The 115,343-nt window shown below is 71.5% G+C and carries 90 protein-coding genes and 1 other RNA gene (1 of these 91 running past the window's edge); 38 read left to right on the top strand and 53 right to left on the bottom strand.

Features of this window, described 5'->3' with window-relative positions:
- A protein-coding gene (locus tag ACIPSJ_RS00455; protein ID WP_401342346.1) for a beta-1,3-glucanase family protein crosses the window boundary here: on the bottom strand, window positions 1–355 show its 5' portion. The gene continues 1,004 nt to the left of window position 1, outside the view; 355 of the gene's 1,359 nt are visible here — the first part of the coding sequence; its start codon is at window positions 353–355; the stop codon falls past the left edge of the window.
- Between the two features lie 390 nt (window positions 356–745).
- Here ACIPSJ_RS00455 and ACIPSJ_RS00450 point away from each other — a divergent pair, with 390 nt between their 5' ends.
- Genes ACIPSJ_RS00450 through ACIPSJ_RS00440 form a run of 3 tightly spaced genes read left to right on the top strand, consistent with a single transcriptional unit; the run spans window position 746 to window position 3,659 of the window.
- Entirely contained in the window at window positions 746–1,582 is an 837-nt protein-coding gene (locus ACIPSJ_RS00450; RefSeq protein WP_401342345.1) for a lysostaphin resistance A-like protein, read from the top strand.
- Window positions 1,579–2,988, top strand: a complete 1,410-nt coding sequence (locus ACIPSJ_RS00445) for a histidine kinase (RefSeq protein ID WP_401342343.1) — start codon at window positions 1,579–1,581, stop codon at window positions 2,986–2,988. The genes ACIPSJ_RS00450 and ACIPSJ_RS00445 overlap by 4 nt, the downstream gene beginning before the upstream one ends.
- Window positions 2,985–3,659: a response regulator transcription factor gene (locus ACIPSJ_RS00440; RefSeq protein ID WP_359220909.1), complete on the top strand. Its 675-nt coding sequence runs from the start codon at window positions 2,985–2,987 to the stop codon at window positions 3,657–3,659. The genes ACIPSJ_RS00445 and ACIPSJ_RS00440 overlap by 4 nt, the downstream gene beginning before the upstream one ends.
- Before the next feature lie 53 nt (window positions 3,660–3,712).
- Here ACIPSJ_RS00440 and ACIPSJ_RS00435 read toward each other — a convergent pair whose 3' ends face one another.
- From ACIPSJ_RS00435 to ACIPSJ_RS00385, 11 genes are all read right to left on the bottom strand, one after another.
- Window positions 3,713–4,882: an SUKH-4 family immunity protein gene (locus tag ACIPSJ_RS00435; RefSeq protein ID WP_401342341.1), complete on the bottom strand. Its 1,170-nt coding sequence runs from the start codon at window positions 4,880–4,882 to the stop codon at window positions 3,713–3,715.
- 167 nt (window positions 4,883–5,049) lie between these two features.
- Window positions 5,050–5,577, bottom strand: coding sequence for an AAA family ATPase (locus ACIPSJ_RS00430; protein ID WP_401344511.1), 528 nt, complete (start codon window positions 5,575–5,577; stop codon window positions 5,050–5,052).
- Between the two features lie 2 nt (window positions 5,578–5,579).
- Window positions 5,580–7,892: a molybdopterin cofactor-binding domain-containing protein gene (locus ACIPSJ_RS00425; protein ID WP_359220913.1), complete on the bottom strand. Its 2,313-nt coding sequence runs from the start codon at window positions 7,890–7,892 to the stop codon at window positions 5,580–5,582.
- A complete protein-coding gene (locus ACIPSJ_RS00420; protein WP_401342339.1) occupies window positions 7,889–9,544 on the bottom strand; it encodes a 2Fe-2S iron-sulfur cluster-binding protein in 1,656 nt (551 codons plus the stop codon). The genes ACIPSJ_RS00425 and ACIPSJ_RS00420 overlap by 4 nt, the downstream gene beginning before the upstream one ends.
- Window positions 9,541–10,434 (bottom strand): FAD binding domain-containing protein, encoded by an 894-nt coding sequence (locus ACIPSJ_RS00415; protein WP_355717267.1) that lies wholly within the window; start codon window positions 10,432–10,434, stop codon window positions 9,541–9,543. The genes ACIPSJ_RS00420 and ACIPSJ_RS00415 overlap by 4 nt, the downstream gene beginning before the upstream one ends.
- Window positions 10,435–10,739: 305 nt before the next feature.
- Entirely contained in the window at window positions 10,740–12,365 is a 1,626-nt protein-coding gene (locus tag ACIPSJ_RS00410) for a beta-N-acetylhexosaminidase (RefSeq protein ID WP_401342338.1), read from the bottom strand.
- A gap of 1 nt (window position 12,366) precedes the next feature.
- Window positions 12,367–13,212: a carbohydrate ABC transporter permease gene (locus tag ACIPSJ_RS00405; RefSeq protein WP_355717265.1), complete on the bottom strand. Its 846-nt coding sequence runs from the start codon at window positions 13,210–13,212 to the stop codon at window positions 12,367–12,369.
- 5 nt (window positions 13,213–13,217) lie between these two features.
- Window positions 13,218–14,204 carry a carbohydrate ABC transporter permease gene (locus ACIPSJ_RS00400; RefSeq protein WP_401342335.1) on the bottom strand — a complete coding sequence of 329 codons (987 nt, stop codon included), beginning with the start codon at window positions 14,202–14,204 and terminating at the stop codon, window positions 13,218–13,220.
- Window positions 14,201–15,490 (bottom strand): extracellular solute-binding protein, encoded by a 1,290-nt coding sequence (locus ACIPSJ_RS00395; protein ID WP_401342334.1) that lies wholly within the window; start codon window positions 15,488–15,490, stop codon window positions 14,201–14,203. The genes ACIPSJ_RS00400 and ACIPSJ_RS00395 overlap by 4 nt, the downstream gene beginning before the upstream one ends.
- A gap of 234 nt (window positions 15,491–15,724) precedes the next feature.
- Window positions 15,725–16,003 carry a DUF3039 domain-containing protein gene (locus ACIPSJ_RS00390; RefSeq protein WP_355717259.1) on the bottom strand — a complete coding sequence of 93 codons (279 nt, stop codon included), beginning with the start codon at window positions 16,001–16,003 and terminating at the stop codon, window positions 15,725–15,727.
- Window positions 16,004–16,041: 38 nt separating this feature from the next.
- Window positions 16,042–16,614, bottom strand: coding sequence for a YqgE/AlgH family protein (locus ACIPSJ_RS00385; protein ID WP_359220926.1), 573 nt, complete (start codon window positions 16,612–16,614; stop codon window positions 16,042–16,044).
- Window positions 16,615–16,866: 252 nt separating this feature from the next.
- On the opposite strand from ACIPSJ_RS00385, the gene murA reads away from it, so the two are divergent.
- A complete protein-coding gene (gene murA, locus ACIPSJ_RS00380) occupies window positions 16,867–18,207 on the top strand; it encodes a UDP-N-acetylglucosamine 1-carboxyvinyltransferase (protein WP_355717257.1) in 1,341 nt (446 codons plus the stop codon).
- Between the two features lie 103 nt (window positions 18,208–18,310).
- On the opposite strand, the gene ACIPSJ_RS00375 is transcribed toward murA, so the two are convergent.
- The 6 genes from ACIPSJ_RS00375 to ACIPSJ_RS00350 form a co-directional block, all read right to left on the bottom strand.
- The gene (locus tag ACIPSJ_RS00375; RefSeq protein ID WP_046733427.1) at window positions 18,311–18,592 is read right to left on the bottom strand and encodes an HU family DNA-binding protein; all 282 of its coding nucleotides are present in this window, start codon (window positions 18,590–18,592) and stop codon (window positions 18,311–18,313) included.
- Between the two features lie 260 nt (window positions 18,593–18,852).
- Window positions 18,853–20,256, bottom strand: coding sequence for an NAD-dependent malic enzyme (locus ACIPSJ_RS00370; protein WP_359220930.1), 1,404 nt, complete (start codon window positions 20,254–20,256; stop codon window positions 18,853–18,855).
- A 352-nt stretch (window positions 20,257–20,608) separates the two neighbouring features.
- Window positions 20,609–22,936, bottom strand: a complete 2,328-nt coding sequence (locus ACIPSJ_RS00365) for a HelD family protein (RefSeq protein WP_401342332.1) — start codon at window positions 22,934–22,936, stop codon at window positions 20,609–20,611.
- A gap of 60 nt (window positions 22,937–22,996) precedes the next feature.
- Window positions 22,997–23,821 (bottom strand): zf-HC2 domain-containing protein, encoded by an 825-nt coding sequence (locus ACIPSJ_RS00360; protein ID WP_359220932.1) that lies wholly within the window; start codon window positions 23,819–23,821, stop codon window positions 22,997–22,999.
- Window positions 23,821–24,342 (bottom strand): sigma-70 family RNA polymerase sigma factor, encoded by a 522-nt coding sequence (locus tag ACIPSJ_RS00355; protein ID WP_010039908.1) that lies wholly within the window; start codon window positions 24,340–24,342, stop codon window positions 23,821–23,823. The genes ACIPSJ_RS00360 and ACIPSJ_RS00355 overlap by 1 nt, the downstream gene beginning before the upstream one ends.
- Before the next feature lie 352 nt (window positions 24,343–24,694).
- Window positions 24,695–25,303 carry an ABATE domain-containing protein gene (locus tag ACIPSJ_RS00350; protein WP_359220935.1) on the bottom strand — a complete coding sequence of 203 codons (609 nt, stop codon included), beginning with the start codon at window positions 25,301–25,303 and terminating at the stop codon, window positions 24,695–24,697.
- Between the two features lie 281 nt (window positions 25,304–25,584).
- On the opposite strand from ACIPSJ_RS00350, the gene ACIPSJ_RS00345 reads away from it, so the two are divergent.
- Entirely contained in the window at window positions 25,585–26,121 is a 537-nt protein-coding gene (locus tag ACIPSJ_RS00345) for a peptidoglycan-binding protein (protein WP_359220938.1), read from the top strand.
- Here the strand turns inward: ACIPSJ_RS00345 and ACIPSJ_RS00340 are convergent.
- From ACIPSJ_RS00340 to ACIPSJ_RS00330, 3 genes are all read right to left on the bottom strand, one after another.
- Entirely contained in the window at window positions 26,072–26,560 is a 489-nt protein-coding gene (locus ACIPSJ_RS00340) for a helix-turn-helix domain-containing protein (RefSeq protein WP_401342329.1), read from the bottom strand. The two genes, ACIPSJ_RS00345 and ACIPSJ_RS00340, sit on opposite strands and share 50 nt — an antisense overlap.
- A gap of 305 nt (window positions 26,561–26,865) precedes the next feature.
- The gene (locus ACIPSJ_RS00335) at window positions 26,866–28,032 is read right to left on the bottom strand and encodes a uroporphyrinogen-III synthase (protein ID WP_359220943.1); all 1,167 of its coding nucleotides are present in this window, start codon (window positions 28,030–28,032) and stop codon (window positions 26,866–26,868) included.
- Between the two features lie 88 nt (window positions 28,033–28,120).
- On the bottom strand, window positions 28,121–29,488 hold the full coding sequence (locus tag ACIPSJ_RS00330) for a nitrate/nitrite transporter (protein WP_401342328.1): 1,368 nt from the start codon (window positions 29,486–29,488) through the stop codon (window positions 28,121–28,123).
- A 604-nt stretch (window positions 29,489–30,092) separates the two neighbouring features.
- Here ACIPSJ_RS00330 and ACIPSJ_RS00325 point away from each other — a divergent pair.
- Window positions 30,093–31,547, top strand: a complete 1,455-nt coding sequence (locus ACIPSJ_RS00325; protein WP_401342327.1) for a PE-PGRS family protein — start codon at window positions 30,093–30,095, stop codon at window positions 31,545–31,547.
- A 69-nt stretch (window positions 31,548–31,616) separates the two neighbouring features.
- Here ACIPSJ_RS00325 and ACIPSJ_RS00320 read toward each other — a convergent pair whose 3' ends face one another.
- Window positions 31,617–32,462, bottom strand: a complete 846-nt coding sequence (locus ACIPSJ_RS00320) for a hypothetical protein (protein WP_401342325.1) — start codon at window positions 32,460–32,462, stop codon at window positions 31,617–31,619.
- A 346-nt stretch (window positions 32,463–32,808) separates the two neighbouring features.
- Between ACIPSJ_RS00320 and ACIPSJ_RS00315 the strand changes: the two genes are divergently transcribed.
- Window positions 32,809–33,516, top strand: a complete 708-nt coding sequence (locus ACIPSJ_RS00315) for a hypothetical protein (RefSeq protein ID WP_401342323.1) — start codon at window positions 32,809–32,811, stop codon at window positions 33,514–33,516.
- A 104-nt stretch (window positions 33,517–33,620) separates the two neighbouring features.
- On the opposite strand, the gene ACIPSJ_RS00310 is transcribed toward ACIPSJ_RS00315, so the two are convergent.
- From ACIPSJ_RS00310 to ACIPSJ_RS00290, 5 genes are all read right to left on the bottom strand, one after another.
- Entirely contained in the window at window positions 33,621–34,655 is a 1,035-nt protein-coding gene (locus ACIPSJ_RS00310) for a hypothetical protein (protein WP_401342321.1), read from the bottom strand.
- On the bottom strand, window positions 34,643–35,305 hold the full coding sequence (locus tag ACIPSJ_RS00305) for a hypothetical protein (RefSeq protein WP_401342319.1): 663 nt from the start codon (window positions 35,303–35,305) through the stop codon (window positions 34,643–34,645). Before ACIPSJ_RS00305 ends, ACIPSJ_RS00310 begins: the two co-directional genes overlap by 13 nt.
- Before the next feature lie 241 nt (window positions 35,306–35,546).
- A complete protein-coding gene (locus ACIPSJ_RS00300) occupies window positions 35,547–36,743 on the bottom strand; it encodes an acyltransferase (RefSeq protein WP_401342317.1) in 1,197 nt (398 codons plus the stop codon).
- A complete protein-coding gene (locus ACIPSJ_RS00295; protein ID WP_401342315.1) occupies window positions 36,740–38,968 on the bottom strand; it encodes a bifunctional polysaccharide deacetylase/glycosyltransferase family 2 protein in 2,229 nt (742 codons plus the stop codon). The genes ACIPSJ_RS00300 and ACIPSJ_RS00295 overlap by 4 nt, the downstream gene beginning before the upstream one ends.
- Window positions 38,968–39,633 (bottom strand): hypothetical protein, encoded by a 666-nt coding sequence (locus ACIPSJ_RS00290; protein ID WP_401342313.1) that lies wholly within the window; start codon window positions 39,631–39,633, stop codon window positions 38,968–38,970. Before ACIPSJ_RS00290 ends, ACIPSJ_RS00295 begins: the two co-directional genes overlap by 1 nt.
- A gap of 18 nt (window positions 39,634–39,651) precedes the next feature.
- On the opposite strand from ACIPSJ_RS00290, the gene ACIPSJ_RS00285 reads away from it, so the two are divergent.
- Window positions 39,652–39,849: a hypothetical protein gene (locus ACIPSJ_RS00285; RefSeq protein WP_401342311.1), complete on the top strand. Its 198-nt coding sequence runs from the start codon at window positions 39,652–39,654 to the stop codon at window positions 39,847–39,849.
- 309 nt (window positions 39,850–40,158) lie between these two features.
- Here the strand turns inward: ACIPSJ_RS00285 and ACIPSJ_RS00280 are convergent, their stop codons facing one another.
- Window positions 40,159–41,133 carry a LysR family transcriptional regulator gene (locus ACIPSJ_RS00280; RefSeq protein WP_355717222.1) on the bottom strand — a complete coding sequence of 325 codons (975 nt, stop codon included), beginning with the start codon at window positions 41,131–41,133 and terminating at the stop codon, window positions 40,159–40,161.
- 621 nt (window positions 41,134–41,754) lie between these two features.
- Here ACIPSJ_RS00280 and ACIPSJ_RS00275 point away from each other — a divergent pair.
- The 7 genes from ACIPSJ_RS00275 (at window position 41,755) to ACIPSJ_RS00245 (ending at window position 50,365) form a co-directional block, all read left to right on the top strand.
- A complete protein-coding gene (locus tag ACIPSJ_RS00275) occupies window positions 41,755–42,405 on the top strand; it encodes a hypothetical protein (RefSeq protein ID WP_401342308.1) in 651 nt (216 codons plus the stop codon).
- 143 nt (window positions 42,406–42,548) lie between these two features.
- Entirely contained in the window at window positions 42,549–43,988 is a 1,440-nt protein-coding gene (locus ACIPSJ_RS00270) for an MFS transporter (protein ID WP_401342306.1), read from the top strand.
- 111 nt (window positions 43,989–44,099) lie between these two features.
- Window positions 44,100–45,386: an ABC transporter substrate-binding protein gene (locus ACIPSJ_RS00265; RefSeq protein ID WP_401342305.1), complete on the top strand. Its 1,287-nt coding sequence runs from the start codon at window positions 44,100–44,102 to the stop codon at window positions 45,384–45,386.
- Window positions 45,383–46,270 carry a carbohydrate ABC transporter permease gene (locus ACIPSJ_RS00260; protein WP_401342303.1) on the top strand — a complete coding sequence of 296 codons (888 nt, stop codon included), beginning with the start codon at window positions 45,383–45,385 and terminating at the stop codon, window positions 46,268–46,270. Before ACIPSJ_RS00265 ends, ACIPSJ_RS00260 begins: the two co-directional genes overlap by 4 nt.
- Window positions 46,267–47,091, top strand: a complete 825-nt coding sequence (locus tag ACIPSJ_RS00255; RefSeq protein WP_401342301.1) for a carbohydrate ABC transporter permease — start codon at window positions 46,267–46,269, stop codon at window positions 47,089–47,091. The genes ACIPSJ_RS00260 and ACIPSJ_RS00255 overlap by 4 nt, the downstream gene beginning before the upstream one ends.
- A gap of 11 nt (window positions 47,092–47,102) precedes the next feature.
- Window positions 47,103–49,355 carry an alpha-xylosidase gene (gene yicI, locus ACIPSJ_RS00250; RefSeq protein ID WP_401342300.1) on the top strand — a complete coding sequence of 751 codons (2,253 nt, stop codon included), beginning with the start codon at window positions 47,103–47,105 and terminating at the stop codon, window positions 49,353–49,355.
- Complete coding sequence (locus ACIPSJ_RS00245; protein WP_401342298.1) at window positions 49,355–50,365, top strand: LacI family DNA-binding transcriptional regulator; 1,011 nt, start codon at window positions 49,355–49,357, stop codon at window positions 50,363–50,365. Before yicI ends, ACIPSJ_RS00245 begins: the two co-directional genes overlap by 1 nt.
- Window positions 50,366–50,442: 77 nt before the next feature.
- Here ACIPSJ_RS00245 and ssrA read toward each other — a convergent pair.
- The 5 genes from ssrA to ftsE all read right to left on the bottom strand — a co-directional run bounded on the left by ssrA (window position 50,443) and on the right by ftsE (window position 54,434).
- Window positions 50,443–50,829, bottom strand: a transfer-messenger RNA (tmRNA) gene (gene ssrA, locus ACIPSJ_RS00240).
- Between the two features lie 111 nt (window positions 50,830–50,940).
- A complete protein-coding gene (gene smpB / locus ACIPSJ_RS00235; RefSeq protein ID WP_355717281.1) occupies window positions 50,941–51,483 on the bottom strand; it encodes an SsrA-binding protein SmpB in 543 nt (180 codons plus the stop codon).
- A gap of 83 nt (window positions 51,484–51,566) precedes the next feature.
- The gene (locus tag ACIPSJ_RS00230; protein WP_401342296.1) at window positions 51,567–52,736 is read right to left on the bottom strand and encodes a S41 family peptidase; all 1,170 of its coding nucleotides are present in this window, start codon (window positions 52,734–52,736) and stop codon (window positions 51,567–51,569) included.
- 68 nt (window positions 52,737–52,804) lie between these two features.
- Window positions 52,805–53,722, bottom strand: a complete 918-nt coding sequence (ftsX, locus tag ACIPSJ_RS00225) for a permease-like cell division protein FtsX (RefSeq protein ID WP_355717202.1) — start codon at window positions 53,720–53,722, stop codon at window positions 52,805–52,807.
- Window positions 53,723–53,744: 22 nt separating this feature from the next.
- On the bottom strand, window positions 53,745–54,434 hold the full coding sequence (gene ftsE / locus ACIPSJ_RS00220; RefSeq protein WP_359220984.1) for a cell division ATP-binding protein FtsE: 690 nt from the start codon (window positions 54,432–54,434) through the stop codon (window positions 53,745–53,747).
- 247 nt (window positions 54,435–54,681) lie between these two features.
- On the opposite strand from ftsE, the gene ACIPSJ_RS00215 reads away from it, so the two are divergent.
- On the top strand, window positions 54,682–54,876 hold the full coding sequence (locus ACIPSJ_RS00215) for a hypothetical protein (RefSeq protein ID WP_365692849.1): 195 nt from the start codon (window positions 54,682–54,684) through the stop codon (window positions 54,874–54,876).
- A gap of 92 nt (window positions 54,877–54,968) precedes the next feature.
- On the opposite strand, the gene ACIPSJ_RS00210 is transcribed toward ACIPSJ_RS00215, so the two are convergent.
- The 4 genes from ACIPSJ_RS00210 to ACIPSJ_RS00195 all read right to left on the bottom strand — a co-directional run bounded on the left by ACIPSJ_RS00210 (window position 54,969) and on the right by ACIPSJ_RS00195 (window position 60,178).
- Entirely contained in the window at window positions 54,969–55,583 is a 615-nt protein-coding gene (locus tag ACIPSJ_RS00210; RefSeq protein ID WP_359220988.1) for a hypothetical protein, read from the bottom strand.
- A gap of 324 nt (window positions 55,584–55,907) precedes the next feature.
- Window positions 55,908–57,014: a peptide chain release factor 2 gene (gene prfB / locus ACIPSJ_RS00205; RefSeq protein ID WP_359220990.1), complete on the bottom strand. Its 1,107-nt coding sequence runs from the start codon at window positions 57,012–57,014 to the stop codon at window positions 55,908–55,910.
- A 104-nt stretch (window positions 57,015–57,118) separates the two neighbouring features.
- Entirely contained in the window at window positions 57,119–58,354 is a 1,236-nt protein-coding gene (locus ACIPSJ_RS00200) for a serine/threonine-protein kinase (RefSeq protein ID WP_401342294.1), read from the bottom strand.
- Window positions 58,355–58,465: 111 nt separating this feature from the next.
- On the bottom strand, window positions 58,466–60,178 hold the full coding sequence (locus tag ACIPSJ_RS00195; protein ID WP_401342292.1) for a serine/threonine-protein kinase: 1,713 nt from the start codon (window positions 60,176–60,178) through the stop codon (window positions 58,466–58,468).
- Window positions 60,179–60,607: 429 nt separating this feature from the next.
- On the opposite strand from ACIPSJ_RS00195, the gene ACIPSJ_RS00190 reads away from it, so the two are divergent.
- From ACIPSJ_RS00190 to ACIPSJ_RS00150, 9 genes are all read left to right on the top strand, one after another.
- The gene (locus ACIPSJ_RS00190; RefSeq protein WP_401344508.1) at window positions 60,608–64,261 is read left to right on the top strand and encodes an FHA domain-containing protein; all 3,654 of its coding nucleotides are present in this window, start codon (window positions 60,608–60,610) and stop codon (window positions 64,259–64,261) included.
- A 140-nt stretch (window positions 64,262–64,401) separates the two neighbouring features.
- Window positions 64,402–65,781, top strand: a complete 1,380-nt coding sequence (locus tag ACIPSJ_RS00185) for an ABC transporter substrate-binding protein (protein WP_359220999.1) — start codon at window positions 64,402–64,404, stop codon at window positions 65,779–65,781.
- A gap of 7 nt (window positions 65,782–65,788) precedes the next feature.
- Window positions 65,789–67,120: a carbohydrate ABC transporter permease gene (locus ACIPSJ_RS00180; RefSeq protein WP_401342290.1), complete on the top strand. Its 1,332-nt coding sequence runs from the start codon at window positions 65,789–65,791 to the stop codon at window positions 67,118–67,120.
- Window positions 67,117–67,956, top strand: coding sequence for a carbohydrate ABC transporter permease (locus ACIPSJ_RS00175; RefSeq protein ID WP_401342288.1), 840 nt, complete (start codon window positions 67,117–67,119; stop codon window positions 67,954–67,956). Before ACIPSJ_RS00180 ends, ACIPSJ_RS00175 begins: the two co-directional genes overlap by 4 nt.
- A 155-nt stretch (window positions 67,957–68,111) precedes the next feature.
- Window positions 68,112–70,370, top strand: a complete 2,259-nt coding sequence (locus ACIPSJ_RS00170; RefSeq protein WP_401342287.1) for a CDP-glycerol glycerophosphotransferase family protein — start codon at window positions 68,112–68,114, stop codon at window positions 70,368–70,370.
- 124 nt (window positions 70,371–70,494) lie between these two features.
- The gene (locus ACIPSJ_RS00165; RefSeq protein ID WP_401342286.1) at window positions 70,495–72,687 is read left to right on the top strand and encodes a CDP-glycerol glycerophosphotransferase family protein; all 2,193 of its coding nucleotides are present in this window, start codon (window positions 70,495–70,497) and stop codon (window positions 72,685–72,687) included.
- A gap of 2 nt (window positions 72,688–72,689) precedes the next feature.
- Entirely contained in the window at window positions 72,690–74,879 is a 2,190-nt protein-coding gene (locus tag ACIPSJ_RS00160) for a CDP-glycerol glycerophosphotransferase family protein (RefSeq protein ID WP_401342284.1), read from the top strand.
- Window positions 74,880–74,887: 8 nt separating this feature from the next.
- Window positions 74,888–76,159, top strand: a complete 1,272-nt coding sequence (locus tag ACIPSJ_RS00155; RefSeq protein ID WP_401342282.1) for a hypothetical protein — start codon at window positions 74,888–74,890, stop codon at window positions 76,157–76,159.
- 139 nt (window positions 76,160–76,298) lie between these two features.
- Entirely contained in the window at window positions 76,299–77,798 is a 1,500-nt protein-coding gene (locus tag ACIPSJ_RS00150) for a hypothetical protein (protein WP_401342280.1), read from the top strand.
- On the opposite strand, the gene ACIPSJ_RS00145 is transcribed toward ACIPSJ_RS00150, so the two are convergent.
- Window positions 77,785–78,201, bottom strand: coding sequence for an organic hydroperoxide resistance protein (locus tag ACIPSJ_RS00145; protein WP_359221015.1), 417 nt, complete (start codon window positions 78,199–78,201; stop codon window positions 77,785–77,787). The genes ACIPSJ_RS00150 and ACIPSJ_RS00145 overlap by 14 nt on opposite strands.
- 133 nt (window positions 78,202–78,334) lie before the next feature.
- On the opposite strand from ACIPSJ_RS00145, the gene ACIPSJ_RS00140 reads away from it, so the two are divergent.
- Complete coding sequence (locus tag ACIPSJ_RS00140) at window positions 78,335–78,823, top strand: MarR family winged helix-turn-helix transcriptional regulator (protein ID WP_401342278.1); 489 nt, start codon at window positions 78,335–78,337, stop codon at window positions 78,821–78,823.
- A 67-nt stretch (window positions 78,824–78,890) separates the two neighbouring features.
- On the opposite strand, the gene ACIPSJ_RS00135 is transcribed toward ACIPSJ_RS00140, so the two are convergent.
- On the bottom strand, window positions 78,891–80,384 hold the full coding sequence (locus ACIPSJ_RS00135) for a glycosyltransferase family 39 protein (RefSeq protein ID WP_401342276.1): 1,494 nt from the start codon (window positions 80,382–80,384) through the stop codon (window positions 78,891–78,893).
- Between the two features lie 370 nt (window positions 80,385–80,754).
- Between ACIPSJ_RS00135 and ACIPSJ_RS00130 the strand changes: the two genes are divergently transcribed.
- Window positions 80,755–81,972, top strand: a complete 1,218-nt coding sequence (locus ACIPSJ_RS00130) for a glycosyltransferase 87 family protein (RefSeq protein WP_401344506.1) — start codon at window positions 80,755–80,757, stop codon at window positions 81,970–81,972.
- A gap of 31 nt (window positions 81,973–82,003) precedes the next feature.
- Window positions 82,004–82,984: a UDP-glucose 4-epimerase GalE gene (galE, locus tag ACIPSJ_RS00125; protein WP_359221021.1), complete on the top strand. Its 981-nt coding sequence runs from the start codon at window positions 82,004–82,006 to the stop codon at window positions 82,982–82,984.
- Between the two features lie 24 nt (window positions 82,985–83,008).
- On the opposite strand, the gene ACIPSJ_RS00120 is transcribed toward galE, so the two are convergent.
- From ACIPSJ_RS00120 to ACIPSJ_RS00110, 3 genes are all read right to left on the bottom strand, one after another.
- Window positions 83,009–83,932 (bottom strand): RNA polymerase sigma-70 factor, encoded by a 924-nt coding sequence (locus ACIPSJ_RS00120; RefSeq protein ID WP_359221023.1) that lies wholly within the window; start codon window positions 83,930–83,932, stop codon window positions 83,009–83,011.
- An 88-nt stretch (window positions 83,933–84,020) separates the two neighbouring features.
- A complete protein-coding gene (locus tag ACIPSJ_RS00115; RefSeq protein WP_359221025.1) occupies window positions 84,021–84,398 on the bottom strand; it encodes a DoxX family protein in 378 nt (125 codons plus the stop codon).
- Window positions 84,399–84,478: 80 nt separating this feature from the next.
- A complete protein-coding gene (locus ACIPSJ_RS00110) occupies window positions 84,479–85,105 on the bottom strand; it encodes a TetR/AcrR family transcriptional regulator (protein ID WP_359221027.1) in 627 nt (208 codons plus the stop codon).
- 374 nt (window positions 85,106–85,479) lie between these two features.
- Here ACIPSJ_RS00110 and ACIPSJ_RS00105 point away from each other — a divergent pair, with 374 nt between their 5' ends.
- Together ACIPSJ_RS00105 and ACIPSJ_RS00100 are read left to right on the top strand one after the other, a co-directional pair.
- Window positions 85,480–86,397: an ABC transporter permease gene (locus tag ACIPSJ_RS00105; RefSeq protein ID WP_359221029.1), complete on the top strand. Its 918-nt coding sequence runs from the start codon at window positions 85,480–85,482 to the stop codon at window positions 86,395–86,397.
- 19 nt (window positions 86,398–86,416) lie between these two features.
- Window positions 86,417–87,286 carry an ABC transporter ATP-binding protein gene (locus tag ACIPSJ_RS00100; protein WP_401344504.1) on the top strand — a complete coding sequence of 290 codons (870 nt, stop codon included), beginning with the start codon at window positions 86,417–86,419 and terminating at the stop codon, window positions 87,284–87,286.
- 96 nt (window positions 87,287–87,382) lie between these two features.
- Here the strand turns inward: ACIPSJ_RS00100 and ACIPSJ_RS00095 are convergent, their stop codons facing one another.
- The 3 genes from ACIPSJ_RS00095 to ACIPSJ_RS00085 form a co-directional block, all read right to left on the bottom strand.
- On the bottom strand, window positions 87,383–92,320 hold the full coding sequence (locus tag ACIPSJ_RS00095) for an NAD-glutamate dehydrogenase (RefSeq protein WP_401342273.1): 4,938 nt from the start codon (window positions 92,318–92,320) through the stop codon (window positions 87,383–87,385).
- Between the two features lie 426 nt (window positions 92,321–92,746).
- Complete coding sequence (locus ACIPSJ_RS00090) at window positions 92,747–93,412, bottom strand: HAD family hydrolase (protein ID WP_365692813.1); 666 nt, start codon at window positions 93,410–93,412, stop codon at window positions 92,747–92,749.
- A 75-nt stretch (window positions 93,413–93,487) separates the two neighbouring features.
- Window positions 93,488–94,000, bottom strand: coding sequence for a DUF6912 family protein (locus ACIPSJ_RS00085; protein WP_401342271.1), 513 nt, complete (start codon window positions 93,998–94,000; stop codon window positions 93,488–93,490).
- A 326-nt stretch (window positions 94,001–94,326) separates the two neighbouring features.
- Here ACIPSJ_RS00085 and ACIPSJ_RS00080 point away from each other — a divergent pair, with 326 nt between their 5' ends.
- Complete coding sequence (locus ACIPSJ_RS00080) at window positions 94,327–94,788, top strand: Rv3235 family protein (protein WP_401342270.1); 462 nt, start codon at window positions 94,327–94,329, stop codon at window positions 94,786–94,788.
- A 396-nt stretch (window positions 94,789–95,184) separates the two neighbouring features.
- On the opposite strand, the gene secA is transcribed toward ACIPSJ_RS00080, so the two are convergent.
- Entirely contained in the window at window positions 95,185–98,031 is a 2,847-nt protein-coding gene (secA, locus tag ACIPSJ_RS00075) for a preprotein translocase subunit SecA (RefSeq protein WP_359221039.1), read from the bottom strand.
- A gap of 324 nt (window positions 98,032–98,355) precedes the next feature.
- Between secA and ACIPSJ_RS00070 the strand changes: the two genes are divergently transcribed.
- Window positions 98,356–98,931, top strand: coding sequence for a GNAT family N-acetyltransferase (locus tag ACIPSJ_RS00070; protein WP_401342268.1), 576 nt, complete (start codon window positions 98,356–98,358; stop codon window positions 98,929–98,931).
- 61 nt (window positions 98,932–98,992) lie between these two features.
- Window positions 98,993–100,210 (top strand): winged helix-turn-helix domain-containing protein, encoded by a 1,218-nt coding sequence (locus ACIPSJ_RS00065; protein WP_401342266.1) that lies wholly within the window; start codon window positions 98,993–98,995, stop codon window positions 100,208–100,210.
- 33 nt (window positions 100,211–100,243) lie between these two features.
- On the opposite strand, the gene ACIPSJ_RS00060 is transcribed toward ACIPSJ_RS00065, so the two are convergent.
- From ACIPSJ_RS00060 to mtnA, 7 genes are all read right to left on the bottom strand, one after another.
- Window positions 100,244–100,990: a response regulator transcription factor gene (locus ACIPSJ_RS00060; RefSeq protein WP_359221045.1), complete on the bottom strand. Its 747-nt coding sequence runs from the start codon at window positions 100,988–100,990 to the stop codon at window positions 100,244–100,246.
- A 206-nt stretch (window positions 100,991–101,196) separates the two neighbouring features.
- A complete protein-coding gene (hpf, locus tag ACIPSJ_RS00055; RefSeq protein WP_393533977.1) occupies window positions 101,197–101,889 on the bottom strand; it encodes a ribosome hibernation-promoting factor, HPF/YfiA family in 693 nt (230 codons plus the stop codon).
- 315 nt (window positions 101,890–102,204) lie between these two features.
- Window positions 102,205–103,107 carry a ComF family protein gene (locus ACIPSJ_RS00050; RefSeq protein ID WP_401342264.1) on the bottom strand — a complete coding sequence of 301 codons (903 nt, stop codon included), beginning with the start codon at window positions 103,105–103,107 and terminating at the stop codon, window positions 102,205–102,207.
- Between the two features lie 273 nt (window positions 103,108–103,380).
- Entirely contained in the window at window positions 103,381–105,222 is a 1,842-nt protein-coding gene (locus ACIPSJ_RS00045; RefSeq protein WP_359221051.1) for an LpqB family beta-propeller domain-containing protein, read from the bottom strand.
- Window positions 105,212–107,269: an MtrAB system histidine kinase MtrB gene (gene mtrB, locus ACIPSJ_RS00040; RefSeq protein WP_359221054.1), complete on the bottom strand. Its 2,058-nt coding sequence runs from the start codon at window positions 107,267–107,269 to the stop codon at window positions 105,212–105,214. The genes ACIPSJ_RS00045 and mtrB overlap by 11 nt, the downstream gene beginning before the upstream one ends.
- Before the next feature lies 1 nt (window position 107,270).
- Complete coding sequence (gene mtrA / locus ACIPSJ_RS00035) at window positions 107,271–107,960, bottom strand: two-component system response regulator MtrA (protein ID WP_015659998.1); 690 nt, start codon at window positions 107,958–107,960, stop codon at window positions 107,271–107,273.
- A 306-nt stretch (window positions 107,961–108,266) separates the two neighbouring features.
- Window positions 108,267–109,388 carry an S-methyl-5-thioribose-1-phosphate isomerase gene (gene mtnA, locus ACIPSJ_RS00030; RefSeq protein ID WP_401342261.1) on the bottom strand — a complete coding sequence of 374 codons (1,122 nt, stop codon included), beginning with the start codon at window positions 109,386–109,388 and terminating at the stop codon, window positions 108,267–108,269.
- A 140-nt stretch (window positions 109,389–109,528) separates the two neighbouring features.
- Between mtnA and ACIPSJ_RS00025 the strand changes: the two genes are divergently transcribed.
- From ACIPSJ_RS00025 to ACIPSJ_RS00005, 5 genes are read left to right on the top strand one after another with little or no spacing between them, the layout of a single operon-like run.
- Window positions 109,529–110,902 (top strand): hypothetical protein, encoded by a 1,374-nt coding sequence (locus ACIPSJ_RS00025; RefSeq protein WP_401342259.1) that lies wholly within the window; start codon window positions 109,529–109,531, stop codon window positions 110,900–110,902.
- Between the two features lie 4 nt (window positions 110,903–110,906).
- Window positions 110,907–111,692: a DUF4129 domain-containing protein gene (locus ACIPSJ_RS00020; RefSeq protein ID WP_401342257.1), complete on the top strand. Its 786-nt coding sequence runs from the start codon at window positions 110,907–110,909 to the stop codon at window positions 111,690–111,692.
- A complete protein-coding gene (locus ACIPSJ_RS00015; RefSeq protein ID WP_401342256.1) occupies window positions 111,689–112,888 on the top strand; it encodes a DUF4350 domain-containing protein in 1,200 nt (399 codons plus the stop codon). Before ACIPSJ_RS00020 ends, ACIPSJ_RS00015 begins: the two co-directional genes overlap by 4 nt.
- Window positions 112,888–113,877, top strand: coding sequence for a MoxR family ATPase (locus ACIPSJ_RS00010; protein ID WP_359221085.1), 990 nt, complete (start codon window positions 112,888–112,890; stop codon window positions 113,875–113,877). Before ACIPSJ_RS00015 ends, ACIPSJ_RS00010 begins: the two co-directional genes overlap by 1 nt.
- Window positions 113,877–115,187 carry a DUF58 domain-containing protein gene (locus ACIPSJ_RS00005; protein WP_401342254.1) on the top strand — a complete coding sequence of 437 codons (1,311 nt, stop codon included), beginning with the start codon at window positions 113,877–113,879 and terminating at the stop codon, window positions 115,185–115,187. The genes ACIPSJ_RS00010 and ACIPSJ_RS00005 overlap by 1 nt, the downstream gene beginning before the upstream one ends.
- The last annotated feature ends 156 nt before the right edge of the window (window positions 115,188–115,343 follow it).

Raw genomic sequence — 115,343 nt, 5'->3', positions numbered from 1 at the left:
TCTGGATCTGGAAGGCCTGCGCGTAGGCGGCCTCCCAGGCCAGGGTGACGCTGCTGAGCTGCTGGACGGAGCCCAGGTCGACCTGCAGCCACTGCGGGTCGGCGAAGGCCGAGGACCAGCGGGTGCCGGTGTCGCCGTCGACCGCCGCGCTCGCGGGGAAGGACGCGTTCTCGGTCGAGGACGCGGTGGCCGGCCTGCCCTGGGACAGCAGCTGGTCGGCGGCGTGCGCGGGCGGCGACGGTGCGAGAACGGCGAAGAAGGCGGCGATCAGGACGACGACCAGACCGAGAGCCGTGCGCGGGTGCACGGCGCCGGACGGGGGTCTGCGGGTGGGCACGCTGACGGAACTCCGCATGCGGGTCTCCTCAAGCCGGTACGGCATGTGTGGGGATGGAGCAACAGCAGACGTGAGAGCGCTCCCTCGGGTTGTAGACCCGCCGATGCCCGCCGTCAACAACTGAAGCCGAAATCACTGCGGTTGCGGGGGCTCGGACGGAACGACGCTGGTCCGGGCGGTCATTGCGTGTGCGGGGCGTCCGTCGTATTCGGCTTCCGACCGCTCGGACGGCTCGAAGTCGGGCTGTCTTTACAAGCCTTGACATATCCGGTACGGACCAAGGTGCTCTGTCCCCCGTGGGAGCTACGCGCAGGTGTCCACCGAGCGGTGACGATTCCTGGGCGGCCGGTCCATAGCGTTCGGACCAGTCGCGGCGCCTGGGCCGCGCATCCCTGGGAGGAAGTCATCATGAGGGTGGTCTGGCAGCTCCTGGCCGTCGCGGCCGTCTCCTTCGCCGGCGGGCAGGCGCTCGCGGCGGTGGACGGAAACTGGTTTCTCACACTGCTCCTCGGCCTGCTGACGGCCGTGGTCGCGGTGCCCGTCTACGGGTGGGTGGTACGACGGACCGAGCACCGGCCGACGCCCGAGGTGGGGCGGGACGGCGCCCGGCCGGCGTTCGGGCGCGGGGCGCTGATCGGCGCGGCGGCGTTCGCCGGGGTCATCGTGAACATCGCCTTCCTCGGCGACTACACGGTGCACGGCCTGGGCTCGGTGACGAGCGCGGTGGGGCTGGTCGGGTTCATGGCCGCCGCCGCGGTCACGGAGGAACTGCTGTTCCGGGGCGTGCTGTTGCGGATCGTCGAGGAGCGCTTCGGGACGTGGGTCGCGCTCACGTCGACCGGTGCGCTGTTCGGGATGATGCACCTGCTCAACAAGGACGCCACCGTGTGGGGCGCCCTCGCCATCGCGATCGAGGCCGGCGGCATGCTCGGCGCCGCCTACGTCGCCACCCGCACCCTGTGGCTCCCCATCGGCCTGCACTTCGGCTGGAACTTCGCCGAGTCCGGCATCTTCGGCACCGAGGTCTCCGGCAGCGGGTCGCAGAAGGGGCTGCTGGACGCCACCACCTCGGGGGCGCAGCTGATCACCGGCGGCGAGTTCGGGCCGGAGGCCAGCATCTACTCGGTGCTGCTCGGGATCCTGGTGACGGTCGCGTTCCTGCGACTGGCCCGCCGACGGGGACATCTGATGCCCCGTCGCCGCCCGGGCACGACGGCCGACTCCGTCGCTACACTGCCCCGGTGATCAGTCCTCGGCGGGCGTCCGGGTGGTGGCACCGGCTCGACATCACGGTCCGGGATCTGCCGCTCGGGCTGCTGCTCCTGGCCGGGTCGTTCCTGCCGGCGCTGCACGGCAAGGGGACGCAGGTCGGGGATCTGCCGAACCGTCCGTTCGACGCGCTCGCCCTGCTGGCGCTCGGGCTGGAGTGCCTGCCGCTGGCGGTGCGCCGGCGGTGGCCCGCCGTCTGTCTCGCCCTGGTGTCGGCCGGCTTCGCCATCGACCAACTGCGCGGCTACCACTCGGTCGCGGGCACCGCGCTGCCCCTCGCGCTGATCAGCACCGGGGCCCATCTGGAGCGGCGCCGGCGGGCTTCGGCGCTCGTGTTCTCCGTGGCCTATGTGCCGATGGCGGTCGCGCTGTACCGGCTGGGGTCGGGCGGCGAGACGGTCACCGGGTTCGTGACGTTCTACCTGGTGCTGGTGCTCGCCTGGGGCGCGGGGGCCTGGCTGCGCGCCAACCGGGTCGCGGAGGCGGAGCGCCGGCTGCGGGTCGCCGAGGACACCCGTACCGCCGAGCGGACCCGGATCGCCCGCGAGCTGCACGACGTGGTGACCCACCATGTGACGGCGATGGTCGTGCAGGCCGAGGCGGCCCGCTATCTGACCGCCGCGCCCGACCGTCTCGACCAGACCCTCGCCGCCGTCACCGACACCGGCCGCCGGGCCATCTCCGACCTGCGCCATCTGCTCGACCTGCTCAACCCTGACCACGGCACCGGCACCGGCGCCGACAACGGCACCCGTCACGGCGCTCGCCACGGCACTGGCACCGACGACCGGACGCCGCCCGCCGGCCGGCTGCGCACGCTCGTGGAGCAGACGCGCCGGGCCGGGCAGCCGGTGGAGTTCACCGAGGAGGGCACGCCGTCGGAGTCGGCCGGCAGCGCCGACCTGGTCGCCTACCGGGTGGTGCAGGAGTCCCTGACGAACGCCCTCAAGTACGCCCACGGCAGCCGCACTTCGGTACGGGTCCGGCACAGCGAGAAGGAGATCACCGTGGAGGTCGGCACGGACGGGCCCGACGGGTCGGGCGGGACCGGCGCGTCCGGCAGGTCCGGCGCGTCCGGCAGGTCCGGCAGGTCCGGCGCGTCCGGCAGGTCCGGCGCGTCCGGCAGGTCCGGCGCGTCCGGCGCGTCCGACGGCCCCAAGGGCTCTGGCGGTTACGACAGCCCAGGCGACTCCGGCGGCCCAGGCCGCCCCGGTGGCCCCCGCCGCCCCGGCCGACCGGTCACATCCCCCGGCGGCAGCGGGCGCGGCCTCGCCGGTCTTCGTGAGCGCGTCGCCGTTCTGGGTGGCGAGTTCAGCGCGGGTCCGCGGGCGGACGGCGGGTTTCTCGTGCGGGCCCGGATACCCGCGGGGAGCCCCTCGTGACCGCCGCGGACGGGGCGCCGCTGCGGGTCCTGGTCTGCGACGACCAGGTGCTGGTCCGCACCGGTCTGGCGACGATCATCGGCGCCCAGCCCGACCTGGAGGTGGCGGCCGAGTGCGGGGACGGGCAGGCCGCGGTCGACCTGGCCGGCCGGCTGCGCCCGGACGTGGTGGTGATGGACGTCCGGATGCCGGTCCTCGACGGCATCGAGGCCACCCGGCTGCTGGCCGGCGCCGGGGTGCCGCATCCGGTGAAGGTGCTCGTGGTGACGACGTTCAACCTGGACGAGTACGTCTACGAGGCGCTGCGCGCGGGCGCGAGCGGCTTCCTGCTGAAGGACGCGCCGCCGGACCGGCTGCTGCACGGCATCCGGACCGTGGCCACCGGCGCGGCCCTGCTGGACCCCGAGGTGACCCGCCAGCTCGTGGGCCGCTACGCCGCCCGGATCCGCCCCGCCGACGGGGGCACCCCCCAGGACGTCCCGCTGACCCCGCGCGAGCTGGAGGTGCTGCGGCTGATCGCGGACGGCCTCTCCAACGGCGAGATCGCCGCGACCCTCGTGATCAGCCCGGAGACCGTCAAGACCTTCGTCTCGCGCATCCTCACCAAGCTCGACCTGCGCGACCGCGTCCAGGCCGTCGTCTACGCCTACCGGCGGGGCCTGGTGGCCTGAGCCCGCCCGCCCCCTGCCCCGGCCCGGCTCCCGGCCTCCTGCTCCCCCGCCCTTTACAGCACCCCGCCCGCCTCGTCCTGGAACACCTCCGTCCAGTAGTGCCAGTCGGCGTCCGTCGTCACGGGGGTGGGGTCGATGGTCGCGAGGGTGTGGAGCATGGTCGCGGCGAGCTGGTCGTAGGCCTCGGTGGTGAGCTCGTGGCCCAGGTGCTCGTCGATGGTGCGCTCGTGGTGGAGGAGCCAGAGGGTGTAGGCGAGGGTGGAGATGTCCGTGTTGAGGGGGTAGAGGGTCGCCTCGGGCTGGGAGAAGTTGAGGATCGCGCCCGTGGTGCCGTCCACGACCAGGCTGTTGTCCTCGGCCAGGTGGCCGAGGCGTATGAGCCGGTCGGCGTGGGCGGGGAGGTCGTCCAGGGGGAAGCCGCCGGAGTGGACGTCCGTGAAGTACTCCCGGAGGGTGGGCAGCGGGGCGTCCGGGTCGAGGTGGAAAAGGACCGCGTCCTCCGGCAGGCCCGTCTCGCGCAGGAAGCGGCGGGTGGGCTCGTGGGTGAGCGTGGGCGGGAAGTCGACCTCTTCGAAGCGGGCCACCCGGCCCTGCCCGAACTCCTGGTCCAGGAGCCGCGCCGGCAGGTCGACGGCGAGCCCGGAGTCGGTGCCGGGGCCCGCGACCAGGCTGAGGGGGCGGATCAGCGCCGTCGCCTTCCAGTACGGCGGGACCCGGCCGGCCGTGCCCTCCTCGAAGAGCTCCAGGAGCTTGCGGGACGCCTCGGTCGCCGCCTTGGTGCCGTAGATCCCGGCGAGGGAGGCGAACCGGCCGCGCAGTCCGGTCAGTTCCTCGGTGACCGCGGCGAACCGGAGCAGCGTCTCCAGCGAGGGTGCCAGCGGGCGCGGGTCGGTGGGGTCGAGCAGGTAGGCGGTGGAGATCTCGCCGGTGCCGCCGTCGAGGAGGATCGACTCGGTGTCCAGGCCGGCCGGGGCCAGCAACTCCCCTATCACCAGCCGGTCCCGGAGTTCCTCGGCCAGCCGGGACGGTCCGTCGGTGAGGTCGGCCAGCGTGCGCAGGCCGGTGGTGCGCAGCGGTTCGAAGGTCAGCAGGCCGCCGCTGTCGGGCAGTCCGGGGCCGGTGAGCCACAGGCGGGTCGGTTCGTGTGTGATGTATCGGTCCAGTTCTGCCTCGGTCAGCGTGATCGCCGCCGCACCGCTGCCGGTCGTGCTGGTCGTGCTCATCGCCGCCCCCGCGATCAAAGAGTTGAACAAGTTCACGTCGTATGAGAAGTCTGATGGAAAGCCAGAGGGAAAGTCTGACGGAAAGTCTGACGGAAAGTCCGGTGGACGGGTGTCCCACTGCCCAGAACACTACGCCGCGCCACTGACAACGCCCCGCAGAAGAGACGTCAGACGACCCTCGCCCGTTCCGTCCCAGTGAGAATCGCCTCCACCGTCTGTTCCACCGTCAGCTCGGAGGTGTCCAGCCACAGGCCCAGCGGGGCGGTGTCCCGCCGCAGTCCGGCGTCCAGATCGGCCACCGTCCAGGCCCCGTAGCCGGTCTTGGACCGCCCCGCCTCCCGTGCCGCCACCGTCTCGGGACTGGGGGCCAGGACCACCACGTACCGGGGGCGGGTCCGGATCAGTTCGACGTACGACGCCAGCTCGGGTCCCAGCAGCACGTCCTGGACGATCGCCGTGAAGCCCGCGTCGGCGTACGCGTCCGCGGTGGCCGCCGACAGGCGGTGGCGGAGGCGGAGTTGGGCCGTGGCCTCCGCCGACGCGCCCGGGGTGTAGTCCTCCCGGCCGGAGACGACCATGCGGCGGAACAGGTCGCCGCGGACGTGCGCGGCCCGTGGCAGTGCCTCGGCCAGCGCCTGCGCGACCGTCGACTTCCCGGCCGCCATGACTCCGGTGACGACCACGACCCCGGACAGGCTCACTGGCCGGTGACCACCGCGGCCTGCGGGCGGATCGGGAGGCGGTTGACCGGGCGGCCGGTGGCCGCGCGGACGGCGGAGGCGATGGCCGCGGGGGAGGTCACGACCGGCACCGCGCTGACCGACTTGGCGCCGAAGGGGGCGACCACGTCCCGCTCCTCGACCAGCTTGACGATCCGGATGTCGGGCGCGTCGAGGGCGGTCGGCAGGGCGTACCCGGTGAGGTCGGGGTGGCGGATCAGCCCGCGCGGGGTGCGCAGGTTCTCGGTCAGGGCGATGCCCACGCCCTGGGTGACACCGGCCTCGATCCGGGCGTTGAGCTGCGCCGGGTTGAGGATCCGGCCGACGTCCTGGGCGACGGCCAGCTCCACGACCCGCACCGAGCCCAGCTCGATGTCGACGTCGACGACCGCCCGGATCGCGCAGAAGGCGAGGCCGACGAAGGCGTCGCCCTGGCCCTCGGCGTTCAGCGGCTCGGTCGGGTGCGGGCGGCACTGCGCGGTGGCCCACAGCTCCTTGCCGTCCAGCGCCTCGGTGACGGTGGTCGACAGCACGCCGTCGTACGAGGTGATCTTGCCGTCGGTGATCTGGAGCAGCTCGGTGGACATGCCGAACTTGTGGGCCAGGGGTTGCAGGAGCTGGGTGCGGACCATCTTCGCGGCGCGTTCGACGGCCCCGCCGGAGACCCAGGTGTGGCGGCCGCGGCAGCCGGGGCCGGCCGGCGGCTGGTCGGTGTCGACGGGGGCGACGTGGACCTCGTCGATGCCGAGGGTCTCCTGGACGATCTGGCGGGCCAGGGTGGTGAAGCCCTGGCCGGACTCCACGGCCGCGCAGAGCACGGTCGCGATGCCGTCGTGGACCTTGACGGTGGCGGTGGAGACCTCGTCGGCGCCCTCGGCGCCGAGCATGTGGACCATGCCGAGGCCGTAGCCGACGCCCCGGCGCACCGCGCCCGGTTCGCCCGCGCCCTCGGGGCCGCCGGGCAGCAGCCACTCGTCCTCGGGGGTGTCCTTGGGGAGCTGCGGGAGCGGGAAGTCCCGGACCGCCTGGAGGAGTTCGGCGACGGGGGCCGGGCAGGTCACCGTCTGGCCGATGGGCAGGACGTCGCCGGTGGCGAGGGCGTTGCGCAGCCGGATCTCGGCCGGGTCGATGCCGAGTTTCTTCGCCAGCTTGTCCATCTGCGCCTCGTAGGCGGCGCACACCTGCATGGCGCCCTCGCCGCGGACGTGGCCGGAGGGCGGGTTGTTGGTGCGCACGGCCCAGCCCTCGATGAAGGCGTTCGGGACGACGTAGGGGCCGCAGGCGAAGGAGACGGCGGCGGCGAGGGACTCGGCGGAGGTGTCGGCGTAGGCGCCCGCGTCGAGCAGGACCTGTGCCTCGACCTTGACCAGTTTGCCCTCGGCGTCGGCGTGGTGCCGGTAGCGGAGCAGGGTGGGGTGGCGGTGGGCGTGGCCGAGGAAGGACTCCTCGCGCGTGGCGGTGAGTTTGACCGGGCAGCCGGTCTTCAGGGCGAGCAGGCCGAGCGGCAGCTGGAAGCCCTGGTCCTCGCGGTCGGCGGTCGCGCCCGGCACGCCGGTGACGACGATCTTCACCTGTTCGAGCGACAGGCCGTAGCAGGCGGCGGCCGTGTTGCGGTCGGTGTGCGGGTCGGTGGAGGCCAGGTACAGCTCGACCCCGCCGTCCGGGCGGGGCACGGCGAGGCCGGCCTCGGCGCCGATGGGGGCGGGGTCGGCGCGGCCGATGCGGTACTGGCCCTCGACCACGATGTCGCCGGTCGCGTCCGGGTCGCCGTGCTGGAGCGGGATGTGCCGGATCAGGTTGCCGTCGGGGTGCAGCGGTTCGGCCTCGAAGGACTGCTCGGGGTCGATGACCGGGTCGAGCACCTCGTACTCGACGATGACGGCGGCGGCGGCCATCCGCGCGGTGTCGGGGTGGTCGGCGGCGACGGCCGCGATGGGCTCGCCGTGGTGCCGTACGACCTCGGAGGCGAAGACCGGGCGGTCCGGGGTGCCGCGGCCGTGCCGGGGGGTGCCGGGCACGTCCTCGTGGGTGATCACGGCGCGGACGCCGGGCATGTCGCGCGCGTGGCTGGTGTCGATCGACACGATGCGCGCGTGCGGGTGCGGGGAGCGCAGCACGGCGGCCCACAGCAGGCCCTCGGCCCACAGGTCGGCCGCGTACGGGAAGGTGCCCTCGGTCTTCGCGCCCGCGTCGGCGGCCGGCAGCGACACGCCGAGGCCGTGCGGGGGCTCCGGGGCGGAGGCGGCGGCGGTCTCCGTGGCGGTGGTCGTGGTGACGGTCTCGTTGGTCACGCCTGGCCTCCGTCCGGGCCGTAGGGCTGGTCGCCGTAGGGCTGATCGTCGTAGTTCTGGCTCTGGTCGGCGAAGTTCTGCCCCTGGCCGCCGTACGTCTGGCTCTGATCGCCGTACGTCTGGCCCTGATCGCCGTAGGTCTGACTCTGATCACCGTAGGACTGGTCGTACGACTGCTCGTGCGGGACCCGGATGCCGGCTCCGAAGGTGCCCGGGGAGTCGAACGCCGAGGCGTTGACGCCACCGGCGCCGGGGCCCGCCTGATGCGGAATACGGGCCTCGTCGCCGTCCGTCTCAGCGTCCGCGGCGGCATGTGCCTCGCGTTCGGCGACGACCTCCTGGACGGCGTCCAGGACGCCCCGGTAGCCGGAGCAGCGGCAGAGGTTGCCGCACAGCGCCTGGCGGGTCTCCAGCTCGGTCGGGGCCGGGTTGCCCTCCAGCAGGTCGTGGACGGTCATCGCCATGCCGGGGACGCAGAAGCCGCACTGGACGGCTCCGCAGCGGGCCAGGGCGCGCTGGACGTCGGAGGGGCGGCCGTCCTGGGCCAGGCCCTCGACGGTGCGGACCTCGCTGCCGGCCGCGGTGACCGCCGGCACCAGGCAGGAAGCGACCAGCCGGCCGTCCACCTGGACGTTGCAGGCGCCGCATTCGCCCTGGGAGCAGCCGTCCTTGGCGCCGGCCAGGCCGAGGCGCTCGCGCAGGACGTACAGCAGGGACTCGCCGATCCAGGCGTCGGTGACGGGGCGGTCGGCGCCGTTGACGCGCAGGACGTAGGAGGCGAGGGGGTGGTCGTCGATCGCCTCGGTCTCGGGGTCGCCGTCCGCGGCGTCCGTGCCGGTGTCGTCGTCGGGGGCGGTCGCCCCGTGCTCCGCGGACTCGCCGTCGGCGGCCCGCGGGTCGGACGCGGGGTCAGGGCGCGACGCGCCGTGGGGCTCGTCGGCTTCGGCCCGGCCGGGTGCGCCGTCCGCGGGTCGGCCCGTATCGGCCGGTTCGCGCGCTTCGCCCGGCGCGGCCACGTCGGCAGCGTCGGCCACAGGTGCCCCACCGGCAGCCGCGGAGGCGATACCGGCGGCCGGAGTGTCGCCGCGCCCCGACGGGGCCTCAGAGGGCGCTCCAGGGCCCTCCTCGGGGTGTTCCCAGGCCTGGACCTCCGTCGCCCAGGGCGCGGCCGCTCCGCCGGGCAGGGTGGACGGCGGCGTGCCGCCCCACTGCTCCATGAGCGCGGATGTGGTGAACTCGCCGGATTCGTCCGGAACATCACCCCTGGCGACCGGGATGGACCACTGGCCGGTCACATCGTGACCGGGCGCGGGCGGGGGTTCTTCGTACGTCCACTGCTGGGTCGAGGCGGGGTTGTACGTGAACCGGTCGTCGACGGGCTGTTCCTGGGGGACCGCGTTCGGGTCGGGCCACTGGGCGCCGTCGGCCGGCGCACCCCAGGTCTCCGTGCCGGGGGCGACCGCTATCTGCGGCGGCACATAGCCGTGGCCGGGCGCGGCCAGGGGGCTGTCGCCGGACAGCAGGGCCTCGATGCCGCCCTCGGGGAGCTTCACGAAGGCGGTCGCACCGTCGTCGTAGTCACCCTGGGGCAGCGGGTCCCAGCGGCTGCCGCCGGTCGCGGGCGCGCCCTCTCCGCGCTGGTCGTCGGTCATGACAGCGCCCTCCCCAGAGCTCGTCGGGCCAGCGCGGCGACGGTGCGCCGCAGGTGCAGTACGGCGGGCGGAAGCGCCGGCACCGAGCCGTCGGGCTCGGGGGCCGGGTCCGGGATGCAGGCGGCGGCGACGTACTCGCCGAAGGCGGCCAGCGCCTCCGGGACGAGCGCGCGGTCGTTGTCCCAGTCGATCAGCCGGGCCACCCACTGCTCGGCGTCCAGGGGCCTGAGCGGCATCGGCGCTATGGCCCCGACGGCGCATCTCACCCCGCGCCGCGCGGGGTCGAGGACGAGCGCCACGGAGGCCACCGAGCGGCCGGGTCCGGTGCGTCCCGTGGCCTTCAGGAAGACCTGCGGGGCATGCAGCAGCGGCACCCGCACGAAGCCGATCAGTTCGCCCGCGCGGAGCATCTCCACGCCGGCCAGCAGGTGCGACACCGGGATCTCTCGACGGGATCCGCCCGGCCCCGCGATGATCAGCGTCGCCTCCAGGGCGGCGAGCACCGGCAGCGCGTCGCCCGTCGGCGCGGCGGTCGCGATGTTGCCGCCCAGGGTGCCCGCGTTGCGGATGTGCGGCGGACCGGCGGCCCGCGCGGCGGCGGCGAGCGCCGGGATCAGGGCGGCGAAGTCGGGGCGGCCCATGCGCGCGTGCGTGAGTCCGGCGCCGAGCAGCGCGTTGCCGTCCTGGTACTGCCAGCCGCGGATCTCGCTGATCCGGCCGAGCCCGACCAGGGCGGCGGGCCTGAGCTGCCCGGAGTTGACGGCGGCCATCAGGTCGGTGCCGCCGGCCACGGGGACGGCGGTGGGCATGGCGGTGAGGGCCGCCACCGCCTCGTTCAGCGTCGTGGGCAGCGTGACGGCCTGCGCCGCCTGCGGTGCGTGCGTGGTCAAAACCGGCTGCCCCTTCCCGCTGCCCCACCTGGTCCCACCTGTGTGGCCGTACGGTACGTGCTCACAGGGCGGACGTGGCAACTCTGGCACATCTTCGCAAGCCTCGAACGCACGGGTCCGCTAGGAGGCATTCGCCCACCTCACCCGCAAGATGGTCCGTTTTCATACGGCATCACCCGTGCATGCCGAATGACACTCTTCGGTGACCCTTGGGGTCTTTTTCCATTACGCGTTCGGAACCGGGAGATGGCCGGAGGGGATCCGGAGGGCAGCGGGAGGAGAGCCGGAGGGCAGCCGGTGAAGGCCTAACGGTTCGGGGGCGGGCCGTCGATCGGGCGGCCCTGCACCCCCGGACGGCGCTGCCAGGGCAGCGGTCCGGACGGCGGCCGGTAGGCCACGCCGAGCGCGTCGAGCCGCCCGTAGTGGGCGGTCATCCGCCGCTCGAAGTCGGCGAAGTCCCGCTCCCCCGGGGCCGGCAGGGCACTCCAGGCGACCTCGGCGAACGCGGCGAGCCGGGGGAAGGCCTGGTAGTCCACGCGCGCGAGGTCCTCCATCACCTCGGTCCAGACGTTGGCCTGGGTGCCCATGATCCGCTCCGCCTGGGACGCGTCGAGCCCCGGTGGAACGGGCTCGAACCGGTACACGTCCTCCAGGGTGCGCACATACCCGATCGGTACGGGCTCGTCCGCGCCGTCCGCCTGACGGTGATCCAGATACACGTACTGCTCGGGGCACATGACGACGTCGTGCCCGGCCCGCGCGGCCGCGATCCCGCCGCCGTACCCGCGCCACGACGAGACGGCGGCGCCCTCGGCGATCCCGCCCTCCAGGATCTCGTCCCAGCCGATCAGCCGGCGCCCGCGCGCGGAAAGCCACTTCGCGAAGTGGCCGATGAACCACGCCTGCAACTCGTCCTCGTCGGCCAGCCCGAGTTCCGCGATGCGCGCCTTGGCGGCCGGCGAGGCACGCCACTGCTCCTTGGGGCATTCGTCGCCGCCGACGTGAATGAACTCCGACGGGAACAGCTCCAGCACTTCCTCGAACACCCCCTCGTAGAACCGCAGGGTGTTGTCAGTGGGGGCGAGTACGTTCGGAGAGATCCCCCAGGTGTCCCAGACGGTCAGGGAGGCGGTGTCGATGACGTCCGTGTTGCCGAGTTCCGGATACGCGGCGATGGCGGCCTGCGAGTGCCCGGGCACGTCGATTTCGGGGACGACCGTGATATGCCGCTCGGCCGCGTAGGCGACGATCTCCCGGATGTCGTCCCGGGAGTAGTGGCCGCCGTGCGGCTTCTCCTCCCACAGCGGTGAGGCGCGGTGACCGAATTTCGTCCGCGCCCGCCAGGAACCGACCTCGGTGAGCCGGGGGTGGCGCTCGATCGCGATGCGCCAGCCCTGGTCGTCCGTCAGATGGAAGTGGAAGACGTTGAGTTTGTGCGCCGCCATGAGATCGAGGTAGCGCAGCACGCCTTCCTTGGGCGTGAAGTGCCGGGCCACGTCGAGCATGAGGCCGCGCCAGCGGAACCGGGGGGCGTCCTCGACGGTGATCCGCGGCAGCGCCCACTCCGCGGCCGATGACACCGGCGCCCGGCGAAAGGCGTCGGGGCCGAGGAGTTGCCGGAAGGTCTGCGCTCCCCAGAACACACCGGCCGCGTCACCGCCCTGGATCAGGTACGGCCCGTCGTCGTTGACAAGGCGGTAGCCCTCCGGGGGCAGGTCCGGTTCGATACTGAGCACGACGCGGTTCGCACCCTCGCCCGCCTCGGGAAAGGGCAGTCCCGTCGCCGCGCCGACGGTGGCCCGCAGCCAGCGCGCGACGCCCTCGGTGCCCGGCCGCGCGTCCAGTGCCGTGGCCCGGTCCAGAAACATGTGGCCATCGGTGTTGCGGGCGGCACGCGCCGGTGCCGGAATCAGCTCGGTCTCTGAAGTCACGTCAGTCCTTAACCGCTCCGCCCAGTCCGGAGACCAGCCGTCGCTGTACGAGTACGAAGAACACCAGCACCGGAATCGTCATCACCGTGGACGCCGCCATGACCCCGCCCCAGTCCGGGTCGTCCGGCTTGAAGAACACCAGCAGCGCCATCGGCAGCGTGGACTGCGACGTGTCACTGATGATGAAGGACTTGGCGAAGAGGAAGTCGTTCCAGGCGGAGATGAAGGAAAACACGCTCGTGGCCACCAGGCCCGGCAGGACGAGCGGGAAAAGGATCTGCCAGAGAAAGCGCGACCGGCTCGCGCCGTCGATGTACGCGGCCTCCTCCAGGGCCTCCGGCACCCCTTTCACGAACCCCCGCAGCATCCAGATCGCGAAGGGCAGCGAGAAGGCGATGTGGGGCAGGATCAGCGAGCCCAGCGTGTTCAGCAGACCGAAGCCCCGCATCTGGAAGAACAGGGGGATGGTGAGGGCCTCCACGGGCACCATCTGGGCCACCAGAAACATGATCAGCAGGGTGGTCCGGAAGCGGAACCGGAATCGGGTCACGGCGGTCGCCGCGAGAAAGGCGACGAGCGCCGAGACGATGACGACACTGCCCGCGACGACGAGACTGTTGACGAAGTAACGGCCGAATTCCTGCTGTCCGAACACCCGCCGGAAGGAGTCCAGCGAGGGCGAGAGCGTCCACGGCCGGGGCCGGTCGGACTCGATCTCGCCGGCCGGTTTGAAGGCGCCCAGCACCATCCAGTACAGCGGGAAGGCGACCACGACGGCGATCGCCAGCGCCGCCCCCTCGGCCGCCAGCCGCCCCGGCCGCCGTACGAACCCGCGCACAAGATTCACGACGGTCACAGCTCCTCTCCCTGCCGGCGCAGCAGCCGCAGGTACACCAGGGTCACGGCGAGCAGGACCAGCAGCGTGACGACTCCGATGGCGGCGCCCAGCCCGTACTGCGAGGAGGCGAAGGCCTGCTGGTAGGCGTACACGTTCAGCACCAGGTTCTGTCCGGCGATCCCGCCCCCGCCGGTCATCACGTAGATCTGCGTGAAGACCTTGAAGTCCCAGATCACCGACTGGATGGTGACGATCGTCAGGATCGGCCGCAGCATCGGCGCCAGTACCGACCGCCAGATCCGCCACTGCGAGGCCCCGTCCAGCGCGGCGGCCTCCAGCACCTCGGACGGCACGGCCCGGATCCCGGCGTACACGGTGACCATGACGAACGGGAAGGAGCACCACACCACTTCCAGCAGCACCAGGAAGAAGGCGCTGTACCGCCCGTACGTCCACGAGTGGTCCCCCAGGCCCAGCAGCCGGTCCACCGGCCCGAAGTCCGGGTCGAAGAGGAACAGCCAGACCGTCGACCCGGTCACCGCCGGAGTCGCCCACGCCCCGAGCGCCGCCATCATCAGCACCAGCCGCGGCAGCGCCCGCACCCGCGTCAGCAACACCGCCAGCGCACACCCGACGGCCAGCGTCGACACGACACAGGCGGCGGCGAAGAGGACCGTGGCCAGCAGGACCGACCAGAACTGCTGGTCGCCGAAGACGTCCGCGTAGTTGTCGACCCCGACGAAGGCCGTGGGCTCCCCACCACTGACCTGAGCCTGCGTATACCGAAAGACCGAGATCAGCCCCAACTGATAGATGGGGTAGAGAAGCAGCCCTCCGAGAATCACCAGAGCAGGGGCGAGATACAGCCAAGGGTGCCACCCAGCGCCCCCGAAGGGGCGCGGGGCTGCATTGAATTTGCGGCTGCCGCCGCGCGGGCGCGACAAGCCACGACGCACCAGCAGTCGCCCCCGCTCGGCGGCCACCCCCACGGTGGGCGTCATCCGGCGGAGCCGAACGCCGCGTCCATCTTCTTCGCCGCGTCCTCCGACGCCGCCGCCACACTCTTCTTGCCGCTGACGACCTCCTGGAACATCGTCGGCAGCACCAGCGACGAGTCGATCTGCGACCACCCCGCCGAAGCCGGCACGAACTTCGTCCCCGCTCCCAGCGTGGCGACGAACGGCTTCACGAACGGCTCCTTGGCCGCCGCCCGGTCACGGACGTCCTTGAACGTCGGCAGGAACCCCATCGCGTCGAACATCGCCGCCTGCGTCCTCTTGGCGGTCAGCGCCTCCATCAGGTCGACGGCCAGCGTCCGGTGCGTCGTGCTCTTCAGCACGCCGATGTTGTTGCCGCCCGCGAAGGCCGGCGCGACGGACCCGGCCGTCACCCCCGGCAGCGGCACCACCGCGTACTTGCCCTTGACCACCCCCGCCTCCACGGCCGTATGGCTGAAGTCGCCCCCGATCGCCATGCCCGCCTTGCCCGCGGCGAACGCGGTGATCGTGTCGTTGCCGCCGAAGCCGGCGCACTTGGCGGCCGGGCAGTTGTCGTCGCCGAACAGCGACGTGTACTCCTTGATGCCCTTCTGGGCGGCGGCGCTGTCGATCGCCGAGACGTACGAGTCCCCCTTGGCCGTGGCGAGTTCGCCGCCGTTGGCCCAGATGAAGGGCATCGCGCCGTAGGTGTAGGCGCCGCCGACGACGAGGCCGTACAGGCCGGGTTCGGCCTTGCGGACGGCACGGGCCGTGGTCGCCAGTTCGGCCAGGGTCGCCGGCGGCTTCAGGCCGAGCTTCTTGAAGACGTCGGTCCGGTAGTAGAGGGCGCGGACGCCGACGTAGAAGGGGGCGCCGTAGACCTTGCCGCCGACGGTGACCGACTGCTTCGCCGTCGGGTCGGTGTCCTTGGCCTCGGACCAGGCGCCGAACTCCTCGGTGACGTCGAGGAGTCCGCCGTCGTGGACGTAGCCGGCGGTGTCGGTGTTGCCGTACTCCATGACGTCGGGGGCCGAGGCCGGGTCGTTGAAGGCGGCCTTGACGCGCTGCGCGCGCGTGTCGACCGGGATGTACTCGACGTCGACCTTGGTGCCGCTGTGCGCCTTCTCGAAGGCGGCGACGACCGAGTCGACGACCTTCTGCTTCGGGTCGTTGCCGACCTCCTGGAAGAGCCACACCCGCAGGGTGCCGCTCTTGTCGTCCTTGTCGGACGCGGAGTTGGAGGAGGTCTGCGGGGCGCAGGCGGCCAGGAACAGGGCGGCGACGAGGAACGCGGGGACGGGGAGCTTCATGGAGTGACCCTCCGGAGCACGCTGAGAGATCGGGCAGCGTTGCAGCATGTGCAATGCCGGTTTCGCTCTGCACAACACCACGGAGGTTAGGGACAACATGAACACGCCGACAAGAGGTCTCGACCACTCTGTGACCGGGGGACGCACTCCGTGCAACGCACGGACACGACAAAGGCCCCGGAGCGCGCCAAAGCGCGCCCGGGGCCTCAGAGAGCCGAGCCGGAAACCGGGGGGTTACTTGTCCTTGCCCTCGTCGTCGCCGCCGCTGCCCATGGACTCGTAGATCTCCTTGCACATGGGACACACGGGGTACTTCTTCGGGTCGCGGCCCGGCACCCACACCTTGCCGCACAGCGCCACGACGGGGGTGCCGTCGAGGGCGCTCGCCATGATCTTGTCCTTCTGGACGTAGTGGGCGAAGCGCTCGTGGTCACCGTCGCCGTGGGACACCTGCGGCGTCGGCTCTACAAGGGTCCCCGTACCAGTCCCGCGCTCGGGCTCGAGAGTGCTCATGCCGCCAAGGGTACTGAAGCCGCCATGCATCACATGAATCAGTTGAGCGAAGGGTCGTCCGGGTACGTGGCGACCATCGCCAGTTCGCTGCGCTGGCGGCGCAGGACCTCGCGCCAGAGCCGTTCGGGGGACGGGGAGGAGACGTCGCCCGGCTCGGACTCGACGACGTACCAGGCACCCTCGACCAGTTCGTCCTCCAGCTGGCCGGGGCCCCAGCCGGCGTAACCGGCGAAGATTCTCAGGGAGCCGAGGGCCGAGGCGAGGAGTTCCGGCGGCGCCTCCAGGTCGACCAGGCCGATCGCGCCGTGCACCCGGCGCCAGCCCAGCGGGGCCCGGTCGCCGTTCGCACCGCCGGGGATGACCGCCACGCCGAGCGCGGAGTCCAGGGAGACCGGGCCGCCCTGGAAGACGACCCCGGGCTCGCCGGCGAGGGAGGCCCAGCCCTCCAGGATGTCGCCGACGTCCACCGGGGTGGGGCGGTTGAGGACGACACCGAGGGAGCCCTCCTCGTCGTGGTCGAGAAGGAGCACCACCGCGCGGTCGAAGTTCGGGTCCGCCAGGGCGGGCGTGGCCACGAGCAGCCGCCCTGTGAGCGAGGACACCTCGGTCATGGCAGACATGATCCCGCATCTTCCGGTCGCATGGGGAGCCAATGCGGGCCCGGGAGTGAATGCAGCTCAGGGCGGAAGGGAGCGCCCCCGGCGCACGGTGACGGGCGGTGACCCCATGTGCCCGAAGAGGAACCGTTCGTGTTGTGACACAGCTATGACGTAGCTGGGCGGTCCTTGGGCTTACGGCAGGGGGCCGATGGGCGATTACTCTGTCTTTCCGGCCCTGCCACAACTCCACGGAACGCGAGATTCATGACCGTCAACGACGATGTCCTGCTTGTCCACGGCGGCACCCCGCTGGAGGGCGAGATCCGTGTCCGCGGTGCGAAGAACCTCGTACCGAAGGCCATGGTCGCCGCCCTGCTGGGCAGTGCGCCCAGTCGGCTGCGCAACGTTCCGGACATCCGTGACGTGCGCGTCGTCCGCGGCCTGCTGCAGCTGCACGGGGTGACGGTGCGTCCGGGCGAGGAGCCGGGCGAGCTGGTGCTGGACCCGACGTACGTGGAGAGCGCGAACGTCGCGGACATCGATGCCCACGCGGGGTCGAGCCGGATCCCGATCCTGTTCTGCGGGCCGCTGCTGCACCGCCTTGGGCACGCGTTCATCCCCGGTCTCGGCGGCTGCGACATCGGCGGCCGACCGATCGACTTCCACTTCGACGTGCTGCGGCAGTTCGGCGCGACCATCGAGAAGCGCGCGGACGGCCAGTACCTGGAGGCCCCCAAGGGGCTGCGCGGCACGAAGATCCGGCTGCCGTACCCGTCCGTGGGCGCGACCGAGCAGGTGCTGCTGACGGCCGTGATGGCCGACGGGGTCACGGAGTTGTCCAACGCGGCCGTCGAGCCGGAGATCGAGGACCTCATCTGCGTGCTGCAGAAGATGGGCGCGATCATCGCGATCGACACGGACCGCACGATCCGCATCACCGGTGTGGAGAAGCTCGGCGGCTACACCCACCGCGCCCTGTCGGACCGTCTGGAGGCCGCGTCCTGGGCCTCGGCGGCGCTGGCGACCGAGGGCAACATCTACGTCCGGGGCGCCCAGCAGCGCTCGATGATGACGTTCCTGAACACCTACCGGAAGGTGGGCGGTGCCTTCGAGATCGACGACGAGGGCATCCGCTTCTGGCACCCCGGCGGCCAGCTGAAGTCCATCGCGCTGGAGACGGACGTGCACCCCGGCTTCCAGACCGACTGGCAGCAGCCGCTGGTGGTCGCCCTGACCCAGGCCACGGGCCTGTCGATCGTGCACGAGACGGTCTACGAGTCCCGCCTCGGCTTCACCTCCGCGCTCAACCAGATGGGTGCTCACATCCAGCTGTACCGCGAGTGCCTGGGCGGCTCGGCCTGCCGCTTCGGCCAGCGCAACTTCCTGCACTCCGCGGTCGTCTCCGGCCCCACCAAGCTCCAGGGCGCCGACCTCGTCATCCCCGACCTCCGCGGCGGCTTCTCGTACCTCATCGCCGCCCTCGCGGCCCAGGGCACCTCCCGCGTCCACGGCATCGACCTCATCAACCGCGGCTACGAGAACTTCATGGAGAAGCTCGTCGAACTCGGCGCGAAGGTGGAACTGCCGGGCAAGGCGCTCGGGTAGCGCCTGGCGGAGCGGTACGACGATGGGGCGGCCCCTGGTGGAGGGGCCGCCCCATCGTCGTGTTACGGGCCGCAGGCCGTCCCGTGGCCTGCGGACTGCAAGGTCACTTGCCCTTGGCGGCTTCCTTGAGCTTCGAGCCCGCGGAGACCTTCACGCTGTAGCCGGCGGGGATGTTGATCGGCTCGCCGGTCTGCGGGTTGCGCGCGGTACGAGCGGCACGGTGGGTGCGCTCGAAGGTCAGGAAGCCGGGGATGGTGACCTTCTCGTCGCCCTTGGAGACGATGTCGCCGACGACATCGGCGAACGCGGCCAGCACGGCGTCGGCGTCCTTGCGAGTCACCTCGGCACGGTCGGCCAGCGCGGCCACCAGCTCACTGCGGTTCATGTTGTTACTCCCGTGTTCTTCTTGCCATTGAGGCGTGCCACGCGGCGGAGCCGCATGTTGGGCCGGGACGCATCCTGCCCCCACCTGCGGCGGGAACGCCAATCCGGGTGCCGCCCATTACCCTACGGGTGGGCCGAAGGAGGGGTTTCACGACGCGCCGGTCGGATGGCGTGGCATGTTTCACAAACGTTTGCCCCGGTTGGGTTTCGGGTGCGGCCCGGTGGGGGCTGGTCGCGCAGTTCCCCGCGCCCCTAGAAACTTCAGGCGCCCTTCGCCGCTTCCCTGACCGCGCCCGCCACCGCGCCCGCGACCTTCTCGTTGAAGACGCTGGGAATGATGTAGTTGGGGTTCAGCTCGTCCTCGGTCACGACGTCCGCGAGGGCCTTCGCGGCCGCGAGCATCATGTCGGTGTTGACGGTGCGGGACTGCGCGTCCAGGAGGCCGCGGAAGACGCCCGGGAAGACCAGCACGTTGTTGATCTGGTTGGGGAAGTCGGAGCGGCCGGTGGCCACCACGGCGGCCGTCTGGCGGGCGACCGCCGGGTCCACCTCGGGGTCGGGGTTCGCGAGTGCGAACACGATCCCGCCCTCGGCCATGGCGGCCACGTCGTCGCCGTCGAGGACGTTCGGGGCGGAGACGCCGATGAAGACGTCGGCGCCGCGCACGGCCTCCTTCAGGGTGCCGGTGAGGTTCTCCGGGTTGGTGTTGTCGGCGATCCAGCGCAGCGGCGAGTCGGCGGAGGCGCCCACCAGGTCCTCGCGGGCGGAGTGCACGACCCCGTGGATGTCGGCGACGACGGCGTTCTTCACGCCGGCCGCGAGCAGCAGCTTGAGGATGGCCGTACCGGCCGCGCCGGCCCCGGACATGACGACCCGGATGTTCTCGATGGCCTTGCCGGTGACGCGAAGTGCGTTGGTCAGGGCGGCGAGGACGACGATCGCGGTGCCGTGCTGGTCGTCGTGGAAGACGGGGATGTCGAGGGCCTCGCGCAGCCGCGCCTCGATCTCGAAGCAGCGGGGGGCGGAGATGTCCTCCAGGTTGATGCCGGCGAAGCCCGGGGCGATCGCCTTGACGATCTCGACGATCGCGTCGGTGTCCTGGGTGTCGAGGCAGAGCGGCCAGGCGTCGATGCCGGCGAACCGCTTGAAGAGGGCCGCCTTGCCCTCCATGACCGGGAGAGCGGCCTTGGGGCCGATGTTGCCGAGGCCGAGGACCGCGGAGCCGTCCGTCACGACCGCAACGGAGTTGCGCTTGATGGTGAGGCGGCGCGCGTCCTCGGGGTTCTCCGCGATCGCCATGCACACGCGGGCCACGCCCGGGGTGTAGATCATGGAGAGGTCGTCACGGTTGCGGATGGGGTGCTTGGCCTGCATCTCGATCTTGCCGCCGAGGTGCATCAGGAAGGTACGGTCGGAGACCTTGCCGAGGGTGACGCCCTCGATGCCGCGCAGCTGCTGGACGATCTGGTCGGCGTGCGCGGTGGAGCTGGCCGCGATGGTGACGTCGATACGGAGCTTCTCGTGGCCGGACGCGGTGACGTCGAGGCCGGTGACCGAGCCCCCGGAGGACTCCACGGCGGTGGTGAGCTGCGAGACGGCGGTTCCGCTCGCGGGCACCTCCAGCCGGATGGTCATCGAGTAGGAGACGCTGGGCGCCGTTGCCATGGCCGACTTCCTTCGTTGTTTCACCGTGTCGCTGGTTTTGCCGTCCGATCGTCGCACCTACCGCCGGGTAGGCGTTAGCCGGGCCTTATTACGTGCGTATTGTTCGCGCAAAAAAGAGGCCCACGTCACACAGTGACGTGGGCCTCTTCTCCGTTTATGACACCGACCCGCCATGCTCGCCTCGCGGCAAGTGGTCGCTCGTAGCGACGAAGGTTGGGCCCGGGGGCTTGGATCGGGCCGGTGTCACGACAAGGCTAACAAACGGATCCCGTACGGCCATTCCCGTCCGGGGACTTCACAGGAAACCTCCAGCCGAACGGGCCTGTCGCCAGCCCCGTGCCCGGCCTCGTGCTCAGTCCCGGAGCAGGTCCGGCACCCCGGCCGCGTCCGGTTCGTCCCGCTCGCCGGAGACCACCGTCAGCTGCTGGGTCGCCCGGGTGAGGGCCACGTACAGCACGCGCAGCCCGGCCGGGGACTCGTCGGCGATCTCCGCGGGCGAGACGACGACCGTCGCGTCGTACTCCAGACCCTTGGCCTCCAGGCTGCCGAGGGCCACCACCCGGTCGCCGAGCCCGGCGAGCCAGCGGGCGGCCTCGGCGCGCCGGTCCATGGCGACGACCACGCCGACCGTGCCGTCGACCAGGTCGAGCAGGTGCTCGGCCTCCGCGCGCACGGTCTTCTCCAGCGAGTCGCGCACGGGGGCGAACCGGGGTTCGACACCGGTGGAGCGGACGGCCGAGGGGGACGTGGAGCCGGGCATGGCGAGGGCCAGCACCTTGGCGGCGAGGTCGGCGATCTCCGCGGGGTTGCGGTAGTTCACGGTGAGCTCGAAGCGGCGGCGCGGGCGGGAGCCGAGGGCCTCGTCGCGGGCCTCGGCCGCCTCGTCGGGGTCGGACCAGGAGGACTGGGCGGGGTCGCCGACGACCGTCCAGGTGGCGTGCCGGCCGCGGCGGCCGACCATGCGCCACTGCATCGGGGTGAGGTCCTGCGCCTCGTCGACGATGACGTGGGCGTACTCGACCCGTTCGGCCGCCAGCCGTTCGGCGCGCTCGCGCTGGGACTCCTCGCGCACCGGCATCAGCTCCTCCAGGCCGGTGAGCTGGTCCAGCGGGTCCGCCTCGCGCTTCCTGCGGGGGCGGACGGGGGCGCCGAGGATGGCCTGGAGCTCGTCGAGCATGGCGATGTCGTGCACGGTACGGCCGTCCCGCTTCAGGGAGCGGGCGACCCGGCGGACCTCGCCGGGGTTGAGGATGCGGCGGGCCCAGCGGCCGAGCCGGCGCTCGTCGGTCATGGCCGTGAGGACGGCCTGCGGGGTGAGCTCGGGCCACCAGGCGTCGAGGAACGCGATGAAGGAGTCCTCCGTGACGATGTCCTCGTCGAAGGAGGCGCGCAGTTCGGCGGCGAGTTCCGGGTCGCTGTGCCGGCCGGCCGCACCGGAGCGGGCCCAGAGGGCGTCGAGCAGGAGCTTGCGGGCGCGCGGGCGCAGGAGGTTGACCGGGGCCGTGCCGCCCAGCGCGTTGTGTCTGACGCGGTCCAGTTCCTCGGCCTCCAGCTCCAGCCGGCGGTTGAAGGCGACGACTCTGAGCCGGGTCGGTGAGTCGTTCAGCTCCAGGGCTCCGCGGGCGGCCTTGCGCAGCACCCGGAGCATCCGGGAGGAGCCCTTGGCGCGGGCGGTGGCCGGCGTGTCGTAGAGGGTGGCCTCGGCGCCGTCGACGAGGGAGCCGATGGCGCGGATGGCGACCTGGCCCTCCTCGCCGAGGGACGGCAGGACCCCTTCGGTGTACGCCACGAGGAGCGGGGTCGGGGAGACGATCAGGATGCCGCCCGCGTAGCGGCGCCGGTCCTGGTAGAGCAGGTAGGCGGCGCGGTGCAGGGCGACGGCGGTCTTGCCGGTGCCGGGGCCGCCCTCGACGTAGGTGACGGAGGCGGCGGGGGCGCGGATGACCAGGTCCTGCTCGGCCTGGATGGAGGCGACGATGTCCCGCATGGTGTGGGTGCGGGCCTGGCCGAGGGCGGCCATCAGGGCGCCGTCGCCGATCACGGGCAGTTCGCGGCCGTCGAGGCGGGCGGTGAGCTCGGGGCGCATCAGGTCGTCCTCGACACCGAGGACCCTGCGGCCCTTGGAGCGGATCACCCGGCGTCGTACGACACGCCCGGGATCCACCGGAGTGGACCTGTAGAAGGGAGCCGCGGCGGGTGCCCGCCAGTCGATGACCAGGGGGGCGTAGTCCTGGTCGAGGACGCCGATGCGGCCGATGTGCAGGGTCTCGGCGATGTCGGCGGAGTTGTCGGCGCGGACCGCGCCCTCGGCCGGTTCCACGGCGGTGTAGGCGCCGTCGGGCCCCTTCTTGCCGTCCCTGCCGAGGAGCAGGTCGATCCGGCCGAAGAGGAAGTCCTCGAACTCGTTGTTGAGCCGGTTGAGGTGGACGCCCGCCCGGAATACCTGGGCGTCCCGCTCCGCGAGTGCGCCGGGCGTACCTACCTGACCGCGCTTGGCCGCGTCGTTCATCAGGAACTCCGCCTCGTGGATCTTCTCCTCAAGACGCCGGTACACCCGGTCGAGGTGTTCCTGTTCGACGCTGATCTCACGGTCCCGAACGGAGTCCTGGACCGAGTCCTGGACGGCATCCTGTTCGGGGCCGTGAGAGCCGACCGCGGATTGCTGAGCCTGAGCGGCCACCGGGCCCCCTTCTGACGTGCTGGGCAGCCGTCAACCGTACGCGAAGGGGGCCCGCTGAAGCTACGCGCTGACCGAGACCAGCTTCTTGCCGTCGAAGGTCATGACCTCGAAGTGGTCGATCTGGCTGGGGGTGAAGGCGGCGCCGCCGTGGACGTAGAGAGGCTCCTTGGCCTTCGCCGTCTTGGCGTCCGTGATGCCGTAGCCCCAGTTCGGGACGGACCAGGAGGTCACCGTCTCGCGCTCGCCGTTCTTGCCGACGGCGATGAGCGAGCACTTCTTCGGGCCGGTGACGTTCTTGAGCTGGAGGACCGCGTGGGTGCCCCAGTCCTTCTTCTCGACGGCGACGGTCGCGGTGACGTGGGTCGTCGGGTCCGTGGCCGTCTGCTTGTCGGACATCGTCTGGAAGGCCTGCTGGGCCGGGCCCATGGCGATGTCGCCGCCGCTGCTGCCGCTGTCCGAGCCGCTCAGCGCCACGCCGGCCGCCGCACCGCCGGCGATCAGCACGACCGAGGCGGCCAGGCCGAAGAGGCTGCGCCGGCTGCGGACCTTCCGCTTCTCGGCGACCTCGACGACGAGCTTCTCCACCATCCGCGGGCTGGGCTTGGCGGACAGCGACTCACCGATGGACGGTGTCGATCCGGAGCCCGGCAGATCGGCCAGGGCGGCCAGCATGGGCTCCATTCCGGCCAGCTCGTCGAGCTGCTGGGCGCACCACTCACATCCGGCCAGATGGGCCTCGAAAGCGGTTGCCTCGGCATCGTCGAGAATCCCCAGCGCATACGCGCCGACCGTCTCGTGCTCATTGGGCACCGGAGATTCCTGCATAGCACCAGACATACCCGAACCACCTGTGCCGAACCCGCCGTGCCCCCCGTACACACTCATCACGCCGTCACCCCCCGCTCCTCCAGAGCCAGCTTCATCGACCTGAGGGCATAGAAGACCCGCGAACGGACGGTGCCGCTGGGTATACCCAGCGTTTCGGCCGCCTCGTTGACGGTACGCCCCTTGAAGTACGTCTCGACGAGCACCTCCCGGTGGGCCGGGGTCAGGTCGTCGAGCGCGTCGGACAGCGTCATCAGCCACAGCGCCTTGTCGATCTCGTCCTCCGCGGGGATGACCTCCAGCGGCGACGGATCGACCTCCTGCGGCCGGGCCTGCCGGCTGCGGTGACCGTCGATGACGATGCGGCGAGCGACCGTCACCAGCCAGGGGCGTACCGATCCGGTCGCTCGATTGAGCTGGCCGGCGTTCTTCCAGGCACGGATGAGTGTCTCTTGCACGACGTCCTCGGCGCGTTGCCGATCACCGGCGACCAGCCGAAGGACATACGCAAGGAGTGGTCCGGCGTGCTCTCGGTAGAGGGCACGCATCAGCTCCTCATCAGGCTCCGAGGGCTGGGACATGCGATGTCGGGCCCTCGATCCACGTTCATTGGCCACGGCCGCATCCTTGCGCACGCCCACCTCCGGTGTCCGGGGGTTCCCCCAGTCGGTCGCTCCCCCACCGGTACGGAAGTGGCATGCGGGGTGTTCAACAAGACCCCACATTTTTCAGCTGGGTGACATGACGAGCGGGACATGACCGCACATTCCCACCGCGTGATCTTTACATTTCCGACACAACGTCGACGGCGGTCGAGCTGCCCGTACGCGCCCGTCATCAAACGGAGTGTTGTCGAAATCACTTTGAAGAAGCTTCGATGAAGATCCGACAGAAGCCGTGAAAGGGACAGGAGTTGCGGAGATCCCGTCCGGTTCAGGCGCGGGCGAGCGCGGCGCGCCGCCGGTGCCGGGCCACCCGCTCGCGGTTGCCGCAGACCTCGCTGGAGCACCAGCGGCGCCTGCGCCCCCGGGACGTGTCCAGGTACACGAGGGGGCAGTTGTCGCCCTCGCACTCCCTGATCGCCGCCCGCGCGACGGGGTCGGTGAGCAGCTCCACGGTGTCCCGCGCGACGGCCGCGAGCAGGGCCGCGCACTCGGCCGGACCGGCCAACTCCCGCACCAGGACCCCGCCCTCGCCCGGCACGGCGCGCGGGGCCGGGGGCGCGGCGGCGCGGGCGAGGTCGTTGACCCGGGCGAGCGCGAGATCGTACGACCGTGCGCTGCCGTTGTTCCGGCCGGTGTTCCGGTCGCGCACCAACCGCTCCACCTGGGCGCGCAGTTCGCGGAAGTCCACGAGCCAGCCGGTGTCGGCGTGCGGCAGCGGGGTGCCCGGCGGGACGAGTCCCGATCCGGTGATCCAGGCCCGCAACGGCCCGAGCGCGTCGAGCCGTTCGCCGGGGTGCGTGGTCGCCAGCAGGTCCAGGCAGACCCGCCCGGCGTCGAAGCGCAGCTCGTAGGGGGCCGCGGCCGTACCCAGTGCCATGTGCCTGCCACCGCCTTAGGACAGGGAACCGTGTTCCTTCACAGTGCCCGGCGCGGCGGGCCGCCGGAAGCCCTCGTACCGGTGTTCCACGAGGTTCCCGTCCGACCCGCACCCGGCGGGGACACCGGAGCACGGCGTACGGGTCGTCCCCGTTCGGTCCGGGGACCCCGGCAGGCCTCGCCGCCCCCGCCGACGACCGTGACGCTGTCTCCTGCGAAAGCACAGCGAGCCGCCCCAGGGGGGACCCCGCCGGGGGACGGCGGTTCAGAAAGGACACGTTCATGAGCATGCGCACCCGGGTCGTCGCGCTGGCGACGGCCGTACTGCTGGGGGCCGGTGGTGGCCTGGCCCTGGCACCGGCCGCGAGCGCCGCCCCGTACCACGGGATAGACGGCGGCGGCTCCGTCCTCGACGACTGGCAGGACGAGGAGAACCTCGGCGTCGACGACTACGCGAGCAGCAACGCGACGGCCCTGTGGGAGACCGTCCTGTGGGCGGACGGCGCCCAGTGGCAGGACGACGACGGCGACTCGCACCCGTTCACCAAGAGCCTGATCGACGGCTCGTTCGGCCCCGAGACCGAATCGGCCACCCAGTGGTGGCAGGACCACTTCAACCTGTCGGACAACGACGGCGTCGTCACCGACCAGACCTGGACCTTCGCCCAGCAGCGGCTCACCGGCCCGGCCTCCGGCGGCATCGTCACCTACAACGGCACCGTGCGGAAGGCCACCTTCAAGCGGGTCAGCAACAAGTACCGGGTGCGGATCAAGGGCACCGGGTCCTGGCGGATCGCGTACTACGACCAGCTCGGCTGAGCGCGCTCCCGGGGCGGGCGGCCGGCCGGTCGCCCGCCCTGCGGGGCAGCGCCCACAGCAGCCCGGCGGCCAGCAGCGCGGCGAGGACGGACGCGGCGAGCGCGGCGGTCCGCCACCGCCGCTGCCCCGTGGGCGGCTCGGGCGCCGCTTCCGCGGGCGGCTCCGCCGCGCCCTGCGGCCAGGCCTGTTCGGCCAGTTCCCACAGCGCCAGCAGCCGCGTCCGGTCCCCGCCGCCGAGCCGGCACAGCATCTGCGCGGCATCCCTCGGCGGCAGTCTGTCCCCGCTCAGATAGCGCTGCCAGGACGACTTGCTGTACGCGGTGCGCCGGGCCAGTTCGGCGAGGCTCAGTCCGGTGCGGCCCTTCAGGACGCGCAGATGCTCGACCAGGTGCCGGGCCTCCCCCGGCAGTGCGGCCGGCAAGGGCTGCCAGCGTGTCATTCCGTCCCCCCGTGTGCCGTGTCGGCGCCAGCCTGCCGCCCGGGCGGCAAGATCCGGCAGAGCGCATGCGCGCGGTCCCGGGGCACGCGCGGTCGCACACGCGCGTCCGCACGGGACGGCCCGGCCCACACGGGCAGGAACGGACCCGAGTGGTGACCCGGGGACCGCCCCCTACGGCCCGTGGCCGGGAGGCGGTCCCCACAACGTCGTACGACGGTCAGCCGGTCCGCCCACCTCCGGTGGCGAAAACGCACCGCACCCCGCGCCCCCAGACCGCTCCACGGCCGGGTCGTCGGCGGCCGGTCTCACGCGTCGGCGTACTTGGTGTCCGCCGCCGGGTCGAGTGCGAGCCGGTAGCCGCGCTTGACCACCGTCTGGATCAGCTTCGGGGCGCCCAGGGCCGTGCGCAGGCGGGCCATCGCCGTCTCCACCGCGTGCTCGTCGCGGCCGGCGCCCGGCAGCGCGCGCAGCAGTTCGGCGCGGGCCACCACCCAGCCCGGCCGCCGGGCCAGCGCCCGCAGCAGGGACATCCCGGCCGGCGGCACCGGCTTGAGCGCGCCGTCCACGAGGACGGCGTGCCCGCGGATCTCCACCCGGTGCCCGGCGACCGGCAACGCCCGCGCCCGGGACGGCAGTTCCTGGCAGAGCAGCTGGACGAGCGGACCGAGCCGGAAGCGTTCCGGCTGGACCGTGTCGACGCCGAGCGCCTGCAGCGGCAGCGCGGTGACCGGTCCGACGCAGGCCGGTACGACGTCGTGGTTGAGGGCGGCGAGCAGGTCGCCCCGCAGCCCCCGGTCCTCGGCGCGCGAGAGCAGCGAGGCCGCGGCGGGCGCGCTGGTGAACGTGATGGCGTCGACGGAGCGGGAGACGACCGCGTCCAGGAGCCGGTCCACCGGCCCGAGGTCCTCCGGCGGCATCCACCGGTACACCGGCACCGGCACCACCTCCGCACCCGCCGCCCGCAGCGACTCCACGAACCCGGGCAGCGGCTCCCCGTGCAGCTGTACGGCGATCCGGCGGCCGTCGACGCCCTCCTCCAGGAGGCGGTCGAGCACCTCGGCCATCGACTCGGAGGACGGCGACCACTCCTCGGTCAGCCCGGCGGCCCGGATCGCCCCCTTCACCTTGGGCCCGCGGGCCAGCAGCTCCACGTCCCGGAGCCGCCCGAGCAGCTGCTCGCCGACGCCCCAGCCGTCGGCGGCCTCGACCCAGCCGCGGAACCCGATCGCGGTGGTCGCCACCACGATGTCCGGTACCTGGTCGACGATCTCCTTCGTGGCGGCGAGCAGTTCGCCGTCGTCGGCGAGCGGCACGATGCGCAGGGCGGGGGCGTGCAGGACGGCGGCACCGCGCCGCTGGAGCAGTGCCCCGAGCTCGTCGGCGCGGCGCGCGGCCGTGACCCCCACGGTGAATCCCGCGAGGGGACCGTGCTGACCGCCGCCGTCGCCCGACCGCTGCTGTTCCTCGTACATGGCTGCTCTCCTAGCTGACCCGCATGCCGAACGAGCCTGTCAACGGTCCGTGACAGGCTCGGTTCGACTTGATGTCACCAGTGTTACGTCACACCTCGGCGTAGCTGAGCTGCGCCTTTGTCTCGGTGGCGGCTGCGGCCCGCCCCTGCGCGGCGGGCCGGCGAAGGTATACGGCCCAGGTGACCGCGAAGCACAGGCCGTAGAAGGCCAGGAAGGCGACGAAGGCCCCGGTGCCGCTGCCGTAGGAGAGGTACGACTGCCGGAAGGCGAGGTTGATGCCGACGCCGCCGAGCGCGCCGACGGCCCCGATGAGCCCCATGGAGGCCCCGGACAGCCGCCGCCCGTAGGCCGCGGCCTCGTCACCGGCGAGCCCCTTGGCGAGTGCCTTGGTCTGGAAGATGCCGGGGATCATCTTGTACGTGGACCCGTTCCCCAGCCCGCTGAGCACGAACAGCACGACGAAGACGGTGACGAAGAACGGCAGTGACTTCTCGATGCTGGCGATGACGAGGAGGCCGGTGGCGGTGGCCATGCCGACGTAGTTCCACAGGGTGATCTTCGCGCCGCCGTACTTGTCGGCGAGCCAGCCGCCGACGGGCCGGATCAGGGAGCCGAGCAGCGGGCCGACGAAGGTGAGGTAGGCGGCCTGCAGCGGGGTGCGCCCGAACTGGACCTGCAGCACCTGCCCGAAGGCGAAGGCGTACCCGATGAACGACCCGAACGTCCCGACGTAGAGGAAGGACATGATCCAGGTGTGGGCGTCCTTGGCGGCGTCGATCGCGGCGCCGGTGTCGTTCTTCACGGTGGCGAGGTTGTCCATGAAGAGCGCGGCGAGCACGGCGGCGACGACGATCAGCGGAATGTAGATGCCCAGCAGCACGCGCGGCCCGCCGCTCGCCCCGATGATCGCGAGGGCGACCAGCTGGATGACCGGCACGCCGATGTTGCCGCCACCCGCGTTGAGCCCCAGCGCCCACCCCTTCTTCCGCAGCGGGAAGAAGGCGTTGATGTTGGTCATGCTGCTCGCGAAGTTGCCGCCGCCGATGCCGGCCAGCAGCCCGACGAGCAGGAACGTGTTGAACGACGTCCCCGGCTTCATCACCGCGAAGGCGGCGACGGTGGGGACGAGCAGCAGTCCGGCGCTGATGATCGTCCAGTTCCGGCCGCCGAAGAGCGCGACGGCGAAGGTGTACGGCACCCGGACGACCGCGCCGACCAGGGTGACCATCGAGGTCAGCAGGAACTTGTCGGCCGGGGTGAGCCCGTACTCCGGGCCCATGAACAGCACCAGCACGGACCACATGGTCCAGATCGAGAACCCGATGTGCTCGGAGAGAACCGAGAAGATCAGGTTCCGGCGTGCGACCTTCTCGCCGGTCGCGTTCCAGAACGCCTCGTCCTCCGGATCCCACTCCTGGATCCAGCGACTACGGGAAGTAGGGGCTGGGGCTGTCATGACGCCTCCACGGTGCTCCGCGTGCTCGGGCTGCTACGAGTGACTAGGCCCGAAGGTAGGGACGCGTCGTTTCCACCCTGTACCTACGAGTGACCGGAAAGGAACGTTGCTCTCACCCTGGGGGGAGGGCGGGTGAGAGGTCGGGGTGGGAGGGGGTACGGCGGCTGCTGAAAGCAGGGGGGCGGGCGGCTGCCGGTCGTAGTCGGCGGGGCTGCGTACGGGCCCGGCCGCTCTGGCCACCGTGAAGACGGCCCACTGTCGGGTTGACAGGGGGACTACCGGACGGGAGCCGACTGCATCGGCGCTGGCACAGACATCCGTATCGGCTTGCCGAGCGGCGGATACCGCAGGCGTCTCATCACCACGAGCGGGTTCCCCCGCATCAACATCCGGGAGCGGCGCCCCGACTCGACTCACGCGGCAGAAACGGACCGTCGGCTGACATTCACCTTTGCCCTGGTGGTTGGCAGGTGAGCATCGTGTGCGGCTCCGTACCCCCTCCCATTTCCTGGACGGGAAGCATGACAAGCACGCATAGGATGTGGCGCCTGCTCAGGGCCATCACGGTACCGGCGAGGCAAAGAACTCAGGGGGAGACAGCAACGTGAGGACCGTCAACCCGGACGACCTGGAGCAGCTCGCCAAGCTCTTGCAGGGGCGAGGCGGTGTCCAGGACAAGCTTGACGAGGCCTTCACGAGAGCCTCCCGGCTGAATGTCTCCGGCAAGTTGGCGGCACTGAAGCCCCTGCGGAGCTGGGTCACCGACACCGGGCCGGACCTTCGCAAGCGTGCGGGGATCGCCCGGTTGGAAAGCGGCGATCCGGAGGCGGGCCTACGCTGGGCCGGTTTCAGCGGCGAGGACATTCGGAACCACAAGGGCCAAGAACTCACGCCGGACCAGGTGCTGCTGGCCAATTCGGTGGCCGCAAGCGATGATCCGGCAGCCAAGTCCTTGCGGCGGGGCGACGACGAGTCGATCGACGCATGGATCGAACGCCTTGAAGTGACCGCTCTGACGAAAATTCCCGGCCTTCAGCCGCACGAGAAGACAGTCGCGGCATTCGTCGGGGCCGTCAGAGAGTACAAGGGGTTCACTGATACGGCCGCAGAGACAACCCTTGTTGCGACGACCCTGACGAGGGTTCTGGTGGGCAACCGCATCCGCACTGCGTGGCGTACGGGCGGATGGACTCAACCCATCCAGGACAGCGTGTACAACCTGGTACGGAGGAGCGGAAACAGGGTCCTGGTGCGTTGGGGCAGGGACGTAAGGGCCTGGTATCCGGAGCTCAAGTCGCTTAACGCCCCGGGTTCGTGGCTTCCCACGAAAATTGCCAACCTCGTTTACCGAAGCCAGGGATTCCAGCAACTGGGACGCCTCCCTGGAATGTCCTCGGTGCAGACCTGGGCCAGCAGCAGGGGATGGAACAGGCTCGCCGGTTCCCGGTTCATGGATATGGGACCGAACTCGATCGTCCGATTCATTGGCGGAAACAACGAGTTGGCGGCAGCGTTCGGAGAGACCACGCACGCGGGCGTCGCCGCCAGAGCGGCCAGCGCCAACCTCTTCAAGGTCGCCGGCAACGCCTACACGGATGCGCGCAGCGTGCAGGGACTGGGCCGGGGAGCAGCGGCGCTCAGAGGCCTGACCACCACCGGCAAGGTGGCCGGCGCCTTTCGCGGCGTCGGTGTGCTGGGCGGTATCGCCTCGACCGCCATCAGCGCCAACACGCTCTATCACGATGGCTTGCCCTGGGAAAAGGGTAATTTCTCAACACGGGAAAAGGGTGCTTCCTATGTCGCGGATGTCGCCGAGACCGGGTTCAACGCATCCCTGACCGCAGCCACCCTCGCACCCAACCCCATCACCATCGGTGCCACCGTCGTGTTCGGTGCCGTCTACTTGGGTGCCAAGGTCGTACAGCACTGGGACGGCATCAAGAAGGGCGCGGGCGAGGCAGCGGAGGCGGTTGGCAACGCCGCCGAGGAAGCCGTGACGGACCCAGTAGGCACGGCTAAAAAAGTCGGCCATGCACTCAATCCAAAGAACTGGTTCTGACCCTGCGCGCAAGGAAGAACGAGGCGCCGCGGGATCACCTGCCCGCAGCGCCCTGATGCCCTCAACGCTTCACGCGTCGATCGGGTTCTCCTCGCCCCCGATCAGCTCCTCCTTGTCCGGGAGAAGGTCAGTGATCTTCTCCCAGATCTTTCCGTTCCGCGTGCGCACCAGGCGCAGTACGCTCTCGGGCCCGACCTGCCCTTCCAGGATGGGCTCTTCGGGCTTCTCCCTGACCCAGTAGCCACGCGGCCCGCAGTCCCACACCGCCAGAGCCCGGATCATCGCGGCTCGCTGCCCCTCGTGCCTGCCGTCCCAGGCAGTACTGATACGCCATGTCGCGTTCAGGGCCATCACGAGTTCGGCGAACTCGCCCAGTTCCGGCTCCGTGGGGCTACCGGACTCGATCAGTGCCTTGAGAATGAGATCTCTGGTCGCGGCCTCGTCGCCCTGCCCCTGGTCCAGAACCGACAGTGCCGCGTCGAGGGCACCCATTGTCGTCTCGATACAGGAGACGTCCGAGTTCGCTTGGTCGTCGGCCTGCAGGTTGACCATACGCGCCAACTCCCAGACCAGACTGTGCGGGGCGATGGGCGTGTACTCGGCCTCCTCGTCTCCGGGCCAGCCTTCGTGAGCGACCACCGACTCCTGACCGACGATGACCCCATGGTTGATCGTCCCGTGCTCGCCTGTGACCTCCACTGTCGCAAGGACCAGCGGAGCAGCCAAGGCGCTGAGGAGGCCCCTGAGGATCGGCGCCAGTTCGCCCTCCTCGCCGACCAGGCCGATCCGCTGGAGTTCGACCAGCGATTCCCACAGTTCCTCGGGCGGTGTCTCGCCGTCCAGAAGGTGCGCGAGGACCGCGATGTGGCGGTCGGCCAGGCGAAAACGTGCGCGCGAGCTGTCGTAGGAAGGCATGGAAGGCGTCTTACCTCGGTCTCTCGTGGCAAAGCCGCCAGAACTCCCCCGACGGCGTGCGCTGTCTCTTCAGGGCGCCGCATTTCATGGCCCCACGGCCACCGTATGGCACGTCGCTGTCGCGCTCCCGATGCGTTGTCGAGCATGACGTGATGAACAGGGCGTTCGTCGAGATGCGGTACAGGGGGCACCGATGCCCAAGGCTCCCTGTACCGCCATCTCCACGTCCGGACAAGGTAGTTGCGCGAGATCGGACTCTCTGGCCTCGGGTCGCCCGGTGACACTGTCGCCATGCCCTGGATAGGCTCTGGTCATTACATTGCGGAAGCGATGGAGGGAGTCGTCGGTGGTGTTCGGCAAGCGTAAGGCGCAGGAGCAGGGGCCTCCTGTCCCCGCCGTCGACTGGAGGGACGTTCGCCGCTTCACCATCGGAAGGACCGAGCGATCAGTCATCCATGGCAAGAAGCCCCAGCTCGGTCGTCTCGCGGTGCGGGTTCCCCGACAGGCGAAGGACGTCCGGACCTATGCGCCCTGCGGCTATTTCCGGACCGACTCGCCCAGCAATCCGGTGGATGAGCCGATGCTCTACGAGGACGAAGCGGCCCAACGGGTTCTTTGCACCGTCGACGATCCCATGGACGTCGGCAAGGAGGTGCACCGTAGCGTTCGGGACAGTGAAGGGCGGGTGATCGGCACGATCCGCCGCATTCCCTCCTCGAACAGGATGGTTCACCATACTTGGCGAATTGACCAGCCGGGCCAGCCCGAGATCGCAGGACGCAGCCAATGGTCGCTCGCCAACAACAGCCCGAAGGGCTTGGCGTTGCGTGGCCTCGAGTCGACCCTCAATGCGGTTATGGAGCTGGCAGCGGACGGCGACAACCGAACCACTGAGGGGCGCACACTCGAATGGAGAACCGAGGACGAGCTGGTGATGGTCTCCAAAGGAATCCCGCAGATCGACAGCAGCATTGATATGTCGATCAAGGTGGGGTGGCTGGATCGACGTCTGGCATTCGCCGTCGCCATGGTTCCGGATTTTCCCAAGCTATAGCCCTGAACCGCTCCGGGGCTCGCGGAGGCGTGAGCTTGGGCCCCGGTGGGGATCTGACCGGCCACCCTTGTGCCACCTGATCAGACCCCCGTCGACGAAGCACCTCACCTGTTGACGGACTGGATCTCCTGCACGGTGACATCCTGCGAGCGGCCGAAGGAGCCGGGAGCCAGGTCGTGGGTGCCGCCGCCGTCGCTGCCGGTCCAGCTGATGTCCCAGGTGATGGTGGCTTTGAGCTGGTACGAGCCGTTGCCGGACGAGCGGAGGTACTTCACTCCACAGGGTGGTGTCTTGTCGGCGTCCCCCGCGGTGTACTTCTCCCCGACACTGCCGTTGTCGAACTCGCAGACCCCGGAGGCCGGGTAGGTGACGGCGTCGGAGGTGCCCGGCTCGATCTTGAGGGAGACGGGTGTGGCGGTGGTCGTGGCCCACATGCCCAGGGCGTCGATGCGCGCGGTGACCGACACCGGCCTGAAGGTCGCCCGGTCCAGCCACGCCCACGTGGGGAGGTTGACCTTCGTGGTCCCGGCGGGGGCCAGGCTCACGTCCTTGGAGGGCACCCGGATCTCGTTGTAGGCGAGTTGGGCGAGGATCTCCGGCGTGACGGCGTTCTTGATGTTGGCCGGCGGCGCGTCACCGGTGTCCACCCAGAAGTAGGGCTCCTTGCATTGGTCCCAGCCGGGCGGGAACGACTCGTTGACGTACGAGTCCCACCAGTAGCCCTTGCCGGTCTTGTCCTTGTTGAAGTCCTTGTAGGGGTGGCCGTTGACGTACCGGTCGCGCTGGGTCGCGTCCCACCCGTCACCGGTCGAGCCGGCCTCCCAGATCGGCTCCAGGTACGCCTGCAGCTCGGCCGGCGTGTACTTCGGCGCGTACCAGCACGCCGGCGGGGTCCAGGACGTGGTGGAGGTGATGGACCCGACGGAATCGCCGGAACCGTTCTTGGAACGGTCGTAGACGATCATGCCGACGGTCGAGGAGATCTTGCCGTCGCCGGAGGAGTCTCCGTGCTCCTGCGACCCCTGACCGTTGTTTCCTTTGCCGTCGAGGTCCGCATAGGCCGCTTGGGAGGCGAGGACGGGAGCACTGGCCAGCGCCAGGACCGTCGCAATCCTCACCAACTTCCTTATGGCTGGCACGCCTTGTCCCCCCTGTTTGAAACGATGTCAGTGGTCTGCCAGACACCATCGGCGTTCTTCGTGAGCGTGGTGTGGTAGAGCACATAAGACCTGGAGGTCGCCGCGTTCCGGTCGACCTTCTTGGTCTTCTTGTTCTTGACGAAGGCCTTGCTCTCGTCGGAGCAGTAGGTGACGTAGGCCTGCTTCGCGCCGGAGAGGGTCACCTTGCGGTCGAAGAAGCGGATCTCTCCGATCCACGTGTCGCTGTCGTTGATGAACCCATTCGCATAGGTGATCGACGACTCCAGCGCCTTCCCCGTGTTGTAGAAACCCAGCGCCTTGGTACCGGTGCTCCCCTTGAAGATCGCCTCGTCCACGGCGTTGACGCCGAGGGCGCTGTCCGCGAGAACGGCGTCCTTGGTCGCGTCCCCCGTCTTCGTGTCCTCGAAGACGTTCTTCGCGTCGGAGGGGAACGTGATCTTCGGGCGCCCCGCGGCGTCCGCCGTCGAGGCCGACGCGCTCGGTGAGGCCGAGGACGATGTGTCGGTGTCCGCGCCCGCGATCTTGTCGTTCGACTTGGAGTTGTCTCCCCCTCCGCCGCAGCCGGCGAGCAGAAGTGCCGTTGCCGTGCCGGCGGTGAGAGTCGTGAGCAGGCGGAGACGGCGGGTCACGGTGGGCTCCTGACGGGGCGGGTGATGTCGTAGAAAGCAGCCGATACGGTAGCCGGGAGGACGCCGACGGCACCAGAGCGAATGGTCGCGTCCGCTTCGCGCGAAGCGGCAAGAAGCGGGGCATTGAGGGGTCAACCGGCGTGCCGGCGGCGGCCATTGGTGCGTTCCTGTGACATTGCGGCAGCGGTCCGTGGCCGGGCTGTTGGCCGCTGCAAAGGGTCTGTCAGGTCCGAAGGCGCCGTCAGGTCCGGCGGCGGGAGCCGGAGCCGGGGGGTCGCGGGGTTCCGGACGGCCACAGTCGGGGGGTGCGGCCCGCTGCCGCGTCCTCGATCCAGCCGAAGGCAAGGATGGCGAGTGCGATGAGCGGCCAGACGACGACGAACATCCAGAGGCCGTAGGTCGAGTCCAGCCAGCCGGCCGCGCGGTCGGACTCCATGAAAGGCAGGTTGTAGGCCTGGTCGATGATGGGGACCGTGGCCATGATGAGCATGTTGTGCCAGAGGTAGATCGTCACCGCGCGGTTGTTGGAGAGGGTGACGAGCCGGTCCCAGCGGCGGAGGCGGCCGGGCAGCTCCGTCCAGGACGGGGCGTACTGGAGCAGCAGCACGACCGCGCCGAAGGACCAGCAGGCCTGGGCCAGGGGGATGTCGTTGAGGTCCCAGCCGTCGGGGCCCTGGTGGCCCGACGCCCACCACAGGCCGACCGCCATCACCAGGCAGGAGAGCGAGACCGCCGCGTAGCGCGGGACCTTCGCCAGGACGCCTTCGTGGTGGGCGAAGCCCAGGAGCCAGCAGCCGCCGTAGACCGCGAAGTCCGTGACCGCGTTGCCGGTTTCGCCGGGGATCGTGATCAGGCCCGTGCCGACGACCGCGGTCAGGGCGAGGGGGGCCAGGACCGTCGGCAGGGGTGCCCGGCGGAACGCCCGGAGCAGCAGCGGGGAGAGCAGGACGAACCAGAGGTAGGCGCGCAGGTACCACAGGGGGCCCGCCGCCTGTTCCGCCCAGGTGTCGTCCAGCAGGCCCGACGCCGAGCCCAGGTGTTCGGGGTAGGGCGGGGCGCCGACCGGGACGACGTAGTCGAGCAACTGCCCCCAGCCGGTCCAGCCGCCGCCCAGATCGGGATCGCGCAGCGGGTTCCAGCCGGCCACCACCATCAGGGTCAGCAGCACCGCGCCGAACAGCCACAGCGGCGGCAGCAGCCTCCGCAGCCGTCCTCGGATCACGCTCGCCGCCGGGCGGTTCAGGCTGCGCGCCATCAGTGCGCCCGCCAGCGCGAACATCACGCCCATGGAGGGGAAGAGGACGGTCAGCCAGGGCCAGCCGAAGAGGTGGTAGACCACCACGCGGAGCAGGGCGAGGGAGCGGAGGAGGTCGAGGTAGCGGTCCCGGCCCGGTCGGCGCCCCGCGGCAGCCGTCGTCGCGGCCTCTGTCTGTGTCATGCCGCCCGCCTCCCCTGACCGGCCGCCGTCCCGCCCGCCGCCCCGCCCGGTGCCTCGACCACACCCGTGCGCCGCAGCTTCTGCCAGCGCAGCCGGCCGCCGGTGAGGGCCGTGATCCAGGACTGGAGCAGGACGACGTACATGAGCTGGCGGTAGAGGATCTGCTGGAGCGGGAGGGAGATGAGGTGGGTCATGCGTTCGCGGTCCAGCCGGAAGGCGTAGGCCGCGCAGACCGCCTGGACGGCCAGTACGCCCAGCCAGGCCCCGATCGTCTGCCGGGTGGGGCCGAAGAGGATGCCGTAGAGGAGGAACGCGTCGATCAGGGGTGCCAGCAGCGGGGCGACCACCATGAACAGCGAGACCAGTGGCAGGCCCACCCTGCCGAAGCGGCCCGACGGGCCCCGGTCCAGCAGCGCCCCGCGGTGTTTCCAGATCGCCTGCATCGTGCCGTACGACCAGCGGTAGCGCTGGGACCAGAGCTGGGAGACGGACTCCGGGGCCTCGGTCCAGGCCTTGGCCCGCTCCGCGTACACCACCCGCCAGCCGTGCCGGTGGATCGCCATCGTGATGTCCGTGTCCTCGGCGAGGGTGTCCTCGCTCATCCCGCCGACCTGTTCGAGGGCGCTGCGGCGGAACGCGCCGACCGCGCCGGGGATGGTGGGCATGCAGCGCAGGACGTCGTACATCCGGCGGTCCAGGTTGAAGCCCATCACGTACTCGATGTGCTGCCAGGCGCCGATCAGCGAGTCCCGGTTGCCGACCTTCGCGTTGCCGGCCACCGCGCCCACACGCGGGTCGCCGAAGGGCTGGACCAGCTCCCGTACGGTGGCCGGTTCGAAGACCGTGTCGCCGTCCATCATCACGACGATGTCGTGACGGGCGTTCAGCAGGCCCCGGTTGAGGGCGGCGGGCTTGCCCGCGTTCACCTGGCGGATCACCCGGACGTCCGGCAGGCCGAGGTCCTCCACGATCCGGGCGGTGCCGTCCGTCGAGCCGTCGTCGACGACGAGGATCTCGATCGGGTGCTCGCCCGCGCTCAGTGAACGGACCGTGTTCTCTATGCACTTGGCCTCGTTGTACGCGGGGACGAGCACCGAGACCGGTTCGGTCACCGGCGGACCCCAGCGGAAGCCCTTGCGGCGGACCCTGCGGGTGTGCGCGAAGGAGAGCAGCAGCATCAGGGCGAACCGGGCGAGCACCGACGCCCCGATCACCGCGAGGGCGACCACCAGCACATCCGTGACGCCGTCCGCCGCCTGGACCAGGAGGATCCAGGCCCGGCCCTGCCACAGGTCGGAGCCGGTGACCGGGGTGTGCGCGCTCGGTGCGTTCAGGGCCTCGGTGAGGTTGTCGAACGTGTAGCCCTGCCGCTCCAGCCGGGGCAGGAACTCGTCCAGGGCCTCGACCGTCTGGTGGCGGTCGCCGCCCGAGTCGTGCATCAGCACGATCGCGCCCTTGCCGCCGCGCGGGGTCGCGTTGCGGATGATCTGCCCGACGCCGGGCTTGCGCCAGTCCTCGCTGTCCGTGTCGTTGACGACGGTGATGTAGCCGCGGCTGCCGATGTACTCGGTCACCGGCCAGGAACGGTCGTCCATCGCGTCGGCGAAGGAGGAGTACGGCGGCCGGAAGAGGGAGGTACGGATGCCGGCCGCGCCGGTGATCGCCAGCTGGGTCTGGGACAGCTCCCAGTCGATCCGCTTCTTCGACTGGTACGACAGGTCGGGGTGGCTGAAGGTGTGCACCCCGACCTCGTGGCCCTCGGCCACCATGCGCCGGACCAGCTGCGGATAGCGGGAGGTCATGGTGCCGGTGACGAAGAAGACGGCGTGCGCGTGGTGCTTCTTCAGGACGTCCAGGACCTTCGGGGTCCAGGTCGGGTCGGGGCCGTCGTCGAAGGTGAGGACCAGGTGGCGGTCGGGGATGCGCAGTGACGTCGTACGGCCGCCCCGCGTGTCGATGACCGGACCGCCGTCGAGGATCTTCTCGGGGACCTTGTCGGTGGCGGCCTCGGGGCGGACGCGGTGGTCGGCGAGGATCTCGCTGTGCACGTAGCCGCGCAGCATCAGCATCGCCATCACGGCGACGAGCACCAGCACGGGCAGGGCCAGCCGCATCGGGAGGCGCGTCGGGAGGCCCGTCGGAAGGCGCACGGGCAGGCGGCGGCGCCGGGAACCGCCGGCGCGGGCCGTGGCGGCGGGCTCCTGGCGGTGGGAGCGGGGCGCCATCACAGGACGGGGGCGGCGGACGGGCCGGCGCCGGCCGCGGTGCGCGGGGCCGCGCCCTCGGCGACCGGGCCGCCGGTCGGGGCGGCCGACTCGCTGGGCGAGGCCGGGGGCGAGGACGCGGGCGAGGCCGGGGTGTCCGGGGAGGGCGCCGCCGAGGACGGCGGGGCGGACCCGGACGACGACCCGGGCTGCGGCGAGGCCACGGCGCCCGCGGTGCCCCCGGCCGACGCCGTCGGCCGCACGTCCGAGGAGGGGCTCGGCCGGACCGCCGGCCCTCCGGTGCCCGTCGCCCGGGAGGAGCCGCCGGCCGTCGGGGTCGTACCGGCGCCGGCGACCGGGCCGGCCACCGAGGAGCCGTCGTCCGCGGACCGGCCGGAGCGCCCGGGCCGCGGGGAGTCGTGGACCTGGCCGGCCGGCTTGTCGGCGTCCTGCCCGGGCACCGGCAGCCAGGGCGCGTCGGAACTCCCGGACAGCAGGGTGACGACGATGACGACCGCGTACACCGCGCAGGCGAGGGCGACGGCCATCCCGAGCCGGCGGAACCGACGGCTACGACGCCCGGACGCGTCGACGAACACCGGCGCGTCGGAGCCGTCCGCCGCACCGGGCCGGATCCGCACCGCCCCGACCTCGTTCTGGACGGTCACCTCGGCGGGGTCGTGCACGGGGGCCGGGGGCCCGTCGTGCGGAGCGGCCGGAGTCCCACCGGGGTCCTGCGCGGGAGCCTCGACCGGCTCACCGCCACGGCCACCGGCTCCACCACCGCCACCGGCACCACCGCCACCACCGCCACCGGCACCACCGGCACCACCGGCACCACCGGCACCGGCTCCACCGCCGCCGCTGTCACCGCCGCCCCCACCACCCCACGGGTCCCGTAACAAGCCGACCGGCAGCAGCTCGGTCGGCTCGGCGCCGTCAGGGTCCGGAGCGGGTGGCTCCGGGTCGTCTCCCCCGGCCATCGGTACATCCCGGGCGTCCAGGACCACCTGGGGCAACTCCGGTTGGGTTTCTTCTCGCCAACTTTTCACGCGCGTACATCCCCCCACGGGACTGTTCCGGGCGCGTTGACGAACCCGAGCACACGTCGTCGGAACCAGGCCCCCACCCGGGTCCGAGCGCCCCCTTCCAGCTCTCCGTGCTCGGGGCCATGAAGCTAGCGCACGCGGGGATGCCGTGTTCTCGATGTGTCATTTGCGGTCGTCCATCACCTCTTGATCACTGGCCGGAATCCATCCGTCGGCCGGCCGCTGAAGCCACCCTTCCGCCCGCCCGAGTTCGGCGGCCGCCCGCCGCAACGCGTCCACTCCCGGATGGACCAGCCCCTTTCGCCACACGAGCGACACGGGCGACAACGGCACCGGAGCGATCAAGGGGCGCGAGACCGTCCCAGGTATGGCCGGAAAACCCACTACCGCGAGGATCGGATTCCGGGTCTTGGCCATGAGTCGCTGGAACTCCTCCTCCCCGACGGCCAGCGGCGCCGGTGGCGCGACCGCGATACCTCGCCCTTCGAACAGGTGAAAGGCCAGGTCAGTCCATTCGAGGGTGCGTTCGTTCCCGGCACCGGCGTAGACCGTCTCGCCCGCCAGCGCGGCCAGCGGCACCGATTCCAGCGCCGCGAGCCGATGATCGGAGGGGAGAATTACGGCCATGGGTTCGAATCGCACGGGCTGGTGTTCGAGCCCGGAGCGCAGCGCCGGATCCAGTCCCGCGAACCGTCCGAAGGACGCGTCGAGCCGCCCGGCGAGCAGTTCGGCGGCCGCTCCGGTGAGCCCGCTCTCGTAGCGGGCCATCAGCTCGCCGTCGGGGGCGAGTTCGCGGGCGCGGTACAGCACCCGGCGGCCGGTCTCCAGGCCCGGCGAGTTGAGGTCCACCAGCAGCGGCCGGGCCTGCCCGAACGCGGCGAGCAGCGCGTCCTGGGCGGCAAGCACCCGGCGGGCGTACGGCAGCAGCCGGGCCCCGTCGGCGGTCAGGGCGACCTGCCGGGTGGTCCGGACGAGCAGCTCGGCGCCCAACTCCCGCTCCAGTCGCCGTACATCACGGCTGAGCGCCTGCTGGGCGACGTACAGCCGGGCGGCGGCTCGGGTGAAGTGCAGTTCCTCGGCGACCGTCACGAAGACGCGGAGAAGCCGAGGGTCCAGGTGAACGGGAGAAGCGGGCATCGGGCGAACCTACCGGTACCCGACGGCACCCGAGGCTTCCCCCGGGCCACTCGGCGGCCTGCTCGACCGCCTGCTCGACGAACCCGCCTGACAACAATGCGACAACGCGGTCCGCCCGGATCCATATCCGGCACCAGTACTATCGGCGCCCTGGCGCCGCCGGAGGCGTTCGCCACCGCCTTCCGGAAGGACCCGAGAACAGTGCAGTCCCCGCTGCCCCGGCGGCCGAAGGGTCCGTCGGCCATCGCCGCGGCGTCCGCCTCCCACACCGCGGCGAGCTCCGGACCCGAGGGCGATTCGGCACCCAAGGCCCGATCCGACGCCACCAGGGTCCCCATGTCCGCGACGGCGGCCGCGTTCGTGGCCGAGAGCGCGCCGAGCCGCGAGGCCGCCGGTACGCGGCCGGACCGGACGGACACGGGTACGGCGGACCCGAGTACGGCAGGCACGCGTACAACAGGCACGCGTACAACAGGCACGCGTACAACAGGCGCCCGGTTACCCCGGGCGGCGCTCCTGGCCGGGGCCGCGGTGGTCGTGGTCGCGCTGATCGCAGGCGCCTTCCTCGTCGGCCGCGCCGGTGGCGACGACACGCGGCGGTCGAGTGCGAAGCCCGATGCCATGCCGGGCACAGCGGGCACCGCCGGACCGTACGACAGCACGCCGAGCCTGCTCGGTCCGCCCCCGGCGTCCGTGTCGCCGTCCGCCTCGCGGTCCGCGTCACCGTCCACGGATGCCACCGGCGCGTCGTCACCATCGTCGGCCACGGGATCGGCCGAGGACGGCCGAGCCACCGCGCAGGCCACGCCGTCCGCCGACTCGGCCAAGGACACCGGCACGGCACGGACCGGGGCGGGCGGCGACGGCGGCTCCTCCTGCGTCTCCGCCAAGGGCTCGGGCGCTCTCACCGACTACAGCGTCTGCGTGTCGTCCGGGACCCTCACCCTCCGCGTCACGTTCCACCGCTCGCAGCCCTTCTACCACGCCTTCTTCAACACCGACGGCGACAGGACGACCGGCTACCGGCTCCCCTATCCGTCGCCCTCGACCCTCGGCGCCGACTACATGATCGAGAACGGCAGCCTCTACCGGAGCCGGGGGACCGACTGGTCCTGGACCGAGACCGAGACCCGCCCGAAGTACACGGTCAGCGGTTCGACGCAGACCTGGACGCTGCCGCTCAGCGGGATCGGCGCACCGACGGGCACCCAACAGCTGGAGTTCAACGCCGGATCCGACTACACCCCGGTGCTCACCTTCAGCCCGAAGTAGCCGGGTGGTCGCGTACCGCGTGACCCGGTACCGGCTGACCGGACGAACCGGCCGGCGTCTCGGCGAACTCACAACCGGAGTGCGTGAATCGGCGCCGAGCAGGTGTTGGACCCCCTGATCGGCTCCGGGCGACGGTGGTGCCCATGCCGCAACCGACCGAACCGACGCCCCAGCAGACGCTCTACACCGTCACCGCCGACTCCCTCGTCGCCGTCGACTTCACCCCCCGCCACCACGGCCGCGACCACGACCGCCACCACGACCGCGCACCCAGCCGCCACCACGACCGCGCACCCGACCGCCACCGCGACCGCAACACCGACGACAGCCACAACCGCAACGCCGACGGCAGCCACGACCGCCCACGTCACCCGCGCCGCCCGCCCGGCCCCTACCGCCGTCTCTTCGCCCTCCCCGGCACCCGCGCCTTCACCGCCGGGAACCTGCTGGCCCGCCTCCCCATGGGCATGTTCAGCATCAGCGCGGTCGTGATGATCGCCGGTGCGCGGGGCTCGTACGCCCTCGCCGGCGCGGTCACCGCGACCGGACTCGCCGCCACGGGGGTGACCGGGCCGTGGATCGCGCGGCTCGTCGACCGGTACGGGCAGGCCAGGGTGGCCGTGCCCGCCACGCTCGCCGCCGTGCTCGGCAGCCTCGCCCTGCTGCTCTGCGTGCGCTACGACGCCCCGGACTGGACCCTGTTCGCGGCCTACGCGGCCACCGCCTCCACCCCCAACCTCGGCGGGATGTCCCGGGCCCGCTGGGCCCACCTGCTGCGCGAGGACCCGGACGCCCTGCACACCGCGAACTCCTTCGAACAGGCCGCCGACGAGCTGTGCTTCATGCTCGGCCCGGTCCTGGCGTCCTTCCTGACCGGCACGTTCTTCCCGGAGGCCGGCACCCTGGCCGGCGCGGTCCTGCTGCTCGCCGGCATGCTGCTGTTCACCGCCCAGCGGGCCACCGAGCCCCCGCCCGGGACCGCGACGGGCACCGCGAGAACACCGCTGCGCGTCCCCTCCCTGCTGCCCCTGCTCGCCTGCTTCGTCGCGACCGGCGCGGTGTTCGGCTCGATGGAGGTCGTCACGATCGCCTACGCCGACGCGCAGGGCCACCGTTCGGCGGCGGGTGCCGTCCTCGCCCTGCAGGCGGCCGGCTCCTGCGCGGCGGGGCTGGTGTACGGCGCCCTCAGGCCGGCGGGACCGGCCGAGCGTCGGCTGCCGGTCTGCCTGCTGGCGATGGCCGCCCTGATGTCCCTCCCCCTGCTCGCCGCCCGCACCCTCGACAGCCTCTGGGCGCTCGCCCCCGCGCTGCTCGCGGCCGGGACGGCGACCGCCCCGACCATGGTGACCGCGATGACGCTGGTCCAGGACCGCACGCCCGCGGACCGGCTCAACGAGGGGATGAGCCTGGTCGTGACCGCCCTGCTGACCGGCATCGCCTGCGGCTCCGCGCTCGGCGGCTGGGCGGCCGAGCACCTCTCGCCGACGGCCGCGTTCACCACGCCGGTCGCGGCGGCCGGCACCGCCCTTCTGGTCGGCGCCCTCAGTCGAATCGCTTCCGGCAATTCCCGCCGGACCCATTGACGATCTCACAGCCCGCACCTACCTTCCTGCGTCGAAGCGCTTCGACGTCCGGCATCGAACTCATTCGACGCCGGACGAGCACCATCCATCCGACTCCCTGGGAGGCACTGGATGTTGACGGCACGAAGGCGAACGGCGACCGCGGCGGTGATCCTCGCCGGATCACTGCTCCTCACCTCCTGCGGCGGCTCGGGCGGCAGCACGTCCGACGCGAAGACACTGCGGCTGTGGCACTACGAGGCCCCCAACAGCGCGATGGGCATCGCCTGGAACGAGGCCATCAAGGAGTTCGAGACGACCCATCCGGGCGTCAAGGTGAAGTACGAGGAGAAGAGCTTCGAGCAGATCCAGAAGACCGCGCAGATGGTCCTCAACTCCTCCGACGCGCCCGACCTCATGGAGTACAACAAGGGCAACGCGACGGCGGGACTCCTCTCCAAGCAGGGACTCCTCACCGACCTGACCGCCGAGGCGGCCCGGCGCGGCTGGGACAAGAAGCTCAGCGCGGGCGTACGCACCACCAGCCAGTACGACGCCGACGGCGTGATGGGCTCCGGCAAGTGGTACGGAGTGCCCAACTACGCCGAATATACGATGGTCTACTACAACAAGGACCTGTTCAAGAAGTACGGGATCGCCGAGCCGAAGACGTTCGACGACCTCACCGCGGCGATGGACACGTTCGTCGAGCACAAGGTCACACCGCTGGCGAACGCGGGCTCCGAGTACCTGGCCCAGCAGTACCTGTACCAGCTCGCGCTCTCCAAGGCCGACCGCTCGTGGGTCGACAAGTACGAGCTGTACCAGGGCAAGGTCGACTTCCACGACAGCGCCTGGACGTACGCGGCCGACACCTTCGCCGACTGGGTGAAGAAGGGCTACCTCGCGAAGACGTCCTCCGGTACGACCGCCGAACAGGCCGGGGTCTCCTTCATCCAGGGCAAGGCGCCGATCCTGTTCTCCGGCAGCTGGTGGTACGGCCGCTTCCAGTCGGAGGCGAAGTCCGACTGGGGCAGCTTCCTGTGGCCGGGCTCGAACCTCACCCTCGGCTCCGGCGGCAACCTCTGGGTCGTACCGAAGAACTCCGAGAACAAGGACCTCGCCTACGACTTCATCGACATCACCATGTCGAAGAAGATCCAGGACCTGCTCGGCAACAAGGGCGGAGTCCCGGTCGCCGCCGACCCGGCCGCCGTCACCGACCCCAAGTCCAAGAAGCTGATCGCCGACTTCAACACCCTCAGCGCCCGCGACGGCCTGGCCTTCTACCCGGACTGGCCGGTCGCCGGCTTCTACGACACCCTCGTCTCCGAGACCCAGAAGCTGATCACCGGCAGCGAGAAACCGGACGCCTACCTGAGCAACCTCCAGACGGCGTACGACAAGGGCACCAAGTGAGGGTGCGCCGGGACTCGTACGCCCTCTTCCTCCTCCCCGGCGCCCTCGCCTTCCTCGCGGTCGTGATCGTCCCGTTCCTGATGAACACGGGCGTGAGCCTCACCGACTGGCAGGGCGTGGGGAGCCCGCACTGGGCCGGGCTCGCCAACTACCGGGAGCTGCTGCACGACACGGAGTTCTGGGCGTCGTTCCGGCACAGCCTCTTCATGGTCGTCGCGATGGCGGTGCTGCCGACCGCGCTCGGACTGGTGCTGGCCGCGGCCCTGTTCGACTACGTCGGCAAGCACTTCGGCACCCGGATCGCGGCCGTCCTGCGCGCCTGCTTCTACCTCCCCCAGGTGCTGCCGGTCGCGGTCGCCGGCATCGTCTGGAGCTGGATCCTCGCCCCGGACGACGGCTCCCTCAACGCCCTCCTGAAGGCGATCGGTCTCGGCACCTGGCAGCAGGACTGGCTCGGCGACCCGGACCTCGCCCTCTACACGGTCATGGGCGTCCTCGTCTGGGTCCAACTCGGCTTCCCGCTGGTCGTCTTCATGGCCGGGCTCGGCCGCGTCGACCCCCAGCTGTACGAGGCGGCCGAGCTGGACGGCGCCGGCTGGTGGCGCCGTTTCCGGCACATCACGCTGCCGCAGCTCCGCCCGGAGGTGTACGTCGTCCTGACCTGGTGCACGATCGCCGCGCTGAAGGTCTTCGGCGCGGTGTACGTGCTGACGAAGGGCGGCCCGGGCGGCGCCACCGACGTCCCCTCCTACTTCTCCTTCACCACGTTCTTCGAGAAGACCCAGGTCGGCTACGGCTCGGCGATCTCCACCGTCCTCACGGTGATCATCCTGGCGCTGGCCGTGCTCGGCCTGAGGCTGCAGAGCCGCACGGAGGACGCATGACCACCGCCCTGCGCCGCTACCCCGTCCTCGTGGCCCTCTGCCTCGCCGCCCTCTTCATGATCGTGCCGTTCCTGATCGTGACAGTGAACGCGGTCAAGTCCCCGTCGGAGTACTCCCGGCACGGCCCGCTGAGCCTCCCCCACGGCCTCTACCTGGACGGCCTCAAGGACTTCTGGCAACGCGTCGACTACACCCAGAAGCTGGTCAACTCCACCCTCATCAGCGGCTCGGTGGCCGTTCTCGCCACCGCCCTGTCCGTCCTCAACGCCTACGCGATCGGTATCGGCCGGATCCGGGGCCGCACCTGGGTGCTGGCCTTCTTCGTGCTCGCCAACATGGTGCCGCAGGAGGCGCTGGTCTACCCGCTCTACTACCTGAGCAAGCAGGCCGGCCTCTACGACACCCGGCTCAGCGTGATCATCGTGTTCACGGTGATCCAGTCGGCGTTCGGCACCTATCTGCTCTCCTCGGTCCTCGGGCAGTTCCCGCGCGAGATCGTCGAGGCGGCCCGGATCGACGGCGCGAACAAGTGGCAGATCCTGGTCCGGATCGTCGTCCCGGTCAGCCGCCCGACCCTCGGCGTGCTCCTGGTCTTCTTCTTCATCTGGACCTGGAACGAGTTCCTGCTCCCGCTGGTCATGCTCGTCTCGAACGACAACCAGACGGTGTCCGTCGCCCTCGGCGTCCTCCAGGGCCAGCGCCTGATGGACGCCACGATGACCAACGCGGCCGCCCTGCTCGGCGTCCTCCCGGCCATCGTCTTCTTCCTCGTCTTCCAACGCACGCTCACCCGGGGCATCGCCGTGGGCGCCGTCAAATAGGAGGTACGTGAGTGAAGTTCACCGACGGCTACTGGCTGCTGCGCGAAGGCGTCACCGCGGCCCACCCGGTCGAGATCCTCGACGTCACCGCCGTGGCGGGCGCCCTGGAGATCCACGCGCCGACCCAGCCCATCCGCCACCGCGGCGACCTGCTGAAGGGACCGGTCCTGACGATCAGCGCGCACACCCCGATGCCCGACGTCATCGGCGTCACCTTCACCCACTTCGAGGGCGAGCAGCCGCGCGGCCCGCACTTCGAGCTCGCGAAGGAGGACCTCGCGTCCCAGGTGTCGTACGACGACGAGTACGCGACCCTGACCTCCGGCTCGCTGACCCTGCGGCTGAGCCGTACGGCCCCCTGGCGGCTGGACTTCCTCTCCGGCGGCCGCGTCCTCACCTCCAGCGGCCCCAAGGGCATGGGCATCATGCGGGACGCGGCGACGGGCGCCCACTATCTGCGGGAGCAGCTGGGCCTCGGGGTCGGCACCTCGGTCTACGGCCTCGGCGAACGCTTCGGCCCGCTGGTCAAGAACGGCCAGGTCGTCGACATCTGGAACGCCGACGGCGGCACGGCCACCGAACAGGCCTACAAGAACGTCCCCTTCTACCTCACGGACGCGGGCTACGGCGTCTTCGTCGACCATCCGGGGAAGGTGTCGTTCGAGGTCGGCTCGGAGGCGGTGTCGCGGGTCCAGTTCAGCGTGGAGTCGCAGCAGCTGACGTACTACGTCATCCACGGCCCGACCCCCAAGGACATCCTGCGCAAGTACACGGCCCTGACCGGCCGCCCGGCCCTCCCGCCCGCCTGGTCCTTCGGCCTGTGGCTCTCCACGTCCTTCACCACCTCCTACGACGAGAAGACGGTGACCTCCTTCATCGACGGCATGCGGGAGCGCGAACTCCCGCTCTCCGTCTTCCACTTCGACTGCTTCTGGATGCGGGAGTTCAACTGGTGCGACTTCCGGTGGGATCCGCGGGTGTTCCCGGACCCGGAGGGGATGCTGGGGCGGCTGCACGAGCGCGGGCTGCGGGTGTGCGTGTGGATCAACCCGTACATCGCACAGCGGTCGCCGCTGTTCGCCGAGGGGAAGGAGCTGGGACACCTGCTGCGGCGACCGGACGGGAGCGTGTGGCAGTGGGATCTGTGGCAGCCGGGGATGGCGCTGGTGGACTTCACGTCCCCGGCGGCGCGCGACTGGTACGCGGCCAAGCTGGAGGCACTGCTGGCCCAGGGGGTCGACTGCTTCAAGACCGACTTCGGGGAGCGCGTCCCGGTGGACGTGGTCTGGTCCGACGGCTCGGACCCGGAGCGGATGCACAACTACTACACGTACCTGTACAACCGGACCGTCTTCGAGGTGCTGCGCAAGCACCGGGGGGAGGCGGAGGCGGTCGTCTTCGCGCGGTCGGCGACGGCCGGGAGCCAGAAGTTCCCGGTGCACTGGGGCGGCGACTGCGAGGCCACCTACGAGTCGATGGCCGAGTCGCTGCGCGGCGGGCTCTCGCTCGGCCTGTCCGGCTTCGGCTACTGGAGCCATGACATCGGCGGCTTCGAGGGCACCCCGACCCCGGCGCTGTTCAAGCGGTGGCTGGCCTTCGGGCTGCTCTCCTCGCACAGCCGACTGCACGGCTCGTCGTCGTACCGGGTGCCCTGGCTGTTCGACGAGGAGGCCGTGGACGTGCTGCGGCACTTCACGCGGCTGAAGCTGAGCCTGATGCCCTACCTGTACGAGGCCGCGCGCACCGCCTCGGCGGAGGGGGTGCCGGTGATGCGGGCGATGGTGCTGGAGTTCCCGGACGATCCGGGGTGCGCGCATGTGGAGCGGCAGTACATGCTGGGGGCGGATGTGCTGGTGGCGCCGGTGTTCGATGACGGGGGGTATGTCACATATTACTGTCCGCGAGGCACCTGGACCCACTTCCTGACCGGCCGGACGGTCACCGGCCCCGGCTGGGTCCGCGAGCAGCACGACTTCCTCAGCGTGCCGCTCCTGGTCCGTCCCGGCGCGGTGATCCCGGTCGGCGCGGTGGCCGACCGCCCCGACTACGACCACGCCGACGGGGTGACCCTGCGGGCGTTCGGTCTCGACCGGGGCGCGCAGGTCACGGTCCCGGTCGGGGACGTCACCTTCACCGTCGTACGCGAGGGGGACACCCTGCGGGCCTCGTGCAGCGACCCGGCGGCGCCCTGGGCACTGGCGGCCGGAGAGCGAACGGCGCGGGCGGCGGCCGGCACCGGGTTCCTCTCCCTGGAGCTGGGCTGATGGTGAAGATCACCGACGTGGCCCGGCACGCCGGGGTCTCCCCCAGCACCGTCTCCTACGCGCTCAGCGGCAAGCGCCCCATCTCCGACGAGACCCGGCGCCGTATCCAGGCGTCCATCCGCGAACTGGGCTACCGCCCGCACGCCGGCGCCCGTGCCCTCGCCAGCAGCCGCTCCAACGTCCTCGCCCTGGTGATCCCGCTGCGCGCCGGCATCCACGTCCCGGTGGTGATGCAGTTCGCGGTGTCCGTGGTGACCACGGCCCGCCGCTACGACCACGACGTGCTCCTCCTCACCCAGGAGGAGGGCGAGGAGGGCCTGCACCGGGTCGCCGACACGGCACTCGTCGACGCCCTGATCGTGATGGACGTCCAGCTCCACGACCCCCGCCTCCCCCTCCTGCGCGCCCTGGAACGACCGTCGGTACTGATCGGTTTTCCTTCTGACGCGACCGGCCTGACCTGCGTCGACCTGGACTTCAAGGCGGCCGGTGAGCTGTGCGTGGAACGGCTGGCGGGACTCGGACACCGGGTGGTCGCACTGGTCGGCTCACCGCCCGAGGTGTACGTCCGCGAGACCGCCTTCGCCCAGCGCGTCGTCCAGGGCTTCACGGCCGCCGCCCACCGCAACGGCATGGCGTCCTCCGTCCACCCCTGCGCGGCGACCCCGGCGGGAGCGCGCCGTATCGCCGAGCAACTCCTGCGCGAACAACCGGCGTTGACAGGCGTCGTCGTCCACAACGAGGCCGCCCTGGAGCCCCTGATCGACGCCTTCGAACACCTCGGCCTCCGCGTCCCCACCGACCTGTCCATCACCGCGATCTGCCCGGACGAACTGGCGGCGGGCCTGCGCGTCCCGGTCACCTCGGTGGCCCTGCCGGCCACGGAACTCGGCGAGCGAGCGGCGGAGTTGCTGATGCGGAAGCTGGACGGGGACGAGGACGCGCCGGACGCGACGCTGCTGGCACCCCGCCTGACCGAACGCGCGAGCACGGCTCCGCGGCTGGCCTGAGGATCACCGGCCCCGACGGCATGACAAAGGCCCCGGTGCTCCGTCGAGGAGCTCCGGGGCCTGTGCCCACATGGGATGAGTGGAGATGGCGGGAATCGAACCCGCGTCCAACGGTGCGGAATCAGGGCTTCTCCGTGTGCAGTTCGCTGTGATTTTCTCGGCCCCGGCAATCACGCGAACAAGTCGCCGACGGGCCCAGTCACTGTTTGATTTCCCATCCGACCCCGTGACCGGGCCGGATGGTTTAGTCCCCTAGATTATGCCAGGGTCCGGGTCGGGAACATCCCCGGTCTGACACCCGTTAGGGCCTTCACTCACTGCTTATTAGGCAGCGAGGGCGAAGGCGCGGGAATCGCTCTTGGAATTGGCGATTATTGGTTGCGACATATGGTTAACGAGATCATTGCCGCTTCCTCGACACGCTTCCCCTGCTTCGACAGCCGCTGTCGAAACCGATCATCCCCATGTTGTTTTTTCAAACCCCTCCGAGGAGGGTGCGCACCCGCTGTGAGGTGCAGTGCCATCGTACGTGAACAACGAGCGACGTGGCCACCGTATTCCGGCGGTGTTCCGCCCTACGCGCCCCGCTGCCTGCGCTTGGCCGCCGCGATCGCGCGGTCCGACTCCCGCCGGTCCTGCTGCTCCCGCAGGGTCTGCCGCTTGTCGTACTCCTTCTTGCCTCGCGCGAGCGCGATCTCGGCCTTGGCGCGGCCGTCCTTGAAGTACAGCGCGAGCGGCACGATCGTGTGGCCGGTCTCCTGGGACTTGACCTCCAGCTTGTCGATCTCCTCCCGGTGCAGCAGCAGCTTGCGCTTGCGGCGCGCGGAGTGGTTGGTCCAGCTGCCCTGGTGGTACTCGGGGATGTGGGCGTTGTGCAGCCACGCCTCACCCCGGTCGATCTGGACGAAGCCGTCGGTCAGCGAGCTCCGTCCCTCACGCAGCGACTTCACCTCGGTGCCGAACAGCACGATGCCGGCCTCGTAGGTGTCGACGATCGCGTAGTCGTGCCGCGCCTTCTTGTTCTGCGCGACGATCTTGCGCTTGCCGCCCTTCTCGCCGTCCCTGGCTTTGGCGGCCGTCCCCTGCTGTTTCTGCTGGGACTCTTTCGGTACGTACATTCCCTTGGCCATAGTGCTCTCCATTTTCGCACTACGGAGGGGGTGCGGGGGAAGCGGATTAGCAGCGGCTTCCGCGGCCGCCCCTACGACGGATCGCCCAGGCCGCTCAGGACCGTCTCCGCCCGCTCCAGCGCCCCGGAGGACACGTCCAGGTCGGGGGTGATGCCCCGGCCGTCGACGGTGTGGCCCGAGGGGGTGCGGTAGTGGCCGACGGTGAGCTCGGCGACCGAGCCGTCGGGGAGGCGGGTGGGCATCTGGATGGAGCCCTTGCCGAAGGTGCGGGAGCCGAGGACGACCGCGCGGCCGCGGTCCTGGAGGGCACCGGTGAGCATCTCGGCCGCGCTCATCGTGCCGCCGTCGACCAGCGCGACCAGGGGTCTCGCGGTGTCGCCGCCGGACTCGGCGTGCAGGGAGCGCTGGGCGCCGTCGACGTCGTAGGTGGCGACCAGGCCGCCGTCGAGGAAGGCGGAGGCGGCGGTGACGGCCTCACTGACCAGGCCGCCGGAGTTGCCCCGCAGGTCGAGGACGATGCCGGCGTCGACGGGCGCCTGCCGTACGGCGGTGCGGACCAGCTCCCCGGAGCCCCGGGTGAAGGCGGAGATCCTGATGACGGTGATACCGGCGGCCAGCTTGCGCACGCTCACCGAGTCGGTGGACAGCAGCGCCCGGCGCAGGGTCTCGCTCCACGCGCGCGTGCCGCGTTCGAGACCGAGGGTGACGGTCGTACCGGCGCGGGCGTCGGTGGCGTCACCGCGCAGTAACGAGACGACGTCGGTGACGGGCCGCCCGTCGACGTCCTCGCCGTCGACGCTGCGCAGCCGGTCGCCCTTCCTGATGCCCGCCTCGGCCGCGGGCGAGCCGGCCTGCACCTTGGTCACGTCGATCCGCCCGCCGGCCGTCCGCCGGGCCCACAGCCCGACGCCCGTGTACTGGCCGTCGAGCGCTTCCTCGAACTCCTGGTACTCGCCCTCGGAGTAGACCGCGGCCCACCGGTCCCCGCTGCGGCTCACGGCCCGTTCGGCGGCCTCCATGGGGGACTTGCCGTCGGCCATCGCGTCGGCCGCGGCCTTGGCGACGTCCTCGTGCCCGTCGGCCGAACGCGCGGCTCCGGTGGGTGTCTTCCGGTCGGACTGCCCGGGGTCGGGAAACGCCCCGGTGGCCGCCCCGGTCACCAACAGCCCTGCGAACACCAACGTCAGAGCCGCCCCCCGGCGAACCCGGCGGGGCTGACAGAACAGCTCTCGGCCTGACATGCCGGTGAGTCTAGGACAAGGCAAGAGGGCCGTACGGGCGGTTGCCCGTACGGCCCTCTTGGCATGCGTCACACCTTCAGGTACTTGCGCAGCGCGAAGAACGCCGCAAGCGCGGGCATCAGCAGGCTCGTTGCGAGGATGAGCGGGAGCTTGGTCAGCACCGCGTCCCAGCCGATGAAGTTGATCAGATTCAGCTTGTGGGACAGGTCCAGGCCGTGGTCGATGATGAAGTAGCGGGCGACCACCAGGAATCCGCAGGCGACCGTGCCGCCGATCAGGCCGGCGACGGCGGCCTCCGCGATGAACGGGGCCTGGATGTAGAAACCGGAGGCGCCGACCAGGCGCATGATGCCGGTCTCGCGCCTACGGCTGAACGCGGAGACGCGCACGGTGTTGACGATCAGCATCAGCGCGACCACCAGCATCAGCGCCATGACCATGCGGGCCGCCCAGTTCATGCCGTTGAGCAGGCCGAAGAGGTTGTCGAGGATGCCCTTCTGGTCCTGGACGGACTGGACGCCGTCCCGGCCGTCGAAGGCGGTCGCCACGACCTGGTACTTCTCCGGGTCCTTGAGCTTGATCCGGTACGACTCCTGCATCTGGTCCGGCGTGAGGGAGTCGGCGAGCGGCGAGTCGCCGAACTGCTCCTTGTAGTGCTTGTACGCCTCGTCCTGGGACTCGTACGTGACCTTCTCGACCACCGACATCTTGCCGAGGTCGGCCTGGATCTGCTTCTTCTGGTCCTCGGTCACCGCGCCCTTGGCGCAGTTGGGGTCCGACTCGGCGTCGCTCTTGTTGCAGAGGAAGATCGAGACGTTGACCTTGTCGTACCAGTAGCCCTTCATGGTGTTGACCTGGTCGCTCATGAGGAGCGAGCCGCCGAAGAGCGCCAGGGACAGGGCGACCGAGACGACGACCGCGAAGGTCATCGTCAGATTGCGGCGGAGACCGACTCCGATCTCCGACATTACGAACGAGGCACGCATGGCGTCCGGTTATGCCTTTCCGTCAGTGCTGGTAGCCGTAGACGCCGCGGGCCTGGTCGCGGACGAGTCGGCCCTTCTCCAGCTCGATGACGCGCTTGCGCATCTGGTCGACGATGTTCTGGTCGTGGGTGGCCATGATCACGGTGGTGCCGGTCCGGTTGATGCGGTCCAGCAGCTTCATGATGCCGACCGAGGTCTGCGGGTCGAGGTTGCCGGTGGGCTCGTCCGCGATCAGCAGCTTGGGCCGGTTCACGAAGGCGCGCGCGATGGCCACGCGCTGCTGCTCACCGCCGGAGAGCTCGCCGGGCCTGCGGTCCTCCTTGCCGCCGAGCCCGACGAGGTCGAGCACCTGGGGCACGGACTTGCGGATCTCGCCCTTGGACTTGCCGATGACCTCCTGCGCGAAGGCCACGTTCTCGGCGACCGTCTTGTTGGGCAGCAGGCGGAAGTCCTGGAAGACCGTCCCGAGCTGGCGGCGCATCTGCGGCACCTTCCAGTTGGAGAGACGGGCGAGGTCCTTGCCGAGGACGTGCACCTGGCCGTGGCTGCACCGCTCCTCGCGGAGGACCAGCCGCAGGAAGGTGGACTTGCCGGAGCCGGAGGACCCCACGAGGAAGACGAACTCACCCTTCTCCACTTCCAGGGAGACATCCCTGAGTGCGGGGTGGGTCTGCTTGGGGTAGACCTTGGAGACATTGTCGAATCGGATCACGGATGCACCACGGGTCGCCGGGGGTAGATGAGCGTGACCATACGCGAGTCCGGTGAGGAAGCGCAGGCGCCGGTCACGGTTGGGTGAGGCTTGTGCGCTTTTGTTCCGGGGTGGCGCCCTCGGAGTGCCGGGGCGAGGTCGGTGGACGGCCGCGCTCTTTCCGGGGGAACCTGGCACAGTGGGAGGGGAACGTTCTCGTTCCGCAGAGCGTTGTCGGGGTAGTGGCCGGTGCAAGGAGGGCGAGCGCATGACGTACGACCGGTTGGTGTGCGCGAACTGCGCGGCGCCTGTGAGCGAGGGCCGGTGCCCTGTGTGCCGGGCCAACCGCGAGCGCCTTCAGCAGGAGAACTTCCTGGGCGGCCTGAACCCGATGGCGCTGATCGCGCTGCTGGCGGTGCTGATCGCCGCGGTGGCGCTGCTGGCGGCGCACCAGACGGCGTAGGAAGCACACAAGAGCGAGAAGAAGGGCCCGGAGCGAAAGCTCCGGGCCCTTCTTCCATACTGCGCACACGCTCCGTGGGCGGGCGGCTACCGTCAGGCGGCAGCGCCGCCGCGGCCGCTCATGAGGCGCGGCAGGATGCGGAAGCCGATGCCACCGGCGATCATGGTGGCGGCGCCGACGATCAGGAAGGTCGTCTGCGCGGCACCGGTCTCGGCGAGCTGGTCGCCGCCGCCCTGGGCCTCGGTGTTCGAACCCGAACCGGTGTCGGTGAGGGAGGAGGAGCCCTCCTCCTGCGCCGAGGTGCCCGAGTTGCCGTCGGTGCCGGTGTTGTTGTTGCCACCGGTGGTGCCGGTACCACTGGTGCTGGTGCTGCCGTCGGTCGGGGTGTCGCTGGTGGGCTCGTCCGTGGGCTCGGTGGGCTCATCGGTCGGCTGGGTGGGCTCGTCGCTCGGCTCGCTCGACTCCGAGGGCTCCTGAGTCGGCTCGCCGGTCGCCGTCTCGGTCGGCTCGGCCGAGGTCGTCGGGATCTCGGTCGGGTCGTCCGTCGGGTCATCGGCGGTGCTGACGGTCGCGGTGAGGCCGCTCTCGTCGGCCTCGACGCCGATGGAGAGGGCGGAGGCCGCACCGGCGGCCGTCAGCGAAGCACCGGCGGCGATCACGACGCCGGCGGCTATCCGCGCGACCCGGATCCGCGTCTTCTTGGTCATCTGGTTGCTACCCCCAGTAGCTGAATGTCAGGTTGGCGGCGCTGGGGCCGTGCTCGACGGAGACAGCTGCGATTGCGGAGGGCCCCCGGTTCACATGCGCCCCAGAGATACGCATGCCACTCTTCACCCTTCCCATTTTTCAAAGCAACGTCAAGGCCGTTGCGTACGCGATGTCCAGTTGCGCACCCAATGCACGGAGTTGAAGCGTGTGAGTGTGATGTAAAACCCAGACAACTGCCGTGCACGGCGCGGGAAAAAAGAGAACTGCCGCCACGGGGGCGGCAGTTCGGGGTCGTCCGACTCACCATGGGCAAGTCGACAAATTTACTTCTCCTGCTGCTTGCGCCAGCGAATTCCGGCCTCCAGGAACCCGTCGATCTCGCCGTTGAACACGGCCTCGGGGTTGCCCACCTCGTACTCGGTCCGCAGGTCCTTGACCATCTGGTACGGGTGCAGGACGTAGGAACGCATCTGGTTGCCCCAGGAGTTGCCGCCGTCGCCCTTGAGGGCGTCCATCTTGGCCTGCTCCTCCTGCCGGCGCCGCTCCAGCAGCTTGGCCTGGAGGACGTTCATCGCGGTGGCCTTGTTCTGGATCTGCGACCGCTCGTTCTGGCAGGAGACGACGATGCCGGTGGGGATGTGGGTCAGGCGCACCGCGGAGTCGGTGGTGTTCACGCCCTGGCCGCCGGGGCCGGACGACCGGTACACGTCCACGCGCAGCTCGGACTCGTCGATCTCGATGTGGTCGGTCTGCTCGACCACGGGGAGCACCTCGACACCGGCGAAGGAGGTCTGGCGGCGGCCCTGGTTGTCGTAGGGCGAGATCCGCACCAGCCGGTGCGTGCCCTGCTCCACCGAGAGGGTTCCGTAGGCGTACGGCACCTGCACGGCGAAGGTGGTCGACTTGATGCCGGCCTCTTCCGCGTACGACGTCTCGATGAGCTCGGTCTTGTAGCCCTTCTGCTCCGCCCACCGCAGGTACATGCGCTGCAGCTTCTCGGCGAAGTCGGCGGCGTCGACACCGCCCGCCTCGGCGCGGATGTTCACGAGCGCCTCGCGGGAGTCGTACTCCCCGCTGAGCAGCGTCCGGACCTCCATCTCGTCCAGCGCCTTCTTGACGGTGGCGAGCTCGGACTCGGCCTCGGCACGGGTGTCCGGGTCGTCCTCCTCGTCGGCCATCTCGAAGAGCACAGCGAGATCGTCGATCCGCCCGCGCAGCGCCTCGGCCTTCCTGACCTCGGCCTGCAGGTGGCTCAGCTTGCTGGTGATCTTCTGCGCCTCGTCCGGGTTGTCCCACAGGGACGGCGCGGCCGCCTGCTCCTCGAGCACGGCGACGTCTGCCCTCAGCTTGTCGAGGTCCAGAACGGCCTCGATCGACTCCATGGTCGAGGAGAGGGACTTGAGCTCTTCGGATACATCGACGACTGCCACGCCTCCAGCGTAACGGCTCCGCCAACCGAGGATGGCCTACGGGCCTCGCCCGCCCTTTCGCCTTCTCCCCGGGGTCCGGGGCGGAGCCCCGTGGCGGCCTGCTCTCACGGCGTCGACGTGCTGTGCGTCTCCTGCGAAGGGGAGTCGTCGGAACCGGACGACGACGCCAGCCAGGCCCCGACCCCGACCACCGCCGCGACCACCACCCCGGCCACCGCGAACGTCACCTTGCGTCGCCGCGCGGCGACCCGGTGCCGGGCCGACCCCGGCCGCGGCGCTCCCGAGGCCCTCGGCGCGCGGGCGGTGCCCCGGGCGCCGCCCGCCAGCTCGTCCGCCGCGGGCACCCGCATCGACGTGTGCGTGTCCCGGTTGGAGTCCGGCTTGGCTCCCGGCACCAGGGGGACGGCCCCCCGGCGTCGTACCCGCTGCTCGTCCGCGGCCGGTGCGGCGGCCGCCGTCTCCTCGGCCTCCTCCGGCGTCTCCGTCTCCGGCTCGTCGACGTCCAGCGGCGGCATCCCCGCCAGCGTCGGCAGCTGCTCCCGCAGCCGCGCGGCCAGCTCGGACGCCCGCAGCCGGGAGGCCGGCGCCTTCGCCAGGCACTGCACGAGCAGCTGCCAGAGCTCCTCGGGGATGCCGGGGAGGGGGACGACCGTCTCGGTGACGTGGCGGCGCAGAACCGCGCCCGGGTGGCCGCCGCCGAAGGGGGTGAAGCCCGCGAGGAGCTCGTACAGGACGGTCGCGAGCGCGTAGATGTCCACCGAGGCGCGCGGCGGCAGGCCCTCGACGATCTCGGGGGCCAGGTAGTCCGGCGTACCGATGATCTTCGTCGCGCGGGTGCGCTTCGGGGAGTCGATCAGCTTCGCGACGCCGAAGTCGGTCAGCAGGGCCGGGTGGGAGCCGCCGGGGCCCAGCGGGCCCTGCATGTCGAGGAGGACGTTCTCGGGCTTCACGTCCCGGTGGACCACGCCCGCCGCGTGCGCCGCCGCCAGCCCGTCCGCGACGTCGGCGACGATGGCGACGGCCGCCTCGGGGGCGAGCCGCCGCTCCCGCTCCAGGCGGGTGCGCAGGTCCGTGCCGCGGACCAGGTCCATGACGAGGGCCAGGTCGTTGCCGTCGACGACCAGGTCACGGACGGACACGACATGGGGGTGCTCCAGGCCCAGCAGCGCCGTGCGCTCCTGTACGAAGCGGCCCACCAGCTCCTCGTCGGACGCGAGATCCTCGCGCAGCAGCTTGATGGCGACGGGCCCCTCGGGCCCCTCGCCCAGCCACACCGTGCCGGCGCTGCCCCGCCCAAGGATCTGGTTCGCGGTGTACCGGCTGCCGATCTTCCGTGCCAAGACTGCTCCTACCGACGCGTGTTGCCGATAAAAGTACGCGTCCGAAGAGCCAACCTTCACCACGGAGGCGGAAATCACCCGCCAGGTGTCGACAAATCCCCAAACTCGCGATCAGTTGCCGGAGCCGCCGCCGTTGCCCAGGTCGCCGATCCAGCTGCTGACCGTGCCCGCCCAGTCGCTCAGCTGGTGCCAGTAGCCGCGGCCCTGCCCGACCCAGGTGTGCACCGGGGTCAGGTCCCAGATCAGCCAGCCCGCGACGAACAGGACGACGACCATGAACAGACAGCCCTTGAGGCAGCCCAGGCCGGGGATCTTCATCGGGTTGGCGCTGCGCTGCCGGGGCTCGCGCGGGGCGCGCTGCGGTTCGGCCGGGGGCGCGTAACGCTGCTGCGGCTGCTGCTGCGGGGCGTACTGCTGCGGCTGGTGGCCGTACCCGCCGGGCTGCTGCTGGCCGTAACCGGCGGGCTGCTGCCCGTAACCGCCCTGTCCGCCCTGGCCGCGGGGCTGCGGCCGGCGTACCGGCTGCTGCTGCGGGGCCTGACGCTGCGGCTGCTGCTGCGGCCGGGCCACCTGCCGCTGCGGGCGGCGGCGCAGCGGGTCGTCGTTCGGGTCGAGGTACTGGACCTGCGTCTGCTCGTTGCGGTCGCGGGCCGCGCGGAGCTGGGTCTGCCAGGGGTGCGGCTGCTCCGGCTGCTGCTGGCCGCCCGGCTGGCCCTGGGGCATCGGCGGCAGCACGGCCGTCGGGTCGGCGGCACCGGTGTTCGGCAGGACGGCGGTCGGGTCGGCGGCGCCCATCGGGCCACCGGTGTGCGGCAGCACGCTGGTCGCGGCGTTCGGGTCGTACGCCCCCGCGCCGACGCCCGTGTTCGGCAGCACCTGGGTGGGATCGGCCGCACCCGGTACGGCGGCCGGCGCCGGGTCGGGGGCGAGCAGCGCGCCGACGCCCTCGGCCGCCGCGATCTGCGCGGAGTTCGCGTGCACGCCGACGCCCTCGGCGACGACCCGCAGCCCGCGCGCGAGGTTCTCGGCGCTGGGCCGGTCGTCGGGGTTCTTGCGCAGGCAGCGCTCTATGACCGTCCACAGCGGGTCGGGGACCGTCGAGGGGCGGCGGGGTTCGGCGCTGAGGTGCTGGTGGAGGACCTCCAGGGCGCTGCCGCCGGAGAACGGCGGGCGGCCGGTGACCAGCTCGTACAGCAGGATGCCGGCGCCGTAGATGTCGACGGCGGAGGTCTGCGGGCGGCCCTCGGCGGACTCCGGCGCGATGTACGCGGGCGTGCCGACGAACTCGTGGGTGCGGGTCAGGCCCGGGGAGTCGGCGAGGCGCGCGATGCCGAAGTCGGTCAGCATCGGGTGCATCTGGCCGTTGTACTGCTGGAGCAGCACGTTGGCGGGCTTCAGGTCTCGGTGCACGACGCCGTCGGCGTGGCTGGCGGCGAGCGCGTCGGCGACCTGGGCGGTGAGCAGCGCGGCGGCGACGGGGGTGAAGGGGCCGTTCTCCCGCAGGTAGCGGTGCAGGTCGGGGCCGTCGACGAGGTCCATGACCAGGGCGAGGAGATCGCCCTCGACGACCAGGTCGCGGACCCGGACGATGTTCGGGTGGGTCAGCCGGAGCAGGACGGAACGCTCCCGCAGGAAGCGCATCACGATGTCGGGGTCGTTCGCGAGCTCTTCCTTGAGGACCTTGATCGCGACGGTCTCACCGGGCTGGCCGGGCACGGCCGCCTCGGCGCCCGCGGTCTCCCGCTGGCGGGCACGCCAGACGGTACCGGTGGCGCCGCGTCCTAGCGGCTCCTCCAGGAGGTACTTGCTGCCTACCGGCCGCACGTCATCCGCTCCCTGCTGCTTGCTGGTCTGTCCGAACCCTGTGTCCAACCTCGTGTCCGACCCACTGTAGTGCCGTGTCGCCTGGCACCGGGCTGTCGTCCGGCTGTGCTTTCCCCCGCTCTGTAGGCGGCCGGTAAGCGTTCCGGACGTATCCCCATACGTAGACGTTCCCGCACGTGTTCGATGGAAAGACGCTCGCTTCGCTCCGGTGGTTGCCGAGGCCGGACGTGACCGATCTCAAGTGATCGTCCGCGCGGTATTGGTCAGGCACTTTTGGGGGCAGAGCTGACCAATCAAGATCACTTACCATCGGGTCGTGGGCGTGTTGTCAGTGGCAGGTGCGAGGATGCGTGCGACAGCAGAACTGGCCGACGCGCTAGTGGTGGTGGGGGGATGTCCGCGCCCGCGCAGAAGGGACCGCTGACGGCGATGCAGATCCGGCTGACCGTCGTAGACCCGCTGGGCCCTGCCGCGCAGCGGGGCCGGGCCGTGAGCCGCGACGTGCTGGTGACGGCCCCGGCGGGCACCGACCTGGCCGCGGTGGCGTCGGCGCTGGCCGCTGCCGTCACCGGGGACGGCAGCCTGGGCGGCCGTGAGCCGAGCGGCGCCCCGGTCGTGCTGTACGCCGGGGTGGAGCGGCTGGACGCCCGCCGCCGCATCCTGGGCGAGCCCCCGCTGGTCGACGGCGCCGTGCTGTCCCTGGGCGCGCCCGCCGCCCCCGAGCCGCATCCCGAGCTGGACGACGCCCCGACCCAGCTGCATGTGATCGCCGGCCCCGACGCGGGCGGTGTCCATCTGCTGCACGGCGGCCAGATCACCATCGGCCGCTCCGCCGACGCCGACGTCCCGCTCGACGACCCGGACGTCTCCCGGCTGCACTGCGCGGTCACCGTCGCCGCCGACGGCCGGGTCGCGGTCGCCGACCTGAACTCCACCAACGGCACCACTCTGGACGGCACCCGCGTCACCGACCGCCCGGTCCGCCTCACCGCGGGAGCGCTCCTGCGCATCGGGGAATCGGCCCTGCGGCTTACCCCGTCCGGGGGACCGGGGGCCCGGGTGGGCACGGCGCCCGACGGCGAGGGCTGCGTACGGGTGCTCACGGACGGCGAAGGGCCGGACGGTGACGGCTCCGCCGACGCCGCCGCCGTGACGGCACCGGCGGGCCGCACCCATCACGCCTACGGCACGGCGGCGGCGGGCTGGGGTGCCGCGGGCGGAGCGGCGGGCGGCCAGGGGTACGGCCCGGCCGAGCCGGCGGTCGTGCCCGCGCAGGGCGAGGCGCCGCGGATCGAGAGCCGGGGCGGGCTGCCGTCCGACGGGCGCGGTGGCGGGGTGCCGCAGGCCGGGCACGGAAGCGGACCGGCGGCGGGGAGCGGTGTCGGGTCGCCGCGCGCCGGGTACCCCGACGGATTCCCGGCGGCCGGGCGCGCGGACGCGTCGCCGTCGGCCGGCGAGGCGGCCGGGAGCCACGGCGGGCTGCCCGGCCCGCGCGCCGGCTCCGGCCCCGCACACGCCTACGGCGACACCCACGCCGGGCACGCCGGAGTCCTCGGCGGCCCGGGCCCCCGCTCCACGACGACCACCGGCACCACGGGCGCCCCCGGATCCACCGGGCCCACGGCCTCCGCCCCGGCGACCGGACACCGGTCAGGCAGCGCCTCCTCGGCCGGACACCCGACCGACGGTGCCGCCGCCACCGGACACCCGGCCGACGACACGTCCGCCGACGGCCCCGCCCACCCCGGCCGGCGCAAAGGCACCCCCCTCCGCGGCACCGACGCCCCCGCGCTGCCCGGCGCCCGCAGGCGCGGCGGCCTCGGGGCCTGGGCGCGGCGGCTGGCCGGCGGTCGCGGTGAAACCCCGTCGGCCGCCGACGGCGAGACCACGTCCGCCGAGGACATGGCCGCGTCCCCCGAGACCCCGGCCGCCCAGCCCGACACCTGGCCCGACCCCGCCGCACTCCTGCTGACCGTGCTCGGTCCCGGCCCCCGGCTCTGGGAGCGCGGCCCCGCCCACCCCGAGGCGCTCACGGTCCGGCTCGGCACGGCGGACCGCCCGACACCCGACGGCTCGGGACTGCTCCCCGCCGTGCCGGTCACCGCCGACCTGCGCGAGGCCGGAGCACTCGGCCTCGCGGGCCCGCGCACCCGCCTCGCCGGCCTCACCCGCGCGGTGCTGGCCCAGCTCACCGCGCTGCACTCGCCCGACCTGCTGGAGATCGTCCTGATCAGCGCGGACCGGGCCCGCCCCCTGGAGGAGCGCACCGCCGAGTGGTCCTGGCTCGGCTGGCTCCCGCACGTCCGTCCGGGCCATGGCCAGGACTGCCGTCTGCTGCTGGCCTACGACCGTGAACAGGCGGCGGCCCGGGTGGAGGAGCTGCTGCGGCGGGTGGAGGACCTGTCCGCCCCCCGCCGGCCGGCAACCCCGTCCGACCGCCCCGACCTGTCCGGTACGGCGGCGGACGCCCCGCCCGCCGACACCGCCCACCGCCCGTCCTGGGCCCGCGACGCCCTCGCCGAGGACGGCAGGGGCGGCTTCCCGGGGCCGTACACGATCGTCGTCGTGGACGGCGATCCCGGCGGTTCGGCCCTGCGCGACGCGGTGGCGCGGCTGACGGTCGCCGGACCGCGCGCCGGGGTGCATGTGCTCTGTCTGGCGGAGACGGCCCCCGCCTCGCCCACCTCCCCGGTCGACCGGACCTACGAGGAGGCGTGCGCGGTGACGCCGACGTTCCGGGAGTGCGGGGCCGTGGCCCTGCTCAGCGGGGACGTGGCGACGGCACTGCACCTCATGCGGGTTTCCGGCGGCCCCGTCGGCCCCGGCACCCTCGCCGCGGTGGACGCGGTCTCCCCCGCCTGGGCGGAGCGGTTCGCGAGGGCCCTGGCACCGCTGCGCCCCGACGGCCCGGCCGGCGACCGGCACGCGCGCGTGGCCGCCCCGCTCCCCCAGTCCGCCCGGCTGCTGGACGAGCTGGGGCTGGCCCGGGCCACCCCGGCCTCGCTGATGGCCCGCTGGGCGGACGCGGCCGACGACACCGAGTCGCTGGGCGGCCGGGCCCGCGCGGTGCTCGGCGCCGGTCCGCGCGGCCCGCTCACCGCGGACCTGGTCACCGAGGGACCGCATCTGCTGATCGAGGGGCCGTCCGGCAGCGGCCGTACGGAGCTGCTGCGGGCGATGGTCGCCTCGCTGGCCGCCGCCGAGCGCCCCGACCGGCTCGGGATCGTCCTGATCGACGGCCGCGACGGCACCGGCGCCGGGCACGGCGAGGGCCTGCGGGTCTGCACGGACATACCGCACGTCACCACCCACCTCACCGCCAACGACCCGGTGCGGATGCGGGAGTTCGCGCAGTCGCTGAGCGCCGAGCTGAAGCGGCGGGCCGAGCTGCTGGGCCGCTCCGACTTCGCCGACTGGCACGGACACCGGGAGATCTCGGGCCGTATCGTCCCCCAGCGCACGCGCGGCACCGCCGCGGGCGCCGGGGACATAGAAGCCCCGCCCAGCTCGACGCTCCGGCTGCGCCCCTCGGCCGGTGCCGCCGCCCGGCAGCGCACCGAGGCGCCCCCGCCGCTGCCCCGGCTGGTGGTCGTGGTCGACGACCTGGACGCCCTGGTCTCCCCCGCCCTCGGTTCCCCGGGCCGCCCGGCCGCCGGTTCCGTGATGCGGGCGCTGGAGGCGGTGGCGAAGGAGGGCGACCGGCTGGGCGTCCACCTGATCGCGGCGTCCGGCACGGGCGGCCGTACGGCGGAGACGGAACCGGCACGGCAGGCCACCTTGCGTGTCACCCTGGACCCGCCGTCCGCGGGCCCCGACGAACCGGCCCCCGGCCGCGGCCGTCTGGCCACCCCCGACGGCCGCGCCACCGCCTTCCAGGCGGGCCGCGTCACCGGCCGTATCCCCCGCACCGCGACCCAGCGCCCCACCGTCGTGCCCCTCGACTGGCAGCGCATGGGCGATCCGCCGGCCCGCCGCCCGGTCCGGGAGCTGGGCAACGGCCCGACCGACCTGGCGCTGCTGGCGAGCGCGGTGGAGCGGGCGGCGAAGGAGGTTTCCGCGGCGGAGGTTCCTTCGCTTTTGTGAGCGGGGTCACTGATCACAACGCGATCACGATCCCCCGCCCTCACCCGTAGGCACCCTTGCCGCGCAGGCGGCCCCCGCGTAGACCGGAGCGCACGGGACAGAGTTCTGACGTTCAACGAGGAACGACGAACGGGGAAGTGATGCGCGGTAACAGCAGCACCATCCGGACAGGCAGGGCCGTCACCACACTCGCCGCGCTTCTCGCGGGGGCCCTCGCGCTCAGTGCGTGCGGAAGCAACGACAAGAAGGACGACAACGGCGCGACGAGCAGCGCCAGCACCCCTGGTGCCACCCTCGCCCTCCCGAAACTCGACGGCACCACCCTTGAGGTGGCCGCCGTGTGGACCGGGCAGGAGCAGAAGAACTTCAAGCAGGTGCTCGCGGAGTTCGAGAAGCGCACCGGTGCGAAGGTCACCTTCGTGCCCGCGCAGGACCCGATCATCAACTTCCTCGGCTCGAAGATCGCGGGCGGCCAGCCGCCGGACATCGCGCTGCTGCCGCAGCCGGGCGCGATCAAGCAGGCCGTGCAGAAGGGCTGGGCGAAGCCGCTGAGCGCCGACACGCTCTCCGAGGTGCAGAAGAACTACTCGCAGGGCTGGCAGGACATCGGCAAGGTCGGCGGCAAGCAGTACGGCGTCTACTACAAGGCCGCCAACAAGTCGCTGATCTGGTACAACGCCAAGGTCTTCGAGAACGCGGGCGCCCAGGAGCCCAAGACCTGGCAGGACCTGCTGACGACGGCGCAGGCGGTGTACGACTCGGGCGTCACCCCGTTCTCGGTGGGCGGCGCGGACGGCTGGACGCTGACCGACTGGTTCGAGAACGTGTACCTCTCCCAGGCGGGCCCGGAGAAGTACGACCAGCTCGCCCAGCACAAGATCAAGTGGACGGACCCGAGCGTCAAGCAGGCGCTGACCACGCTCGCCCAGGTCTGGGGCAAGAAGGGGTACCTCGCGGGCGGCGCGTCCGGCGCGCTGCAGACGGAGTTCCCGGCCTCGGTCACCCAGACCTTCACCGGCGGCGACCAGCCGAAGGCGGCGATGGTCTACGAGGGCGACTTCGTGCAGGTCAACATCGGTGAGACCAAGGCGAAGGTGGGCACGGACGCCAAGGTGTTCCCGTTCCCGACGGTGGGCTCGACGGCGCCGGTGGTCTCCGGCGGTGACGCGGCGGTGATCTTCAAGGACTCCAAGGGCGCCCAGGCGCTGGCGAAGTTCCTGGCCTCCCCGGACGCGGCGACGATCCAGGCGAAGCTCGGCGGCTATCTCTCGCCGAACAAGAACGTGCCGAACTCGGCTTACCCGAACGAGGTGCAGCGCACGATCGCCAAGTCCCTGATCGCCTCCGGCGACGACTTCCGCTTCGACATGTCCGACCAGGCCCCGCAGGCGTTCGGCGGCACCCCGGGCAAGGGCGAGTGGAAGGACCTGCAGGACTTCCTGCAGAACCCGAAGGACGTAGCGGGCACCCAGGCGAAGCTGGAGAAGGACGCGGCGGCCGCCTACGGCAGCGGAAGCTGACCCGGCGATGGCCGCACCCACGACGACGGCCCCCGCTCCACCGGGCCGCCGCAGGAGCGTGACCGGCACCCGCAGAACCGTGGCGGCTCTCTTTCTCCTGCCCGCCCTGGTGCTGCTCGGCGCGCTCGTGGTCTACCCGATCGGGTACTCGCTGATCCGCAGTTTCTACAACGCGAACGGCGACGGTTTCGCCGGCTTCGACAACTACAAGGCGATCTTCACGGACGACGGGATCCGCACCGCCCTGAAGAACAACATCATCTGGGTGGTGTTCGCGCCGACGGTCTCCACCGCCCTCGGCCTGATCTTCGCGGTGCTGACCGAACGGGTGCGCTGGGGAACGGCGTTCAAGCTGGTCGTCTTCATGCCGATGGCGATCTCGATGCTGGCCGCCGGCATCATCTTCCGGCTGGTCTACGACCAGGACCCGGACAAGGGCGTCGCCAACGCGGTCTGGGTCGGCGTCCACGACACCTTCGCCCAGTCCTCGGCGTTCCCGAACGCCCACCCGGGCCGAGAGTCGCCCCTGAAGGCGGACGGCGGCGGCTTCATCACCGCGGCCACCGTCCACACCGGCCAGACGGTCACCCTTCCGCTCGTCGGTGTCGCTCCCGACCAGATGCCCGACGGCGTCAAGAAGGCCGTGGCGGCGCGGGCCGAGCCGGGGAAGATCACCGGCACCACCTGGCAGGACTTCACCCGCGGCAAGGGCGTCGGGAGACTCGGCGCCCCCGACCCGTCCGAGCTCGGCTACTCCGGTATGCGTATCGAGGCGGTCAAGGACGGCAAGGTGGTGGCCACGGCGAAGGCGGCGGGCGACGGCACCTTCACGCTCCCGGCCGCCGCCGACGGGGCTCAGCTCCGACTGCCCGCGAGCAACTTCAAGCAGCCCTACAACGGAGTCGACTGGCTCGGCCCGTCCCTCGTCACGCCCGCCATCATCGGGTCGTACATCTGGATGTGGGCGGGCTTCGCGATGGTGCTGATCGCGGCCGGACTGGCGGGTGTCCCCCGGGAGCTCCTGGAGGCGGCGCGCGTCGACGGGGCCACCGAGTGGCAGGTGTTCCGCAAGGTCACCGTGCCGCTGCTGGCACCGGTCCTCGCGGTCGTCACCGTCACCCTGATGATCAACGTGCTGAAGGTCTTCGACCTCGTGTACATCATCGCGCCGGGCTCCTCGCAGGACGACGCGAACGTGCTCGCCCTGGAGCTGTACCGCAAGGGCTTCTCGGAGGGCCAGCCGGGCATCGCCAGCGCCATCGCGGTGTTCCTGCTCCTCCTGGTGATCCCGGTGATGTGGTTCAACGTGCGCAGGCTGCGGCGGGAGGAGCGGCGATGAGCTGGGTGCTGGAGAAGCTCAACAGCGGTCTGGTCCGGGTCTTCCTCATCGTCGTCGCGCTGTTCTGGCTGGTCCCGACGATCGGTCTGCTCGCCTCCTCCCTGCGCTCCCCGGAGGACATGAGCGCGAGCGGCTGGTGGACCGTCTTCAGCAAGCCGTCCCAGCTCACCTTCGACAGCTACCAGAAGCTCCTGGAGAACGGTGACATCACCGGCTCCCTCTGGAACACCGTCCTGATCACCGTCCCGGCGACGGTCCTGGTGGTGGTCATCGGAGCGCTGGCCGGTTACGCGTTCGCGTGGATGGAGTTCCCGGGCCGGGACTGGTGGTTCCTGATCGTGGTCAGTCTGCTGGTGGTGCCCGTGCAGGTGGCGCTGATCCCGATCGCGGAACTCTTCGGCAAGATCGGCCTGTTCGGGACGATCCTCGGGGTGGTCCTGTTCCATGTCGGCTTCGGGCTGCCGTTCGCGGTGTTCCTGCTGCGGAACTTCTTCGCGGAGATCCCGCGCGAGCTGCTGGAGGCGGCCCGGCTGGACGGCGCCGGCGAACTGCGGCTGTTCGCACGGGTCGTGATGCCGCTCGGCGGGCCGGCGATCGCGAGCCTGGGCATCTTCCAGTTCCTGTGGGTGTGGAACGACATGCTGGTGGCGCTGGTGTTCACCAAGTCCGGGACGCAGCCGATCACGGTCGCGCTGCAGACCCAGGTCCGCCAGTTCGGCAACAACGTGGACGTGCTGGCCCCCGGCGCCTTCATCTCGATGGTGATCCCGCTGGCCGTGTTCTTCGCGTTCCAGCGGCAGTTCGTGACCGGGGTGATGGCGGGCGCGGTCAAATAACCCCACAAGAGGCATCGAAAGAGGGCGAGTCGGCCATCGGCTCGCCCTCAGCCACTCACGCACAGTCACTCACATGACGTAACGAACCGTAACCGCATCACTCCATTGGCCGTTCCCGGGCAGAACGCCCGCGCCGACCGACCCATGGATGCCCCTTGCCCAGGTTCAGTGTCATCGTCCCCGCGTACCAGGTCCAGGCGTATCTGCCCGAGTGCCTGGACTCGGTGCTCTCGCAGTCGTACCCCGATCTCGAACTGATCGCCGTGGACGACCGCTCGCCGGACGCCTGCGGCACGATCATCGACGAGTACGCGGCCCGCGACGCGCGCGTCCGGCCCGTGCACCTGCCGGAGAACCAGGGCCTGGGCGGCGCCCGCAACGCCGGGACGGCGCAGGCGCGCGGCGACTACCTGCTCTTCCTGGACGGCGACGACACCCTGACCCCCGACGCGTTGCGTGCGATCGCCGACCGGATCAAGGAGACCGGCGAGCCGGACGTCCTCGTGTACGACTACGCGCGGACGTTCTGGACCGGCCGCGCGGAGCGCGACAAGCTCGCGTCGCAGCTGACCGAGCAGGGTCCCGCGCCCTTCCGGCTGGAGGACCGGCCGGGTCTGCTCCGGGTGCTGATGGTGGCCTGGAACAAGGCGTACCGGCGGGAGTTCGTCGAGGAGCACGGCTTCCGCTTCCCGCCCGGCTACTACGAGGACACCCCCTGGACCTACCCGGTCCTGATGACCGCCGGGTCGATCGCCACCCTCGACCGGGTGTGCGTCCACTACCGGCAGCGGCGGGGCAGCATCCTCGGCACGACCAGCCGCCGGCACTTCGACATCTTCGACCAGTACGACCGGGTCTTCGCGTTCCTCGACGGGCGGCCCGAACTCGCGCTCTGGCGGCCGGTGCTGTTCCGCCGCATGATCGACCACTTCTCGACGGTGTTCACCCGCCGGGACCGGCTCCCGAAGGGCGCCCGCGCCGAGTTCCTGCGCACGGCCCGCGCCCACTGCCGCCGCCACCGGACCAAGGGCGCCCCCGTCCCCTTCCGCACCCGTATCCGCCACGCCCTCGTCCACCACGGTCTGCACCGCACCTACCGCGCCCTCCAGCTGGCGATGTCCGTGCGCCGCCGCGCGGTCAAGGCGGGCGTCAAGTCCCTCCGCGGCCTGCGCTCGGCCCTCCTCCAGCTGCACTACCGGGTCCAGCTGCGCCTTCCGCTGCGCGCCGACCGCGCGGTGTTCGCCGCCTACTGGAACCGCGGCCACGGCTGCAACCCGGGTGCGCTGGAGGCCGCGTTCCGCAGCCACGCCCCGCACATCCGCACCGCCTGGATCGCCCGCCCCGAGCACCAGCACACGGTCCCGCCGGGCCCGCGCCGGCTGCGCCCGGGCAGCTTCGCCTACTGGACGGCGCTGGCCCGCTCCAAGTACCTGGTGAACAACGTCAACTTCGACCGCCGGCTGCGCAAGCGCCCCGGCCAGGTGTTCGTGCAGACCCAGCACGGCACCCCGCTCAAGCACATGGGCCTCGACCTCCAGGAACACCCGGCGGCCGCCGCCGACCTGGACTTCGAGGAACTCCTGCGGGGCGTCGGCAAGTGGGACTACCTGCTCTCCGCCAACCGCCACACCACCCTGACCTGGGAGCGGGTCTACCCCGGCGGTTACACCACCCTCGAATACGGCTATCCGCGCAACGACGTCTTCCAGCAGGCCAGCTCGGCCGACGTGGCCCGGATCCGGGAGTCGCTGGGCGTCCCCGAGGGCGCCGTCGCCCTCCTCTACGCGCCCACCCACCGCGACTACCGGCGCACCCAGCGCCCCGCCCTCGACCTGGACCGGATCACGCGCCGGCTCGGCCCGCGCTTCGTGGTCCTGGCCCGCGCCCACTACTGGCACGGCGGCCCGCTCGGATCCGGGGGCCGGGTGATCGACGTCAGCGACCACCCCGGCGTGGAGTCGCTCTGCCTGGCCTCCGACGCCCTGATCACCGACTACTCGTCGATCATGTTCGACTACGCCAACCTGGACCGGCCGATCGTCGTGCACACCGAGGACTGGGACGCCTACCACGCGGCCCGCGGCACCTACTTCGACCTGCGCTCCGGCCCGCCCGGCGCGGTCGCCCGCACCGAGGACGAGCTGATCGACATCTTCGCCAGCGGCCACTGGCGCGGCTCCCGCTCCGCCCAGCTGCGGGCCGCCTTCCGCGAGCGGTTCTGCCGGTACGACGACGGACGCGCCGCCGAGCGGGTCGTACGGCATGTGGTGCTCGGCGAGCCGGCCGGGCTGCCGGAGGTCATCCCGCTCGCCGAACGCCACCCCGTCCCCTCGGCCGCCGCGGGGCTCGCACACTCCCCGTTGGCCACCGTTCCGCAACCTTCCGGCCATCTGCCCGTCACCGAGGGCCGCTGAACACCGTTTGCCTTCCAGGGAGTCTCCTCATGCCCCCCAACACCTCGCGGCCCACTCCGTCCCGGCCGTCCACCTGGCGACCCACGGGGAGGCCGGGCCGCATGGACACCTGAGAAAGAGCAGCATGCCCCGCTTCAGCATCATCGTCCCGTCCCACGGGGTCGCCGGCCGGCTGTCCCAGGCACTGGACTCGGTCCTCGCCCAGTCCTTCGGCGACCTGGAGCTGATCCCGGTCTGCGACGCGCCCGACGCCCCGGCCGCCTCGGTCGCCGCCGGTTACGCCGAGCGCGACTCCCGGGTCGCCCCGGTGCACTCACCGCCGTCCGCCGGGCTGAGCGGGGCCCGCAACACGGGACTGCGGGCGGCGAACGGCACGTATCTGCTCTTCCTCGACGGCGACGACACGCTGGTCCCGGGTGCCCTCGCGGCGCTCGACGCACGGCTCACCGAGACCGGCGACGTGGACGTCCTGTACTTCGAACACGAGCGGACGCCCTGGTGGGAGGGCGAGCCGACCAACCCGGCGGCGCCGCTGCTGGCGGTCACCCCGCCGGGCGGATTCGCCCCGGACCGGGCACCGGCGCTGACCGGCGTGGCACTGCCCGCGTGGAGCGCGGCCTACCGCCGGGCGTTCCTCACGGACCAGCGGCTGCTCTTTCCCGACGGCCACTTCACGGACCTCGGCTGGGGTGGGCTGACCGGCATCGCCGCCTCCCGTCTCGCGGTGCTGCGCTCGGTGGTCGTACGGCACCGGCCGCGCCGGCAGGGCAGCCGGCTGAATCTGCCGGGGCCGCACCAGCGGGACCTCCTCGACCAGGTGGAGCTGGTGCTGGAGCGGGCCGCCGCGCTGCCCGGCGAGCGGGCGCGGCCGCTGTTCGAGCAGCTCTTCGGGGTGGTGCTGAAGACGGCCGCGCGGCCGGACCGGCTGCCGTCCGGGCACCGCGGCTTCTTCCGGCGGGCGGGCCGGCTGCACCGCAGGCACCGGCCGGCCGGGTTCCGGCTGCCCGGCGGGAGCCTCGGGATCCAGCACCGGCTCCTCGCGGCGGGCGCGTACACGGCGTTCCGGGCGCTGCGCGGCGCCAACCGGACGGCGGCCCGGGCGGCCGGGCGGCTGCCCCGCCCGCGGCTGCCGCTCACCCGGCTGCGCTACGCCCTCGACCTGCGCCGCCCGCTGGATGCGAACCTCGCCGTGTACTGCGCGTACTGGGGGCGCGGCTATGTCTGCAATCCGGCCGCGATCCACGCCGTGGCCCGCGTGCTCGCCCCGCACATCCGGTCGGTGTTCCTGGTCGAGGCCGGCCAGGAACACACCGTGCCCGAGGACGTCGAGTACGCGGTGATCGGCAGCCGCCGTTACTGGCAGGTGCTGGCCCGCGCCAAGTACCTGGTGAACAACGCCAACTTCGCCGAGGGAGTCGTCAAACGGCCGGGCAGCGTGCACCTGCAGACCCAGCACGGCACCCCGCTGAAGCGGATGGGCGTCGACCAGTCCACGTACCCGGTGGTCGCCGCGCAGACCGGCAGCTTCGGCAAGCTGCTCGGCCGGGTCGACCGCTGGGACTTCAACCTCTCCGCCAACCGCCACTCCACCCAGACCTGGGAGCGCGCCTTCCCCGGCTCGTACCGGACGCTGGAGTACGGCTATCCGCGCAACGACGTCTACTACACGGCCACCGCCCACGACGTGGTCCGCGTCCGGCGCGCACTGGGCGTCCCGGACGGGAAGACGGCCGTCCTGTACGCCCCCACCCACCGCGACCACCACACCGGCTTCGAACCGGGCCTGGACCTGGAGGCGTTCTGCGCGGCGGCCGGCGAGAACGTCGTCGTCCTGCTGCGCGCGCACTACTTCTACGACCGGGGGCGGCGGGCGGGCGGCGGCCGGGTCATCGACGTCACCGCGCACCGCTCGGCCGAGGACGTGTGCCTCGCGGCGGACGCGCTGATCACCGACTACTCCTCCATCATGTTCGACTACGCCAACCTGGACCGGCCGATCGTCGTGTACGCCGACGACTGGGAGGTCTACCGGCAGACCCGGGGCGTCTGCTTCGACCTGATGGCCGAGCCGCCGGGCCCGGTCGCCCGCACCCCGGAGGAACTGGCCCGGATCTTCCGCGACGGCTCCTGGGCGGGCCCGGAGTCCAAGCGGCTGCGGGCCGAATTCCGTACCCGCTTCTGCCAGTTCGACGACGGGCTGGCCGCCGAGCGGGTGGTACGGCGGGTGTTCCTGGGCCGGCCGCCGGAGGCGGTCCCGGCGGTGATCCCGCTCGCCGAACGCCTGCCCGCCCCGGCCGCGACCCTCGTCAGGAGCTGACCGTGCCCCGACTCAGTCTGATCGTCCCCTGTTTCCAGGTGCAGGGCTTCCTGCGCGAGTGCCTCGACTCGGTCCTGGAGCAGTCCTTCCACGACATCGAGGTGATCGCCGTCGACGACCGCTCCCCGGACGGCTGCGGCGCGATCCTCGACGAGTACGCGGCCCGCGACCCGCGAGTGAAGGTCCTGCACCTGCCGGAGAACGTCGGTCTCGGCCGCGCCCGCAACGCCGGACTGCCCTACGCCACCGGGGACTTCGTCTTCTTCCTCGACAGTGACGACACCCTCACGCCGGGCGCGCTGGGCGCGATCGCCGACCGGCTGGCGGAGACCGGCGACCCGGACGTGCTGGTCTTCGACTACGCCCGCACCTACTGGTGGGGCGGCACGCGCCGCAACGCGCTCGCGGAGGTCCTCGGCGCGACCTCGGAGGTGTTCACGGCGGACGAACACCCCGCGATCCTGGACCTGTTGATGGTGGTGTGGAACAAGGTCTACCGGCGGGACTTCGTCGAGGAGAACGGCTTCCGCTTCCCGCCGGGCTACTACGAGGACACCCCCTGGACCTTCCCGGTCCTGCTCGGCGCCGCCCGCATCGCCACCCTCGACCGGATCTGCCTGAACTACCGCCAGCGCCGCCAGGGCAACATCCTCTCCACCACCAGCCGCAAGCACTTCGACGTCCTCGACCAGTACCGGCGGGTCTTCGCCTTCCTCGACTCCCGCCCCGAACTGGCGCACTGGCGGCCGTATCTGCACCGGAAGATGGGCGAGCACTGCCTGGACATCCTCGCCAAGCCGGACCGGCTGCCGCCCGCCGCCAAGGCCGAGTTCTTCCGGCGGACGGCGGAGCTGTACCGGGCGTTCCGGCCCGAGGGGGCCGACTTGGGGGTGCTGGGCGGCACGTACCCGGCGTACCTGCTGCGGCAGCGGGCCGGACGGCTCGGCCGGGAGGGCGGCCGGCAGGCGCGGCGGGTACGGCGGACGGCGGGGGCACCGGCCCGGCGCGCGCTCACCGGACTGCGCGCCCTGCGCGGCCTGGACGAGGACCTGGTCCTGTACTCGGCGTCCTCGCACCAGGGCCTGCTGGGCGACCCGGTGGCCGTGTACGACAAGGCCCGGGAGATCGCCCCGCACCTGCGCGGAGTGTGGGTGGCGAAGGACGCGGAGGTGGCGGCCGGGCTGCCGGCGGACGTGGAGCACGTACTGCTGGACTCCCCGGACTACCACCGGCTCACCGCCCGGGCGAAGTTCTTCGTCAACGACGTCAACTGGCCGGGCGCGCTGGTCAAACGCCCCGGCAGCGTGCACGTCCACACCCACCGGGGCACCCCGCTGAAGTACCTGGGCGCCGACCTGCTGGGCAAGCCCGGCGCCCGGCTCGGCTTCGACGTGCCGCAGATGCTGCGCCGGGCCGACCGCTGGGACCACAGCCTGGTCGCCAACCGCCACTCGGAGCTGGTCTGGGAGCGGGCCTACCCCTGCCACTTCGCCTCCGCCCGCACCGGCAGCCCGCGCAACGACGTGCTGGTCAGGGGCGGCCGGTCGGACTTCCGGGACCGGCACGGCATCCCCGCCGACCACACGGTCGTGCTCTATGCCCCGACCCGCCGCGACTACGTCCGCGGCGGGCACGTCGAGCGGATCGACCTGACCCGGTTCGCGGCCGACCTCGGCGCGGGCCACACCCTCGTGGTCCGGCTGCATCCGTCCCTGGTGACCGGGCCCGCGCGCGGCCTGGGCCTGGCCGAGCTGCACCGGCGCGGGATCGTGGTCGACGCGACCGCCGAACCGCACGCCGCGCAGGTCATGCTGGCCGCGGACGTCCTGGTCACCGACTACTCCTCCCTCATGTTCGACTACGCCAGCCTGGACCGCCCGATCGTGGTGCACGCCGACGACTGGGCCACCTTCACCGCGAGCCGGGGCGCCTATCTCGATGTCACCGCCGAGGCACCGGGCCATGTGTCCCACTCCTACCGGGAGCTGGCGTGGCTGTTCGCCTCGGGCGGCTGGCGGGACGAGGAGTCCGCGCGGCTGCGGGCCGACTTCCGGTCCCGGTTCTGCGAATTCGACGACGGACGGGCCGCCGAACGGGTCGTACGGACGCTGCTGCTCGGCGAGCCGATGCCCGCCGACGGCGTACGGCTGCCGGAACCGGCCTCGGGCCACCGCCTGCCGGCGTCGACATGAGGCCGCGCATGGGGCCGCGCGCCTGGGTGTTGCTGCTGGCCGCCGTGTTCGCGCTGTGCCAGCTCGGCGACGTGACCGGCCGGGACACACCCGACTCCAAGAACTACGTGTCGTACGCGCTGGCCCTGGGCGGGGCGGGCGAACGGCGGGCGGCGGCCGAGACGGTCGACTGGGCGTGCGCCGGTGAGGCGTCGGCGGCGGAACGCGCGCAGCGCGTGGACGTGGTGCGCTTCCATGCGCCGAGCCCGGCGGGACGGGTGTTCGCGGACTGCTGGGACAGCGAACTGCGGCGCGTGGACCGGCGGTTGGACGCCGGGCAGACGGACGGGCACATCGTGCCGTTCGTCGGCCCCCGGCTGCGGGCCATCTTCGAGGTGCGCCCCGGCTATCCGGTGTTCCTGCTGCCGTTCGTCACCGTGCTCGGGGTGACCTGGGGGGTGTGGCTGGCGAGTGTGCTGGTCACGGTGGCGGGCGGGGTGCTGGTCTTCCGGGTCCTGCGGACGGTGTCGGTGCCGGTGCCGCTCGCGCTGACCGGGCAGGCCCTGTACTTCGCCCTGCCGGTCGGCACGACCGCGATGCGACCGATGACCGAGGGCCTGCTGCTGGCGCTGACCCTGACCGCCCTGTGGGGGTGCGCGCTGGCCCTCACCGGGCGGGTCCGGGCGGGCACGGCACTGGTGGCGGGCGCCCTGCTCGCGCTGTACGCGGTGAAGCACTCGCAGGCGCTGTTCCTCGGGGTGTGCCTGGCCGGGGCCGGTGCGGCGGTCGCGCTGTGGCGGCGCCGGCACGGGCGGCCGCCCGGGCGCGGGGTCACGGTGATCGCGGCGGCGGGGTGCGCGGCGGTCGCGGGCACGCTGCTGCTGGTACGGCTGCTGCGCTACCCCTCCGAGGCGGAGAGCGTGCAGGACCTGCTGACCAGCCACTACACCCATCCGGACCGGGTCCACCCATGGCGGGAGTTCCTCCATCTGGAGTGGGACTTCTGGGTGGAGTGGCTGCGCCGGCAGCTGACCGCACCGCTGTTCCTCGTCGCACTGGCGGCCGGGGCGCGGGGTGCGCGGCGGCGGCCGGCCTTCGGGATCTTCCTGCTGGCGGCGGCGGGCACCGGGATCCTCACCCAGGCCGCCCATCCCGACATCACCATCGGCGGCGACCGGCTGATCGTCCTGGCCTGGCTGCTGCCGGTGGTGGGGGTGCCGCTGCTGCTCGAACCGCTGGTGCGGCGGGGGGCGGCGGTGCCGGCGCAGGGCACTCCCCGGGCCGTCGGCATCACCCGATGACCGCTTCACCCGATGACCGGCATCGCCCGATGACCCGCTTCACTCGGTTACCGGCCTCACCCGATCAGGTGAAGGTCGGCAAAGCCGGCGGGGCGGGCGGGAAGGCTCGGCAAATGGTCCGACCTGTCCGTTCCCTCCGGTGAGCACCGGCGCCCTGGTCCGGCGCGCCACCGGCGGCTCCACCGCCCTGCGGGGCGGCCGGGTCCGCAGACTCACCCCGTACCAGGTCTTCGGCCTGCTGTTCTGGCTGCTGATGACGCTGGCGTACTGGCGGGTGCCGCCGTGCTGCGAGGCCGGGCAGCACGCGGCGGCGGTGGAACGGCTGCGGGCCGGTCTCACGGACGCCGCGGTGTCGCCGTACGTGCTCGCCCAGGGCGCGCTCGCCCGGCTGACCGGACTGACGGGATGGCAGCTGCTGCGCGTCTGCGGCCCGGTCCATCTGCTGGTGCTGCTGACGGGCCTGGGCCGGCTGGTCCGGGTGCTCACCCCGCGCCCCTGGGCACCGGTGCTGGCCCTGGCCTTCCTGGCCGTGCTGTGCGGCACGGAACCGGCTCCCGGCGCCGGCTCGCTGGCCCTGCTGCCGCTGACCGGGAGCCTCGGCTACCCGTCCGCGCTCGCCCTCGGCCTCACGTTCTGGGCCTGGGCCCTGACCGGCGCCCGCTCCCGCGACCTGCGCCGGGTGCGCTACGTCGGCCCGAGCGGGCTGCGCAGCCTCTCCGGATACGCGGTGCTCGGGGCGCTGTACGGGACGGTGGCGCTGATCGACCCGGTGATCGGCGTCGGCGCGGCAGCCGGGGCGGTGGCCTTCGTGGCGGGGTGGCAGCGGGGGTGGCGGGGCGCGGTGCGGTGGCGGTGGGGGGTGTTGGGCGGGGTGGCGGCCGGGGTGGTCGTCCTGGGGATGCACGCGGGTGTGCTGCCGCGGGCTTACGGGTCGTACGGGTCGTACGAGGGGGTGATCCCCCAGTGCTGGCTGGCGCTGATCGGGGTGCCGGCGCTGTGGCTGCGGGCGCGGCGGGCGGCCGGGCAGGCGATGCGGGGGCGGGCGGCGAGGGAGCGAGTGGTGCGGCGGCGGGCTGCGTGGCTTGCGGCTTGGCGCGATCCGCTCGTACTGCTGTTCGCTCTGGAGTCTCTGCTCGCGGTATACGGCCGACACGGCTTGGGCGAGCTGCTCGGGCCGGCGCTGCTGGCACCGCAGTGCGCGCTCGCCGTGGAGCTGGCGGCGGAACGGCCCTGGCCGGGGTGGCGGCGGGCGCTCGGCTGGGCCGCGGCGGGCGGGGCCTGCCTGGGCTTTCTGGCCGCGCAGGCCGGGGCGGTGGTCCCGCGTTCGGTGGACCCGGTCGGCTTCGTCCAGCCGCCGCGCTGGCCGTCGTACGACTGGGCGGCCCGGCACATCGGGCCCGGCGAGCCTGTGCGCACGGACGCCTACTACGCCGTCCGTCTGCTCCCCGGGTACGGCATCGAACTGGACGACGGCCACGACCACCGCCCCCGGGCGCGCTGGCTGCTGCTGACACGGCAGGAGCGGCTGCCCGCGGGGGCGGTGGTCGTGGACTGGAGCCGGCGGACCGGGGAGGTGCTCGCGCGGCTCACCCGTACGAGGGAGGTACCGGTGGCGGCTCGGCCGACTACTCGACGATGAGCTCGACCGGGATGTTGCCCTTGGTGGCCTTGGAGTAGGGGCAGAACTCGTGGGCCTGGTGGACCAGCTTCTCGCCGGTCTCGTTGGCGAGCTCCTCGGGAAGCTCGACGCGCAGGGTGACCTTGAGCGCGAAGCCGCCGTCGGACTCGTCCTTGCCGATGCCGACCTCGGCGGTCACGGAGATCTCACCGGTGTCGACCTTGGCCTGGCGGCCGATGGCACCCAGGGCGCTGGCGAAACAGGCGGCGTAACCGGCGGCGAAGAGCTGCTCGGGGTTGGTGCCCTGGCCGTTGCCGCCGAGCGCCGGCGGGAACGCGAGCGCGAGGTCCAGCTGCCCGTCCGAGCTGACCGCCCGTCCCTCCCGGCCGGTGGCGGTGGCGGCTGCGGTGTAGAGCGCGTCCATGGAAGACCATCCCTCTCGAAATTCGCTGGTTCGGCGTTCCGGCGGCCCTGTTCCGGCCGCCCTCACGACCACAAGTAGAGCACACAATTAAGTTGCGTACAACTGAATGGCTCGCAAGAGCTACGATTGAGCCATGACCGCGACGACCCCGACCCCAGCCCCCGCCCCCGCCCCCGAGTCGGAGTGGCTCCATCTGGACCGCCAGATCTGCTTCTCCCTGCACGCCGCGTCCCGCGCCTTCAACGGCGTCTACCGCGTGATCCTCAAGGACCTCGGGCTCACCTACCCCCAGTACCTGGTGATGCTGGTGCTGTGGGAGCAGGGCGACCTGCCGGTCAAGAAGCTCGGCGAACACCTGCGGCTGGACTCCGGCACCCTCTCCCCGCTGCTCAAGCGCCTGGAGACGGCGGGCCTGGTCCACCGGGAGCGCAGCGCCCGCGACGAGCGCTCGGTGGAGATCCGGCTCACGGAGAAGGGCGACGCGCTGCGCGAGCGGGCGCTGGAGGTGCCCCGCCGCATCGTCGCGGCGACAGGCTTCGACGTCGACGAGATCCGCGACCTCAAGGCCCGCCTGGACCAGCTGACGGGCACACTGGACGCGGCGGCAGCGGACGCCCCCTAGGGGCGCGGGGCTGTATCGATATGCGGCTGCCGCCGCGTGGGCGCGACCAGCCCCCACCGGCCGCAGATCACATGCGACCCTCCTCCCCCCGGATCGGCCGCACATACAACCGCAGCGCGACCCGATCCACCACGATCTCCTCCCGCAAGACGAACTGCTGGTTCAGCACGGCCACTTTCGCCCGCTCCGTCGACAACCGCGGCCGGTACCCGCTCACCAGCGCGTACTTCTCCACCACCGCCCACACCTGATCCACCCCGGCCAACCGCCGCCGCAGCGTCCCGGCCCCCACCTCGTGCCCGTACAACGTCCCCGAGGCCGGCCCCGGCTCGGCCAGGGCGACGTCCCACGTGGTCCTGAAGTCGGCCGGATAGGCGAGCTGCGTCCCGCGCGCGTGCGCCGGCAGGTACAGCACCGGGTCGCCCGGCCGCAGCGCCCGCGCCGCCGCCTCCGCGACCGCGCCGAGGTCGTCGGGCCGGGTGCCCGCGACCCGGTCGTGTCGCAGCAGCGGAAGCTGGTGGGTGAAGGCGAGGACGAGTGCCAGCACCCCGGCCAGGGTGAACGCGGGCGACCGGGACACCGTCGCCGTGCCGTGCGTCCAGAGCCGGCCCGACAGCCCGGCGACCCGGTCCGCGCCCAGTGCCACCAGCAGGGGCGCACCGGCGAGCGCGTACAGCACATAGCGGTCGACGTACAGCGGTGTGAGCTGCGAGGCCAGCATCAGCACCACCGGCGGCAGCACGGCGAGCGGCAGCGCGACCGCCGCGAGGGTCAGTTCACCGCGCCGGCCCACCAGCCGGGTCAGCCCGAGCAGCCCCAGCGCCAGGCACGCCCAGTACACCCCGTCGGTCGGTCCGAGGTACTGGCGCAGCAACTCCTGCGCGGTCTCCACGTCCGGCTCCCGCAACCACGCGACCTGGGCCGACTGCCTGTGCGAGGCGACGACCATCGGCAGCAGCGACAGCGCCACGCCCCCGGCCGCGCAGCCCCACCCCCGCCACACCCTTCCCGACGAACGGGCCAGTGCCAGAGTTCCCGCGTGCGCGAGCAGCAGCAGGACGGCGAACTCGTGCAGCCAGCAGGTCAGTCCGAGGACGGCGCCGTACCAGCACCAGGCCCGCCGCCCGCCCCGTTCCGCCGCCCGTACGAGGAGCAGCGTCGCTCCGGTCGCGCCCGCGGCGACCAGGGCGTAGGAGCGGCCCTCCTGCGCGTAGTGGCCGACCAGCGGGGTGAGCGCGTACATCAGTCCGGCCCACAGGCCGACGCGCGGCCGGGCCAGGCGGGTGCCGAGTGCGGCCACCAGGCCCGCGGTGACGGCGGCCGCGCACACCGAGGGCAGCCGGAGGTCGACCTCGCCCGGGCGGCCGGGGGCGGCACCGAGGACGATGTGCATCAGCAGGTAGTACAGGCCGTGCACGGCGTCGACCTCGTGCAGCAGCCGCCAGATCTGCGGCACCGTGCGCCGGGCGACCTGGTAGGTGACGGCCTCGTCGCGCCACATCCCGCCGCGGCGCAGTCCCCAGAGTCCGACCGCGAGCATCACCGCGGCGGGGACGGCCACGGCCGCTCCGCGGCGGCCGCGGCCGGGACGCCCGCGCGGCGATCCGCCCAACGGGTTCGGCCGACTCGTTGGAGTCGGCCGTCCGGTGTCCGTCGTTCGCGAGGTCCGCGGATGTGCTTTTACGAGAGGCCCGATACTCACCACGGCCCGATCTTTTGCGATTAGCCAACCTTTGCCGGGTATTGACGGCGTATCGGCATGGATACACCATCCGCGCGGCTTACGCTCACGGTTGATGAATCGCCGCTCGTACTTCCCGCTCCCCCGCGCCCCGTTCGCCTCGGCTGTTCGACTCCCGGGTCTCCCACGGCCCGTCCGGCTCCCCGGTCTCCTCTGCCTCACCGCCTTCTGGATCGCCACGCGCGCGCTGATGCTGTGGCTCCTCGTCCACAACAACGAGCGAGTGCTGGGACACGGAGCGGTCGCGCGGGAAGTCTGGCGGCTCTACTTCCACTGGTTCGGCGTTCTGTCGCACGGCGCGTTCCCGGCGCACGACACGTTGTGGCAGTACCCGCCGGGCGCCGGCGCGGTGCTGCTCGCGCCGGGGCTGGTGCCCGGGCTCAGCTACTTCCAGGCGTTCGTGGCGCTCACCCTGGCCACCGACGCGCTGATCACGGCGGCGCTCGCCCGCGCGGGCACGCGCCCCGGCCGCACCCTGCTCGGCGCGGCCCTGTGGACCGGCGGTCTCCCCCTCCTGCTGCACCTCCCGCTCGCCCGCTACGACGTGGTGGTCACCGCCCTCGCCGTGCTCTCCCTGCTCACGCTGTCGCGCTCCACGCGCGCGAGCGGGGTGCTCGCGGCCCTGGGCGCGCTGGTGAAGGTGTGGCCGGCGCTGGTGCTGCTGGGCGTCGAGCGCGGACGCCCCACCCGCACGGCATGGCGCTGGGCGGCCGTCACCGGAGGCGTGACGCTCGCCTTCTTCGTGCTGGCGTTCCGCAACCCCCTCGCCTTCCTCCGTCAACAGGGCGGCCGGGGCGTGCAGATCGAGTCGCTCGGCGGCACCGCGCTCAGCCTCGCGCGGCACGCCGGCTGGCCCGGCAGGGTCCGCTACCAGTACGGCGCGATGGAGCTGGTCGGCCCGCACGTGCACGCCGTCGCGACCGCCTCGCTCGTGCTCACCGCGGTCGCCTGCACGCTCCTGCTGCTGTGGCGCGTCCGCGCCCGGCACTGGACCGAGGCCACCCCCTACGACGCGGCGCTGAGCGCCGTGCTCCTCTTCACCGTCACCAGCCGGGTGATCAGCCCGCAGTACATGATCTGGCTGCTCGGGCTGGCCGCCGTGTGCCTGACCTCCCGGCACACCACCCAGCGCCCGGTCGCCGCGCTGGTCGTGACGGCGACCGCGCTCAGCTCCGTCGCCTACCCCGCCTTCTACTCGGAGGTCGTCGGCTGCACCTGGACGGGCTGTCTGCTGATGCTGGCCCGCAACGGGCTGCTGGCCGCGGCGGCCGTCCTCTCCCTCACCCGCCTGTGGCGCGCCACCCGCCGCCGTACGAACACGGTGAGCGGCCCCGCGATCGCCGGCAGCCGTCCCGGCCGTCCCCGGATGTCCGTCGCAGCTGCTTCACTGGGAGACGACCGCGGCTGAGGCAGACCACTGACGGAGGGGACCGCCACACATGACCTGGCTGATCACCGGCGGCGCCGGCTACATCGGGGCGCATGTCGTCCGCGCGATGACCGAGGCGGGCGAGCGGACGGTCGTGTACGACGACCTGTCCACCGGCATCGCCGAGCGCGTGCCGGAGGACGTGCCCCTGGTGACCGGCTCCACCCTGGACGGCGAGAGGGTCGCGCACGCCCTGGCCGAGCACGAGGTGACCGGGGTCGTCCATCTGGCGGCGAAGAAGCAGGTGGGCGAGTCGGTGGACCGTCCCCTGCACTACTACCACGAGAACGTCGAGGGCCTGCGCGTCCTCCTGGAGGCCGTGACGGAGGCCCGGGTCCCGTCCTTCGTGTTCTCCTCCTCGGCCGCCGTCTACGGCATGCCGGACGTCGACCTGGTGACGGAGGAGACGCCCTGCGTGCCGATGTCTCCGTACGGCGAGACGAAGCTCGCGGGCGAGTGGCTGGTCCGCGCGACGGGCCGGGCGACCGGCCTGTCGACCGCGTCGCTGCGCTACTTCAACGTGGCGGGCGCGGCGAGCCCCGAACTCGCCGACGTGGGCGTCTACAACCTCATCCCGATGGTCTTCGAGAAGCTCACGGAGAACGCCCCGCCGCGCGTCTTCGGCGACGACTACCCGACCCCGGACGGCACCTGCGTCCGCGACTACATCCACGTGGTGGACCTCGCCGAGGCCCACGTGGCCGCGGCCCGCGCCCTCCAGGCCGGCCCCGGCCGCGAGCTCACCCTCAACATCGGCCGCGGCGAAGGCGTCTCCGTCCGCGAGATGATCGACCGCATCAACACCGTCACCGGCTACGACCGCGCCCCGACCGTCACCCCCCGCCGCCCCGGCGACCCCGCCCGCGTCGTCGCCTCCGCGGACCGCATCACCACCGAACTCGGCTGGAAGGCCAAACACGACGTCCACGACATGATCACCTCAGCCTGGCACGGCTGGACCCGCCTCCACCCGGAAACGACCAGGGACTGAGCCGCGCCGGTTCGTGAGCTGCCGTCAGTCGCGGTCCCGGCGGGCCTGTTTGAGTTCCTCGGAGAGGGTCCAGGCGTCGGCGACGGGGCCGAGGTGGGCGAGTTTTTCGGGGTTGAGGACGAGACGGATGGCGTGGACGCGGCCGTCGAGGATGTCGAGGGAGAAGGTCTGGAGGGTTTTGCCGTCGCGGTCGCGGAAGACCGCGCCGGGCTGGCCGTTGACCTCGTGGGGTTCGCAGGTCACCTGGACCCGGGCCAGGACGGGGAAGACGGCGGCGAGGAGGCGGGCCACGTTCTGGGCGCCGGCGACCGCGCGGGCCAGCTGCGGGGCCTTGCCGCCGCCGTCGCCGACCAGGGAGACGTCGGCGGCGAGCAGGTCCTGGAGGGCGGCGACGTCGCCCTCGTGGAGGGCCTCGAAGAAGCGTGCGGCCAGTTCGTCGCGTTCCCGGCGGTCCGCCTCGAAGCGGGGGCGGCCCTCGGCCATGTGGCGGCGGGCCCGTGTCGCGAGCTGACGGCAGGCCGGCTCCGAGCGGCCCACGGCCGCCGCGACCTCGGGGAAGCCGAAGTCGAACACCTCGCGGAGGACGAAGACGGCGCGCTCCAGGGGGCTGAGGCGTTCGAGGAGCAGCAGGGCCGCCATCGAGAGCGAGTCGGCCAGTTCCGCCGACCGCTCCGGGTCCTCGTAGGGGTCGGCGAGCAGCGGCTCGGGGAACCACGGGCCGACGTACGCCTCGCGCCGGACGCGGGCGGAACGCAGTACGTCGATGGAGATCCGGGTCACCGCGGCCGACAGGAACGCCTTGGGCGACCTGACCTCCGTCGGTGAGGCCTCGAACCGCAGCCAGGTCTCCTGGACCGCGTCCTCCGCCTCGCTCACGCTGCCCAGGATCCGGTACGCGACCGAGAACAGCAGCGGCCGCAGGTCCTGGAACTCCTCGGTCTTGTTCATGTCCCGCTCCCTCCCCCTTCGATCCTTCGATCGTCCGAGCCTTCGGCCGTCCGGACCTTCGCCGCTTCGGCCCTTCGCCCTCTCGGCATCAGAACGCGCCGGGGCCGAACCGGCCCACCGCGACGGCCAGCGCGATCACGAGATAGACCAGGTTCAGGGCCACGAACGCCCGTTCGCCGCGCCGGCCGTGGGTGATCATCGCGCCGATCATCAGCAGGGTCCAGGCGGTGGCGGTCACCGGCACCAGGACCGGTGCGATGCCGGTGGCGGCCGGCAGGACCAGGCCCGCCGCGGCCAGGAGTTCGAGGACCCCCAGCGTTTTCACGAAGCCGTCTCCGACGGCACCGGTCCAGCCGCCGCCGTGGGCCGCGGCCAGCTTCTCCCGCGGCACGAACGTCTTGCTGATGCCACCGGTCAGGGCCACCGCGGCGAGCAGTCCGGCGGCGATCCACAGGGCGAGGTTCATCGTCCACTCCCAGGTCGAGGATGTCTGCGCCCCCTACGACGAGACGGCCGACCCGCCTGTGACATCCCCGGCCGAGTGGTTCACAGCGCCTTGAGCGCCTCCGTGGTCCCGCGGGCCAGCGCCCCCAGATAGCCCTTCGGCAGCTTCGGGGTACGGATCACCACCGAGCGCCAGTACAGCGGGCCGGAGATCAGGTCCATGGCCAGGTCGTCGTCGAGGTCGGCGGCGAGTTCGCCGCGCCGCTGCGCCGACTCGATGATCTTGCTGGCGACGCCCTCCTGGCCCTCGCGCAGCGTCTTCTGCATGGCCTCGGCGATCTCGGGGTTGCGGGCCGCCTCGGCCTGGAGGTCCGGGATGATCTGCGAGGCCACGGGGTGGCGCAGCGCACGGGACGTGACCTCGTACAGGAGCCGCAGGTCGCCCTCCAGGGAGCCGGTGTCGGGCACCGGCAGGCCCAGCACGGCGAGGGCGGAGACGACGTCGAGGACGAGGTGCAGCTTGGAGCGCCAGCGGCGGTAGACGGCGGTCTTGCCGACGCCCGCGCGGCGCGCGATGCCCTCGATGGACATCCGGGCGTAGCCGACCGCCGCGAGCTCCTCGAAGACGGCGGCCCGGATGGCCTCGGTCACGTCCTCGCGGAGGACGGCCGCCCCGGCGGGGGCTCGTCGGCGCGGACGCGTCTGGGACTCCTCGGCGTTCGTCGTCATGTCACCCAGCATAGGGGCGTAACGACGAAACGGTTGCGTCCCGACGGGTCACCGACACCGGGCCGCCACCCGATCGCCGCAACGCGGTCGCACTGAACACGCCCCAGCTCACCGCCGTACCCGAACACGCGCTCCACCCTTTCGCACAACGAATCGGTCGCGCCCCGACTTCGGAAGTGTCACGGCACACACGCACCCGTGACGACGAAACGGTTGCGTTCCGACGCCAACTCGGCCTACGCTCCCGTTGCGACGATACGGTCCCGTCCCGACGTAAGAAAACGTGAAGAGAAGCGTAAGGAAACTTCGGATGACGGGCCCGGCGCCCAGCCGGACGCCGCAGCACCCCCACCCCCCGAGTGAAAGCAGCGGATGTGACCCAGGTTCTCCACACACCGCCCCCGACTCCGGTCTCGGCCGAGGACGACCTCGCGGCGCTCGCCGCCCGGCACGGCCTCTCGGTCAGCGGCGCCCGTCCCACCCTGCCCCAGTACATCCGGCAGCTGTGGGCCCGACGGCACTTCATCGTCGCGTTCGCCACCGCCAAGCTCACCGCCCAGTACGCCCAGGCGAAGCTCGGCCAGGTCTGGCAGGTCATGACCCCGCTGCTGAACGCCGCGGTGTACTACTTCATCTTCGGCATCCTGCTGGGCACCAAGAGGGGCGTGCCGGACTACATCCCGTTCCTGGTCACGGGCGTGTTCATCTGGACGTTCACGTCGAGCTCGATCATGACCGGCACCCGCGCGATCGCCGGCAACCTCGGCCTCGTCCGCGCCCTGCACTTCCCGCGGGCCGCACTCCCGATCTCCTTCTGCCTCCAGCAGCTCCAGCAGCTGCTGTTCTCGATGTGCGCCCTGGTCGTCATCCTGCTCTGCTTCGGCGTGCCGGTGGCCGCCTCCTGGGTGCTGGCCATCCCGGCGCTGCTGCTGCAGTTCATGTTCAACACCGGCATGTCGCTGATCATGGCCCGCTGGGGCGCCAAGACCCCGGACATCTCCCAGCTGATGCCGTTCGTGCTGCGCACCTGGATGTACATCTCCGGCGTCATGTGGAGCATCGACAGGCTGACCGGCAACCACAAGGGGCTGCCGAGCTGGGTGGCACCGGTGCTCAAGGACAACCCGGCCGCCGTCTACATCGACCTGATGCGCTACTCCCTGATCGACAGCTTCCACTCCAGCCAGCTGCCGCCGCACGTATGGCTCGTCGCGACCGGCTGGGCCGTGGTCGTCGGGGTCGGCGGGTTCATCTACTTCTGGAAGGCTGAGGAGACGTACGGCCGTGGCTGAGAACCTGAGCGACACCCCCATGGACGAGACACCCGTCGAGCGTGAGCCCCGCATCGTGAGCGACATCCCCACCGTCGTCTGCGACGGCGTCGACATCGTCTACCGGGTCAACGGCACCGGAGCCGGACGCGGCTCCGCCACCGCCGCCCTCAACCGCATGCTGCGCGGCAAGAAGCGGACCGAGAACGCGGCGGGCGTCCGCAAGGTGCACGCGGTCAAGAACGTCTCCTTCGTCGCCTACAAGGGCGAGGCGATCGGCCTCATCGGCACCAACGGCTCCGGCAAGTCCACCCTGCTCAAGGCCGTCGCCGGCCTGCTCCCGGTGGAGAACGGCGCCATCTACACCGACGGCCAGCCCTCCCTCCTCGGCGTCAACGCGGCCCTGATGGGCGACCTGACCGGCGAGAAGAACGTCTACCTCGGTGGCCTCGCCATGGGCATGTCCCGCGAGGAGATCAAGGAGCGCTACCAGGACATCGTCGACTTCTCCGGCATCAACGAGAAGGGCGACTTCATCACCCTCCCGATGCGGACCTACTCCTCGGGCATGGGCGCCCGGCTGCGCTTCTCCATCGCCGCCGCCAAGGACCACGACGTCCTGCTCATCGACGAGGCCCTGGCCACCGGTGACGCGTCCTTCCGGATGCGGTCCGAGGAGCGCATCCGCGAGCTGCGCCAGCACGCGGGCACGGTGTTCCTGGTCAGCCACAACAACAAGTCCATCCGCGACACCTGCGAGCGGGTGCTCTGGCTGGAGCGCGGGGTGCTGCGCATGGACGGCCCCACCGAGGACGTCCTCGCCGAGTACGAGGCCTTCACCGGCGACAAGTCCGACAAGACCAAGGCGAAGCCCAAGGCGAAGCCGAAGGTCGCCCCGTCTCCCTCCTGACCGGGACCTACGACAGGAAAGGCGCCCCGGGCCGTCATGGCCCGGGGCGCCTTTCCTGTCGTACTGCCTCCTGCTCGTGACTACCGCGCTGTACGGCTACGAGTGCGTGCGCAGCAGCGTTCGCATCGTCCGCATGGCCACCGACAGGTTGGCCAGGTCGAAGGAGTCCGAGCTGCGGATCTCCTCCAGGGTGGCCCGGGCCCGGCCCAGGATCGCCGAGTTCTTCTGCTCCCAGGCCGCGTAGCGCTGCTCGGGCGTCGAGGTGCCGTTGCCCACGGCGAGCACGTCGGCGGTGAGCATCGCGTGGGCCGCGTACAGGTCCTCGCGGATGGAGGCGCGGGCCATCGACTGCCAGCGGTCGGCGCGCGGGAGCTCGATGATGCGGTCCATCAGCTGGGTGACGCCGAGCCGGTCGGCGAGGTCGTAGTAGACCTCGGCGACATCCAGCGGTTCCCTGCCCATGCGGTCGGCCACCGAGACGATGTCCAGCGCCGGGAAGGCGGAGGAGAAGCCGGCCACCCGGGTCGCCAGCTCGTCCGGGACACCGGACGCGGACAGCTCGTCGTACACGTGCTGGTACCACTCCGCGTCCGCGCCGCGCAGCAGCTTGGGCAGCTGCTGCCAGACCTGTTCGACCCGCTCGGAGAAGAAGTCGACGGTCTCGGCGAGCTCCAGCGGCTGCGGGCGGTTGTTGAGCAGCCAGCGGGTGCCGCGCTCGACCAGACGGCGCGAGTGCAGCCGGATCCGGGTCTGGACGGCCGCGTCGACCCTGTTGTCCAGTTCCTCGACGCCGTCCCACACCGGGGCGGAGCGGAAGATCGCGCGGGCCGCGGTCTGCGCCCGGACGATCTCCTCCAGGGAGGCCCCGGTCTCCTCGCGGAGCCGGTGCAGATACGTCGTACCACCGGTGTTGACCGTGTCGTTGACCAGGACCGTGGTCGTGATCTCGCGGCGCAGCGGGTGGCTGATGAGCGCGGCGGCGAACTGCTCGCGCAGCGCGGTCGGGAAGTAGGCGTGCAGCAGGCTGCTCAGGTACGGGTCGTCCGGCAGCGAGGTCGCCAGCAGCTCGTCGGCGACGGTGATCTTCGTGTACGCCAGCAGGACGGCCGTCTCCGGGCCGGTCAGGCCCTGGCCGGTGCCGATGCGCTCGCGGATCTGGCGGTCCGTGGGCAGGAACTCCAGGGCGCGGTCGAGGTGGCCCTCGCGCACCAGGTGGCGCAGGAAGCGCTGCTGGGCGTGGAGCATGTCCTGGGACTGGGCCAGCGCGTTGGCGATCGCCACGTTCTGCGCGTAGTTGTTGCGCAGCACCAGGGCGCCGACCTCGTCGGTCATCTCGGCGAGCAGCTTGTTGCGCTGCTTGACCGTCATGTCGCCGTCCGCGACCACACCGTTGAGCAGGATCTTGATGTTCACCTCGTGGTCCGAGGTGTCCACGCCCGCGCTGTTGTCGATGGCGTCGGTGTTGATCTTGCCGCCCTGGCGGGCGAACTCGATCCGGCCGAGCTGGGTCAGGCCCAGGTTGCCGCCCTCGCCGACGACCTTGACGCGCAGGTCGGCGCCGTCGACGCGGATGGCGTCGTTGGCCTTGTCGCCGACGTCCGCGTTCGACTCGGTGGACGCCTTGACGTAGGTGCCGATGCCGCCGTTCCACAGCAGGTCGACCGGTGCCGCCAGGATCGCCTTCATCAGCTCGGCCGGGGTCACCTTGGCGACCTTGTCCTCGATGCCGAGGGCCTCGCGGATGTGGCCGTTGACCGGGATGGCCTTGGCACTGCGCGGGAAGATCCCGCCGCCCGCCGAGAGCAGGTCCGTGTCGTAGTCGCCCCAGCTGGAGCGGGGCAGCTCGAACAGGCGGCGGCGCTCGGCGTAGGAGGTGGCCGCGTCCGGGTTCGGGTCGATGAAGATGTGCCGGTGGTCGAAGGCGGCGACCAGCCGGATCTGCTCGCTGAGCAGCATGCCGTTGCCGAACACGTCACCGGACATGTCACCGATGCCGACGACCGTGAAGTCCTCGCTCTGGGTGTCGACGCCCAACTCCCGGAAGTGCCGCTTCACGGACTCCCAGGCGCCGCGCGCGGTGATGCCCATGCCCTTGTGGTCGTAGCCCGCGGAGCCGCCGGAGGCGAAGGCGTCGCCGAGCCAGAAGTTGTAGCTGCCGGCGACCTCGTTGGCGATGTCGGAGAACGTCGCCGTGCCCTTGTCGGCCGCGACCACCAGATAGGTGTCGTCCTCGTCGTGCCGGACCACGTCCTGCGGGGGCACGATCTCGCCGGCCACCATGTTGTCGGTGATGTCGAGCAGCGCCGAGATGAACGTCTTGTAGCTGGCGATGCCCTCCGCGAGCCACGCGTCCCGGTCCTTGCCCGGGTCCGGCAGCTGCTTGGCGACGAAACCGCCCTTGGCGCCGACCGGCACGATGACGGTGTTCTTCACCATCTGCGCCTTGACCAGGCCGAGGATCTCGGTGCGGAAGTCCTCACGCCGGTCCGACCAGCGCAGACCGCCGCGCGCGACCTTGCCGAACCGCAGGTGCACGCCCTCGACACGCGGCGAGTACACCCAGATCTCGTACGCCGGGCGGGGCGCCGGGAGGTCGGGGATGGCCTGCGGGTCGAACTTCATGGAGACGTAGGAGTGCGGCCTGCCGTCGACCGTCTCCTGGAAGAAGTTGGTGCGCAGTGTCGCCTTGATGACGGTCAGGAAGGACCGCAGGATGCGGTCCTCGTCCAGCGAGGCCACCTGGTCGAGCGCCGCGTCCAGCTCCTCCAGCAGGGCGTCGGTGATCTCCAGGCCGGCCTTCTGCCGGTCCGGCGACATCCGCGCCTCGAAGAGGGAGACCAGCAGCCGGGTGGTGTGGACGTTGTGGCGGAGCGTGGTCTCCATGTAGTCCTGGCTGAACGTGGAGCCGGCCTGCCGCAGGTACTTGGCGTACGCCCGCAGCACCATCGCCTGCCGCCAGCTCAGCCCGGCGCTCAGCACCAGCGCGTTGAAGCCGTCGTTCTCCGCCTGGCCGGTCCAGGTCGCCGCGAAGGCGTCCTGGAACCGCTCGCGGCCGTCCTCGCCGAGGTAGTCGCCGTTCGCGCTGCCCTGGACCTTCGGCACCCGCAGGCCGAAGTCGTAGATCCAGGCGGTCGTCCGGTCCGCGCAGCGCAGTTCGTACGGCCGCTCGTCGATCACCTCGACGCCGATCCGGTTGAGCACCGGCAGCACGGCCGACAGGGAGATCGCCGCGCCCTTGCGGTAGATCTTGAAGCGGCGCTCGTCGGGGGCGGCGCCCACCGGCTCGTAGAGGCTGAGCGCGAAGTCGTTGCCCTCCTCCTCGGTGAGCCGCTCCAGGTGCACGAGGTCGGCGACCGCCGCGCGCGGGGTGTGGTCGGCCTTGTAGCCCTCGGGGAAGGAGTTGGTGTACTTGCGCAGCAGCTCGGCCGCGCGCTCCTCGCCGCACTCGGCGTTGAGCGCCTCACCGAAGGCGTCGGCCCAGGAGCGGGCCGCCTCGACCAGGCGGGCCTCGATGCGGTCCTTGTCGGCGTCGGACAGCTCGGGCAGCTCGGTGCCCTGCGGGACGCGGACGACGAAGTGCAGTCGGGAGAGGATCGACTCGGTGTTCCAGGCCGTGAAGTCGACGCTGGTGCCGCCGAGCTCCTCCTTCAGGATGTCGATGATCCGCAGCCGGACGCCGGTGGTGTAGCGGTCCCGGGGGAGGTAGACGAGGGCCGAGTAGTAGCGGCCGTACTCGTCCTGCCGCAGGTACAGCCGCAGCCGGCGGCGTTCCTGCAGGTAGAGGACGCTGGTGACGATCGACTCCAGCTCGGGGACCGGGGTCTGGAACAGCTCGTCGCGCGGGTAGGTCTCCATGATCTGGAGCAGGTCGCGGCCGTCGTGGCTGTTGGGCGAGAAGCCGGCCCGGTCCAGCACCGCGTCGACCTTGCGGCGGATGACGGGCACCCGGCGCACCGACTCGGTGTAGGCGGCGGACGAGAACAGACCCAGGAAACGCCGCTCGCCGACCACGTTGCCGTCCGCGTCGAACTTCTTGACGCCGACGTAGTCCAGGTACGACGGCCGGTGCACGGTCGACCGGCTGTTCGCCTTGGTCAGCACCAGCAGCTTGTGCTCGCGGGCCTTGGCGCGCGCGTCGGCCGGGAGCCGCTCGAAGGAGGGGCTGACCGGGTGGCCCTCCTCGCCGGCGTGCTGCGGGTCGGAGCGCAGGATGCCGAGGCCGGTGCCGGGCACGGCGGCCAGGGAGTCGTCCTCGCGGAGCTGGTACTCGCGGAAGCCGAGGAAGGTGAAGTGGTCGGCGGCCAGCCAGCGCAGCAGCTCGCGGGCCTCCTCGACCTCGGGGCGCGGCAGGTCGCCGGGCACGGGCTCGTCACCGAGTTCCTCGGCGATACGGGCGGCGGCCTCCCGCATCTTCTCCCAGTCCTCGACGGCCTCGCGGACGTCGGAGAGCACGCGCAGCAGGTCGGCGGTGATCTGCTTGAGGTCCGAGCGGTCGGTCTCGCGGTCGATCTCGACGTGGATCCAGGACTCGACGTGCGCGTCGTGCGGCAGTTCCCCGTCCGTGGCCGGGGTCGGCAGCACCTCGATCAGCTTGCCGGTGAGGTCGCGGCGGACGACGAACTGGGGGTGGATGACGACGTGGATACCCCGCCCCTGCCGGGTCAGCTCATTGGTGACCGAGTCGACGAGGAACGGCATGTCGTCGGTGACGACCTCCACCACGGTGTGGCTGCAGGTCCACCCGTTCTCCTCGACGGTCGGGGTGTGGACCCGGACGTTGGCGGTGCCCTGCGGACGGGTCTCGGCAAGACGGTAGTGCGAGACGGCGGCGCCGAAGACGTCGACCGGGTCGCGGTCGGCGAGGTCCTCCGGTGCGGTGTGCAGGTAGTAGCGCTGGAGGAACGCGAACACGGACTCCTGGTCCGCCTCTCCCGTCGTCCCAGTCGGTAGGTGCCCCCCTGCCGGGCTGTTCTCAGCTACCCGGGCGGCCCGATCGAGCAGCTCGGCCTTGGCTTCGTCCAGCTTGGTCTGCATTGTCCTCTGGCTCCTGTCGCGCGCCATTGCGTGACGTAGAAGGAAGTACGGGCTCTTCCCCCTGCGGCTCGACGCCACGGCCGGGGTGTCCGGTCTGCTCCGACGCTATGCCGCAAGGTGAGATGAGCGGGGGGTATTGAGCCATATTTGAGCTGCTCCGCAGGTGTGATGCTGCTCTCGGCAGCGCCCCTGCCAGGGCCGCTTTCGGCGCCCTCCGCCCGGGAAGACCAGCGACCGCCGCCCGGTCACGGAGGTGTTCCGTGCTCACCGGGCGCAGGGCAGGGGCGGTGACGCCCCCGCGAACTATCGCGCTGATCACGCCACCAGGCTATCGCTCCCCACCCGGGGCCCGTCATGAGCCGTATGTGTACAAAACAGGGGGGCGAACTTTGACACTCTGCACAGGGACGGCGGCCCCGAGGAGGCTTACGCCACCATCCGCTCCGCTTCCTCGACCGCCTCCGCCAGCGAGTCCACCACCGGGACCCCGACCTCCTCCAGGCTCGCCCGGCCGTGCGAGCCCCCGGTGTACAGCACCGCCTTCGCGCCCACGGCGTGCGCCGCCACCGCGTCGTCCGCCGCGTCCCCGATCACCACGGTCCGCCCCGGCTCCACGTCCCCCAGCTGCCGCAGATGCCGGACCATGTGCTCGGCCTTGCTGCCCCCGGACGGCCCGACCCGGCCCTCCACCCGTACGAAGTGCGGCTCGATCCCGAACCCCCGCACCAGCGGTACGAGTTCGTCGTGCACGTACATGCTCAGCAGCGACTGGCTGCGCCCGGCCGAACGCCACCCGGCCAGCAGCTCGGCCGCCCCGTCGGTCAGCCCGCACAGACCGCGGTGCTCGGCGTAGTAGCGGTGGAAGATCACGTCCATGACCTCCCACTCGGTGTCCGTCGGCAGCCGCCCCATCAGCCGCTCGTAGAACCTCGGCACCGGCACGCAGTACAGCGCCCGGTACTGCTCCAGTGTGATCGGTGCCAGGCCCAGCTCGGCCGAGGCCGCGTTCGTCGCCCCGATGATCGCGTCGTTGTCGTGGAACAGCGTGCCGTTCCAGTCCCAGACAATGTGTGCGCTGTCGTGCTTCCCCATGCCAAAACGCTACCCGCCGCCACTGACAATCAAGACCGCGGGTGCGTCACCGCAGGTCACACACGCCCCGTCGGCTCAGTCGAGCCCCATCAGGTTCGGGATCTCCTGCGTGGCGTACCAGAGCAGCTCATGGTCCTCGGCCCCGTCCACGACGAACTGGGCGTCGTCGTCCCCGCCGTCCGCCGCCGCCAGCGCCCCGGCCGCTGCAGTCACGTCCTCCTCCGCGTCGTCGGAGTCGACGTGCACTGCGGCCGCCTTGGCCAGCGCGACCGTGCCGGTCACCCGCACCTCGCCCAGCGCCGCCGGGTCGAGCCCGCGGTCCGGGTCGGCCGTCGCCGTGCCGTCGGGGACGTCCACGGCCACCACGACCCGGCGTCGCGCCGCATCCGGCTCTGCGGCCAGCAGCCGCAGCGAGGCCAGGGCGGCCCGGTTGAGCGCCGCGTACTCCAGTTCCTCCACGTCGTCGGAGAGGTACCACTCGCGCAGCGCCGGCGTGACGGCGTAGGCGGCGAACGGACCGGTCCCCAGCTCGCCCGTCTTGTGCGCCTCGGCAAGCCCGGAGAGGGTCAGGGGGACATAGACGCGCATGCTGGCCGCTCTTTTCTCGACTCTTCGACTCCGCGGGTCCCCCGAAGGTCCTGACGCCTCCTGGAGGGCCTTCAGGATACGTGCGGGCGTCCCCTTTCGGGTCCCGGGCGGTGACGCCGGGAGCGTCCACCCGGCACCCTCCGATTCACCCGGTGCCGGCCGCCGTCCGACCGGGTCCGGGCGCCCCGGATCACTCGGATAGGTGAACATTCCCGGGCCCCCGACACGGGCCGCAGACGCCTTGCTGCCGCCGTCCCGGCCCCCGTACAAGATCCCCGACCGCAAGTTACCGCCCGGTACTCCGGGCCCGTCGAACGGGGATCCCCATGAACAAGGTCATGACCAGGACCGCCCAGCTCCGCCCGGGCACCCGCCCGCCCGGCCGCCGGGACTCCCGCCGCCCCGGAACGCCCTCGTCCCGCAGGCCGCTCACCCCTCCGGCGGCCCCGCCGAGCCCCCGCCCCACGGACCTCTTCGCGGAGCGCCTGCTGGCCGTCCTCAGCGGCCGCCGGCCCGTCCACTGGATGCTCCGGCACACCGCGGGTCCCGCCTACGACGATCTGGCCCGCCTCGCCGAACGCGGCCCCCTGCGCACCCGCGGCGCCGACCCGGTCGTCCGCGACATCGGCTACTACGTCCCCCGCACCGGCGCCCTGGAGGTCTTCGCCCGCATCGCCGCCGGCGACCAGCTCCGCGCCATGGCCTTCCGCCTCGAACAGGGCCCGGACCTCCGCTGGCGCTGCACGGCCGTAGAACTGGGCGGGCCCCGAGCACCGCGCGGCAGCTAGGGGTTGGGCCGGTCCGGGGGGCCAGGCCCTCCTGGGAGGGGCTGGCCCGGTCTCAGGGGAGGCTGGGCCAGCATCCTAGGAGGCTGAGCTTTGGGCGGTCCTAGAAGGAGGCTGGGCCGTCCGGCAGGCGCGGGAGGGCCTTGTGGCAAGCCTGAGAGGGCTCGGCGTGGTCAGATCCCGGAGAAGCCCTGAGCTAGCCACAGAGGACCCGCTGGACAAGCCGAGGGAGGCTGGGCCGGGCAAGCCACAGAAGGCCAGCCGGCCGAACCGAAGAAGGCTGGGCCGGGCAAGCCACAGAAGGCCAGCCGGCCGAACCGAAGAAGGCTGGGCCGGGCAAGCCGAAGGGCCGGCCCCCCCTCCGGGGTGACCGGCCCTTCCGACGTGGTGGTGTCGCCGTCACTTCCTGCGGCGGCGGCTGCCCTTCGCCTGCTTGCGGCGCTCCGCTCGGGTCAGGCCGTCCGCCTCGGAGCGGGCCGGCTCCTCGTCGTCGTAGGTGAAGTCGCCCTCGACGAGGCCGCCCTCTCCGTCCACGGTGGCCGCGGAGAAGTGCATGCCCCGACGCTGCGGCGCCTCCAGGCCCTTGGCGCGGATCTCGGGACGGGAGCCCGCCTGGGCCGGCACCGCGTCCTGGACGCTGTCGGAAACCGCCTCGGTGTCCTCGACCGGGACCTCCTCGACCTGCTGCTCGACCTGGACCTCCAGGTTGAACAGGTAGCCGACGGACTCCTCCTTGATGCCGTCCATCATGGCCGTGAACATGTCGAAGCCCTCGCGCTGGTACTCGACCAGGGGGTCCTTCTGGGCCATCGCGCGCAGGCCGATGCCCTCCTGGAGGTAGTCCATCTCGTAGAGGTGCTCACGCCACTTGCGGTCCAGGACCGACAGCACGACGCGGCGCTCCAGCTCCCGCATGATCTCGGAGCCGAGCTGCGACTCGCGGGACTCGTACTGCTCGTGGACGTCGTCCTTGATGGACTCGGAGATGTACTCGGCGGTCAGGCCCGCGCGGTCGCCGGCCGCCTCCTCCAGCTCGTCGACGGTGACCTTCACCGGGTAGAGCTGCTTGAAGGCGCCCCACAGCCGGTCGAGGTCCCAGTCCTCCGGGAAGCCCTCGGCGGTCTCCGCGCCGACGTACGCGTCGATGGTGTCGTCCATGAAGTGGTGGATCTGCTCCTGCAGGTCCTCGCCCTCCAGGACGCGGCGGCGCTCGCCGTAGATGACCTCGCGCTGCCGGTTGAGCACCTCGTCGTACTTCAGGACGTTCTTACGGGTCTCGAAGTTCTGCTGCTCGACCTGCGACTGCGCGGACGCGATCGCACGGGTCACCATCTTGTTCTCGATCGGCACGTCGTCCGGCACGTTCGCCATGGACATCACGCGCTCGACCATCTGGGCCTTGAACAGGCGCATCAGGTCGTCGCCGAGGGAGAGGTAGAAGCGGGACTCGCCGGGGTCGCCCTGACGGCCGGAACGACCGCGCAGCTGGTTGTCGATCCGGCGCGACTCGTGCCGCTCGGTACCGAGGACGTAGAGCCCACCGAGCTCCTTGACCTCCTCGAACTCGGCCTTGACCGCCTGCTCGGCCTTCTCCAGGGCGGCGGGCAGCGCCTGCGCCCACTCCTCGATGTGCTCCTCGGGGTCGAGGCCGCGCTGGCGCAGCTCCGCGTCGGCGAGGTCCTCGGGGTTGCCGCCGAGCTTGATGTCGGTACCACGGCCGGCCATGTTGGTGGCCACCGTGACGGCGCCCCGGCGGCCGGCCTGCGCGACGATCGTCGCCTCACGCTCGTGGTGCTTGGCGTTCAGCACCTCGTGCTGGATGCCGCGCTTGGAGAGCTGCTGCGAGAGGTACTCCGACTTCTCGACGGAGGTCGTGCCGACCAGGATCGGCTGGCCCTTCTCGTGCTTCTCCGCGATGTCGTCGACGACCGCCTCGAACTTGGCGACCTCGGTGCGGTAGATCAGGTCCGACTGGTCCTTGCGGACCATCGGCCTGTTCGTCGGGATCGGGACCACGCCGAGCTTGTAGATCTGGTGGAACTCGGCGGCCTCGGTCATGGCCGTACCGGTCATGCCGGACAGGCCGGGCTGTTCCTTGCCGTTGTGGTCGTGGCGCTTGTAGAGGCGGAAGAAGTTCTGCAGGGTGATCGTGGCGAGCGTCTGGTTCTCGTCCTTGATGTCCACCCCTTCCTTCGCCTCGATCGCCTGGTGCATGCCCTCGTTGTAGCGGCGGCCGGCGAGGATACGGCCGGTGTGCTCGTCGACGATCATGACCTCGCCGTCGAGGACGACGTAGTCCTTGTCCTTCTTGAAGAGCTCCTTCGCCTTGATGGCGTTGTTCAGGTAGCCCACCAGAGGGGTGTTCACCGACTCGTAGAGGTTGTCGATGCCCAGCCAGTCCTCGACCTTGGAGACGCCGGACTCGTGGATGGCGACCGTGCGCTTCTTCTCGTCGACGTCGTAGTCGCCGGTCTCCTCCTCGCCCTTGAGCGGGTTGCCCGCCTCGCCCTTCTTCAGGCGCAGGACCAGCTTGGCGAAGTCGCCGTACCACTTGGTGGCCTGGTCGGCGGGGCCGGAGATGATCAGCGGCGTACGGGCCTCGTCGACCAGGATGGAGTCGACCTCGTCGACGATGGCGAAGTTGTGGCCGCGCTGGACGAGCTCGTCCTGGGCCCACGCCATGTTGTCGCGCAGGTAGTCGAAGCCGAACTCGTTGTTCGTGCCGTACGTGATGTCGGCGGCGTACTGCTCGCGGCGCTGGGCCGGGGTCATGTTGGCGAGGATGCAGCCGACCTCGAGGCCCAGGAACTTGTGGACGCGGCCCATCATCTCGGAGTCGCGCTCGGCCAGGTAGTCGTTGACCGTGATGAGGTGCACGCCCTTGCCCGACAGCGCGTTGAGGTACGCGGGCAGGGTGCCGACGAGGGTCTTGCCCTCACCGGTCTTCATCTCGGCCACGTAGCCGAGGTGAAGGGCCGCGCCGCCCATGATCTGCACGTCGTAGTGACGCTGGCCGAGGGCGCGCTTGGCGGCCTCGCGGACGGTCGCGAACGCCTCGGGAAGCAGGTCGTCGAGGCTCTCGCCGTCTTCGTAGCGCTGCTTGTACTCATCGGTGAGGGCCCGCAGCTCGGCGTCGGAGAGGTCGACGAAGTCCTCTTCGATGGAGTTGACCTGGTCCGCGATGCGGTGCAGCTTGCGCAGGATCTTGCCTTCGCCTGCACGCATGATCTTCGAGAGGACGGACACGGGGGTTTGTCTCCTTGCCGGTCGGGCCTGGGACGGTCGGTTTCCATTGGACGTACTGAGCAACGGCCATCGTATGCGAGGACCCGGGCGCGCCGGGAGGCCTGTCGGCCCGAGGACCGTCCACCGCTTTCCTGAGGGCCCTCTGAGCCCGTTTCGTATGACCGGTCCGGGTGGTCGCAGGTTGTCTGCCGCTTCACAGGGGACAACGGCCGGGCCCCGCGGATAGTGCCGCGCCGGGGCGAGGAATTGCGCGAAATGTGATCACGCGCTCACAGACCGCGAAACACATGGCGCCCCGGACACCCGGGCGAGCAGAATCGGCCGATGGAACCCGTCACGCTCACCACCCCGCGTCTGCTGCTGCGCGCGGTCGGCCCGCAGGACACCGACGCGGTGTACGCGGCCGTCCAGGACCCCGACATCCAGCGCTGGACGACGATCCCCTCGCCCTATCTCCCGGAGCATGCCCGCAGCTTCACGGAGCAGATGGTCCCCGACGGCTGGACCGAGGGTTCGATGTTCACCTTCGGTGTCTTCCTGCCGGCCGGGGAACTGGCCGGGATGCTCGCCCTCACCATGCGCTCCCTGGGCGCGGCCGAGGTGGGCTTCTGGACCGCCAAGGAGCACCGCGGCCACGGCTACACCACCGAGGCCACCCGCGCGGCCGCCCACTGGGCCTTCACGCGGATGGCGATCGACCGGGTCGAGTGGCGTGCCGAGGTCGGCAACCACGGCTCCCGCGGGGTCGCGGAGCGCGCCGGCTTCACCATCGAGGGCACACTGCGCTCCTCCCTCAACAACAAGGGCGTACTGCGCGACTGCTGGGTGGGCTCCCTGCTGCCCTCGGACCTGGGCCTGCCCTCGGCCGCGCCCTACCTGCCGGCCCCTTCGCAGGGCTGACGTCCGAGCCATAGTCCCAGTTCACGCCGTACTGTCAGTGCCACCCTCTATCGTCCGGCCCATGACGACCCTCCCGCGCCCCACCGCCGCCCTCTCGGCGGACGAAGCCCGCCGTGTCGCCCTGAGGGCGCAAGGCTTCCTCGGCGCTCCCGACCGCCGCTCGGGCGTCCGGGGCGTGCTCCGCCACCTCGGCGCGGTCCAGCTCGACACCATCTCGGTCCTCGCCCGCTCCCACGAGCTCATCCCCTACGCCCGTCTCGGCTCCGTCGGCCGCAGAACGGTCGAGGACGCCTACTGGACGACCGGATCCGCCGGCGCGTCTCCGACATCACCCCACGCCTTCGAGTACTGGTCGCACGCGGCCTGCATCCTGCCCATCGAGGAGTGGCCGCACTTCGCCTTCCGCCGCCGCGCCTACCGCGACCGCCCGCACTGGGCGCACGAGCTCCCCGACGGCGTGTACGACCAGGTCATCAAGCAGCTGCGCACCGAGGGCCCGCTGACCGCCACGGAACTGGGCGGCGCGAAGAAGACCAGCGAGTGGTGGGACTGGTCCGGCACCAAGGTCGCCGTGGAGCGCGCGCTGATGTACGGCGAGGTGGTGTGCGTCGAGCGGCGCGGCTGGAAGCGGGTGTACGACCTCGCCGAGCGGGCGGTGCCCCGGGCGCTGCTCCACGACGAGCTGGACGACACCGAGTGCCTGCGCCGCCTGGTCCGGCTGGCCGGACAGTCGCTGGGCGTCGGCACGCGCGCGGACATCGCCGACTACCACCGTCTCAAGGGCGAGCAGGTCGACGCGGTGATCGCCGACTCGGGTCTGGTCCCGGTGGAGGTGGAGGGCTGGTCCAAGCCCGCGTGGGCGGATCCGGCGGCCCTGGCGACGCCCCCGCGCGGCCGGCACCGCACCACCCTGCTCTCCCCGTTCGACTCCCTGATCTGGGACCGGGCGCGCACGGAGCGGATCTTCGGCTTCACCCACCGCCTGGAGGCCTACGTCCCGAAGCCGAAGCGGGTGCACGGCTACTACGCGATGCCGGTGCTGGCGGGCGGCCGTCTCGTGGGCCGTGTGGACCCGGCGCGCGAGGGCAGCGACATCCTGGTGGCCCGCCAGGTCACGCTGGACGGCCCGAAGGCGGTCCCGGCGGTGGCCGAGGCGCTGGTCGAGGCGGCGAGCTGGGTGGGCTGCACGACGGTCCGCGTGGAGCGGGTGGACGCCCCCGAGCTGCGCGAGCCCCTCCTGCGTGAGGTGACCCGCGCGCTGATGGCCGCGCTGCGCTGACCGGCGCCGGCCTCGGTGCCTGCGCCGACGGTCTCAGCGGATCTCGAGGATCTTCTCCCGCATCGCGTAGACCACGGCCTCCATCCTGGAGTGCAGCTGCAGCTTCTCCAGGATGTTGCGCACATGGTTCTTCACGGTGTTCTCGGAGATGAACAACTCCTTCGCGATATCGCGGTTGTTCATCCCCGTGGCGACGAGCTTGAGCACCTCGAGTTCCCGGTCGGTGAGCCGCGGCGCCGGCACCAGCCGGCGCTCGTCGGTGCGCTGGATCATCGACTTGAACTCGGTGAGGAGTTTCGACGCCATGGACGGGCTGATCTGCGACTGCCCGTCGGCCACCGCGCGAATGGCGGTGGCCACCTCGTCGGTGGAGATCTCCTTGAGGAGATATCCGGTCGCGCCCGCCTTGATCGCGTCGTAGAGATCGGCCTCTTCGTCGCTGATCGTCAGCATGATGATCTTCGCGCTGGGCGCGACCTCCTTGATGGAGGTGCAGGCCTCGATTCCGCCGCGCTTGGGCATCCGGACGTCCATCAGCACGATGTCGGGCAGCAGATCGGCGGCCTTGTCGACGGCCTCCGCGCCGTCACCCGCCTCGCCGACGACCTGGATGTCCTCCTCGGCGGCGAGCACGATCTCCAGCCCACGGCGGAAGAGGGCGTGGTCGTCCACCACAAGGACTCTGATCGGCTCCTTGCGTGGAGTACCGCCCGCGTCCGGGCCCATGCCGACGACGCCGTCGGCATCCCCGTCCCGCATCGGTCCGAAGCTGTCCGCCATCGTTCCTCCCCCTGAAGGCTGTGGCCTGTGGTGCTGTGCCATCGCCAACCCAAGGCAGCGGCCCACCGGTTGGGCCGTTGTGGCCATGATTCCATGCCCGGGTGACAACGCGGTGACCGAGCGGGGCGCGAAGTAGTCGCACACCGGTGCCCCTGGGGGCGCACACGCGCTTCCAGGGGCACAGGCTCACCTGCCGGCCGAGCCGGTCAGCCGCCCAGCGTGCCTCCCGCCGCGGGCGGTTGCGCCTGGGCGACCATCGGGTCCGTGTTGAGGTGGATGACGCCGTAGTCGTACGCGTGCCGCCGGTAGACGACACTCGGCTCCTTGGTCTCGGAGTCGACGAACAGGTAGAAGTCGTGTCCGACCAGTTCCATCTCGTAGAGAGCCTGGTCGAGGGTCATCGGGGCGGCGACATGCGTCTTCTCGCGGACGATGAGGGGGCCTTCGCCCTGCACCTCGAGGGAGCCCATCTTCGTGGTGGGCACTCCGTCCGTGTCACCGGAATGGACGGGGCTGCCGTTCCCGTTGAGCGTCGCCGCGCCCGGGACGTGGTCGGGGACCTCGGCGGCCGGGATCCGCCGTGCGCCGCGGCGCGAGAACCGCTTGTCGTGCTGCTTGCGCAGGCGTGCGTCCAGCTTCTCCGCCGCCAGGTCGAGCGCCGCGTACGGGTCACTGGCCGCTGCCTCCGCCCGGATCACCGGACCGCGGGAGCGGAGCGTGATCTCCACTCGGTCGCAACGGTCGGCCTGTCGGGGGTTGGGCTCCTTGGACACCTCGACGTCGAGGCTGATCACCTTGCCGTCGAGCTTCTGGATCTTCTCCAGCTTCAGCTTCTCGGCCACGTGCTTGCGGAACCGCTCGGGCACCTCGGTCTTGCGGCCCTTGACGACGATGTCCACGCAGAACTCCGTTCCCGGATCGCTCCGCTCCACTGGCGGAGCATCTCCCTTTTGCACCCAACTCCGGTGAACCCCGGAGCCTCGGACTCGGCGACTTCACCTCCTCCTCCCCCATGGGCAAGATCTGCACCCCAGCACCGCGATGATTACGGAAAACGCGCGGCACGGCATTCGGATACGGGAGGTATGGCCTGCGGCTTTCTCCCTCACAACCGAACATATCTCGCCCGGACGGATGTCGTCACCCTCTACTGATGCGTACCTCCATTCAGGTGAATTGGTCCGGTCACTAGCTGCAACGATGCACGTTCACAGTCAGTTCCGGTTCTTTTCGAAAGAATCCGGTGCAGCCGCGACCACAGCCGCACGGAGCGGCCACGTGGGGGCGGTCCCCTGGGCCATTCCCGGTGCGTCCCGTGTCCACCTCGTTCGTACTTCCCTCGGTCCGGCCGTCCGTTCCTCCCTTCCTTCCCAGGCCGCGCGCCGATACACAGCCGCTGTCCCCTCTCCTCCCCCACCGGGCCCCGTCGCCTCCCGCACCGCACGCGCCGCCTCCGCGAGCGTGGCGCCGGTCGTGACGAGGTCGTCGACGAGGACGACCCGGCCGCCCGCGAGCAGTCGCCCGCCGCCCGCCGTCACCTCCAGCGCACCGGCGAGATTCGCCCGCCGCTGCCGGGAGTTGAGCCCCGACTGGTCGGCCACGGCCCGCCGCTGCCCCAGCACCGGGGCCACCCGGGCCGAGGTCCCGGTGCGCCGCAGCTCCGCCGCCGCCGCGAGCGCGATCCGGCGCACCGGATCGTGCCCCCGCGCCCGCACGGCCCACGGCGCGGAGGGCACCGGGACCAGCAGCACGGGCCCGGGCGCCGGGACACCCTCCGCATCCGCCAGATCGCTCCACGAGCCGACGACACGCACGGTCCGGTGCTCCCGGAGCCCCGCCCGCACCGCTCCCGCCAGCGCCGCGCCCAGGGCACCCGCGAGTGCCAGCGCGCCCCGTTCCTTGTGGGCGAGGAGAGCCGCCCGCACCTCGTCCGCGTAAGGCGCCGCCGCGTACACCGCCGGCAGCCCGGGCGGTTCCGACGCCGGCCGCACCCGGCCCGGTACGGCCCCGCTCAGGGCGGCACGGCACTCGGGACAGAGCACCGTGCGAGGCGTCCCACAGCCTCCGCACTCGGCCGGTAGCACCAGGTCGGTGAGGTCCTGCCACCACCCCCGCATGTGCCCACTGTGCCAACACCCGGCCGGACCGGCCACCCCTGTGGACAACCGCCTGTGGACAACTCCACGCGACCCGCACACCACGTCACCCACAGGAGTGAGAAGACCGGCGCCCCGGCCGGGAGAGGCCGCCTGGGCACCCGTACAACGGTTGCCCGAAGCACACGGCCACAGGGCACGCCTCGAAGCGCGTTCACCCGCCGCACACGACAAAGCGGCCGCCCCGCCGGCTCGAAGCCGGACCGGGACGGCCGCTCACACCGCTCTCCGCGCTCAGCCCGGATAGACCGGCGCCGACCCGTCCTTGAGGAGTTTCTGCCACTGGTCCCCGGTCGGCAGCCGGACGATCCCGTCGTCCTGCGAGTCGGCCACCAGCGGCACCCTGTCGTCCTCGGACGCGGCGATCGCCAGGACGCCCGTGAGGGCTGCGGGCGCCGGACCGTCCGGTGTGGAGCCGTCGACCTGGACGTACCGCGTCTGCTGCACTCCACCCTGCTCACGACCGACGACCACGAGCGTGCTGTCCCCGGCCCAGGACATCGCGGTGACCTCCTCGGAGCCGGGCGTGGCGGAGCGCAGTTCGAGGACCGAAACCTCCTGCTGGTCATCGGACTTGGTGCGCTCGATCCGCCCGACGAGCAGCGACTGCTTGCCGTCCTTCTCCACGACGAGCGCGATCCGCACCCCGTCGGCGGCGACCCGCACGTCCTCGATACGGCCGTTCAGCTCGGGGACCTGCACGGTCAGCGGCTGGCCCACACCCTGCGCCAGCATGTACAGCTGCGGCTTGCCGGGATCCCGGTCGGCCACCCACAGGTCGCCCCGGGCGTCCCAGCTCGGTGCCGTCAGCCGGTCGTCCTCGGTCGCGCCGTGGCTGGTCAGCACGGCGTCCCCGAGCGAACCCGCGGAGGCGAGCGAGGTGACGTACAGCGACCTGCCGTCGCTGGTGACCCCGGCCGCGGTCCGCTCGTCGCGGGCGACCGCCACCGACCGCAGCGGCTTGGTGCCCGCACCGAACGGTCCCGGTACCGCGACCGCGCTGGTACCCGCACCGCCGGTCGTCATCCGCACCAGCCGGTGCTTGCTGTCGAGGAGGTACAGGTACTCGGGCCGCTTGGTGGACGGGCGCCAGGCGGTGGTCTCGGCCTGCTCCTCGCCGACATCGCACATATGACCGCCGTTGACGGACTGCAGCGCCACCGTGTCCACGGTGGGTGTCAGGTTCCGCAGCGTGAACAGCAACTGGGTCGCCATCTCGGTGCACTTCGCCGTGCCGATCCGGGACGCCTTGACATTGAGCGGCACGGTGAGCCGGTTCTGGTCGTCCGGTACCAGCCCGGACACCCCCTTCTTCAGCGCCGTACCGGTCGGGAAACTCGACCACACCACCGGGCCCAGCCAGCTGGTGGGCCCGTTGAGCAGCGAACGCACCAGCTGGGTGGTCGGATCCACCCGGGTGCGCACGAAGACGGGATCAGCGACCGCCACCGGCTGCCCGGTGCCCGCGGCCGAGGTGTCCGACGCGAAGTAGTACTTGTTGACGGACGTGTAGTTGCGCTGGAAGTCGGACTTGCCCATCACGACACCCTGCGGCAGCGTGTCGATCCGCCACTGCCCGCTCTTGGCGTCCTTCGTCAGGTGCACCGTCTTGCGGTACGACCCGTCGGCCGGCGAGTAGGCCTGCTGCGCGTCGACGGTCGCCACCCGGCTGCCCTGCAACGCGTAGGTGATGCTGTCCTCGTCCTCCCGGCCGACCGGGCGCGCGGCGGTCTGGATGCTGGGCCCGTTCGTCAGCACCGTGGCCCGCAGCTCCGGCCGCCAGGTCTTCGCGGCGGCCGTGGTCAGATACTTGCGCGCCGTGTCAAAGTGCGGGTCGTCGCTGGTCAGGGCTTCCAGGAAACCCTGGAGGATCTCGGTGGAGGAGGCGTCCTGCTGCGGCGGCATGGCGAAGACCCGCACCTGCGTGTCCTGCCGTGGCGTGGACTCGACATCCCGCAGGTCGCCGCTGTCCGGCATGGAGGCGCAGCCCGCCAGCAGTACGGCCCCACAGGCGGCGTACACCACCGCGCGCACCGGTCCTCCGGGCCGGGCGCTCCCCTCGCGGTCAGCGCCCACGAAATGCCTCCCCTGGCTTGTTCGGCTGCTCCGGCCCGGCGACGCTCCCGTCGTCGGCGGCACCGGTCTCGGACGTGCCCTCCTGGCGCCGCGCGCCCCCGGTGGGCCGGGGCACCACGCGCGCGCCGTTGCCGGGCAGCGCGGTCGGATCGGCGGTGGGGGCCGCGGTGGCCAGCCGCTGCGTCATGGGGGCCAGCGGCGACGGCTGGCCGCCGCCGGGCTGCACCGGCACGGTCGCCCGCTTGTCGCCGCCGCCGCTCGGCAGACCGGCGTCGTCGAGTCCGCGGTTGCGCCGTGAGTCCTTGGGCTCCAGGGGTATCGGCGAGCCCCGCAGCGGCTCGTCCGCGGTCCGCGGCAGCGTCAGCCGGAACTGCGAGCCGCCGCCCGGCTCCCCCCACGCCTGTAGCCAGCCGCCGTGCAGCCGCGCGTCCTCCAGGGCGATCGACAGCCCCAGGCCCGTGCCGCCGGTGGTACGCGCGCGTGCCGGGTCCGCCCGCCAGAAGCGGCTGAAGACCCGGGTCGCCTCACCGGGCTTGAGCCCGACGCCGTAGTCGCGCACCGCGACCGCGACCGCGCCGCCGGCCGCGGCCAGCTTGACCACGACGTCCTTGCCCTCGCCGTGCTCCACGGCGTTGACGACGAGGTTGCGCAGCACCCGCTCCACCCGCCGGGCGTCCGCCTCGGCCACCACCGGCTGCAGATCGCCGACCACGCGTATGTGCGTGCCCTTGCGCTCCGCGAGCGGCGCGGCCCCGCTGACCACCCGCCGCACGACCTCCCTGAGGTCTATCGGCTCGGCCTCCAGCGCCGCCGCGCCCGCGTCGAAGCGGCTGATCTCCAGCAGGTCGGCGAGCAGTGACTCGAACCGGTCCAGCTGGTCGGCGAGCAGTTCCGCGGACCGCGCGGTCACCGGGTCGAAGTCCTCGCGCGCCTCGTGGATGACGTCGGCCGCCATCCGCACGGTCGTCAGCGGGGTGCGCAGCTCGTGCGACACGTCCGACACGAACCGGCGCTGCATCCGCGACAGGTCCTCCAGCTGCTGGATCTTCAGCTGGAGGTTCTGCGCCATCTTGTTGAAGGCCTCGCCGAGCCGCGCGATGTCGTCCTCGCCGGTGACCTTCATCCGCTCCTGCAGCCGCCCCGCCGACAGCCGCTCGGCGATGCCGGCCGCCATCCGCACCGGCGTGACGACCTGGCGCACGACAAGCCAGGCGATCGCCCCGAGCAGGACGACGACGAACAGCCCGGCGGTCGCCAGCGTGCCCTTGACCAGGCTGAGGGACTTCTCCTCCTGCGTGAGCGGGAAGAGGTAGTACAGCTCGTACGGATCGTTGTTCGGATCGCTGACCTGCTTGCCGATGACCAGCGCGGGCTGCGACTCCTTGTCGTCCGTGTACATGATCCGGGTATAGCTCTGCGCGGCCGTCGCGTTGCCGTTGATCCGCGCGCGCAGATCGTCGGGCACGCTGGCCGTCGGATCGACCTGCCCGGAGGCACGCGTGCGCCCGCCGCCGCTGTTGTTGTCACCCGCGGGCAGCGTGACCACGTCGAAGGCACCCTGGCCGCCACTGGACAGGGACTCGACGAGGTCGCTCATCCACGAGGTGACGTTCTGCGACTGCCGGCCGTCCGCCGACACCGCGGTGTCACCGGTACCGGTCGCGGCCTCGTCGGCCTTCTGCTTGGCCACCGCGAAACCACCGGTGGCCTGGCTCTGCGACGCCTTCACCTTGGCGTCCAGCAGGCCGTTGCGCACCTGCCCGATGACCACGAAGCCGAGCAGCAGGACGACGCCCAGCGACATCAGCAGGGTCGTGACGACGACCTTGAGCTGGATGTTGCGCCGCCACAGCCGCATGACCGGCAGCAACGGCCGACGCACCCAGCGCATGAAAAGGCGCAGGACCGGACTGCCCTGGACACCGCCCTGGAGCAGTCCGCCCTCGAAGAGCAGCCGCCAGCGCGAGCCGGGCCTCTTTCCGCCGACAGGCCGCCCCGGACGGTCCCCGGACCGGCCGGGGGCCGAAGCGGCACTGTCCCCGGACATGTCAGCTGGGTCCCGCCTTGTATCCGACGCCACGGACGGTCACCACGATCTCCGGCCGCTCCGGGTCCTTCTCGACCTTGGAGCGCAGCCGCTGGACGTGAACGTTGACAAGACGGGTGTCCGCCGCGTGCCGGTAGCCCCAGACCTGCTCCAGGAGCACCTCACGCGTGAACACCTGCCACGGCTTGCGGGCGAGCGCGACCAGCAGGTCGAACTCCAGCGGGGTCAGCGCGATCGACTGCCCGTCCCGCTTCACCGAATGCCCCGCCACGTCGATGACCAGGTCACCTATGGCGAGCTGCTCCGGCGCCGGCTCCTCCGACCTCCGCAGCCTGGCCCGGATCCGGGCCACCAGCTCCTTCGGCTTGAACGGCTTCACGATGTAGTCGTCCGCGCCCGACTCCAGGCCCACGACCACATCGACCGTGTCGCTCTTCGCCGTGAGCATCACGATCGGCACGCCGGACTCCGCCCTGATCAGACGGCACACCTCGATACCGTCCCGCCCGGGCAGCATCAGGTCCAGCAGCACCAGATCGGGCTTGGTCTCACGGAAAGCGGCCAGCGCCTTGTCACCGTCGGCTACGAAAGACGGCTCAAAACCTTCACCACGCAGCACGATGCCGAGCATCTCGGCCAGTGCGGTGTCGTCGTCGACGACAAGGACTCGTCCCTTCATAAACGACATCATCCCATTCTCATAACAGTGAAGGTTGCGCAGGTGATCAGGGTCACCGGCCAGTGACCATAGTCGCAGGGGACCGTCACTGTCTGCCCCCGTCCGCAGACCTCGATTCCGGCAACGGCTCTCCACCCTCGGGCCGAGACCACTCGCGGTACGACCTGCCCACAGCTGGTGGCCAGCAATACGCTACGCCCATGCCCCTGGGAGACACGGGGTGTGAGCCTCTCACCGTGGGACCCGGTGGCCTGCCGCCCTCTCACCGAACGCACCGGGATCTTCCGCGCGAGCGGCGCCCACCGGGTCAGCCGACCGTCACCTGGCGCACAGTTCGGCAAGGGCCTCGGCCGTCACGGGCGAGACGACGCCTTCCTCGGTGACGATCGCCGTCACCAGCTCCGGCGGCGTCACGTCGAACGCCGGGTTGTAGGCCTGGGTGCCCAGAGGCGCCACCGGAACCCCGCCGCCCGCTCCCACCACCGGCATCTGCGGCGCTGTGAGCTCGGTCACCTCATATCCGGGGCGCTGTTCGACCTCGATGGCCGCCCCGTCCGGCGTCTCCGGATCCACCGTCGTCACCGGCGCCACCACGATGAACGGCACATGGTGGTACCGCGCGAGCACCGCGAGCGGATAACTCCCCACCTTGTTCGCCACCGATCCGTCGGCCGCGATCCGGTCCGCCCCGATCAGTACCGCGTCCACCTCCCCCGCCGCGAACAGCGAACCGGCCGCGTTGTCGGTGAGCAAGGTGTACGCCATACCGCTGCGCGCCGCCTCGTACGCCGTCAGGCGAGCGCCCTGCAGCAACGGGCGCGTCTCGTCCACCCAGAGCCGCCTGAGCCGCCCCGCCCGGTGCGCCCGCAGGGCCACCGCGAACGCCGTGCCCTCCCCTCCCGACACCAGCGAACCGGTGTTGCAGTGGGTGAGGATCCGGTGCCCTCCGCCCGGCAGCAGCTCGTCCAGCAGCGCGAACCCGTGCTCGGCCATCCGCGCGCTGGCCTCGGCATCCTCCCGGTGCAACGCCCGAGCCGCCCCCAGCGCCGCCGCGGCCGCCGCCCTGTCGTCACCACCACCGGCCAGAGCGGACCGGTACGCCGCCACCGCCCTGCGCACCCCGACGGACAGGTTCACGGCGGTGGGCCGCGCGCTCGACAGCGCCGTCGCGGCCTCGTCCACGTCGAAGCCCCGCACGGCGGCGAGCGCGACGCCGTACGCCCCCGCGATCCCGAGCAGCGGAGCTCCGCGCACCGCGAGCGAACGGATCGCCTCCACCAGCGCCGGCGCGTCCGTGCACACCAGCTCGACCTCCTCGGCCGGCAGTCTGGTCTGGTCGAGAAGGACCACGACGGGACCTTCGGGTGGCTCCTCCCATCGGATCACCGGTATCCCCGTCGGCCGCTTGTCCTCGCCGGTTTGCGCGTACTGATCAGCCATGCGGTCAGTCTGCCCCGTATCCGGCAGACAATTGAAGGTACGCAGCCTCTACCGCGGCCGGTCACTGGGCGACATCCCCATGGCACGATGGCAGCCAACCTGCCACCGCGACCGCGGACGGGCACCGTGAAGGAGCTTCGATGAACGACACTCCGGGCTGGGCCTCGCCCGGATCCGCCCCGTCCGACGGGCGGGAACCCGGCGCGTCCGCCCCTGCCGACCGCCCCGTTCCCGCAGGGCCTGCCGATCAGCCGGGTACGGACCCACAGGGCTCCGACTCGAAGTGGTCCAAGGAGCAACCCCCACCCGGCCAGTGGTCCGCGCCCACGGGCCCCCCGGCACCAGGCCAGGCACCGCCGCCCCCACCTCCCGGCCCCGGCTGGGGCGGCCAGCCCCCCGGCGGCGGATACGGAGGCTACGGCGGCCCCGGTGGTCCGGGCGGCTACGGTCCCCCTGACGGATACGGCCCGCCCGGCGGATACGGAGCCTGGGGCGGCGGCTGGGGCGGCCCCCCGCCCGCCGCCAAGCCCGGCGTGATCCCGCTGCGCCCGCTCGGCGTCGGCGAGATCCTCGACGGCGCCGTCTCCACCATGCGCACCTACTGGCGCACGGTCCTCGGCATCTCCCTGACGGTCGCCGTCGTCACCGAGGTCGCGGTGATCCTCCTTCAGGGCCTCGTCCTGAACGACACCGAGACCACCGACGCCCTCAACGACCCGAGCGCCTCCCTCAGCGAGGTGTCCCGCGCCGCGGGCGAGGTCATGCTCAGCTCGGGCGCCGTCCTGCTGATCTCCCTGGTCGGCACCATCATCGCGACCGCCCTGCTGACGACCGTCACCAGCCGCGCCGTGCTCGGCAAGTCCGTGACCACCGGCGAAGCCTGGCGCGACGCCCGCCCGCAGGTCATGAAGCTGTTCGGCCTCATCCTGCTGACCGGCCTCATCGCGGTCGGCGTCCTGCTCGTCGGCGCACTGCCCGGCATCGTCGTCGCGATCGCCGGCGGCCCGGGCGGCGCCATCGCCGGCCTGCTCGTCCTCGGCATCCTGGCCGGCGTCGTCGTCACCGTGTGGCTGATGATCCGCTTCTCCCTGGCCTCGCCCGCGCTGATGCTGGAGAAGCAGGGCATCGTCAAGTCGCTGGGCCGCTCCGCGAAGCTGGTCCGGGGCTCCTGGTGGCGGGTGTTCGGCATCCAGCTGCTGGCCACGATCATCGCCAACATCGTGTCGTCGCTCGCCGTGATCCCCTTCACCGTGCTCGCCGCCTTCCTCAGCGGCGACGGGTTCTCCGGCTTCCTCGAGGGCACCAACGACAACTACGGCTGGACGTTCCTCGTCATCAGCGGAGTCGGCGCGGTGATCGGCTCCATGCTCACCTTCCCGATCAACGCGGGCGTCACCGTGCTCCTCTACATCGACCAGCGCATCCGCCGCGAGGCCCTCGACCTCGAACTGGCCCGCGCCGCCGGCGTCGAGGAGTACGGCAGCGCCACCCCAGGCACCGTCCCGGGGAGCTGATGCGGTGAGCCTGACGGGGGGAGTCCTCACGGCGGTACCGGCGGCCCTGCCGCGCGCCGCCGACGAGGCGGTACGTGGCCTGCTGCGAGCCCGGGACACGGCCTTGCTGTCGCTGACCGGCTCGGGCGACGAGCCGCCGGTGACCATTCCGCGCGACCCCGCGCGGGAAGCGGCGCGCCGTGAGCTGTCCAAGCGGATGTACCACGAGAACGATCCCGGGCTGTTCCAGCGCGCCGTGAACGCCATCCTGGACTGGGTCGACCGCCTGCTCTCCGCGGCCGCGTCCGCGACGCCCGGCGGCGCGCTGGGCCTCGTCGTCGTGGTCCTGGCCGTCGTCGCCGTCGTGGGCGCCCTGTGGTGGCGGCTGGGCACCCCGCACCGCCAGCCCACCTCCACCGCCGCCCTGTTCGACGACCGCCTCCGCAGCGCCGCCGAACACCGCGCGGCCGCCGAGGCCCATGCCGCCCAGGGCCACTGGAACCAGGCCCTCCAGGAACGCATGCGCGCCGTCGTCCGCGCCCTGGAGGAACGCGCCCTGCTCGACGTCCGCCCCGGCCGCACCGCCGACGAGGCCGCCGCCGAAGCCGGCCGCGCCCTGCCCGCCCACACGGACCGGCTGCGCGCCGCCGCCCGGGAGTTCGACGACGTCACATACGGCGGCCGCAGAGCGACCCAGGCGTCGTACGAGCGCATCGCCGAACTCGACCGCGACCTGGAACGCACCAAGCCGATGCTCGTCAGCAGCACCCACAGCACGGCCCACAACACCCGCCAGGGAGCCGCCGAATGACCATCGGCACAGCCCTCCCGGCCACCACCTCCACCGCGCCCACCACCCGCCAGGTGTGGACCCGCACCCGAGGCATCGTCCTCGCCGTGGTGCTCCTGCTCGCCGGGGCCGTCGCCATCGCCGTCATCCGCTCCGACAGCAGGCACGGCGATCTCGACCCGCGCTCCGCCGACACCTACGGCAGCCGCGCCGTCGCCGAACTCCTCGCCGACCGGGGCGTCGACACCCGCGTGGTCACCACCCTGGCCGACGCTCAGGCCGCGGCCGGCCGCGACACCACCCTCCTCGTCGCCGTCCCCGACCTGCTGACCCCGCGTCAGCAGACCCGGCTGAGGGCGTCGACCGCGGGATCGGGCGGCCGCACCGTCCTGGTCGCCGCCGGGAGTACGTCCGTCGAACGGCTTGCCCCCGGCGTCACCGCCGATCCCGCCACCAGCCTGAAGTCCACGCTGAACCCCCACTGCGACCTCGCGGCGGCCCGGCGGGCGGGCAGCGCCGACACCGGCGGCATCCGCTACACCACCACGCACCTCGACGCCGACTCCTGCTACCCCAGCCAGCGCCTGGCCACCCTGATCCGCGTCCCCGCGGCCTCCGGAGGCGGCGACACCGTAGTCCTCGGCGCGCCCGACATCCTCCTCAACGACCGGCTCGACGAGCAGGGCAACGCCTCGCTCGCCCTGCAACTCCTCGGCTCGCGCCCGCATCTGGTCTGGTACCTCCCCTCGCTCTCCGACTCCTCGGCCACCGGCACCGGCGAACAGAAGAGCCTCTTCGACCTGCTCCCCTCCGGCTGGCTCTGGGGCACACTCCAGCTCTTCATCGCCGCGGGCCTCGCCGCCTTCTGGCGGGCACGCCGACTCGGCCCCCTCGTGCCCGAAAGACTTCCCGTGGCGATCCGCGCCTCCGAAACCGTCGAAGGCCGCTCCCGCCTCTACCGCAAGGCCAACGCCCGCGACCGCGCGGCCGCCGCTCTTCGCTCCACCACCCGCACCCGCCTCGCCCCCCTCGTAGGCGTCCCGGTCTCCCAGGCGCACGCGCCCGAAGCCCTGCTCCCCGCCCTGTCCGCCCACCTCCACGGCGACGGACAGACCCTGCACTCCCTCCTCTTCGGACCGCCGCCCGGCGACGACGAGGCCCTGATCGCCCTCACCGACCAGCTCGACGCCCTCGAAAGAGAGGTACGCCGTCCATGATGGACCCGACCACTGACAACGCCGGGACCACCGGGAACCCGGCCGACGCCCGGGCCTCGCTGGAAGCCCTGCGCGCCGAGATCGCCAAAGCCGTGGTCGGCCAGGACCCCGCCGTGACCGGCCTCGTCGTCGCTCTCCTCTGCCGCGGACACGTGCTCCTTGAAGGAGTCCCCGGAGTCGCCAAAACGTTGCTCGTCCGCGCCCTCGCGTCCGCACTCGAACTGGACACCAAGCGAGTCCAGTTCACCCCCGACCTCATGCCGAGCGACATCACGGGCTCCCTCGTCTACGACACCCGCACCGCCGAGTTCTCCTTCCAGCCCGGCCCGGTCTTCACCAACCTCCTCCTCGCGGACGAAATCAACCGCACCCCGCCCAAGACCCAGTCGTCCCTCCTCGAGGCCATGGAGGAGCGCCAGGTCACGGTCGACGGCACACCCCGGCCGCTCCCCGACCCGTTCCTGGTCGCCGCGACCCAGAACCCTGTCGAGTACGAGGGCACGTACCCCCTCCCCGAGGCCCAACTCGACCGCTTCCTCCTCAAGCTGACGATCCCCCTCCCCTCCCGGGAGGACGAGATCAACGTCCTCACCAGGCACGCCGAGGGCTTCAACCCGCGCGACCTGCGCGCCGCCGGCGTACGCCCCGTGGCAGGCCCCGCCCACCTCGAAGCCGCCCGCGCCGCGGTCGCCAAGACGACCGTCTCCCCCGAGATCACCGCCTACGTCGTCGACATCTGCCGTGCCACCCGCGAGTCGCCGTCCCTCACCCTCGGCGTCTCCCCGCGCGGCGCCACCGCCCTGCTGGCCACCTCACGCGCATGGGCCTGGCTGACCGGCCGCGACTACGTCATCCCCGACGACGTCAAGGCCCTCGCCCTGCCCACCCTCCGCCACCGCGTCCAACTCCGCCCCGAGGCCGAGATGGAGGGCGTGACCGCCGACTCCGTCATCAACGCGATCCTCGCCCACGTCCCGGTCCCCCGCTGATGCCTCTCACCGGCCGCGCCGCCCTCCTCGCGGCAATCGGATCGATCCCCATCGGCCTGTGGGGACCCAGCTGGACAGGCATCCTCGCGGTCGACGGCCCACTGGCCCTGGCCTGCGCCTGCGACTTCGCCCTGGCGGCACCGGTACGACGCCTCGTGCTGACCCGCTCCGGCGACACGTCCGCACGCCTCGGCGAGACCGCGGACGTCACCCTGACGGTCACCAACCCGTCCGGACGACCGCTCCGGGCCCGCCTCAGGGACGGCTGGCCGCCCAGCAGTTGGCAGTCCGGCACGGAGGTCGAGGCCTCGCGCCACCGCCTCACCGTCCCGCCCGGCGAACGCCGACGCGTCACAACCCGCCTGCGCCCCACCCGTCGCGGCGACCGCCAGGCGGACCGCGTCACGATCCGTTCCTACGGCCCCCTCGGCCTGTTCTCCCGCCAGAGCGGCCACAAAGTGCCCTGGACCGTACGGGTTCTGCCCCCGTTCACCAGCCGGAAGCACCTGCCGTCGAAACTCGCTCGATTGCGTGAACTCGACGGCCGCACCAGCGTTCTGACGCGAGGTGAGGGCACCGAGTTCGACAGCCTGCGCGAGTACGTCCCCGGTGACGACACCCGCTCCATCGACTGGCGCGCAACGGCACGGCAGTCCACGGTCGCCGTACGCACCTGGCGTCCCGAACGCGACCGGCACATCCTCCTGGTCCTCGACACCGGCCGCACCTCCGCCGGCCGGGTCGGCGACGCCCCGCGCCTGGACGCCTCCATGGACGCGGCGCTGCTCCTCGCCGCCCTCGCCTCACGCGCCGGCGACCGCGTGGACCTGCTCGCCTACGACCGTCGAGTCCGCGCCCTCGTCCAGGGCCGCTCGGCGGGCGACGTACTTCCGTCCCTGGTCAACGCGATGGCCACGCTGGAGCCCGAACTCGTCGAAACGGACGCACGCGGCCTCACCGCCACAGCCCTCCGTACGGCTCCACGCCGCTCCCTGCTCGTCCTTCTGACGACGCTCGACGCAGCCCCCGTCGAACAGGGTCTGCTTCCGGTGCTCTCCCAGCTGACCCAGCGCCACACCGTTCTGATCGCTTCAGTGGCCGACCCGCACATCGCCCGTATGGCAACGGCCCGTGGAGACGTCGACGCGGTGTACGAAGCAGCGGCCGCGGCACAGGCACAGAGCGAACGGCACCGGACCGCGGAGCAACTCCGTCGGTACGGTGTGACGGTTGTGGACGCCACGCCTGATGATCTCGCTCCGGCACTGGCGGATGCGTATCTGGCGTTGAAGGCGGCCGGCCGACTCTGAACCGCAATGGGTAGGCCCTGTCGCCGGACGGGCCTACCGATTACCCCCTAAGCGCCGAGCCCTTAAATGCAGAAAGGCCCACGCCATACGGCGTGGGCCTTTCCTAATATTTGTTCGGCGGCGTCCTACTCTCCCACAGGGTCCCCCCTGCAGTAC

It is taken from the genome of Streptomyces sp. NPDC090088 (assembly GCF_044747345.1).
Taxonomy (GTDB): Bacteria; Actinomycetota; Actinomycetes; order Streptomycetales; family Streptomycetaceae; genus Streptomyces.
The sequence above is the reverse complement of the archived record's forward strand: the minus strand, read 5'-3'. Positions and strand labels throughout refer to the sequence as shown.

Excerpts from the sequence above, each read along its gene's own strand:
- ACIPSJ_RS00450 (WP_401342345.1), top strand. The coding sequence starts at position 746 with ATGAGGGTGGTCTGGCAGCTCCTGGCCGTCGCGGCCGTCTCCTTCGCC.
- ACIPSJ_RS00435 (WP_401342341.1), bottom strand. The coding sequence starts at position 4,882 with ATGAGCACGACCAGCACGACCGGCAGCGGTGCGGCGGCGATCACGCTG.
- ACIPSJ_RS00420 (WP_401342339.1), bottom strand. The coding sequence starts at position 9,544 with ATGACCGACGACCAGCGCGGAGAGGGCGCGCCCGCGACCGGCGGCAGC.
- ACIPSJ_RS00400 (WP_401342335.1), bottom strand. The coding sequence starts at position 14,204 with ATGACGCCCACCGTGGGGGTGGCCGCCGAGCGGGGGCGACTGCTGGTG.
- ACIPSJ_RS00395 (WP_401342334.1), bottom strand. The coding sequence starts at position 15,490 with ATGAAGCTCCCCGTCCCCGCGTTCCTCGTCGCCGCCCTGTTCCTGGCC.
- ACIPSJ_RS00390 (WP_355717259.1), bottom strand. The coding sequence starts at position 16,003 with ATGAGCACTCTCGAGCCCGAGCGCGGGACTGGTACGGGGACCCTTGTA.
- ACIPSJ_RS00385 (WP_359220926.1), bottom strand. The coding sequence starts at position 16,614 with ATGACCGAGGTGTCCTCGCTCACAGGGCGGCTGCTCGTGGCCACGCCC.
- murA (WP_355717257.1), top strand. The coding sequence starts at position 16,867 with ATGACCGTCAACGACGATGTCCTGCTTGTCCACGGCGGCACCCCGCTG.
- ACIPSJ_RS00375 (WP_046733427.1), bottom strand. The coding sequence starts at position 18,592 with ATGAACCGCAGTGAGCTGGTGGCCGCGCTGGCCGACCGTGCCGAGGTG.
- ACIPSJ_RS00370 (WP_359220930.1), bottom strand. The coding sequence starts at position 20,256 with ATGGCAACGGCGCCCAGCGTCTCCTACTCGATGACCATCCGGCTGGAG.
- ACIPSJ_RS00360 (WP_359220932.1), bottom strand. The coding sequence starts at position 23,821 with ATGAGTGTGTACGGGGGGCACGGCGGGTTCGGCACAGGTGGTTCGGGT.
- ACIPSJ_RS00355 (WP_010039908.1), bottom strand. The coding sequence starts at position 24,342 with ATGTCCCAGCCCTCGGAGCCTGATGAGGAGCTGATGCGTGCCCTCTAC.
- ACIPSJ_RS00350 (WP_359220935.1), bottom strand. The coding sequence starts at position 25,303 with ATGGCACTGGGTACGGCCGCGGCCCCCTACGAGCTGCGCTTCGACGCC.
- ACIPSJ_RS00345 (WP_359220938.1), top strand. The coding sequence starts at position 25,585 with ATGAGCATGCGCACCCGGGTCGTCGCGCTGGCGACGGCCGTACTGCTG.
- ACIPSJ_RS00340 (WP_401342329.1), bottom strand. The coding sequence starts at position 26,560 with ATGACACGCTGGCAGCCCTTGCCGGCCGCACTGCCGGGGGAGGCCCGG.
- ACIPSJ_RS00335 (WP_359220943.1), bottom strand. The coding sequence starts at position 28,032 with ATGTACGAGGAACAGCAGCGGTCGGGCGACGGCGGCGGTCAGCACGGT.
- ACIPSJ_RS00330 (WP_401342328.1), bottom strand. The coding sequence starts at position 29,488 with ATGACAGCCCCAGCCCCTACTTCCCGTAGTCGCTGGATCCAGGAGTGG.
- ACIPSJ_RS00320 (WP_401342325.1), bottom strand. The coding sequence starts at position 32,462 with ATGCCTTCCTACGACAGCTCGCGCGCACGTTTTCGCCTGGCCGACCGC.
- ACIPSJ_RS00300 (WP_401342317.1), bottom strand. The coding sequence starts at position 36,743 with ATGACACAGACAGAGGCCGCGACGACGGCTGCCGCGGGGCGCCGACCG.
- ACIPSJ_RS00295 (WP_401342315.1), bottom strand. The coding sequence starts at position 38,968 with ATGGCGCCCCGCTCCCACCGCCAGGAGCCCGCCGCCACGGCCCGCGCC.
- ACIPSJ_RS00280 (WP_355717222.1), bottom strand. The coding sequence starts at position 41,133 with ATGCCCGCTTCTCCCGTTCACCTGGACCCTCGGCTTCTCCGCGTCTTC.
- ACIPSJ_RS00275 (WP_401342308.1), top strand. The coding sequence starts at position 41,755 with ATGCCGGGCACAGCGGGCACCGCCGGACCGTACGACAGCACGCCGAGC.
- ACIPSJ_RS00270 (WP_401342306.1), top strand. The coding sequence starts at position 42,549 with ATGCCGCAACCGACCGAACCGACGCCCCAGCAGACGCTCTACACCGTC.
- ACIPSJ_RS00265 (WP_401342305.1), top strand. The coding sequence starts at position 44,100 with ATGTTGACGGCACGAAGGCGAACGGCGACCGCGGCGGTGATCCTCGCC.
- ACIPSJ_RS00255 (WP_401342301.1), top strand. The coding sequence starts at position 46,267 with ATGACCACCGCCCTGCGCCGCTACCCCGTCCTCGTGGCCCTCTGCCTC.
- ACIPSJ_RS00245 (WP_401342298.1), top strand. The coding sequence starts at position 49,355 with ATGGTGAAGATCACCGACGTGGCCCGGCACGCCGGGGTCTCCCCCAGC.
- smpB (WP_355717281.1), bottom strand. The coding sequence starts at position 51,483 with ATGTACGTACCGAAAGAGTCCCAGCAGAAACAGCAGGGGACGGCCGCC.
- ACIPSJ_RS00230 (WP_401342296.1), bottom strand. The coding sequence starts at position 52,736 with ATGTCAGGCCGAGAGCTGTTCTGTCAGCCCCGCCGGGTTCGCCGGGGG.
- ftsX (WP_355717202.1), bottom strand. The coding sequence starts at position 53,722 with ATGCGTGCCTCGTTCGTAATGTCGGAGATCGGAGTCGGTCTCCGCCGC.
- ACIPSJ_RS00215 (WP_365692849.1), top strand. The coding sequence starts at position 54,682 with ATGACGTACGACCGGTTGGTGTGCGCGAACTGCGCGGCGCCTGTGAGC.
- ACIPSJ_RS00210 (WP_359220988.1), bottom strand. The coding sequence starts at position 55,583 with ATGACCAAGAAGACGCGGATCCGGGTCGCGCGGATAGCCGCCGGCGTC.
- ACIPSJ_RS00190 (WP_401344508.1), top strand. The coding sequence starts at position 60,608 with ATGCAGATCCGGCTGACCGTCGTAGACCCGCTGGGCCCTGCCGCGCAG.
- ACIPSJ_RS00185 (WP_359220999.1), top strand. The coding sequence starts at position 64,402 with ATGCGCGGTAACAGCAGCACCATCCGGACAGGCAGGGCCGTCACCACA.
- ACIPSJ_RS00180 (WP_401342290.1), top strand. The coding sequence starts at position 65,789 with ATGGCCGCACCCACGACGACGGCCCCCGCTCCACCGGGCCGCCGCAGG.
- ACIPSJ_RS00175 (WP_401342288.1), top strand. The coding sequence starts at position 67,117 with ATGAGCTGGGTGCTGGAGAAGCTCAACAGCGGTCTGGTCCGGGTCTTC.
- ACIPSJ_RS00165 (WP_401342286.1), top strand. The coding sequence starts at position 70,495 with ATGCCCCGCTTCAGCATCATCGTCCCGTCCCACGGGGTCGCCGGCCGG.
- ACIPSJ_RS00155 (WP_401342282.1), top strand. The coding sequence starts at position 74,888 with ATGGGGCCGCGCGCCTGGGTGTTGCTGCTGGCCGCCGTGTTCGCGCTG.
- ACIPSJ_RS00145 (WP_359221015.1), bottom strand. The coding sequence starts at position 78,201 with ATGGACGCGCTCTACACCGCAGCCGCCACCGCCACCGGCCGGGAGGGA.
- ACIPSJ_RS00140 (WP_401342278.1), top strand. The coding sequence starts at position 78,335 with ATGACCGCGACGACCCCGACCCCAGCCCCCGCCCCCGCCCCCGAGTCG.
- ACIPSJ_RS00130 (WP_401344506.1), top strand. The coding sequence starts at position 80,755 with ATGCTGTGGCTCCTCGTCCACAACAACGAGCGAGTGCTGGGACACGGA.
- galE (WP_359221021.1), top strand. The coding sequence starts at position 82,004 with ATGACCTGGCTGATCACCGGCGGCGCCGGCTACATCGGGGCGCATGTC.
- ACIPSJ_RS00120 (WP_359221023.1), bottom strand. The coding sequence starts at position 83,932 with ATGAACAAGACCGAGGAGTTCCAGGACCTGCGGCCGCTGCTGTTCTCG.
- ACIPSJ_RS00115 (WP_359221025.1), bottom strand. The coding sequence starts at position 84,398 with ATGAACCTCGCCCTGTGGATCGCCGCCGGACTGCTCGCCGCGGTGGCC.
- ACIPSJ_RS00110 (WP_359221027.1), bottom strand. The coding sequence starts at position 85,105 with ATGACGACGAACGCCGAGGAGTCCCAGACGCGTCCGCGCCGACGAGCC.
- ACIPSJ_RS00100 (WP_401344504.1), top strand. The coding sequence starts at position 86,417 with ATGGACGAGACACCCGTCGAGCGTGAGCCCCGCATCGTGAGCGACATC.
- ACIPSJ_RS00095 (WP_401342273.1), bottom strand. The coding sequence starts at position 92,320 with ATGCAGACCAAGCTGGACGAAGCCAAGGCCGAGCTGCTCGATCGGGCC.
- ACIPSJ_RS00090 (WP_365692813.1), bottom strand. The coding sequence starts at position 93,412 with ATGGGGAAGCACGACAGCGCACACATTGTCTGGGACTGGAACGGCACG.
- ACIPSJ_RS00085 (WP_401342271.1), bottom strand. The coding sequence starts at position 94,000 with ATGCGCGTCTATGTCCCCCTGACCCTCTCCGGGCTTGCCGAGGCGCAC.
- ACIPSJ_RS00080 (WP_401342270.1), top strand. The coding sequence starts at position 94,327 with ATGAACAAGGTCATGACCAGGACCGCCCAGCTCCGCCCGGGCACCCGC.
- ACIPSJ_RS00070 (WP_401342268.1), top strand. The coding sequence starts at position 98,356 with ATGGAACCCGTCACGCTCACCACCCCGCGTCTGCTGCTGCGCGCGGTC.
- ACIPSJ_RS00065 (WP_401342266.1), top strand. The coding sequence starts at position 98,993 with ATGACGACCCTCCCGCGCCCCACCGCCGCCCTCTCGGCGGACGAAGCC.
- ACIPSJ_RS00060 (WP_359221045.1), bottom strand. The coding sequence starts at position 100,990 with ATGGCGGACAGCTTCGGACCGATGCGGGACGGGGATGCCGACGGCGTC.
- ACIPSJ_RS00050 (WP_401342264.1), bottom strand. The coding sequence starts at position 103,107 with ATGCGGGGGTGGTGGCAGGACCTCACCGACCTGGTGCTACCGGCCGAG.
- mtrB (WP_359221054.1), bottom strand. The coding sequence starts at position 107,269 with ATGTCCGGGGACAGTGCCGCTTCGGCCCCCGGCCGGTCCGGGGACCGT.
- mtrA (WP_015659998.1), bottom strand. The coding sequence starts at position 107,960 with ATGATGTCGTTTATGAAGGGACGAGTCCTTGTCGTCGACGACGACACC.
- mtnA (WP_401342261.1), bottom strand. The coding sequence starts at position 109,388 with ATGGCTGATCAGTACGCGCAAACCGGCGAGGACAAGCGGCCGACGGGG.
- ACIPSJ_RS00025 (WP_401342259.1), top strand. The coding sequence starts at position 109,529 with ATGAACGACACTCCGGGCTGGGCCTCGCCCGGATCCGCCCCGTCCGAC.
- ACIPSJ_RS00015 (WP_401342256.1), top strand. The coding sequence starts at position 111,689 with ATGACCATCGGCACAGCCCTCCCGGCCACCACCTCCACCGCGCCCACC.
- ACIPSJ_RS00010 (WP_359221085.1), top strand. The coding sequence starts at position 112,888 with ATGGACCCGACCACTGACAACGCCGGGACCACCGGGAACCCGGCCGAC.
- ACIPSJ_RS00005 (WP_401342254.1), top strand. The coding sequence starts at position 113,877 with ATGCCTCTCACCGGCCGCGCCGCCCTCCTCGCGGCAATCGGATCGATC.